The sequence below is a fragment of the Streptomyces sp. NBC_00009 genome, from assembly GCF_045040855.1.
Classification (GTDB): domain Bacteria; phylum Actinomycetota; class Actinomycetes; order Streptomycetales; family Streptomycetaceae; genus Streptomyces; species Streptomyces aureus.
This window is the reverse complement of sequence record NZ_CP108312.1, coordinates 4,057,168-4,171,886: the sequence shown is the minus strand read 5'-3', so window position 1 is coordinate 4,171,886 and position 114,719 is coordinate 4,057,168. Positions and strand designations below refer to the sequence as shown.

94 protein-coding genes, 11 tRNA genes, 3 rRNA genes, 1 other RNA gene, 3 pseudogenes and 1 riboswitch (2 of these 113 only partly in view) are annotated in these 114,719 nt (G+C 70.8%); of the genes and pseudogenes, 56 read left to right on the top strand and 56 right to left on the bottom strand.

Translation table 11 applies throughout. The features are described from left to right. Positions 1–100 carry the final stretch of a TraM recognition domain-containing protein gene (locus OHA58_RS18850; protein WP_405485037.1) on the top strand. It extends 1,460 nt beyond the left edge of the window, so only the last 100 of its 1,560 coding nucleotides appear in the window; the start codon falls outside the window, past its left edge; the stop codon is at positions 98–100. Between the two features lie 6 nt (positions 101–106). On the opposite strand, the gene OHA58_RS18845 is transcribed toward OHA58_RS18850, so the two are convergent. Further along, entirely contained in the window at positions 107–664 is a 558-nt protein-coding gene (locus tag OHA58_RS18845) for a GNAT family N-acetyltransferase (protein ID WP_405480079.1), read from the bottom strand. Between the two features lie 104 nt (positions 665–768). On the opposite strand from OHA58_RS18845, the gene OHA58_RS18840 reads away from it, so the two are divergent. The 4 genes from OHA58_RS18840 to OHA58_RS18825 are packed head-to-tail and all read left to right on the top strand — an operon-like array spanning position 769 to position 4,414. After that, complete coding sequence (locus OHA58_RS18840; RefSeq protein WP_405480078.1) at positions 769–1,698, top strand: ABC transporter ATP-binding protein; 930 nt, start codon at positions 769–771, stop codon at positions 1,696–1,698. After that, positions 1,695–2,468 (top strand): ABC transporter permease, encoded by a 774-nt coding sequence (locus OHA58_RS18835; protein WP_405480076.1) that lies wholly within the window; start codon positions 1,695–1,697, stop codon positions 2,466–2,468. Before OHA58_RS18840 ends, OHA58_RS18835 begins: the two co-directional genes overlap by 4 nt. A 36-nt stretch (positions 2,469–2,504) precedes the next feature. After that, entirely contained in the window at positions 2,505–3,755 is a 1,251-nt protein-coding gene (locus tag OHA58_RS18830; RefSeq protein ID WP_405480074.1) for a sensor histidine kinase, read from the top strand. Continuing rightward, positions 3,752–4,414 (top strand): response regulator, encoded by a 663-nt coding sequence (locus OHA58_RS18825; RefSeq protein ID WP_405480072.1) that lies wholly within the window; start codon positions 3,752–3,754, stop codon positions 4,412–4,414. Before OHA58_RS18830 ends, OHA58_RS18825 begins: the two co-directional genes overlap by 4 nt. An 83-nt stretch (positions 4,415–4,497) precedes the next feature. Here the strand turns inward: OHA58_RS18825 and rrf are convergent. From rrf to OHA58_RS18805, 4 genes are all read right to left on the bottom strand, one after another. After that, positions 4,498–4,614: ribosomal RNA gene (rrf, locus tag OHA58_RS18820) — 5S ribosomal RNA — on the bottom strand. A 90-nt stretch (positions 4,615–4,704) separates the two neighbouring features. Further along, a 23S ribosomal RNA gene (locus OHA58_RS18815) occupies positions 4,705–7,829 on the bottom strand. Positions 7,830–8,140: 311 nt separating this feature from the next. Then, a 16S ribosomal RNA gene (locus OHA58_RS18810) occupies positions 8,141–9,668 on the bottom strand. Together the 16S, 23S and 5S rRNA genes form the textbook arrangement of a ribosomal RNA operon. A 701-nt stretch (positions 9,669–10,369) precedes the next feature. Continuing rightward, entirely contained in the window at positions 10,370–10,918 is a 549-nt protein-coding gene (locus OHA58_RS18805) for a MarR family winged helix-turn-helix transcriptional regulator (RefSeq protein ID WP_100598978.1), read from the bottom strand. Positions 10,919–11,040: 122 nt separating this feature from the next. Here OHA58_RS18805 and OHA58_RS18800 point away from each other — a divergent pair, with 122 nt between their 5' ends. Further along, positions 11,041–12,330: an MFS transporter gene (locus tag OHA58_RS18800; protein ID WP_405480070.1), complete on the top strand. Its 1,290-nt coding sequence runs from the start codon at positions 11,041–11,043 to the stop codon at positions 12,328–12,330. A 13-nt stretch (positions 12,331–12,343) separates the two neighbouring features. Here OHA58_RS18800 and OHA58_RS18795 read toward each other — a convergent pair whose 3' ends face one another. Together OHA58_RS18795 and OHA58_RS18790 are read right to left on the bottom strand one after the other, a co-directional pair. After that, positions 12,344–14,026: a SpoIIE family protein phosphatase gene (locus OHA58_RS18795; RefSeq protein ID WP_405480069.1), complete on the bottom strand. Its 1,683-nt coding sequence runs from the start codon at positions 14,024–14,026 to the stop codon at positions 12,344–12,346. A gap of 187 nt (positions 14,027–14,213) precedes the next feature. Then, entirely contained in the window at positions 14,214–15,638 is a 1,425-nt protein-coding gene (locus OHA58_RS18790; RefSeq protein ID WP_405480067.1) for an NAD(P)/FAD-dependent oxidoreductase, read from the bottom strand. 380 nt (positions 15,639–16,018) lie between these two features. Between OHA58_RS18790 and OHA58_RS18785 the strand changes: the two genes are divergently transcribed. Together OHA58_RS18785 and OHA58_RS18780 are read left to right on the top strand one after the other, a co-directional pair. Continuing rightward, positions 16,019–16,810 carry a TetR/AcrR family transcriptional regulator gene (locus OHA58_RS18785; protein ID WP_405480066.1) on the top strand — a complete coding sequence of 264 codons (792 nt, stop codon included), beginning with the start codon at positions 16,019–16,021 and terminating at the stop codon, positions 16,808–16,810. Between the two features lie 267 nt (positions 16,811–17,077). After that, positions 17,078–19,030, top strand: a complete 1,953-nt coding sequence (locus OHA58_RS18780) for a sigma-70 family RNA polymerase sigma factor (protein ID WP_405480064.1) — start codon at positions 17,078–17,080, stop codon at positions 19,028–19,030. Positions 19,031–19,054: 24 nt separating this feature from the next. Here the strand turns inward: OHA58_RS18780 and OHA58_RS18775 are convergent, their stop codons facing one another. After that, positions 19,055–22,315, bottom strand: coding sequence for a BTAD domain-containing putative transcriptional regulator (locus OHA58_RS18775; RefSeq protein ID WP_405480063.1), 3,261 nt, complete (start codon positions 22,313–22,315; stop codon positions 19,055–19,057). A gap of 108 nt (positions 22,316–22,423) precedes the next feature. Further along, on the bottom strand, positions 22,424–24,529 hold the full coding sequence (locus OHA58_RS18770) for an asparagine synthase-related protein (protein ID WP_405480062.1): 2,106 nt from the start codon (positions 24,527–24,529) through the stop codon (positions 22,424–22,426). 613 nt (positions 24,530–25,142) lie between these two features. On the opposite strand from OHA58_RS18770, the gene OHA58_RS18765 reads away from it, so the two are divergent. The 4 genes from OHA58_RS18765 (at position 25,143) to OHA58_RS18750 (ending at position 30,172) form a co-directional block, all read left to right on the top strand. Then, a complete protein-coding gene (locus OHA58_RS18765) occupies positions 25,143–26,570 on the top strand; it encodes an MFS transporter (protein WP_405480061.1) in 1,428 nt (475 codons plus the stop codon). 105 nt (positions 26,571–26,675) lie between these two features. Next, a complete protein-coding gene (lhgO, locus tag OHA58_RS18760) occupies positions 26,676–27,878 on the top strand; it encodes an L-2-hydroxyglutarate oxidase (RefSeq protein ID WP_405480060.1) in 1,203 nt (400 codons plus the stop codon). A gap of 55 nt (positions 27,879–27,933) precedes the next feature. Continuing rightward, entirely contained in the window at positions 27,934–28,779 is an 846-nt protein-coding gene (trmB, locus tag OHA58_RS18755; protein WP_405480059.1) for a tRNA (guanosine(46)-N7)-methyltransferase TrmB, read from the top strand. A 46-nt stretch (positions 28,780–28,825) separates the two neighbouring features. Next, positions 28,826–30,172, top strand: a complete 1,347-nt coding sequence (locus OHA58_RS18750) for a PrsW family intramembrane metalloprotease (RefSeq protein WP_405480058.1) — start codon at positions 28,826–28,828, stop codon at positions 30,170–30,172. 13 nt (positions 30,173–30,185) lie between these two features. Here the strand turns inward: OHA58_RS18750 and OHA58_RS18745 are convergent, their stop codons facing one another. The 3 genes from OHA58_RS18745 to OHA58_RS18735 all read right to left on the bottom strand — a co-directional run bounded on the left by OHA58_RS18745 (position 30,186) and on the right by OHA58_RS18735 (position 33,813). After that, complete coding sequence (locus OHA58_RS18745; RefSeq protein ID WP_405480056.1) at positions 30,186–31,130, bottom strand: aldo/keto reductase; 945 nt, start codon at positions 31,128–31,130, stop codon at positions 30,186–30,188. Between the two features lie 110 nt (positions 31,131–31,240). Next, positions 31,241–32,290 carry a M23 family metallopeptidase gene (locus OHA58_RS18740; RefSeq protein WP_405480054.1) on the bottom strand — a complete coding sequence of 350 codons (1,050 nt, stop codon included), beginning with the start codon at positions 32,288–32,290 and terminating at the stop codon, positions 31,241–31,243. An 11-nt stretch (positions 32,291–32,301) separates the two neighbouring features. Continuing rightward, positions 32,302–32,447, bottom strand: a riboswitch (cyclic di-AMP (ydaO/yuaA leader). A gap of 259 nt (positions 32,448–32,706) precedes the next feature. Next, a complete protein-coding gene (locus OHA58_RS18735) occupies positions 32,707–33,813 on the bottom strand; it encodes a PP2C family protein-serine/threonine phosphatase (protein ID WP_405480053.1) in 1,107 nt (368 codons plus the stop codon). 200 nt (positions 33,814–34,013) lie between these two features. Here OHA58_RS18735 and OHA58_RS18730 point away from each other — a divergent pair. Next, positions 34,014–34,087: transfer RNA gene (locus tag OHA58_RS18730), tRNA-Met, on the top strand. 51 nt (positions 34,088–34,138) lie between these two features. Here OHA58_RS18730 and OHA58_RS18725 read toward each other — a convergent pair. After that, positions 34,139–34,594 carry a tellurite resistance TerB family protein gene (locus tag OHA58_RS18725; protein WP_116512218.1) on the bottom strand — a complete coding sequence of 152 codons (456 nt, stop codon included), beginning with the start codon at positions 34,592–34,594 and terminating at the stop codon, positions 34,139–34,141. 178 nt (positions 34,595–34,772) lie between these two features. Between OHA58_RS18725 and mgtA the strand changes: the two genes are divergently transcribed. Further along, the gene (gene mgtA, locus OHA58_RS18720; protein ID WP_405480052.1) at positions 34,773–37,373 is read left to right on the top strand and encodes a magnesium-translocating P-type ATPase; all 2,601 of its coding nucleotides are present in this window, start codon (positions 34,773–34,775) and stop codon (positions 37,371–37,373) included. Positions 37,374–37,446: 73 nt separating this feature from the next. Here the strand turns inward: mgtA and OHA58_RS18715 are convergent. The 5 genes from OHA58_RS18715 to OHA58_RS18695 form a co-directional block, all read right to left on the bottom strand. Then, positions 37,447–37,519: transfer RNA gene (locus OHA58_RS18715), tRNA-Lys, on the bottom strand. Between the two features lie 121 nt (positions 37,520–37,640). Then, positions 37,641–39,185, bottom strand: a complete 1,545-nt coding sequence (locus tag OHA58_RS18710) for an amino acid permease (protein ID WP_405480051.1) — start codon at positions 39,183–39,185, stop codon at positions 37,641–37,643. Between the two features lie 168 nt (positions 39,186–39,353). Then, positions 39,354–41,609 (bottom strand): DEAD/DEAH box helicase, encoded by a 2,256-nt coding sequence (locus OHA58_RS18705; RefSeq protein WP_405480049.1) that lies wholly within the window; start codon positions 41,607–41,609, stop codon positions 39,354–39,356. Between the two features lie 232 nt (positions 41,610–41,841). After that, positions 41,842–42,369, bottom strand: a complete 528-nt coding sequence (locus OHA58_RS18700) for a hypothetical protein (protein ID WP_405480047.1) — start codon at positions 42,367–42,369, stop codon at positions 41,842–41,844. Positions 42,370–42,501: 132 nt separating this feature from the next. Next, positions 42,502–42,852, bottom strand: coding sequence for a metallopeptidase family protein (locus OHA58_RS18695; RefSeq protein WP_405480046.1), 351 nt, complete (start codon positions 42,850–42,852; stop codon positions 42,502–42,504). A gap of 81 nt (positions 42,853–42,933) precedes the next feature. Here OHA58_RS18695 and OHA58_RS18690 point away from each other — a divergent pair, with 81 nt between their 5' ends. From OHA58_RS18690 to OHA58_RS18675, 4 genes are all read left to right on the top strand, one after another. Further along, on the top strand, positions 42,934–44,499 hold the full coding sequence (locus OHA58_RS18690) for a metallophosphoesterase (RefSeq protein ID WP_405480045.1): 1,566 nt from the start codon (positions 42,934–42,936) through the stop codon (positions 44,497–44,499). Positions 44,500–44,580: 81 nt separating this feature from the next. After that, positions 44,581–44,653, top strand: a tRNA-Glu gene (locus OHA58_RS18685). A gap of 37 nt (positions 44,654–44,690) precedes the next feature. After that, a tRNA-Asp gene (locus OHA58_RS18680) sits at positions 44,691–44,765 on the top strand. Between the two features lie 24 nt (positions 44,766–44,789). Beyond that, positions 44,790–44,863: transfer RNA gene (locus OHA58_RS18675), tRNA-Phe, on the top strand. A 161-nt stretch (positions 44,864–45,024) separates the two neighbouring features. Here OHA58_RS18675 and OHA58_RS18670 read toward each other — a convergent pair. Continuing rightward, positions 45,025–46,107 (bottom strand): ABC transporter permease, encoded by a 1,083-nt coding sequence (locus OHA58_RS18670; RefSeq protein ID WP_405480043.1) that lies wholly within the window; start codon positions 46,105–46,107, stop codon positions 45,025–45,027. 121 nt (positions 46,108–46,228) lie between these two features. Here OHA58_RS18670 and hrpA point away from each other — a divergent pair, with 121 nt between their 5' ends. The 3 genes from hrpA to OHA58_RS18655 all read left to right on the top strand — a co-directional run bounded on the left by hrpA (position 46,229) and on the right by OHA58_RS18655 (position 50,881). Next, positions 46,229–50,212 carry an ATP-dependent RNA helicase HrpA gene (hrpA, locus tag OHA58_RS18665; RefSeq protein ID WP_405480042.1) on the top strand — a complete coding sequence of 1,328 codons (3,984 nt, stop codon included), beginning with the start codon at positions 46,229–46,231 and terminating at the stop codon, positions 50,210–50,212. Positions 50,213–50,306: 94 nt separating this feature from the next. Then, positions 50,307–50,381: transfer RNA gene (locus OHA58_RS18660), tRNA-Asp, on the top strand. 299 nt (positions 50,382–50,680) lie between these two features. After that, entirely contained in the window at positions 50,681–50,881 is a 201-nt protein-coding gene (locus OHA58_RS18655; RefSeq protein WP_116512211.1) for a DUF6274 family protein, read from the top strand. Positions 50,882–51,439: 558 nt separating this feature from the next. Here the strand turns inward: OHA58_RS18655 and bldC are convergent. Both bldC and OHA58_RS18645 read right to left on the bottom strand, forming a co-directional pair. Continuing rightward, positions 51,440–51,646 carry a developmental transcriptional regulator BldC gene (gene bldC / locus OHA58_RS18650; RefSeq protein WP_003949541.1) on the bottom strand — a complete coding sequence of 69 codons (207 nt, stop codon included), beginning with the start codon at positions 51,644–51,646 and terminating at the stop codon, positions 51,440–51,442. Between the two features lie 468 nt (positions 51,647–52,114). Continuing rightward, positions 52,115–52,969, bottom strand: a complete 855-nt coding sequence (locus OHA58_RS18645; RefSeq protein WP_405480041.1) for a hypothetical protein — start codon at positions 52,967–52,969, stop codon at positions 52,115–52,117. Between the two features lie 220 nt (positions 52,970–53,189). Between OHA58_RS18645 and OHA58_RS18640 the strand changes: the two genes are divergently transcribed. Both OHA58_RS18640 and OHA58_RS18635 read left to right on the top strand, forming a co-directional pair. Next, a complete protein-coding gene (locus OHA58_RS18640; RefSeq protein WP_405480039.1) occupies positions 53,190–54,281 on the top strand; it encodes a Leu/Phe/Val dehydrogenase in 1,092 nt (363 codons plus the stop codon). 289 nt (positions 54,282–54,570) lie between these two features. Further along, on the top strand, positions 54,571–54,828 hold the full coding sequence (locus tag OHA58_RS18635; protein ID WP_116512208.1) for a DUF3073 domain-containing protein: 258 nt from the start codon (positions 54,571–54,573) through the stop codon (positions 54,826–54,828). 126 nt (positions 54,829–54,954) lie between these two features. On the opposite strand, the gene purM is transcribed toward OHA58_RS18635, so the two are convergent. From purM to purS, 8 genes are all read right to left on the bottom strand, one after another. Then, a complete protein-coding gene (gene purM / locus OHA58_RS18630; protein ID WP_405480037.1) occupies positions 54,955–56,028 on the bottom strand; it encodes a phosphoribosylformylglycinamidine cyclo-ligase in 1,074 nt (357 codons plus the stop codon). Positions 56,029–56,063: 35 nt separating this feature from the next. Next, positions 56,064–57,590, bottom strand: coding sequence for an amidophosphoribosyltransferase (gene purF / locus OHA58_RS18625; RefSeq protein WP_405480036.1), 1,527 nt, complete (start codon positions 57,588–57,590; stop codon positions 56,064–56,066). A gap of 373 nt (positions 57,591–57,963) precedes the next feature. Continuing rightward, complete coding sequence (locus OHA58_RS18620; protein WP_405480035.1) at positions 57,964–58,755, bottom strand: META domain-containing protein; 792 nt, start codon at positions 58,753–58,755, stop codon at positions 57,964–57,966. Positions 58,756–58,807: 52 nt separating this feature from the next. Beyond that, on the bottom strand, positions 58,808–59,641 hold the full coding sequence (locus OHA58_RS18615; protein ID WP_405480034.1) for a sterol carrier family protein: 834 nt from the start codon (positions 59,639–59,641) through the stop codon (positions 58,808–58,810). 9 nt (positions 59,642–59,650) lie between these two features. After that, a complete protein-coding gene (locus OHA58_RS18610) occupies positions 59,651–60,886 on the bottom strand; it encodes a hypothetical protein (RefSeq protein WP_405480032.1) in 1,236 nt (411 codons plus the stop codon). Between the two features lie 122 nt (positions 60,887–61,008). Then, positions 61,009–63,258, bottom strand: coding sequence for a phosphoribosylformylglycinamidine synthase subunit PurL (purL, locus tag OHA58_RS18605; protein ID WP_405480031.1), 2,250 nt, complete (start codon positions 63,256–63,258; stop codon positions 61,009–61,011). Next, entirely contained in the window at positions 63,255–63,938 is a 684-nt protein-coding gene (purQ, locus tag OHA58_RS18600) for a phosphoribosylformylglycinamidine synthase subunit PurQ (protein WP_405480029.1), read from the bottom strand. Before purQ ends, purL begins: the two co-directional genes overlap by 4 nt. Further along, positions 63,935–64,201, bottom strand: coding sequence for a phosphoribosylformylglycinamidine synthase subunit PurS (gene purS, locus OHA58_RS18595; RefSeq protein WP_100598945.1), 267 nt, complete (start codon positions 64,199–64,201; stop codon positions 63,935–63,937). Before purS ends, purQ begins: the two co-directional genes overlap by 4 nt. Positions 64,202–64,528: 327 nt before the next feature. On the opposite strand from purS, the gene OHA58_RS18590 reads away from it, so the two are divergent. From OHA58_RS18590 to OHA58_RS18570, 5 genes are all read left to right on the top strand, one after another. Continuing rightward, positions 64,529–64,870 carry an Lsr2 family protein gene (locus OHA58_RS18590; protein WP_116512201.1) on the top strand — a complete coding sequence of 114 codons (342 nt, stop codon included), beginning with the start codon at positions 64,529–64,531 and terminating at the stop codon, positions 64,868–64,870. Between the two features lie 111 nt (positions 64,871–64,981). After that, a tRNA-Gly gene (locus tag OHA58_RS18585) sits at positions 64,982–65,053 on the top strand. A gap of 79 nt (positions 65,054–65,132) precedes the next feature. Continuing rightward, a tRNA-Gly gene (locus OHA58_RS18580) sits at positions 65,133–65,208 on the top strand. A gap of 414 nt (positions 65,209–65,622) precedes the next feature. Beyond that, positions 65,623–66,231 carry a response regulator gene (locus OHA58_RS18575; RefSeq protein WP_405485035.1) on the top strand — a complete coding sequence of 203 codons (609 nt, stop codon included), beginning with the start codon at positions 65,623–65,625 and terminating at the stop codon, positions 66,229–66,231. Between the two features lie 23 nt (positions 66,232–66,254). Beyond that, positions 66,255–66,330, top strand: a tRNA-Gly gene (locus OHA58_RS18570). Positions 66,331–66,387: 57 nt separating this feature from the next. Here OHA58_RS18570 and OHA58_RS18565 read toward each other — a convergent pair. The 6 genes from OHA58_RS18565 to ffs form a co-directional block, all read right to left on the bottom strand. Continuing rightward, entirely contained in the window at positions 66,388–67,284 is an 897-nt protein-coding gene (locus OHA58_RS18565; protein WP_405480027.1) for a phosphoribosylaminoimidazolesuccinocarboxamide synthase, read from the bottom strand. A gap of 105 nt (positions 67,285–67,389) precedes the next feature. After that, complete coding sequence (locus OHA58_RS18560; RefSeq protein ID WP_405480026.1) at positions 67,390–68,931, bottom strand: N,N-dimethylformamidase beta subunit family domain-containing protein; 1,542 nt, start codon at positions 68,929–68,931, stop codon at positions 67,390–67,392. A gap of 203 nt (positions 68,932–69,134) precedes the next feature. Beyond that, positions 69,135–71,006 (bottom strand): hypothetical protein, encoded by a 1,872-nt coding sequence (locus OHA58_RS18555; RefSeq protein ID WP_405485033.1) that lies wholly within the window; start codon positions 71,004–71,006, stop codon positions 69,135–69,137. A 274-nt stretch (positions 71,007–71,280) separates the two neighbouring features. Then, positions 71,281–72,534 carry a phosphoribosylamine--glycine ligase gene (purD, locus tag OHA58_RS18550; protein ID WP_405480025.1) on the bottom strand — a complete coding sequence of 418 codons (1,254 nt, stop codon included), beginning with the start codon at positions 72,532–72,534 and terminating at the stop codon, positions 71,281–71,283. 195 nt (positions 72,535–72,729) lie between these two features. Further along, positions 72,730–75,009 carry a DNA polymerase III subunit gamma and tau gene (locus tag OHA58_RS18545; RefSeq protein WP_405480023.1) on the bottom strand — a complete coding sequence of 760 codons (2,280 nt, stop codon included), beginning with the start codon at positions 75,007–75,009 and terminating at the stop codon, positions 72,730–72,732. Positions 75,010–75,072: 63 nt separating this feature from the next. Then, positions 75,073–75,167: signal recognition particle sRNA small type (ffs, locus tag OHA58_RS18540), an RNA gene on the bottom strand. A 110-nt stretch (positions 75,168–75,277) separates the two neighbouring features. On the opposite strand from ffs, the gene OHA58_RS18535 reads away from it, so the two are divergent. After that, positions 75,278–75,365 (top strand) — tRNA-Ser (locus tag OHA58_RS18535). Between the two features lie 102 nt (positions 75,366–75,467). Then, positions 75,468–75,854 (top strand): VOC family protein, encoded by a 387-nt coding sequence (locus tag OHA58_RS18530; RefSeq protein ID WP_405480022.1) that lies wholly within the window; start codon positions 75,468–75,470, stop codon positions 75,852–75,854. A 26-nt stretch (positions 75,855–75,880) separates the two neighbouring features. Here OHA58_RS18530 and OHA58_RS18525 read toward each other — a convergent pair whose 3' ends face one another. After that, positions 75,881–76,354 (bottom strand): DUF5994 family protein, encoded by a 474-nt coding sequence (locus tag OHA58_RS18525; RefSeq protein WP_405480020.1) that lies wholly within the window; start codon positions 76,352–76,354, stop codon positions 75,881–75,883. A gap of 196 nt (positions 76,355–76,550) precedes the next feature. Between OHA58_RS18525 and OHA58_RS18520 the strand changes: the two genes are divergently transcribed. Further along, on the top strand, positions 76,551–76,751 hold the full coding sequence (locus tag OHA58_RS18520) for a hypothetical protein (RefSeq protein WP_405480018.1): 201 nt from the start codon (positions 76,551–76,553) through the stop codon (positions 76,749–76,751). Positions 76,752–76,772: 21 nt separating this feature from the next. Here OHA58_RS18520 and OHA58_RS18515 read toward each other — a convergent pair whose 3' ends face one another. The 5 genes from OHA58_RS18515 to OHA58_RS18495 form a co-directional block, all read right to left on the bottom strand. After that, a complete protein-coding gene (locus OHA58_RS18515) occupies positions 76,773–77,723 on the bottom strand; it encodes an MASE1 domain-containing protein (RefSeq protein ID WP_405480016.1) in 951 nt (316 codons plus the stop codon). Between the two features lie 62 nt (positions 77,724–77,785). After that, a complete protein-coding gene (locus tag OHA58_RS18510) occupies positions 77,786–78,622 on the bottom strand; it encodes a PP2C family protein-serine/threonine phosphatase (protein ID WP_405480015.1) in 837 nt (278 codons plus the stop codon). A gap of 33 nt (positions 78,623–78,655) precedes the next feature. After that, the gene (locus OHA58_RS18505) at positions 78,656–79,465 is read right to left on the bottom strand and encodes an isocitrate lyase/phosphoenolpyruvate mutase family protein (protein WP_405480013.1); all 810 of its coding nucleotides are present in this window, start codon (positions 79,463–79,465) and stop codon (positions 78,656–78,658) included. 65 nt (positions 79,466–79,530) lie between these two features. Then, a complete protein-coding gene (locus OHA58_RS18500) occupies positions 79,531–79,857 on the bottom strand; it encodes a cupin (RefSeq protein ID WP_405480012.1) in 327 nt (108 codons plus the stop codon). Positions 79,858–79,908: 51 nt separating this feature from the next. Next, a complete protein-coding gene (locus OHA58_RS18495; protein WP_405480010.1) occupies positions 79,909–80,805 on the bottom strand; it encodes a LysR family transcriptional regulator in 897 nt (298 codons plus the stop codon). Between the two features lie 102 nt (positions 80,806–80,907). On the opposite strand from OHA58_RS18495, the gene OHA58_RS18490 reads away from it, so the two are divergent. Beyond that, positions 80,908–81,669, top strand: a complete 762-nt coding sequence (locus tag OHA58_RS18490) for a sulfite exporter TauE/SafE family protein (protein ID WP_405480009.1) — start codon at positions 80,908–80,910, stop codon at positions 81,667–81,669. 12 nt (positions 81,670–81,681) lie between these two features. On the opposite strand, the gene OHA58_RS18485 is transcribed toward OHA58_RS18490, so the two are convergent. Further along, positions 81,682–84,303 carry a GNAT family N-acetyltransferase gene (locus tag OHA58_RS18485; RefSeq protein WP_405480007.1) on the bottom strand — a complete coding sequence of 874 codons (2,622 nt, stop codon included), beginning with the start codon at positions 84,301–84,303 and terminating at the stop codon, positions 81,682–81,684. A gap of 99 nt (positions 84,304–84,402) precedes the next feature. On the opposite strand from OHA58_RS18485, the gene OHA58_RS18480 reads away from it, so the two are divergent. From OHA58_RS18480 to OHA58_RS18470, 3 genes are all read left to right on the top strand, one after another. Then, positions 84,403–84,996 carry an HhH-GPD-type base excision DNA repair protein gene (locus tag OHA58_RS18480; protein WP_405480005.1) on the top strand — a complete coding sequence of 198 codons (594 nt, stop codon included), beginning with the start codon at positions 84,403–84,405 and terminating at the stop codon, positions 84,994–84,996. A 113-nt stretch (positions 84,997–85,109) separates the two neighbouring features. Beyond that, a complete protein-coding gene (locus tag OHA58_RS18475) occupies positions 85,110–85,466 on the top strand; it encodes a hypothetical protein (protein ID WP_405480004.1) in 357 nt (118 codons plus the stop codon). A gap of 69 nt (positions 85,467–85,535) precedes the next feature. Continuing rightward, entirely contained in the window at positions 85,536–85,688 is a 153-nt protein-coding gene (locus tag OHA58_RS18470; protein ID WP_405480003.1) for a hypothetical protein, read from the top strand. Positions 85,689–85,753: 65 nt separating this feature from the next. Here the strand turns inward: OHA58_RS18470 and OHA58_RS18465 are convergent, their stop codons facing one another. Next, positions 85,754–87,469: a helicase HerA-like domain-containing protein gene (locus OHA58_RS18465; protein ID WP_405480002.1), complete on the bottom strand. Its 1,716-nt coding sequence runs from the start codon at positions 87,467–87,469 to the stop codon at positions 85,754–85,756. Between the two features lie 121 nt (positions 87,470–87,590). Here OHA58_RS18465 and OHA58_RS18460 point away from each other — a divergent pair, with 121 nt between their 5' ends. Together OHA58_RS18460 and OHA58_RS18455 are read left to right on the top strand one after the other, a co-directional pair. Next, positions 87,591–87,887, top strand: a complete 297-nt coding sequence (locus OHA58_RS18460) for a type II toxin-antitoxin system VapB family antitoxin (RefSeq protein ID WP_003955420.1) — start codon at positions 87,591–87,593, stop codon at positions 87,885–87,887. Positions 87,888–87,988: 101 nt separating this feature from the next. Next, positions 87,989–88,633 (top strand): LytR C-terminal domain-containing protein, encoded by a 645-nt coding sequence (locus tag OHA58_RS18455; RefSeq protein WP_405480001.1) that lies wholly within the window; start codon positions 87,989–87,991, stop codon positions 88,631–88,633. A 79-nt stretch (positions 88,634–88,712) separates the two neighbouring features. Here the strand turns inward: OHA58_RS18455 and upp are convergent, their stop codons facing one another. Further along, a complete protein-coding gene (upp, locus tag OHA58_RS18450; RefSeq protein WP_266672158.1) occupies positions 88,713–89,348 on the bottom strand; it encodes a uracil phosphoribosyltransferase in 636 nt (211 codons plus the stop codon). 95 nt (positions 89,349–89,443) lie between these two features. Between upp and OHA58_RS18445 the strand changes: the two genes are divergently transcribed. The 9 genes from OHA58_RS18445 to OHA58_RS18405 all read left to right on the top strand — a co-directional run bounded on the left by OHA58_RS18445 (position 89,444) and on the right by OHA58_RS18405 (position 94,780). Then, complete coding sequence (locus tag OHA58_RS18445) at positions 89,444–89,638, top strand: hypothetical protein (RefSeq protein ID WP_405480000.1); 195 nt, start codon at positions 89,444–89,446, stop codon at positions 89,636–89,638. Between the two features lie 153 nt (positions 89,639–89,791). After that, positions 89,792–90,343: a hypothetical protein gene (locus OHA58_RS18440; RefSeq protein ID WP_405479999.1), complete on the top strand. Its 552-nt coding sequence runs from the start codon at positions 89,792–89,794 to the stop codon at positions 90,341–90,343. Positions 90,344–90,381: 38 nt separating this feature from the next. Continuing rightward, on the top strand, positions 90,382–90,939 hold the full coding sequence (tadA, locus tag OHA58_RS18435) for a tRNA adenosine(34) deaminase TadA (RefSeq protein WP_405479998.1): 558 nt from the start codon (positions 90,382–90,384) through the stop codon (positions 90,937–90,939). Between the two features lie 57 nt (positions 90,940–90,996). After that, positions 90,997–91,081 (top strand) — tRNA-Ser (locus tag OHA58_RS18430). A gap of 210 nt (positions 91,082–91,291) precedes the next feature. Next, a complete protein-coding gene (locus OHA58_RS18425; protein WP_116512180.1) occupies positions 91,292–91,468 on the top strand; it encodes a hypothetical protein in 177 nt (58 codons plus the stop codon). A 31-nt stretch (positions 91,469–91,499) separates the two neighbouring features. Further along, the gene (locus OHA58_RS18420; RefSeq protein WP_405479996.1) at positions 91,500–91,793 is read left to right on the top strand and encodes a Dabb family protein; all 294 of its coding nucleotides are present in this window, start codon (positions 91,500–91,502) and stop codon (positions 91,791–91,793) included. Positions 91,794–91,969: 176 nt separating this feature from the next. Beyond that, positions 91,970–92,785 (top strand): RNA polymerase sigma factor SigF, encoded by an 816-nt coding sequence (locus OHA58_RS18415; protein ID WP_405479995.1) that lies wholly within the window; start codon positions 91,970–91,972, stop codon positions 92,783–92,785. Between the two features lie 246 nt (positions 92,786–93,031). Next, positions 93,032–93,892: an RNA polymerase sigma factor SigF gene (locus OHA58_RS18410; RefSeq protein ID WP_405479993.1), complete on the top strand. Its 861-nt coding sequence runs from the start codon at positions 93,032–93,034 to the stop codon at positions 93,890–93,892. 69 nt (positions 93,893–93,961) lie between these two features. Then, a complete protein-coding gene (locus tag OHA58_RS18405; protein WP_405479991.1) occupies positions 93,962–94,780 on the top strand; it encodes a hypothetical protein in 819 nt (272 codons plus the stop codon). A gap of 77 nt (positions 94,781–94,857) precedes the next feature. Here the strand turns inward: OHA58_RS18405 and OHA58_RS18400 are convergent, their stop codons facing one another. Continuing rightward, on the bottom strand, positions 94,858–95,067 hold the full coding sequence (locus OHA58_RS18400; RefSeq protein WP_116512176.1) for a hypothetical protein: 210 nt from the start codon (positions 95,065–95,067) through the stop codon (positions 94,858–94,860). A gap of 174 nt (positions 95,068–95,241) precedes the next feature. Between OHA58_RS18400 and OHA58_RS18395 the strand changes: the two genes are divergently transcribed. The 5 genes and pseudogenes from OHA58_RS18395 to OHA58_RS18375 all read left to right on the top strand — a co-directional run. Then, positions 95,242–95,736 carry a MarR family winged helix-turn-helix transcriptional regulator gene (locus OHA58_RS18395; RefSeq protein ID WP_405479989.1) on the top strand — a complete coding sequence of 165 codons (495 nt, stop codon included), beginning with the start codon at positions 95,242–95,244 and terminating at the stop codon, positions 95,734–95,736. Positions 95,737–95,749: 13 nt separating this feature from the next. Continuing rightward, complete coding sequence (locus OHA58_RS18390; protein ID WP_405479987.1) at positions 95,750–98,281, top strand: MFS transporter; 2,532 nt, start codon at positions 95,750–95,752, stop codon at positions 98,279–98,281. A gap of 230 nt (positions 98,282–98,511) precedes the next feature. After that, entirely contained in the window at positions 98,512–99,330 is an 819-nt protein-coding gene (locus OHA58_RS18385; protein WP_405479985.1) for a YceI family protein, read from the top strand. A 28-nt stretch (positions 99,331–99,358) separates the two neighbouring features. Beyond that, positions 99,359–99,829 (top strand): PPOX class F420-dependent oxidoreductase, encoded by a 471-nt coding sequence (locus OHA58_RS18380; protein ID WP_405479983.1) that lies wholly within the window; start codon positions 99,359–99,361, stop codon positions 99,827–99,829. Positions 99,830–99,903: 74 nt separating this feature from the next. After that, positions 99,904–100,002: pseudogene (locus tag OHA58_RS18375) on the top strand (PPOX class F420-dependent oxidoreductase); the annotation flags it as partial. 8 nt (positions 100,003–100,010) lie between these two features. On the opposite strand, the gene OHA58_RS18370 reads toward OHA58_RS18375, so the two are convergent. Both OHA58_RS18370 and OHA58_RS18365 read right to left on the bottom strand, forming a co-directional pair. Further along, positions 100,011–100,796 carry a TetR/AcrR family transcriptional regulator gene (locus OHA58_RS18370; RefSeq protein ID WP_405479981.1) on the bottom strand — a complete coding sequence of 262 codons (786 nt, stop codon included), beginning with the start codon at positions 100,794–100,796 and terminating at the stop codon, positions 100,011–100,013. A gap of 87 nt (positions 100,797–100,883) precedes the next feature. Continuing rightward, on the bottom strand, positions 100,884–102,392 hold the full coding sequence (locus OHA58_RS18365) for an MFS transporter (protein ID WP_405479979.1): 1,509 nt from the start codon (positions 102,390–102,392) through the stop codon (positions 100,884–100,886). Between the two features lie 138 nt (positions 102,393–102,530). Between OHA58_RS18365 and OHA58_RS18360 the strand changes: the two genes are divergently transcribed. Then, on the top strand, positions 102,531–103,385 hold the full coding sequence (locus tag OHA58_RS18360) for an endonuclease/exonuclease/phosphatase family protein (RefSeq protein WP_405479977.1): 855 nt from the start codon (positions 102,531–102,533) through the stop codon (positions 103,383–103,385). A 31-nt stretch (positions 103,386–103,416) separates the two neighbouring features. Here OHA58_RS18360 and OHA58_RS18355 read toward each other — a convergent pair whose 3' ends face one another. The 7 genes and pseudogenes from OHA58_RS18355 to OHA58_RS18325 all read right to left on the bottom strand — a co-directional run. Next, on the bottom strand, positions 103,417–105,636 hold the full coding sequence (locus tag OHA58_RS18355; RefSeq protein WP_405479975.1) for an ArnT family glycosyltransferase: 2,220 nt from the start codon (positions 105,634–105,636) through the stop codon (positions 103,417–103,419). After that, positions 105,633–106,982 (bottom strand): glycosyltransferase, encoded by a 1,350-nt coding sequence (locus tag OHA58_RS18350; RefSeq protein WP_405479973.1) that lies wholly within the window; start codon positions 106,980–106,982, stop codon positions 105,633–105,635. The genes OHA58_RS18355 and OHA58_RS18350 overlap by 4 nt, the downstream gene beginning before the upstream one ends. A gap of 26 nt (positions 106,983–107,008) precedes the next feature. Continuing rightward, complete coding sequence (locus OHA58_RS18345; protein ID WP_405479971.1) at positions 107,009–108,490, bottom strand: ATP-binding protein; 1,482 nt, start codon at positions 108,488–108,490, stop codon at positions 107,009–107,011. Beyond that, positions 108,487–109,236, bottom strand: a complete 750-nt coding sequence (locus OHA58_RS18340) for a response regulator transcription factor (RefSeq protein WP_227295892.1) — start codon at positions 109,234–109,236, stop codon at positions 108,487–108,489. The genes OHA58_RS18345 and OHA58_RS18340 overlap by 4 nt, the downstream gene beginning before the upstream one ends. 100 nt (positions 109,237–109,336) lie before the next feature. Then, the gene (locus OHA58_RS18335; protein ID WP_266934418.1) at positions 109,337–110,176 is read right to left on the bottom strand and encodes an amidohydrolase family protein; all 840 of its coding nucleotides are present in this window, start codon (positions 110,174–110,176) and stop codon (positions 109,337–109,339) included. Between the two features lie 127 nt (positions 110,177–110,303). Beyond that, complete coding sequence (locus tag OHA58_RS18330; RefSeq protein WP_405479969.1) at positions 110,304–110,627, bottom strand: antibiotic biosynthesis monooxygenase family protein; 324 nt, start codon at positions 110,625–110,627, stop codon at positions 110,304–110,306. Positions 110,628–111,273: 646 nt separating this feature from the next. Further along, positions 111,274–111,939, bottom strand: a pseudogene (locus OHA58_RS18325) (DUF2797 domain-containing protein); the annotation flags it as partial. Positions 111,940–112,025: 86 nt separating this feature from the next. Here OHA58_RS18325 and OHA58_RS18320 point away from each other — a divergent pair. Together OHA58_RS18320 and OHA58_RS18315 are read left to right on the top strand one after the other, a co-directional pair. After that, a complete protein-coding gene (locus tag OHA58_RS18320; protein ID WP_405479967.1) occupies positions 112,026–112,211 on the top strand; it encodes a hypothetical protein in 186 nt (61 codons plus the stop codon). A gap of 44 nt (positions 112,212–112,255) precedes the next feature. Then, entirely contained in the window at positions 112,256–113,119 is an 864-nt protein-coding gene (locus tag OHA58_RS18315) for a GNAT family N-acetyltransferase (protein WP_405479965.1), read from the top strand. 65 nt (positions 113,120–113,184) lie between these two features. Here OHA58_RS18315 and OHA58_RS18310 read toward each other — a convergent pair whose 3' ends face one another. Both OHA58_RS18310 and OHA58_RS18305 read right to left on the bottom strand, forming a co-directional pair. After that, entirely contained in the window at positions 113,185–113,391 is a 207-nt protein-coding gene (locus tag OHA58_RS18310) for a hypothetical protein (RefSeq protein WP_405479963.1), read from the bottom strand. A gap of 69 nt (positions 113,392–113,460) precedes the next feature. Next, positions 113,461–113,964 carry an ArsI/CadI family heavy metal resistance metalloenzyme gene (locus OHA58_RS18305; RefSeq protein ID WP_405479961.1) on the bottom strand — a complete coding sequence of 168 codons (504 nt, stop codon included), beginning with the start codon at positions 113,962–113,964 and terminating at the stop codon, positions 113,461–113,463. A 79-nt stretch (positions 113,965–114,043) separates the two neighbouring features. Here OHA58_RS18305 and OHA58_RS18300 point away from each other — a divergent pair. Continuing rightward, positions 114,044–114,243: pseudogene (locus OHA58_RS18300) on the top strand (transcriptional regulator); the annotation flags it as partial. 297 nt (positions 114,244–114,540) lie between these two features. Continuing rightward, on the top strand, positions 114,541–114,719 hold the 5' portion of the coding sequence (locus tag OHA58_RS18295) for a hypothetical protein (RefSeq protein WP_405485431.1). Its footprint extends 22 nt past the window's final position; the window shows 179 of its 201 coding nt (coding positions 1–179); the start codon lies at positions 114,541–114,543; its stop codon lies beyond the right edge, outside the window.

The window sequence follows — 114,719 nt, the reverse complement described above, 5'->3', positions numbered from 1 at the left end:
GTCCACCGGAGCGGACCGGGGTCTGCCGACCCTGGCCCTCCTCCGGTCCCGGGAGCAGGGCCGGGCCCGCTGGCCGCACGCCGAACTCCCGGTCCCTTAACGCCTGTTACCGGTGCCCCAGGACCATCTCGTACTCGACCTTCGACGGGTCGCCCGGCACCGCCACGCTCGCCCCGCTGCGGCCGAAGCCGAACCGCCGGTAGAACGCCTGCGCCCGCGCGTTGTCCTGGTGCACGTACAGCCGCACCCGCTCCAGTCCCTCCAGCGAGCGCGCCCACTCCACGGCCGCCAGGAACAGCGCCTCGGTCACGCCGCTCCCCCGGTGCTCGGGCCGCACGTACACGCCGACGAGATGCGCCTGCCGCACGTCGCTCGTGTCGCCGAACGCGAGCGACGCCCCGGCCTCCTCCACCCGCACGGTCACGGACCCCCACCACCGGCCGTCCGCTCCCTCGGCGACGAACTGGTTTCCGGAACCGTCGAGTTCGAACCGTCCGGCCCGGTCCCGCCAGAACTCCTCGGGCCGCGCGAGCGCGGTCTCGTACGTCTCCAGGAAGGCGATCGGCGCCGCCGGGTCCCGCAGGGCGGCGAGCCGGATCTCCCGCACCGCCTCCCACTCCTCCGACCGGACGGGACGTACGACGTACTTCTCGGCAGGCTCCATGGGCCGGACCCTACGGGACCGTCGTACCGGGGTACTACACCATTTCGGCAGCTCCGGACCGCGGTCGGACGCCCCGCCCCCAGCCCTCTTCCTACTGTCTGAGCATGACGATCAGGGCACACGGACTCACCAAGCGCTACGGCGACAAGACCGTCGTCCAGGACCTCACCTTCACGGTCAACCCGGGCACCGTCACCGGCTTCCTCGGCCCGAACGGCGCCGGCAAGTCCACGACCATGCGCATGCTCCTCGGCCTCGACGCCCCCACCGCGGGCCACGCCACCGTCGGCGGCCGCGCCTACGCCGCACATGCCGCGCCCCTCCACGAGGTCGGCGCACTCCTGGAGGCCCGCTCGATCCACCCGGGCCGCACCGCGTTCCACCACCTCATGGCGCTCGCCCACACGCACGGAGTGCCGCGCTCCCGCGTCGACCACGTCCTGGCTCTCACCGGCCTCACCGACGTCGCGGGAAAGCGCGTGAAGGGCTTCTCCCTCGGCATGGGCCAGCGCCTCGGCATCGCGGCCGCGCTCATCGCCGACCCGGCCACCGTCATCCTGGACGAGCCGGTCAACGGCCTCGACCCGGAGGGCGTCCTGTGGGTCCGCAACCTCCTCAAGTCCCTTGCCGCGGAGGGCCGTACGGTCCTCGTGTCCTCGCACCTGATGAGCGAGATGGCCCTGACCGCGGACCACCTCGTCATCATCGGCCGCGGCCGCCTCCTCGCCGACACCACCGTCGCCGACCTCGTACGCGAATCAGGCGCGGCCTACGTCAAGGTCGTCACGCCCGAAGCCGTACGCCTGCGCGAGCTCCTCGCCGGCGCCCCCGGCGTCGAGGTCACCGGCGAGTCCCCCGACACCCTGCACATCCGCGGCACCGACGCCCCGCACATCGGCCGCACGGCCGCCACCCACGGCATCCCCCTCTTCGAACTCACCCCGCAGACCGCCTCACTGGAGCAGGCCTTCATGGACCTCACCCACGACTCGGTCGAGTACCAGGCCACCGCCCTGACGGGAGCAGCAGCATGACCACCGCAGTCCCCTACGGCGTCACCACGCCCCGCGTGCTGCGCTCCGAGTGGCACAAGTTCTGGACCCTGCGCTCCACATGGACCACCCTCGCCGTCGCGAGCGCCCTCGTCATCGCCGTCGGCATCACCATGGGCTCGACGTACGACGGCGACGACTCCGAGATCGACACAATCGTCTTCGTCCTCCTCGGCACCCAGCTCTCGCAGCTCTGCATCGCCGTCCTCGGCATCCTGGTCACGGCGAGCGAGTACTCGACGGGCATGATCCGCGCCTCACTGACGGCGGTCCCGCGCCGGGTGCCCGTCCTGTGGTCCAAGGCCGGCGTGTTCGCGGCCGTCGCGTTCACCCTGGGCTTCCTGACGAACGTGATCACGTTCCTCGTCGCGCAGATCTGGCTCTCCGACGGCGACAAGGCGAGCTCGCTCACCGACCCGGGCGTCCTCGGCGCCCTCGCGGGCAACGCCGCCGGCATCACCCTCATGAGCCTGATCGCCCTCGGCCTCGGCGCCCTGCTCCGCTCGGTCCCGGCCGCGATCGGCGCGTTCGTCGGCGCCGTGCTGATCCTCCCCGAGATCCTCGGCATGCTCCCGTACGACGCCGTGGACAGCGCCGTGAACTACTTCCCGACCCAGTCCGCCGAACCCCTCGGCTCCGCCACCCACCTCGCCGGCGCGGTCTCCCCCGCCCTGGGTCTCCTCTCCCTGACCCTGTGGGCCGCCGCGGTCCTCACGGCCGCGGCCCTGCTCCTGCGGCGCCGCGACGTATGACCCCCGCGGAACCCTTTCCCGTACGAGGATGAACCGGTGACGGACGACAGGACTCAGGGGCCCGAGCGAGCACCCTTCCCCCTCACCGCGTACGTCCAGCGGCTCACCGAGCGGGTGCGCGCCCTCGACCGGCGCCGCCCGCTCGGCTGGGACCTGGTCCTGACGGGCTTCTTCGTGATCGCCGCCCTCGTCGACTACACGGGCGGCGGCTGGCGCAACATCGCCCACAACACCGACGTACCGGGCCCGCTGGTCCTGTGCCTGAGCCTCGCGCTGACGGTGCCCCTGCTGTGGCGCCGCACGCGCCCGATGGCGGCACTCGCGGTGATGGTGGCGGCCGGGGTCGTCAACAGCTGGACGGGTGCTCTGCTCCAGGCGGCCCTAGTCCAGCTCATCGTCGTGTTCAACGTCGCGCTGCGCCGCCCGCCGAAGCTCCTTGCGGCTGCCTGCGCGCTGACGCTGGTGCCGGTCGTCGTGGGCGTCTTCCGCTATCCGAAGGGCAGTTGGGACCAGCAGATCGTTCCGCAGGTATGGGCGATCACCCTGGTGGCGCTGCTCGGCATCGCGGTCCGCAGCCGCCAGGAGTACACGTCGTCCCTCGTCGAACGCGCCCGCCGACTCGAAGTCGAGCGCGACCAGCAGGCCCAGCTCGCCGCGGCGGCGGAACGCACCCGCATCGCCCGCGAGATGCACGACATCATCGGCCACAACCTCTCCGTCATCACAGGCCTCGCCGACGGCGGCTCCTACGCGGCGGCCAAGAACCCCGAACGCGCAGGACAGGCGCTGGAGGCCATCGCCACGACGAGCCGCCAGGCCCTTGCGGAACTGCGCCGCCTCCTCGACGTACTACGCGAAGAGGCCGTGCCCACAGCCGAGTTGGCACCCCAGCCGGCGCTCACGGACCTGGACCGGCTCGTCGACGGGGTCCGCGCGGCGGGCCTGCCCGTACGTCTCGCACTGCGTGGCCACCCCGACTCCCTCGCCCCCGGAAAGGAACTGACGGTGTACCGGGTCGTGCAGGAGGCGCTCACCAACACGCTCAAGCACGCCGGTCCGGGCGCCGCCGCGGCCGTCGACGTCACGTACGGGGACGACGGGGTACGCGTCAGCGTCACGGACACGGGCCGCGGAGGCCCGGCGCCGGAGCCGGGCGCGGGCCGCGGCCTGACCGGCATGCGCGAGCGAACTTCCCTCTACGACGGCACACTTGAGGCAGGCCCGCTGCCCACGCCCCCGGGCGGCTGGCGCGTCCATCTCCACCTCCCGAAGGAACCCTCTCCGTGACCAGCGTGCTCATCGTCGACGACCAGCCCATGCAGCGCTTCGGTTTCCGCATGCTGCTGGAGAGCCAGGACGACCTGACGGTCGCCGGCGAGGCGGGCGACGGCGCCGAGGCGGTCCGCCTCGCGGCGCGCCTCCACCCGGACGTAGTCCTGATGGACATCCGCATGCCGGGCCTCGACGGCATCGAGGCCACACGCCGCATCGTCGCGTCCGGCGACCGCACCCGGGTCCTGATCCTCACGACCTTCGACCTCGACGAGTACGCGTACGACGGCCTGCGGGCGGGAGCGTCCGGATTCCTCGTCAAGGACGCGCTGCCGGAGGAGCTCCTCTCCGGGATCCGCGCGGTGGCGACAGGCGACGCGGTGGTCGCCCCGAGCCTGACGCGCCGTCTCCTCGACGCATACGTACAGCACTTGCCGGCCACGCACGCACCCCAGGGCCCCGACCCCCGGATCGCCGCCCTCACGGACCGGGAGCGCGAGATCCTCACGGTCATCGCCCAGGGCTGGACGAATTCGGAGATCGCCGCACGCCTGCATCTCGCCGAATCGACGGTGAAGACGCATGTGAGCCGCATTCTGGCGAAGACGGGGGCCAGGGACCGGGTGCAGGCGGTGATCGTGGCGTACGACGCGAAACTGGTGGAGCCGGCGTAAATCCGAAGGCGCCTTTTCCTGAACGCAAAAAAGCCTCATCCCCCGAGTTTTCACTCGGGGAATGAGGCTTTTTATCAAAAATAGTTCGGCGGCGTCCTACTCTCCCACAGGGTCCCCCCTGCAGTACCATCGGCGCTGTGAGGCTTAGCTTCCGGGTTCGGAATGTAACCGGGCGTTTCCCTCACGCTATGACCACCGAAACACTATGAAACTGTCAACCGCACCAAAGTCGTGGCCCGACAATGGGGTTGTTCGTGGTTTCAGAACCAACACAGTGGACGCGAGCAACTGAGGACAAGCCCTCGGCCTATTAGTACCAGTCACCTCCACCCGTTACCGGGCTTCCAGATCTGGCCTATCAACCCAGTCGTCTACTGGGAGCCTTAACCCCTCAAAGGGGGTGGGAATACTCATCTCGAAGCAGGCTTCCCGCTTAGATGCTTTCAGCGGTTATCCTTTCCGAACGTAGCCAACCAGCCATGCCCTTGGCAGGACAACTGGCACACCAGAGGTTCGTCCGTCCCGGTCCTCTCGTACTAGGGACAGCCCTTCTCAATATTCCTACGCGCACAGCGGATAGGGACCGAACTGTCTCACGACGTTCTAAACCCAGCTCGCGTACCGCTTTAATGGGCGAACAGCCCAACCCTTGGGACCGACTCCAGCCCCAGGATGCGACGAGCCGACATCGAGGTGCCAAACCATCCCGTCGATATGGACTCTTGGGGAAGATCAGCCTGTTATCCCCGGGGTACCTTTTATCCGTTGAGCGACGGCGCTTCCACAAGCCACCGCCGGATCACTAGTCCCGACTTTCGTCCCTGCTCGACCCGTCGGTCTCACAGTCAAGCTCCCTTGTGCACTTACACTCAACACCTGATTACCAACCAGGCTGAGGGAACCTTTGGGCGCCTCCGTTACTCTTTAGGAGGCAACCGCCCCAGTTAAACTACCCATCAGACACTGTCCCTGATCCGGATCACGGACCCAGGTTAGACATCCAGCACGACCAGAGTGGTATTTCAACGACGACTCCCCCTGAACTGGCGTCCAGAGTTCAAAGTCTCCCACCTATCCTACACAAGCCGAACCGAACACCAATATCAAACTGTAGTAAAGGTCCCGGGGTCTTTCCGTCCTGCTGCGCGAAACGAGCATCTTTACTCGTAGTGCAATTTCACCGGGCCTATGGTTGAGACAGTCGAGAAGTCGTTACGCCATTCGTGCAGGTCGGAACTTACCCGACAAGGAATTTCGCTACCTTAGGATGGTTATAGTTACCACCGCCGTTTACTGGCGCTTAAGTTCTCAGCTTCGCACACCCGAAAGTGCACTAACCGGTCCCCTTAACGTTCCAGCACCGGGCAGGCGTCAGTCCGTATACATCGCCTTACGGCTTCGCACGGACCTGTGTTTTTAGTAAACAGTCGCTTCTCGCTGGTCTCTGCGGCCACCCCCAGCTCATGAAGTAAATTCAATCACCGGTGATGGCCCCCCTTCTCCCGAAGTTACGGGGGCATTTTGCCGAGTTCCTTAACCATAGTTCACCCGAACGCCTCGGTATTCTCTACCTGACCACCTGAGTCGGTTTAGGGTACGGGCCGCCATGAAACTCGCTAGAGGCTTTTCTCGACAGCATAGGATCATCCACTTCACCACAATCGGCTCGGCATCAGGTCTCAGCCTTAATGTGCGACGGATTTACCTATCGCACGGCCTACACCCTTACCCCGGGACAACCACCGCCCGGGCTGGACTACCTTCCTGCGTCACCCCATCACTCACCTACTACAAGTCTGGTCCGTCGGCTCCACCACTTTCCTTTCCCCGAAGGGTCCGGAACGGCTTCACGGACTTAGCATCGCCTGATTCAATGTTTGACGCTTCACAGCGGGTACCGGAATATCAACCGGTTATCCATCGACTACGCCTGTCGGCCTCGCCTTAGGTCCCGACTTACCCTGGGCAGATCAGCTTGACCCAGGAACCCTTAGTCAATCGGCGCACACGTTTCTCACGTGTGTATCGCTACTCATGCCTGCATTCTCACTCGTGAACCGTCCACAACTCGCTTCCGCGGCTGCTTCACCCGGCACACGACGCTCCCCTACCCATCCATACTCCCGTTGGGGATATGTGTATGAATGACACGACTTCGGCGGTACGCTTGAGCCCCGCTACATTGTCGGCGCGGAATCACTAGACCAGTGAGCTATTACGCACTCTTTCAAGGGTGGCTGCTTCTAAGCCAACCTCCTGGTTGTCTGTGCGACTCCACATCCTTTCCCACTTAGCGTACGCTTAGGGGCCTTAGTCGATGCTCTGGGCTGTTTCCCTCTCGACCATGGAGCTTATCCCCCACAGTCTCACTGCCGTGCTCTCACTTACCGGCATTCGGAGTTTGGCTAAGGTCAGTAACCCGGTAGGGCCCATCGCCTATCCAGTGCTCTACCTCCGGCAAGAAACACACGACGCTGCACCTAAATGCATTTCGGGGAGAACCAGCTATCACGGAGTTTGATTGGCCTTTCACCCCTAACCACAGGTCATCCCCCAGGTTTTCAACCCTGGTGGGTTCGGTCCTCCACGAAGTCTTACCTCCGCTTCAACCTGCCCATGGCTAGATCACTCCGCTTCGGGTCTTGAGCGCGCTACTGAATCGCCCTATTCGGACTCGCTTTCGCTACGGCTTCCCCACACGGGTTAACCTCGCAACGCACCGCAAACTCGCAGGCTCATTCTTCAAAAGGCACGCAGTCACGACTGTATGTGCAAGCACATACAGCGACGCTCCCACGGCTTGTAGGCACACGGTTTCAGGTACTATTTCACTCCGCTCCCGCGGTACTTTTCACCATTCCCTCACGGTACTATCCGCTATCGGTCACCAGGGAATATTTAGGCTTAGCGGGTGGTCCCGCCAGATTCACACGGGATTTCTCGGGCCCCGTGCTACTTGGGTGTCTCTCAAACGAGCCGCTGATGTTTCGACTACGGGGGTCTTACCCTCTACGCCGGACCTTTCGCATGTCCTTCGCCTACATCAACGGTTTCTGACTCGTCTCACAGCCGGCAGACTGTGAAAGAGAGATCCCACAACCCCACATGCGCAACCCCTGCCGGGTATCACACGCATATGGTTTGGCCTCATCCAGTTTCGCTCGCCACTACTCCCGGAATCACGGTTGTTTTCTCTTCCTGCGGGTACTGAGATGTTTCACTTCCCCGCGTTCCCTCCACATACCCTATGTGTTCAGGTATGGGTGACAGCCCATGACGACTGCCGGGTTTCCCCATTCGGAAACCCCCGGATCAAAGCCTGGTTGACGGCTCCCCGGGGACTATCGTGGCCTCCCACGTCCTTCATCGGTTCCTGGTGCCAAGGCATCCACCGTGCGCCCTTAAAAACTTGGCCACAGATGCTCGCGTCCACTGTGCAGTTCTCAAACAACGACCAACCACCCGTCACAACCCACCGAAGCAGATCTTTACCGGGGTCGGCACTGAAGGCGACCGTTTCGGCCGTACCTTCAGACACCCAACAGCGTGCCCGACCCAGTCAGTTGATGTGATTCGCGTTCCACGCCGAAGCAGTACTGGCAAACCCATCTAACTCACTGTGCCGAATAGTCAACGTTCCACCCTTGAGCAACCACCGTCGAACATTTGCCGACGAAATGGCTCTTGGACCACCAGACAATGTCTGGCAGTCAAAGTGCTCCTTAGAAAGGAGGTGATCCAGCCGCACCTTCCGGTACGGCTACCTTGTTACGACTTCGTCCCAATCGCCAGTCCCACCTTCGACAGCTCCCTCCCCACAAGGGGGTTGGGCCACCGGCTTCGGGTGTTACCGACTTTCGTGACGTGACGGGCGGTGTGTACAAGGCCCGGGAACGTATTCACCGCAGCAATGCTGATCTGCGATTACTAGCAACTCCGACTTCATGGGGTCGAGTTGCAGACCCCAATCCGAACTGAGACAGGCTTTTTGAGATTCGCTCCGCCTCGCGGCATCGCAGCTCATTGTACCTGCCATTGTAGCACGTGTGCAGCCCAAGACATAAGGGGCATGATGACTTGACGTCGTCCCCACCTTCCTCCGAGTTGACCCCGGCAGTCTCCTGTGAGTCCCCATCACCCCGAAGGGCATGCTGGCAACACAGAACAAGGGTTGCGCTCGTTGCGGGACTTAACCCAACATCTCACGACACGAGCTGACGACAGCCATGCACCACCTGTATACCGACCACAAGGGGGGCACCATCTCTGATGCTTTCCGGTATATGTCAAGCCTTGGTAAGGTTCTTCGCGTTGCGTCGAATTAAGCCACATGCTCCGCTGCTTGTGCGGGCCCCCGTCAATTCCTTTGAGTTTTAGCCTTGCGGCCGTACTCCCCAGGCGGGGAACTTAATGCGTTAGCTGCGGCACCGACGACGTGGAATGTCGCCAACACCTAGTTCCCACCGTTTACGGCGTGGACTACCAGGGTATCTAATCCTGTTCGCTCCCCACGCTTTCGCTCCTCAGCGTCAGTAATGGCCCAGAGATCCGCCTTCGCCACCGGTGTTCCTCCTGATATCTGCGCATTTCACCGCTACACCAGGAATTCCGATCTCCCCTACCACACTCTAGCCTGCCCGTATCGACTGCAGACCCGGGGTTAAGCCCCGGGCTTTCACAACCGACGTGACAAGCCGCCTACGAGCTCTTTACGCCCAATAATTCCGGACAACGCTTGCGCCCTACGTATTACCGCGGCTGCTGGCACGTAGTTAGCCGGCGCTTCTTCTGCAGGTACCGTCACTTTCGCTTCTTCCCTGCTGAAAGAGGTTTACAACCCGAAGGCCGTCATCCCTCACGCGGCGTCGCTGCATCAGGCTTTCGCCCATTGTGCAATATTCCCCACTGCTGCCTCCCGTAGGAGTCTGGGCCGTGTCTCAGTCCCAGTGTGGCCGGTCGCCCTCTCAGGCCGGCTACCCGTCGTCGCCTTGGTGAGCTTCTACCTCACCAACAAGCTGATAGGCCGCGGGCTCATCCTGCACCGCCGGAGCTTTCAACCCCCTCCCATGCGAGAGGGGGTGTTATCCGGTATTAGACCCCGTTTCCAGGGCTTGTCCCAGAGTGCAGGGCAGATTGCCCACGTGTTACTCACCCGTTCGCCACTAATCCACCCCGAAGGGCTTCATCGTTCGACTTGCATGTGTTAAGCACGCCGCCAGCGTTCGTCCTGAGCCAGGATCAAACTCTCCGTGAATGTTTCCGGGTAATCCCGGTGAACACCACGAGAGCGGAACCGTCGGGAGGAATAATCCCCACGATTCACTGCGTCCTCGCTAGTGCGCCTCACCCCGGTGTGGGAGTGAGGACTTTTTCAAAGGAACCTCCAACCCACCAAAGGTGGGCCGGGGTTGTCAATCTGGCGTTGACTTTTGGCACGCTGTTGAGTTCTCAAGGAACGGACGCTTCCTTTGTACTCACCCGAGAGACTCTCTCAGGCTTTCCTCCGGGCAGTTTCCCTTCGGTCTTGCGTTTCCGACTCTATCAGACTCTTTCGTGTCCGATTTCCTCGGTGCCTTTCAGGTTTCCGCTCCGGCCTTTCGGCTTTTCGCGTTTCCCTTTCCGGCGGTTCCGACTCTATCAGATCCTTTCGGGCCTGATTACCAGTCAGCGGCCCCCGCGTTAGCGGAGATTGATGCTGTGTCTTCGCGGCTGTTGGGCCGTTCCGACGTCCCAAACTTTAGCGGATTCCCCCGGCGGCGCCTAATCGGGCCGCCGCACCGAAATCGAATTGAATTCGGGCACGCCGAATTCGATCCCGGAGGGAGATCGTGCTGGTGGTTGGGTTGCCGCTTCAGCGGCGGAGGTGCTGTCGCAGAACCGTTACGGCTCCGTGGCAACTCGAAGAACCTTACGTATCGAGGAGGGGCATGTCAACACCCTCCTGGCAACTTCTTTTCAGTCGAGGTCCGTGAGGCGGCCGCCGGCATCCGGCTGGGCGTCCTCCACGCGGCGCAGCAGGCGGGTCAGGACCTCGCCGAGGACTCCCCGCTCGTCGGAGGAGAGGTCCTGGAGAAGGTCCTCCTCGAAGCCGGAGGCGAGGCGCATCGCCTCGAGCCACTTGGCGCGGCCTTCGGTGGTGAGCTCGACGATGACTCGTACCCGGTTGGACTCGTCGCGGTCGCGGGTGACCAGGCCCTCGCCGACCATGCGGTCGATGCGGTGGGTCATGGCGGCCGGCGTGAGGCCGAGGCGCTTCGCCAGGTCGCCGGGGCCCATGCGGTACGGGGCGCCGGAGAGGACGAGGGCCTTGAGGACCTCCCACTCGGCGTTGGTGATGCCGAGGTTCGCGGTCTGGCGGCCGTAGGCGACGTTCATGCGCCTGTTGAGGCGGCCGAGCGCGGAGACGATCTGCTCGACCTGGGGGTCGAGGTCCTGGAACTCGCGCTGGTACGCGGCGATCTGCTCGTCGAGGGTCGGCTCACTGTCGCCGGGGTTGTCGCCCATGGCCCGAAGTATGGCACGGGCCGCTTGGCATTGAAGTCCTTCGGTGTGTATTGTTTAGATCCTAACTTTAGCTTCGAAGTCTTCACTTCTAACTCCTAAGGCAGGTGAAAGTGACCAGGGCGATGGGCGCAGCGATGCGTCGGATCCAGGTGGGCAGCGCGCTGAGTTCGTTCGGCGTCGGGTTCACGGTCCCGTTCCTCTATGTGTACGTCGCTGAGGTGCGAGGTCTGGGGGCAGGAGCGGCGGGCATCGTGCTCGCCGCCTTCGCCATGGCCGCTCTGGTCGTCCTGCCGTTCACGGGGCGGGCCATCGACCGCCGCGGTCCGGTGCCCGTCCTGGTCGTCGCCACGCTGGTGGCGGCGGTCGGTGCCCTCGGGCTCGGGCTCGCCGACGGTCGGACGACCGCGATCCTGTCGGCGGCGGTGCTCGGTGCGGGCACCGCGGTGATCCAGCCGGCGCTCGCCACGATGATCGTGTGGACGTCCACGCCGGACACCCGTACGCGCGCCTTCGCCATGCAGTTCTTCCTGCAGAACCTCGGCCTGGGCATCGGTGGGCTCATCGGCGGCCAGATCGTCGACGAGAGCCGCCCGTCGAGCTTCACGCTGCTCTTCGGTATCGAGGCCGTGATGTTCCTGGTGCTCGCCGGGGTCGTGGGTTTCGTGCGGATGCCGTACGCGCCGACGATCGGCGGGGCGGTGCCGAAGGGTGGCTCCGGGACGGGCGGCGGGCTGCGGGCGCTGTTCCGGCACCGGGCGATGGTGCAGCTGTGCGTCCTCGGGTTCGTGCTGTTCTTCGCCTGCTACGGGCAGTTCGAGTCGGGCCTGAGCGCGTACGGCGTGGAGGCGGCCGGGATCTCCCCGTCGACGCTGGGCATCGCGCTCGCCGCCAACACCGCGATGATCGTGGTCGCGCAGTTCGCGGTCCTGAAGTTCGTCGAGCGGCGCAGGCGGTCCCGGGTGATCGCCGCGGTCGGGCTCGTGTGGGCGATCGCGTGGCTCGCGGCCGGGTACGCGGGTGTGGGGCACGGCAGCCAGGCCATGGCGACGGCCGCGTTCATCTCGACGTACGCGCTGTTCGGTCTCGGCGAGGCGATGCTGTCGCCGACCGTGGCCCCGCTGGTCGCCGATCTGGCGCCGGCCGGGATGGTCGGGCAGTACAACTCGGCGTTCGCGCTGGTCAAGCAGCTCGCTCTGGCCGTCGGTCCGGCGGTCGGCGGGCCCATGGGGGCCGCGCTGCACGGTCCGTACATCGTGACGTTCGTGCTGTTCTCGCTGGGGATCACGTTCCTCGCGGTGCGGCTCGGGCGGCATCTGTCGCCCGTGCAGGACCAGCCGTCGCTGGCGAAGAGCCGGATCGTGGCGGAGGGCGGGGCTCCGGTCGAGCCGGTGCCCGCGACCGCGTCCGTCTGAGGCTCCGTCCGGATTACGGGGTGCGCGGCAGGGCGAATTCGCACCAGACCGCCTTGCCGCCGCCCGGGGTGCGCCGGGAGCCCCAGTTCGAGGCGATCGTGGCGACGATGGCGATGCCCCGGCCCGCCTCGTCGGCGGGTTCGGCGCGGCGGCGGCGTGGGAGGTGGTCGTCGCCGTCGGTGACCTCGATGATCAGTCGGCGGTCGGTGCGGCGGAGCCTGAGGCGCATGGGCGGGGTGCCGTGCTGGAGCGAGTTGGCCACGAGTTCGCTGGCGGCCAGGACGCCCAGGTCGCGCAGCTCGGGCGGGAAGCGCCAGCTGGCGAGTACCCCGGAGGCGAAGGCACGCGCGCGTGGGGCCGCTTCGACGCCGCCGAGGAGTTCCAGGGCGGCGTTGCGGAACAGCTCTCCGTCGGGTCCCGTGCGCGCCGGGTGCTGGAGGACGAGGACGGCCACGTCGTCGTCGTGGTCCGCGGTGACGCCTGCCGCGCGGATGAGGCGGTCGCACACCACCTGGGGTGTGCCGGTGGCGCCGGCGAGCGCGCGCTCCAGGGCCGCGACGCCTTCGTCGATGTCCTCGTCCCTGCGTTCGACCAGGCCGTCGGTGTACATGACGGCGGTCGATCCGGGGCCGAGCGGCACCGATCCCGAGGCGTGCAGCCAGCCGCCGGTGCCGAGCGGGGGTCCGGTGGGCTCTTCCGCGCGGTGGATCGTGCCGCTCTCGTCGCGTACGAGGATGGGGAGGTGGCCGGCCGACGCGTACACGAGGCGGCCTTCGTTCGGGTCGTGGACCGCGTAGACGCAGGTGGCGATCTGGTTGGCGTCGATCTCGATGGCGAGGCCGTCGAGGAGCTGGAGCACCTCGTGCGGCGGCAGGTCGAGGCGGGCGTAGGCGCGGACGGCGGTGCGCAGCTGGCCCATGACGGCGGCGGCGCGCACCCCCCGGCCCATGACGTCGCCGATGACGAGGGCGGTGCGGCCGCCGCCGAGGGTGATCACGTCGTACCAGTCGCCGCCGACCGCGGCCTCGGTGCCGCCCGGCTGATAGGTGGCCGCGATGCGCAGATCGTCGGGCTGTTCCAGCTCCTGGGGCAGGAGGGAGCGCTGGAGGGTGACGGCGGTCTCGCGCTGGCGGCGCTCGCTGGCGCGCAGCCGCTCGGCGGCCTCGGCGTGGTCGGTGACGTCCGCCGCGAAGACCAGCACACCGGAGCCGCCCGCCCCTTCGTGTGAGCCCTCTGCGCCGTCGGCCGGCACCGTCACGGGTGTGCAGGTGAACGTGTACGAGCGGCCGCCGGCCACCTTGCGGGACTTGACCGTGCGCGGCTTGGCGCTGCGCAGGACCTGGTCGAGCAGCGGCAGCAGGCCGAGTTCCTCCAGCTCGGGCAGCGCCTCGCGCGCGGGTGCGCCGGTGGGGCGGTCGCCGAAGGCCGCGACGTACGCGTCGTTCACGTACGCGATGCGGTGGTCGGGGCCGTGGACGAGGGCGACGAGGGCGGGGATGCGGTCGAGGACCTCGCGTGCGGGCAGGTCCTCGATGCCGGCGGCGGGCGCGAGCGCATCGCCGTCGGAAGCGTGTTCGTGGCGGGCGGCGGGCACGGCGCCTTCCCCTCGCTGGCTTTGGGAGACGCCATGGTCGGACCGCGCTGCCGCGCGGCGCTGCGTTCCGGGGAGCCGGGCGCTCCAGCGCGTGAAGTTCACTGTGGGGAAAGCCTCGTGAGGTCGGGTGGGGGCTCCCCTGCCCGGCCGGGGCCGGGAGCAGCGGGGAAGGGCAACGTGGCGGTCGGTCCGCCCACGGTCTGGGGCCGGCCAGGGTCATGGACCAGTCTGACCGACCGGACTGACATCCGTCAGACGCCGGTCCTTGAGGGGGAGTTCCCCGGTCCGGTCAGGTCGACCCCTTCGGGTCCCGCGGCGGGTTCGCCGGGGGGCTGTCGGGCGGGTTCCCCCCGGCCGCGAGTTCGAACTCCGCACGCGGGCGTTCGAGTGAGCCGAGGGAGACGATCTCGCGTTTGAAGAGCCCGGAGAGTATCCATTCGCTCAGGACACGGGCCTTCCGGTTCACGGTCGGCACCCGGCTCAGGTGGTAGACGCGGTGCATGAACCAGGCAGGGTAGCCCTTCAGCCTGCGCCCGTAGACGTGGGCGACACCCTTGTGCAGGCCGAGCGAGGCGACGGAGCCGGCGTATTCGTGCTCGTAGTCCGTCAGGGGTTCGCCGCGCAGGGAGGCCGCGATGTTGTCGCCGAGGACTCTGGCCTGGCGCACCGCGTGCTGGGCGTTGGGCGCACATTCCTTGCCCTCCTCGCCGGCCGTGATGTCGGGGACCGCTGCCGCGTCGCCCGCGCCCCACGCGTGCGGGGCGCCGTCGACGGCGAGCTGGGCGGTGCATGTGAGGCGGCCGCGTTCGTCGCGCGGCAGGTCGGTCGCGGCGAGCACGGGGTGCGGTTTGACGCCCGCGGTCCACACGACGGTGCGGGTCGGGAAGCGGGAGCCGTCGTCGAGGACGGCGACCCGGTCCTCGCAGGATTCGAGCCGGGTCCTCAGGCGTACGTCGATGTTGCGGCGGCGCAGTTCGCTGACGGTGTAGCGGCCCATCTCCTCGCCGACCTCGGGGAGGATGCGGTCGCTGGCCTCCACGAGGATCCATTTCAGGTCTTCCGCGGTGACGTTGTGGTAGTAACCGGCGGCGTAGCGGGCCATGTCCTCGAGTTCGCCGAGTGCCTCCACACCGGCGTAACCGCCCCCTACGAAGACGAAGGTGAGGGCCGCGTCGCGGATGGCGGGGTCGCGGGTCGAGGAGGCGATGTCCAGCTGTTCGATGACGTGGTTGCGCAGCCCGATGGCCTCTTCGACGGTCTTGAAGCCGATGCCGTGGTCGGCGAGTCCCGGCACGGGCAGGGTGCGCGAGACGGAGCCGGGGGCCAGGACGAGTTCGTCGTACGTGATCTCGACGGCGCCCGTGCCCTCCTCCTCGGTGGCGAGGGTGGTGAAGGTGGCGGTGCGCTTGCTGTGGTCGACGGACGTGACCTCGCCGACGATGACGCGGCAGCGGCCGAGGACGCGGCGCAGCGGCACGACGACGTGGCGCGGCGAGATGGATCCGGCGGCGGCCTCGGGCAGGAACGGCTGGTAGGTCATGTACGGGTCGGGGGTGACGACGACGATCTCGGTCCGGCCGCTTCTCAGTTCCGGTTTGAGTTTCTGCTGGAGGCGCAGGGCGGTGTACATCCCGACATAGCCGCCCCCTACGACGAGGACGCGCGTACGCGGGACTTCCGGGGCCGTCCCCCGGGAAGAAGCAGTCTTCGGCATCGGCACCACCCCATGACGCATCGGCCACTTGAGTTTGTCCACAGCCCCGGCAAATTGTGTGACCGGCGCTTACGCCGGCCGCCGGGTGGGCGAATTGCCGGAGTCCGGGACATGTCCGCAGGTCAGCGCGCATGTAGCGAGTGAGGTGCGGGGGTGCAATCGGGGTGGAATCGCCGCGTACTCCGTTCGGGGGGCGCTCCGTGCGGAACCTGCCCCTTCTGAATTGACTCCGGCTCAACTATGTTCGTGTGCTGTCGGGGTGTCGGGGGATGCGCTGACGGATCCGTCGGACGGATCCGTGGAACTGGCCTGTTCCTCACGCTCCGGTTGCCGATGGCGGGGAGTCTCCGGGGGGAGACGTCATTACCGGGGGAACACATATGCACATTCAGGACTCTCAATGGACTTCGACGGCTTCCGCTTCGGCCGTGGCCGGCGGACCGGCCACCGCGGGCGGTAACGGTCGCGGCGCGGGCGACAGTTCGCGTGCGGCGCCGCTGCGGGTGGATGCCCAGCGCAATCTGGAGCACGTCCTGCGCGCGGCGCGCGAGGTCTTCGGCGAGCTGGGGTACGGCGCGCCGATGGAGGACGTGGCGCGGCGGGCCCGGGTCGGTGTCGGCACGGTGTACCGGCGCTTCCCGAGCAAGGACGTACTGGTGCGGCGCATAGCCGAGGAGGAGACCTCCCGGCTGACCGACCAGGCGCGGGCCGCCCTCGGCCAGGAAGACGAGCCGTGGTCGGCGCTGGCGCGCTTCCTGCGCACGTCCGTCGCCTCCGGTGCGGGGCGGCTGCTGCCTCCGCAGGTGCTGCGCGTCGGCGTCGCCGACGAGCAGGCCGACGCGGCGGGCGCGGTCCGGGACGAGACGCGGGTTCCGCAGCAGCGGCACGCCGTCGTCCCGCCCGACCTGCGTCTCGTGGATCAGCGCACGCCCCCGGTCACCGAGGCCGTACCGGCGGACGACGCGGGCGCCGCGGCGCTGCTCGACGTCGTCGGGCAGCTCGTGGACCGGGCGCGCGCGGCGTCGGAGCTCCGCGAGGACGTGACGGTGGCGGACGTGCTGCTGGTCATCGCCACAGCGGCGCCTTCACTGCCGGACGCCGCACAGCAGGCCGCGGCGTCGTCGCGACTTCTGGACATCCTGCTCGAGGGGCTGCGGTCGCGGCCCGCGTAGGGGCGGGCGGCACCGTGTAGGACTGGGCTCGGCGAGGGCGCGACAGGTGTGGGGACGGCCGTGGGTGACGTGTGTGCGTCGCGCGCGGCCAACTCCCGTTTTTGGCACGTTCGTTGACCACTACCCGTACGAGTGAAAGCTAGTACTTCGTTGCACGAAGTTTCCCCGGACGAGTGGTTGACGGGCACTGGCAGGCGGTGCGGGCCACCCGTGTGGCACTCTTTCCCGCGTGTTCGGGTCTGAGTGTGCAGTCGGGGGCTTTCCGCGATGAGCGTTGACGGGCGGGACGAGCCACTCGAGAGCAGTGGTGCGGGCGACACCGAGACCGGTGGGCTGCCCGCGCCGCAGGTGCCGAGCCAGGGAGGTCCACTCCGGGACGGGGCACCGGACTCCGCACCCTCCGGGCCCTCAGCCCCCGCAGCCCCCTCCGCCGCCCCGGGTGAGAACCTCTCCGACCCGAGCGTGCCGCAGCAGCGGGAGCACGGCGTGGACGCGGGAACCTCCGTCCTGCCGTCCCCGCGGGAAACGCCTCCGGCGGACGCCGACCTGATCGCCCGTATGCGGTCCGGCGACGACACCGCGTACGAGGAGCTGTACCGCCGGCACTCGACCGCCGTCCACCGTTACGCACGCACCTGCTGCCGGGACGGGCACACCGCCGACGACCTCACGGCCGAGGTGTTCGCGCGCATGCTTCAGGCCGTGCGCGGCGGCAGCGGGCCCGAGCACGCGGTGCGCGCCTATCTGCTGACCACCGTGCGCCGCGTCGCCGCGGGCTGGACGAAGTCGGCGAAGCGTGAGCACCTGGTCGAGGACTTCGCGGTGTTCGCCCAGCAGGCCGCCCGCTCCAGCGAGGTCTCCGACGACGACACGCTGGATCTCGGCGCCGACGTCCGTGCGATGCACGAGGCCGAGCAGTCCATGGCCATGCAGGCCTTCCGGTCCCTGCCCGAGCGCTGGCAGGCCGTCCTGTGGCACACGGAGGTCGAGGACGAGTCGCCCAGCGAGGTCGCCACGCTCTTCGGGCTCGACGCCAACGGCACGCGCGTGCTGGCCAAGCGCGCCCGCGAGGGCCTCAAGGAGGCGTACCTCCAGGCCCATGTGAGTACCACCCTCACCCAGGACGAGGAGTGCGCGCGCTACGCCGACCGGCTCGGCGCGTACGCCCGCGGCAGCCTGCGCACCCGGGCCGAACGCGGTCTGCGCAAGCACCTGGAGGAGTGCGCCAAGTGCCGGCTCGCCGCCGGTCAGATCAAGGAAGTCGCCGGCGGGATCCCCGGTGTCGTGCCGGTCGCGGTCATCGGCTGGTTCGGTGCCGCCGGGTACGCGAAGGTGGTCGCGCTCATCGGGGGCGGCGCCGCGAGTGCGGCGGGCGCCGGTGCGGCGGCCGCGGCGGGCGGCAGCTCCGGAGGGGCCGCGGGCGGTGGCGCCGCGGCGTCCGAGGGGCTCGGCGCGCCCGTGAAGGCGGGCATCGCGGCCGGTGTGGTCGCGGCGGGCGTGGCCGTGGCGGTGGCGATCGCCCTCGCGGGCGACCCGCAGAAGCCCAAGCCGGAGGCGCACAAGGAGAAGCCGGCGGTCTCGCAGCCCATTACTCCGCCGAAGCCGACGCCTCCCCCGAAGCCGAAGCCCGAGCCGCCGGCCCCACCGCAGCCGACGCCTCCCCCCAAGCCCGCGCCGAAGCCGACCCCCACCCCGAAGCCGACGCCCAAGCCCACGCCTCCCCCGAAGCCTGCTCCCAAGCCGACGCCGAAGCCCACGCCCAAGCCGCCGCCCCCACCGCCGGCCCCGGCCGTCTACCAGCTCAATCAGCTGTCGTACGCCGGACTCGGCGACGGCACCAAGCCGGAGATCCGGCCCGGCGAGAGCAGCTGGATGTGGCAGCGCTATGGCCTGCGGATCGCGGACAAGCAGTACGCGAACGGGGTCACCGTCCACGCGACGTCCTCCGTGACCATCGACCTCAACCGCAGCTGCACCGCGTACGACGCCTTCGCCGGTGTCGACGACATGACGCTCGGCACGGGAGCCATGCGGTTCTCGGTGTATGCGGACGGGGTGCGGCTATGGAAGTCGCAGGTCCTCAGGGGCGGGGACCCGGCCGTTCCGGTTCATGTGAATCTCGCGGGACGCAAGGCGATCCGGCTGGTCACGGAGCCGCAGACGAAGTTCGACTCCCTCGCCGTCGGAGATTGGGCGGAGTCCCGTTTCACCTGCCGGTGAGCGGCCCTGGCCACAGCGTGAGCCCTACTGGTCGAAGCGGCGGACGCGTTCCGTCAGCATGGTGACCGCCTCGGCCGCCGACTGCCCCGCCCCCGCGGCGCGCGCTTCGGCGTACCGGGCGGCGCCCAGCGCGGCGACCGCCTCCGCCTCCAGCGCCTCGACCTCGGTGCGTTCGGGCAGCGGGCGTACGGCACCGCCGCGCCAGCCGTCGGACGCGGCCACCAGCCGTACCGCGCCCTCCGTGTCGCCCAGCTGGGCCAGGAACAGCGCCCCGCGGCCCGCGAGGTCCGCGCTGACGTTCTCCGCGCAGCGGTTCTCGACCGCGTACCGCAGGGCGTCGGTGAGGACCGCGAGGCCGCGCGCGGGCCCCGACTCGGCCGCGGTGATCCGCGCGTCGACACCTCCGACGGCCGCCGTGAACTGCGGCGGCGGCGTTCCGCGCGACGACTCCCTGGCCGCCTCGTCGCACAGCGCGCGGGCCCGTGCCACCTCGCCGTCCTCCACCGCCATCAGCGCGTTCAGGAGGTGCACGTACGCGTGGGGGTCCGGCACCCCGTACCGGTCGGCCTCCCCGCTCGCCTCGGACAGGAGCTTGCGGGCCGCTTCGGGTTCGCCGGAGCGGTAGGCGATCTCTCCGAGCCGGGCGATGAGGAACGGTGCCTCCGCGTACGCGCCCACCTCGTAGGCGAGGCGCAGCGCCTCCTCGAACTCGCCCTTCGCCTCGTCGAACCGGCTGCGCGCGACGGCCGCCTCACCGGCCGCGCTGCACACCTGGGCGCGCATCCACCGGTCCCCGACGCGGCGGCTGATGGTCCGCAGCTCGGCGACGTCGTCGTCGACGCCCGTGAGGTTGCCCGGCCCGTCGACGGCCGTGTGCGTACGGAACATGAGGGTGACGCCGGTCTCCCACTCGCCGCCGTACTCCCGGCAGTTGGCGACGGCCCGGTCGAGGGCGGCCCTGACGTCTTCCTGGTTGTCCAGGAAGTACACGGTGAACGGCCAGATGATGCCGGGGAAGCGTGCCCCCGCGGGCCCGGGCCGCGCGAAGGCGTCGCGCACCCGCACGAGGTACTCCCGGTCGGCCTCCCCGCGCAGGGCGCTCTCGGGTTCGGACTGGGCCACGAAGAAGATGTGCAGGAGGCGCAGCTCCATGAGCGGCCAGTACAGGGGGTCGTCCTCGTCCGCCAGATCGCCCACCACCGGGAACGTCCGGCCGTCGCGCGGGGGAACCCGGCAGCCGGACGGGGACGGGCGCTCCGGGCGGGGCGTCGGGAGCAGCTCCTCCAGGATGTGGCCGATCCACTCCGCGCCCTCCCTGCGGTAGTTGCGCAGCCACCAGAACCAGCCGGTGGCGAGGGCGAGTTCGACTGCGGACTCCGTGTCGCCGGTGACCGTGGAGCGGTGGAGCGCGGCGCGGAGGTTGTCGAGCTCCGTCTCCAGGCGCTCGATCCACGGGAGTTGCTCGGCGGAGCGCAGGAGCGGGTCGGCCTTCTCGACGAGCGCGCGGAAGCAGGCGACGTGGCGCCGCTCGGCCTCGGTACGCAGCTGTGGTGTCTCGGCGGCGCGTTCGGTCGCGTACTCGTGGATCGTCTCCAGCATCCGGTACCGCATGCTGCCGTTGCCCGGGGTGGCCACCAGGAGGGACTTGTCGACGAGCGCGCCGATCAGGTCGGATGCGGGTCCGGTGCAGACGACCTCCGCGGCCTCCAGGTCCCAGCCGCCGGCGAACACGGACGCCTCGCGCAGGACCGTGCGCTCCTGCTCGTCGAGGAGGTCCCAGGACCAGTCGACGACGGCGCGCAGGGTCTGCTGGCGGGGCAGTACGGTGCGGCTGCCGCTGGTCAGCAGGCGGAAGCGGTCGTCGAGCCGGTCCGCGATCTGGCGGGGGGTGAGGAGTCTGAGGCGGGCCGCGGCCAGCTCGATGGCGAGCGGCAGGCCGTCGAGGCGGCGGCAGATCTCGGCCACGGCCTCGGGGTCGCCGGTGACGTCGAAGTCGGGGCGCACGGCGCGGGCGCGCTCCGCGAACAGGCGGTGCGCGGGGTCGGGCGGCAGGGGTTCGACGGGGCGCACGGACTCGCCGGGCACGCCCAGGGGTTCGCGGCTGGTGGCGAGGACCGTGAGGCCGGGGCAGTGGGTGAGGAGGGTCTCGGCGAGCGCGGCCGCTGCGCCGATGACGTGTTCGCAGTTGTCGAGGATCAGGAGCAGGCTGCGCGCGGCGCAGTGCTCGACGAGCAGCGCCACGGGGTCGTCCTGCGGCGCTGTGTGCTCGCTGGTCATCAGGACGGTCTCGCGCAGGCCGAGGGCGCTGACGACGGCGCCGGCCACGGCCTCGGGCTGGTCCAGCGGGGCGAGCTCGGCGAGCCAGGCGCGGGGGTGTTCGGCGGCGGCTTCCTCGGCGAGGCGGGTCTTGCCGGAGCCGCCGGGTCCGGTGAGGGTGACGAGGCGGGCCGCTCGCAAGTCGGAACGGATGGCGTCGAGTTCGGGTTCCCGTCCGACGAACGAGTTGAGGCGTGGCCGCAGATTGCCGTCGCGCTGCGGCTGCCGGGGCGGCGCCGGGCGGCCGGGGACGGGGTCGAGCAAGTCGGCGTACAGCGCGGCCAGTTCGGGTCCGGGGTCCGCGCCGAGGCCGTCGGCGAGGGTGCGGCGGGCCGTCTCGTAGGAGGCGAGCGCGTCGGCGCCGCGGCCCGCGTCGCGCAGGGCGCGGATGAGTAGGGCGTGCAGCGGCTCGTCATACGGGTGGGCGTGCGTGAGTTCGGTCAGCTCCGGTACGACGTCTGCGGCGCGGCCGAGTTGCAGATCGGCCTCCACGCGCGCGCGTGCCGCTTCGAGGCGCTGGGCCTCGGGGCGGGTCGCGGCGGTGCGGTCGGCGAGGTCGGCGAGTGCGGGTCCGCGCCACAGGGCGAGCGCGTCGCCCAGGGCGCGGGAGGCGGTCGCCGGGTCGCGTGCCGTGAGGGCGGCCGTGCCCTCGCGGACGAGGCGCTCGAAGACGTACAGGTCTACGTCCTCGGGGCGGGCGGCGAGGCGGTAGCCGCCGCCCCCCTCCGATGTGACGGCGTCCTTGCCGAGGGCGCGGCGGAGCCGGCCGATGAGGGCCTGGAGGGCGGCGGTCGCGTCGGCCGGTGGCTCGTCGGCCCATACGTCGTCGATGAGCGCGTCCGCGGGGGCGGTTCGGCCGGCGTGCAGCGCGAGCGACGTGAGCAGGGCGCGCAGCCGCTGTCCGCCCACGGGCAGGGGTGTGCCTTGTTCGTCGTACGCCTCGGTGACGCCCAGAATTCGGTACCGCACGGGTCCATTCTCACGGGTGGGGGCGGCCTCAGTCGCGCGGATTCCGGTTCGGGGGTGCTGGGGGTTCGGGGGTGCTGGGGGGTTCGGGGGTGCTGGGGGCTCGGCTCTTCAGCGCCCGGCGCCCAGCGCGCCCCGCTGCGGTGCGACGCTCCCCGTGGGGACGGCGCGCTGGCGGGCCGGGGTGCCGGTCCAGCAGGTGCCGCGGCGGGCGATGAGGCGGCGCAGCCAGAGTTCGAGGGAGACCAGGTCGGCGAGGCCGTCCAGCGGCAGGGGTTCGCCGTCGGCCGCCGCGCGCAGGGCCTTGCGGACGACGCGGGCCTCGATCAGGCCGGTCTGGGCGAGGAGCGGGGTGTCGAAGAGCTGGATGAGGTGGTCGGCAAAGACGCGCAGGCCGGTGCGGGCCGCCGCGGCGGACGACGCGTGCGAGGGTGCGCCCCAGCCGGCGGGGAGTTCGCTGACGCCGGCGCCTTCGAGGACGGCGCGCAGGATGTCGGCGCGGGCGCCGGGCCGCACGCGGAGCGCCTCGGGCAGGGCGCGGGAGGCGCGGACGACCTGGTTGTCCAGGAAGGGGGCGTGCAGGCGCTGGAAGCGGACCTCGGCGGCCTGTTCGAGGACGCGCAGGTCGGCCGCGTGGCGGGCGAGCGCGGCGCGGGCCCGGAACGCGCCGGGCCGCTGCCCCGGTCCTGGCCCCGGACGCGTCACGCCGTCCTGGAGGCGAACCGATACTTCAGCGAGGGCCTCGCCCGTCAGCCAGCGCGCGGCGGGCCCCGGTCTCGCCCACGCGAGAGCCGCGAGCGACGCGCCGACCGCGCCCGCCTCGCCGCCCGGATCCTCGAAGTTCCGCTGCAACAGCCGCTCCGCAAGGCTTTCGACGCCCGCCCTGTACGGCGTGCGGGCCAGCTTGCGCGCCGCGCCGTACACGCGCGCGGGCACCAGCACGGAGCCGCCGTCCGCCTTGGCGAGCGCGGCGACCGGCTTGACCATGTGGCGCCGGCGCCGGTCCATGAGGAGGTCGGCGAGGCGGGCCGGGTGCGCGTCGAGGACCTGGCGGGCGCCGTAGCCGGTGAAGTGGTCGGCGCTGCCCGACAGGAGGCGTGCGCGGTGGCGGGCGGCGGTGATCAGGGAGGGGCCGGGCTCGTCGGTGAGGGGGCCGTCCAACTCGGCGTAGGGGAGCGCCTCTTCGCCCGCGGTGACGACGACGTGGTGCAGCCGGGGGTTCGCGGCGATGGCGCCCGCGCGCTGGAGTTCGGCCTCGCGTCCTTCGGCGCCCGCGGACAGGTCGTTGAAGGTGACGGCGAGGAGGCGTTCGCCCGCGCCCGTGCCGTGGCCGAGGACCGTGCCGGGCAGCCCGGGCAGGCCGGCCGCGAGCAGCGCGAGTGTTCCGGACGCGGGTCCTCCGGAGAGGTCGGCGCCGATGCCGGGCACGGGCATGCCGCGGGCCGCGCGCCGCTCGGCAGGGCCCATGCCGGGGACGGGCCCAGGGTCGATGTCGGCGCCGGGGACGTGCCGGGGCGCGGCGAGCCGGGCGCGTACGGCCTCGACGAGCGCGTCGCGCAGGGCGTCCACCGCGCCGGCCGGGTCGGCGGAGGGCGCGGCGACGGCGAGCGACGCGACCGGTTCGTAGCCGGCGATCTCGCGGGCACCGGCGCGCAGGATCAGCGCGTGGCCCGGCGGGATGCGGCGTACGCCCTGGTACGGCGTCGAGTCGTGCAGGGCCTCCGGCACGTCGGGGGCGGCGAGCAGGGCGGCGAGATGGCCGATGTCGAGGTGGGCCTCGATGAGGTCGGCGAGCGGCAGGGCGGCCGTCGCGTACGCGGTGCCGCCGGCCCAGGGTGTGTAGAACACGGGCCGTGCGCCCGCGAGATCACCGGCGATCATGAGGCGCCTGCCGACCTGGACGACGGCGGTGTAGCTGCCGGACCAGGCGGTGAGGTGGCGCAGGGCGCCCCCGCGCGCGGCGAACAGGCCGACCCGCAGCTGCTCGTCGGTGGCGCCGCAGGTGCCGAGTACGGCGATACGGGTCTGCTCGTCGGCGCTGACGATCCTGACCTCGTCCGGGCGCCAGTCGCCGACCGCCCACAGCGGATCGGGGTCGCCCCACAGGAGCTGGGAGCCCACGGGGTGGACGGTCTCCCCGTCGGGTCCGGTCGAGCCCGCGGACCCGAACCGCACGGGCCCGGCGGCGGTACTGCTCCACCCCACCAACCACCGCATCGCCGCCTCCACAGGCTGTGGACAGAACCTCGTCAGAAGGAATCAGAGGAAATCACAGGAACAGAGTCCCCATGCTGCCACGAAGGAGGCGTACGGGAGAGGCGACCGGGCGGCACGTGCGCCACCGAATGCGCCCCTTTTGAGCGGTAGTTGAACCCCCCGAGGGCCGCCCGGGGGCATCGGTGACGCCGTACGGCACCGTCGATATTCGGCCAAATCGGCTGTGGATGGCCAGACCTGTGCACACCACATCGGCCACGGCGCGCAACGCACGATCCGGGAGGCGCCCTTCACCTCCCGGACCGGTCCGCCGCCCGCGGGGATGAAGGCGGCGGTATCCCCCAGCCCGCTGGATCCAGTACAGCGGGCCGACCCACGCACCATCATGGAAGCGCTCCCCCCACGGCCGCAGAAGAGCGCACGCACAGGCGCACGGCCACACGGGCGGAGCACACCGTGACGGCGCCGCCCCGGGCACGCACTCCCGTACGGACAATATTCCCGCCATCCGGAACTATGCCCCTTAACGCTTGGGATCCGGCGAACTACGCTGGGTGTACGAATGCCGCGCGGTTATGCCACCGCGGCAGCCGGCTGTGTCGAGGGGTGGCGCATGTCCAGGGAGCAACGCGGGCCGAACGAGAAACTCGGCACCGTTCTCGCCCTCGCGGGAATCAGCAACGCAGGCCTGGCGCGGCGGGTCAACGACCTTGGCGCGCAACGCGGTCTGACGCTTCGCTACGACAAGACCTCGGTGGCCCGCTGGGTCTCCAAGGGCATGGTGCCGCAGGGCGCGGCGCCGCACCTCATCGCCGCCGCCATCGGCCAGAAGCTGGGCCGGCCCGTGCCGCTGCACGAGATCGGCCTGGCGGACGCGGACCCCGCGCCCGAAGTGGGCCTCGCCTTCCCGCGCGACGTGGGGGCGGCGGTGAAGTCGGCGACGGAGCTGTACCGCCTCGACCTCGCGGGCCGCCGCACGGGCGGCGGCATCTGGCAGTCGCTGGCCGGATCCTTCGCGGTGAGCGCGTACGCGACGCCCGCGTCGAGATGGCTGATAACGCCGGCCGACTCGTCGGTCGCACGCGACGCCCAGCCGCTGGAGAGCGGCGGGGACAACACGCCCCAGAAGGTCGGCCACAGCGACGTCCAGAAGCTGCGCGAGGCGGCCGAGGACGCGCGGCGCTGGGACTCCAAGTACGGGGGCGGCGACTGGCGTTCGTCGATGGTCCCCGAGTGCCTGCGGGTCGAGGCGGCCCCGCTGCTGCTCGGCGCGTACTCGGACGACGTGGGGCGCGCCCTGTTCGGGGCGAGCGCCGAACTGACGCGCCTGGCCGGGTGGATGGCGTTCGACACGGGCCAGCAGGAGGCGGCGCAGCGCTACTACATCCAGGCGCTGCGGCTCGCGCGCGCAGCGGCGGACGTGCCCCTGGGGGGCTACGTGCTGGCGTCGATGTCGCTCCAGGCGACGTACCGCGGGTTCGGCGACGAGGGGGTGGACCTGGCGCAGGCCGCCCTGGAGCGCAATCGCGGGCTCGCCACCGCCAGGACGATGAGCTTCTTCCGGCTCGTGGAGGCACGCGCACACGCGCGCGCCGGTGACGCGCACGCCGCGGGGGCCGCGCTGCGGGCCGCGGAGGGCTGGCTGGAGCGGGCGCGCGACGGGGACCACGACCCGTCATGGCTCGGCTTCTACTCGTACGACCGCCTCGCCGCCGACGCCGCCGAGTGCTACCGCGACCTGAAGGCCCCCCTCCAGGTGCGGCGCTTCACGGAGCAGGCCCTGTCGAAGCCCACGGAGGAGTTCGTGCGCTCGCACGGGTTACGCCTCGTGGTGTCGGCGGTCGCCGAGCTGGAGTCGGGGAACCTGGACGCGGCGTGCGAGCAGGGCACGCGCGCGCTGGAGGTGGCGGGGCGGATCTCGTCGGCCCGGACCACCGAGTACGTGAAGGACCTGCTGCACCGCCTCGAGCCGTACGGGGACGAGCCGCGCGTGGCGGAGCTGCGGGAGAGGGCGAGGCCGCTTTTGATGGCGCCGGCGTAGGGCAGCGGTGTGAAGGTACCGGTGCAGCCGAACGCCTACCGCCCGGGTTTGAACGCGTTGTCAGTGGCGCAGTGCAGTATCGGGGGCGGGAGGTGAGGCACGGTGATGACGAGCGGGTACGACTGCGATGTGCTGGTGATCGGCGGCGGGATCGTCGGTCTGTCGACGGCGTACGCCCTCACGCGCGCGGTTCCGGGCACCCGTGTGACCGTCCTGGAGAAGGAGCACGGCCCCGCCAGACACCAGACGGGGCGTAACAGCGGGGTCATCCACAGCGGCGTGTACTACCGCCCCGGCTCGCTCAAGGCCCGCTTCGCGGTGCGCGGCGCGGCCGAGATGGTCAAGTTCTGCGACGAGTACGGCATCGCGCACGCGGTCACCGGCAAGCTGATCGTGGCCACCGAGCGCGACGAGCTGCCCCGCCTGCACGCCCTGGTCCAGCGCGGCCGGGAGAACGGGATTCCGGTGCGGGAGCTCGGCCCCGCCCAGATCGGCGAGTACGAGCCGTATGTGCGCGGCCTCGCCGCGATCCACGTGGGCACGACGGGCGTCGCCGACTACGTGTCCGTGGCGCGGTATCTCGCCGAGGCCTCGGGCGCGGACATCCGCTACGGCGCGGAGGTGGTGCAGATCGACCGCCGCGCGGAGCGTGGCGTCGCGGTGCGCACGGCCGCCGGGGACGTCGTCCGCGGGCGCGTCCTGGTGAACTGCGCGGGGCTGCACTGCGATCGGATCGCCCGGCTCGCGGGGGACGACCCCGGCATGCGGATCGTCCCCTTCCGGGGTGAGTACTTCGAGCTGGCCCGCCCCGAGCTCGTGCGCGGCCTGGTCTATCCGGTGCCGGACCCGGCGTTCCCCTTCCTCGGCGTCCATCTCACGCGCGGCATCGACAAGAGCGTGCACGTCGGACCGAACGCGGTGCCGGCGCTGGCCCTCGAGGGTTACGACTGGTCGACGGTCAGACCGCGCGAGCTCGGCGCCACGCTGGCCTGGCCCGGCTCCTGGCGGATAGCGCGCCGGCACTGGCGGTACGGGGCCGGGGAGCTGCGCCGCTCGGTGTCCCGGGACGCTTTCACGTCGGCGGTGCGCAGGCTGCTGCCCGCGGTGACCGCGGACGACCTGGTGCCCGCGCCCGCCGGCGTCCGGGCGCAGGCGGTCCTGCGGGACGGGACCCTGGTCGACGACTTCCTGATCCGCGAGGCCCCGCGCACGGTGCATGTGCTGAACGCCCCGTCCCCCGCGGCGACGGCCTCGCTCCCGATCGGCCGCGAGATCGCCCGGCGGGCCCTGGCCGCGCTCGGGTCCTGAGCTCAGGTCGTGAGCTTGGGCCCCGGCCCGATCCGGCGTCTAAAATCGCCTCACTGTGTCTGAGTCACCCCACACCCCCGAAGCCCACACCCCTGAGGCCCCCGGTCCCGAAGCCTCCGGTCCCGTACGCGCCAAGGGCGAGCCGCGCTTCCCGGACGGGCCCGCGCCCGACCCCGCCGGTTCGCACTTCGAGCGGCGCATCCGCAGCTTCCAGCCCCGCCGCAGCCGCGTCACGACCGGCCAGGCGGACGCCCTCCAGCGGCTGTGGCCCCTGTGGGGCCTCGACATCGACGGTCAGCGCGTCCTCGACCTCGACGAGCTGTTCGACGGCAGGAAGCGCGTCGTCCTGGAGATCGGCTTCGGCATGGGCGAGGCGACGGCGCAGATGGCCGCCGACGACCCCGACACCGGCATCCTCGCGGTCGACGTGCACACCCCGGGCCAGGGCAACCTCCTGGCCCTCGCCGAGCGGAACAGCCTGACGAACGTACGGGTGGCGAACGGCGACGCGATCATCCTGCTCCGCGAAATGCTCCCCGCGGCCTCCCTCGACGGGCTGCGCGTCTACTTCCCCGACCCCTGGCCGAAGAAGCGCCATCACAAGCGGCGCCTGATCCAGCCGGAGTTCCTCAGCCTCGCCAAGGTCCCCCTCAAGCCGGGCGCCCTCGTGCACTGCGCGACCGACTGGGAGCCGTACGCCGAGCAGATGCTCGAAGTCCTGACCGAACACCCGGACTACGAGAACACGCAGGCCGACGGCGGATACGCGCCCCGGCCCGCGTTCCGCCCCCTCACGCGCTTCGAGGGACAGGGCCTGGACAAGGGCCATGTGGTCCACGACCTGCTCTTCGTGCGCGCGGAGCACGCACCGCAGTCCCCACCGGTCACCGCCGCGGACTGACATACCCCATCGCGGCCGGGCCCGTCCCCTCGTTAGGGTCAACGCTGTGGCGACCTATCCCTCGTATCCGAATGCGTTTCCGCACGCTCAGCCCGGAGCAGGCGCTCCCGGGCCCGGCACGCTGCGGCATCCACGCTGGTGGGAGCGGAAGGCCGTGCACGCCTGGGCGCTCGTCTCGCTCCTCGCGCTCTCCGGCCTGGTGATCCTCGCCCTCGTGCGCGAACAGACCGGCACCAAGGGGTTCCTGGTCGGGCTCTGCCTCGCGGTCCTGCCCGTCCCGCTGCTGATAGCCGCTTTCCGCTGGCTGGACCGGGTCGCGCCCGGCCCCTGGCGGAACCTGCTGTTCTCGTTCGCCTGGGGCGCCTGCGCCGCCGCGCTCATCGCGATCGTCGCCAACAGCTTCGCGACCCACTGGATCGCCACGAACTCGGCCGACCCCGCGAACGCCGACACCCTCGGCGCGACGGTCATAGCGCCCATCGTCGAGGAGTCCGCCAAGGCCTGCGCCGTCCTGCTCATCTTCCTGTTCCGCAGACGGGACTTCACCGGGATCGTCGACGGCGTCGTGATCGCCGGGGTCACCGCCACCGGCTTCGCGTTCACCGAGAACATCCTCTATCTGGGCAACGCCTTCGGCACCGACCAGTTGAACAGCGGCACCGGCATGGCCTCGGTGACCGCCGCCACCTTCTTCGTACGCATCGTCATGTCGCCGTTCGCGCACCCCCTGTTCACGGTGCTCACCGGCATCGGCTTCGGCTTCGCGGCGTGGACCGCGCCCGGCCGCGGGCCGGTGCGGCGCGTCCTGCTGCCCATCGCCGGACTGCTGCTCGCGATGGGCATGCACGCCACGTGGAACGGCTCGTCGGCGTTCGGCCAGTTCGGGTTCTTCGGGGTCTACGCGCTGTTCATGATGCCCGCGTTCGGGCTGCTGACCTGGCTCGCGATCGGGACCCGCCAGCGCGAACTGCGCACCGTGCGCTCCGAGCTGCCCGCGTACGCGGCGGCCGGCTGGGTCGGCCCGGACGAGCCGTTCGCCCTCGGCTCGATGCGCGCGCGCCGCCTGGCCCGCGAGTTCGCACAGCACCACGGCGGCAAGGAGACGGCCAAGGTCGTCGCCCAGTACCAGCAGTACGCGACGTCACTCGCGCTGCTGCGCCACCGCGGCCGGCGCGGCCGGGCCGGCACGGACTATGTCGTACGGGAGCGGGAGCTGCTCGACGAGCTGTGGGCGCGGCGCCACGCGGCCCGCCCCGCCCTCGCCTACGCGGCCCGCGCCACCGCACCGCCCGTGTGGGTGCCGCCGATGTACGCGGGCCCGGTGTACGCGGGGCCGGTCGCCCAGTTCCCCGCGCACAACGCGCACAACGCGCACAATCCGTACCGCTACTGAGAGCGCCTCCGGATCAGGCGGACGCCTCCGTGAGCTTCGAGAGCTCCGCGTCCGTCAGCTCCAGGTCGGCCACGGCCACCAGCGCAGGCAGCTGCTCCACGGTGCGGGCGGACGCGATCGGGGCGGCCACCGTCGGGCGGGACGCGAGCCAGGCGAGGGCGACCGTCGCGACCTCGGCGCCGTGCGCCTGCGCCACCTCGTCGAGGGCCTTGAGGACGCGCACACCGCGCTCGGTCTGCAGGTGCTGGCCCGCGCCCGCGGCCCGCGCGCTGTCGACCTCGGTGCCCGGCCGGTACTTGCCCGTCAGGAACCCGGCCGCCAGGGCGTAGTACGGGACGGCCGCGAGACCGCTCCGCGAGGCGACCTCCTGGAGCCGGCCCTCGTAGGTGTCGCGCGAGACGAGGTTGTAGTGCGGCTGGAGCGCCGCGTAGCGGGCGAGGCCCTCGCGGTCGGAGAAGTCCAGGGACTCCTGGAGGCGCTCCGGGGTCAGGTTCGACGCGGCGATGGCGCGCACCTTGCCGGCCGTCACCAGCTCGTCGAGGGCGGTGATGATCTCCTCGACCGGCACGGACGGGTCGTCGAAGTGCGTGTAGTAGAGGTCGATGTAGTCGGTGCCGAGGCGGCGCAGGGACTCCTCGGCGGCGGACTTGATGGTGTTCGGGGACAGGCCCTTGAAGTCGGGGTGGGCGCCGACCTTGGTGGCGATGACGACATCGGAGCGGTTGCCGCGTGCGGCCAGCCACTTGCCGATGACGGTCTCGGACTCGCCGCCCTTGTTGCCCGGGACCCACGCCGAGTACGCGTCGGCCGTGTCGACGAAGTTGCCGCCCGCGGCGACGTACGCGTCGAGCACGGCGAAGGACTGCGCCTCGTCGGCGGTCCAGCCGAACACATTGCCGCCGAGGGAGAGCGGGAACACCTCGAGGTCTGACGAGCCAAGCTTGCGAAGAGAAGTCATGTCCTGCCAGAACACCGATATGGATCAAGATATTCCGGGCACGGCGAACCGGCAGCCCTGACGTCGGGGGGTTGCCGTCAGGACCGCCGGGGTTCGGAGGGTTACGAGTCTCAGATCGTCAGGCCGTTGGAACGCAGCCACGGCGCGGGGTCGACCCCGGTCGCCTGGCCGCCGGGGTGGACCTCCAGGTGGAGGTGCGGCCCGGTCACGTTGCCGGTGGCGCCGACACGGCCGATGACGTCGCCGCTGGTCACCTTCTGGCCCGCGCTGACGTTGAGGGACGACTGGTGGCAGTACCAGAGCTCGGTGCCGTCCGGCAGCTCCAGGACGGTGCGGTAGCCGTACGCGCCCGCCCAGCCGGCCTCCTTGACGGTGCCGGAGTGGATCGCCTTCAGCGGCGTACCCGTCGGAGCGGCGAAGTCGAGACCCGTGTGGTAGCCGGAGGACCACATCGAGCCGGGCTGACCGAAGGTGCCGGTGATCGTGTAGGAGGCGACCGGCAGCGTGAAGCTCTTGGCGAGCTCGGCGAGGCGCTCGGCCTCGGCCTTCTTCTTCGCGGCCTCCTCCGCCGCCTTCTTGTCGGCGGCGGCCTTGGCGGTGGCGGCGTCCCGCTCCTTGGCGGCGTCGTCGGCGGCCTTCTTCGCGGCGGCCTGCTCGGCGGCTGCGGCCTCGGCCTCGGCGGCCTGGTCCTGCTGCTGCTCGGCCTGCTGCATGATGCGGGCGCGCAGGGCCTCACCGGCGGTCGTGCCCTGCTGGGCGTCCGCGGTGCTGACACCGGCTTCGGTCAGCGGGCTCGCGGAGGGGCCGGACGAGTCATCGGAGCCGTCGGATATCAGCGCGCCCACGCCGGGCAGCGACTTGGCGTCCGGCAGCGAGTCCTTGACGGCCGAGAGGTCGGGCATCGAGATGTGTACGGGAGGCTTGCCGCCCTGCGCGGTGGCGATGCCGCCCGCGCCGACGGCCGCGATCACGCCGACACCGAGAACAGTGGAGCTGCGCGCGAGACCGCCGCGCTGCTTGGCTACGCGGTGCCTGCCGCGTACGGGGCGGACGGACTCCTCGGTGGGGTTCCACTCCTCCCAGGTCCGCTCGTCCGTTTCGCCGAACTCTTCGTCGATCGGCGCATAGGAGAACTCTGGGGCAGGCCGGTTGGACGCCACTGGGGCGCGCTCCTTTCCTTCCTTCTCGCCTACCGGGTTAGCTGACGGGTTCGGAGCAGGAAGGTCTCCTACCGACGCCTTCCGCAAGGAAAGACGTCCGATTCACCCCAAGTTGGTGGTTCCCCGGCTCCCTTGCGGGATTAGGCGCGTGCGCACGGAGCCATCTCTTGTGACGGCTGGGACGACCGCGCTGCGTTATCGAACGTTAATAGACACCGGTGCCCGATTCCAAGCCGTTCCGACTGATCGTTAACGCCTTTGGCCTGGACTTAACGGGGCACGAGCGGGCGGAACCGGGCGAGTTGACCTGCCGTCGGAACGGGCCGTTCATCTGACGGTTTGTCAAATGTTATGCGCAGCGACGCCGTTCGACTACATAAGGTGATGACGGCACTCACCGCTGCTTCACGGCTGCTTCACGGCCGCCTCACCGCGAGCAGTGCCATGTCGTCCGTCGTGCCGCCGCCGGTGTGCCGGCGGACCTCGGCGGTGAGCGCGGCCAGCAGCGGATCGGGCCCCGAGAACATCCGCCCCGCGAGCCGGGCCGCCGGGTCGTAGAAGGTGCCCTGCGCGTCGCGCGCCTCCGAGAGACCGTCGGTGTGGAGCAGCAGCGTCGCCCCGCTCGGGAACTCCGTCTCGGACGCACGGTCGGGCCAGGTGCCGAGGTCTCCCATCCCGAGCGGCAGCGCGGGCTCCGGCGCCGACAGGACCTTGAGCGCCCCGTCGCCGCCCAGGAGCAGGGGTTCCGGGTGGCCGCGGTTGATGACGCGTACGAGGCCGTTGCCGTGCGGGATCTCGGCGAGCACAGCCGTGGTGAAGCCCTCGAACTCGTCGAGGCCCTTGCGCCGCAGCCCCTCCCGCGCGAGCGCCCGCTCCAGGCGCTGCGCGACCGCCTCCAGGGTCGCCTCCTGCTCGGCCGCCTCCCGGAAGGCGCCGATGACGACGGCCACGGCGGACACCGCGCCCATGCCCTTTCCGCGCACGTCGCCCACGACGAGCCGCACGCCGTGCGGGGTGTCCTGCACCGCGTACAGGTCGCCCCCGATGAAGGCCCCCGCCTGGGCGGCCTCGTAGCGGGCCGCGATCTCCAGGCCGCCGATGCGCTCGGCGGGCTCGGGCAGGACGGCGCGCTGGGCCGCCTCGGCGATCTGGCGCACGGAAGTGAGCTGCTCACTGCCGCGCCGCACGACGCGGTTCATGACACAGGCGAGTACGGCGACGGTGGCGACCGTGACGAGTTCGGTGATGGCGTCGGTGTCATAACTGCGGGTGTATCTGAGATGCACCCCGAGTACGACGGCGACGGTCGCGAGGCCGGTCAGGAAGGTGCCGCGGGGCGAGAAGAACGGGGCCGCGACGAGCGGGGCGGCGGTGAACAGGGGCACGCCGGTGAACGTCGACGGCGTGACGTAGTCGTAGATCGCCCCGGCAATGATGAGCAGCACGGGCAGCAGACGTACGAAGAACCGGGCCCGGGACAGGCCCTGCTCCGCCTCTCGCCCGTGTCCACCTCGCTGCCCCACCGCTCGTCTCCCGCCACCGTCCGCGTCGGTCCCGCGTCTGCGCACGTCATCGGGCACCCACCCCAGGGTTCACCCCGGACAGGCGGCGGGCGACCTGGCGGGACCGACCGGGTGAAAGGGGTCCCGGGCGGCGGATCACGGAACCCTGGGCAACCGATTCGCATTCTGTCGCCGCAATGGCGTAGAGTCGTGTTTACCGACGCGGGGTGGAGCAGCTCGGTAGCTCGCTGGGCTCATAACCCAGAGGTCGCAGGTTCAAATCCTGTCCCCGCTACTGAAGGCCGAAGGCCCGGAACCATTGGTTCCGGGCCTTCGGTGTATCCCTCTACAGGTCGAACTCGTGCGGCGGCAGGTCGAGCATCAGGCAGGCCTCGCGGACGACGGCCTGCTCGGTCTTGTCGAAGTCGCCGTCGGCGCCGCCGATGACGATGCCGATCTGGATGACCGCGCGCGCCTCGGCGGGCTTCTTCTTCGCCTTGGCGATCTCCTGGAGGACGCTGACCTTGCCGAAGTCGAAGTCGGCGGTCAGCTTGTTCAGGTTCGCGTCGAAGCGGCTCTGGAGCTGGTCCGCCGGGAAGTTCTGCAGCACCTCGTTCGTGGAGATGAGCTGGGCCACGCGGCTGCGCTCGGCCGGGTCGACGTTCCTGTCGGCCGCGGCGACCAGCGCGCACATCGCCATGCTCGCGTCACGGAAGGCGCCGCTCTTCAGGTCGTTCTTCTTCGCCATGAGCTGCGTCTGCATCGTCGACGCGGACTCCTTGAAGCGATCCCACAGGGCCATGTCTCTCCTCGATCGGCACGTACTGATCTTCTACAGCGCTGTAGAAACTAGCGGGGAGCGGCAAAAGTTCCGCCCCTAAACTGAAGGCCTGAACTCTTTGCTGGGGAGCCTTTCGTGGTCCGATGAACGGGAGAAGACGACGGTGCCGACACCCGAGAAGCCCTGACGGCGCCCGGAAGTGACCGACACCGCCCCGGCCCGCGTCGCCGCCCCGTCCTCAGGCCGTACGACCCTCCAGCTCCTGCGCTCCCTCGACAGCGGCCCGCGCGGCCTCACCGAGGCGGAGGCCGAGCGGCGCCTGGCCCGGCACGGCGAGAACGTCCTGCCGGGTACGCGCCCCCTGTCCTGGCCCCTGCTCGCCGCCCGCAGCCTGCGCGACCCGTTCACCCTCGTCCTGCTCTGCCTCGGCCTCGTCTCGGCGACCGTCGCGGCCTGGGGAACCGCCTGCGTGATCCTCGTCCTGGTCGCCGTCAGCTGCTGCCTGCGCTCCGCGGGCGAGCGCCGCGCGGACAGCGCCATGGCGGGCCTGCGCGAGCTGGTCGCGACGACGGCGACCGTGCTGCGCCGCCCCGGCGCCGACGAGACCGCCTCACCGGCCGAACACGAGCTCCCCGTAAGCCAGTTGGTGCCCGGCGACGTGGTGCGGCTCGGCCCCGGCGACCTGATCCCCGCCGACGTACGCCTTCTGCGGGCGCAGGGCCTGACCGTGCAACAGGCGGCGTTCACCGGGGAGTCCGTGCCGGCCGACAAGCGTCCCGTGGACCTGCCCGCGGACGGCGAGTCGGCGCATCTGTGCTTCCAGGGCGGCAGCGTGGCCTCCGGGAGCGCGAGCGCCGTGGTGCTCGCGACGGGCGCCGGCACCCGCTTCGCCGCCGCCCACCGCACGGTCGGCGCAGGGCGCGGGGCGAGCGCGTTCGACCGGTCGGTGCATGGCATCTCCTGGACCCTGATCCGCTTCATGCTGCTGACGCCGCCGCTGGTCCTGATGGCCGGCGCCGCGCTGCGCGGCCGGGGACTCGAGACCCTGCCGTTCGCCGTGGCGGTGGCCGTCGGGCTCACCCCGGAGATGCTGCCGGTCATCGTCACGACGGCGCTCGCCCGCGGCTCAGCGCTGCTCGCCCGCACCCACGGCGTCATCGTCAGACGGCTCCCCGCGCTGCACGACATCGGCGCCGTCGACATCCTCTGCGTCGACAAGACGGGCACCCTGACCCAGGACCGCCCGGCCGTCGACCCGGCCCGCACCGACCCCGACGCCCTGCACTGGGCGGCCGTCTCCGCCTGGTGGACGCTCCAGCTCGCCGACCTGCCGACCGCGGACGCGCTCGACGAGGCGGTCATCACGCAGGCTCTCGCAAAAGACCCGGCCTTCACCGAGGCGTACGACGGCGTCACCGCCCTGCCCTTCGACCCCGTACGCCGCCTCGCCACCGCCGTCGTCCGGCGGCCCGGCACGCTCGGCACCGTCACACTCGCCGCCAAAGGCTCCGTGGAGAACGTCCTGGAGCGGTGTGCCCTCGACGACGCCGAGCGCGCGAGCCTGCTCGCCCGGGCCGCGGAAATGTCCGGCGACGGGCTGCGGCTCCTCGCGGTGGCGACCGCCGAACGCCCCGCCCGGCACCGCCCGGGGGTCCTCCCGCGCCCTTCGGGCAGTGAGGGAAGCACCGCCGACGAACGCGGCCTCACCTTCACCGGCTTCGTCGCCTTCACCGACGCCCTCGTGCCGACCGCCGCGCAGGCCCTGCGCGACCTGGGCGAGCGCGGCGTCACGGTCAAGGTCATCACCGGCGACCACCCCGGCACCGCGGCCCGCGCCCTGCGCGATCTGGGCCTCGCCCCCGGCGACATACACACCGCGGACGCCCTCGACGCGCTCACGGACGAGGAGCTGGCCCGCCTCGCCCGCCGCACCACCGTCTTCGCCCGCTGCACCCCCGCCCACAAGGCGCGCATCGTCACCGCCCTGCGCGCCAGCGGGGAGACGACCGTCGGCTTCCTCGGCGACGGCGTGAACGACCTGCCCGCGCTGCGCGCCGCCGACGTCGGGATCTGCCCGCGCGACGCGGTCGCGGCGGCGCGCGACGCGGCGGACATCGTGCTCGCGCAGCCCGCGGACCGGCCGGGCAAGGACCTCACCGCGATCGGCCACGCGATCACCGCGGGCCGTCACAGCAGCGGCAACATCGCCACGTACCTGCGCGTCACGCTCTCCTCGAACCTCGGCAACGTGATCGCGATGCTCTCGGCGGGCCTCCTGCTGCCGTTCCTGCCGATGCTCCCGGCGCAGGTGCTCGCCCAGAACCTGTGCTTCGACGCGGCCCAGCTGTCGTTCGCCTTCGACCGCCCGGCGGCCGCCGCCCTGCGCCGCCCCGCGACGCTGCGCCCGCGCGACTTCCTGCGCTTCATCACCGGGTTCGGCGTCCTCAACGCCGCCGCCGACCTCGCGACCTTCGGCGTCCTCGCGCTCGCCCTGCACTCCACGGCGGGCCCGGCCGACGAGGCGGCGTTCCACTCGGGCTGGTTCACCGAGAACCTCCTGACGCAGGCTCTGGTGATGCTGCTCCTGCGCACCGGCCGCGCCCCGCGCACCCCGGGCCCGGTCCGCTGGGCGGTCGCGTCCCTGGCCGTCGTCGGCGTCGTGCTGCCACTGACCCCCGCCGCCCACCCGCTCGGCATGACTCCCCTGCCACCCGTGTACTACGCGCTCCTCGCGGCGGTCCTCGCCCTGTACGCGGTCGCGCTGACGGCGGTGAAGAGGCGGTACGTACGGCAGGCGTGAGGGGCAACGGAGTTCGGCGGGAACAGCGCAGCGGCCCGGCCGGCCGAAGCCGTCCGGGCCGCTGTTCACGCGGTAGACCCTGTGGGACTCGAACCCACAACCAATGGATTAAAAGTCCACTGCTCTGCCAATTGAGCTAAGGGTCCACGCGCCGGCTCGCGCCGACGCATCCCCGAGCATAGCCCGCCGGGGCCGGGAGGCCGATCGGGTATCGGCCTCCACGGCCTGTCGGAGGTCACACGGGCGGCCGGGCGGCGCACCTGCCGCTCACGGATCGACCGGTTCCGGCGCTCCCACGCGCCCCGCCTCACGCGCGACGGTCCGCGCGTGCTCCGGGTTGAGGAACCAGTGCCGGGCCGACACCAGCCACCACACGCCGGCGAACCCGAGGACCACAAGGACCGCGATCGGGGCGTAGTTGAACGTCTCCCACGTGACCGGCGAGACCTGCGGCAGCATGAAGAGGACCGTGATGACGGCGACCCACACCACGGCCACGATCCCGATGGGCCGCGACCACCTGCCCAGGTGCCAGGGCCCGCGCTCGAAGGCGTCGCCCTTGCGCAGCCGCAGCAGGGTCGGCACGACGTACGCGATGTAGAGGCCGATGACGGCGATCGAGGTCACGGCCGCGTACGCCGTGACGTTGATGAGGTACGGCAGTCCGAGCACGAGGGCGCCGAACGCGGCCAGCCACACCGCGGCCACGGGGGTGCGGGTGCGCGGGCTGACGGTGTGCCAGACGTGCGAGTACGGGAGCGCGCCGTCACGCGAAAAGGCGTAGATCATACGGCTGTTGGCCGTGACGGAGGCCATGCCGCAGAAGAGCTGCGCGCCGATGACGACGAGGAGCAGCAGCTTCCCGGCCGTCGCCCCGAGCGCGTCGAGCAGGATCTGCGCGGGCGGCGCACCCGTGGCCGAGCCGAGGGCACCCTGGTACGACTGGATGGCGAAGGTGAAGCCGAGCAGCAGCACGAACCCGGCGATCCAGGACGTCCAGATGGAGCGCACGATGCCCTTCGGCCCCGCGGTGGACGCGTCGTGGGTCTCCTCGGTCATGTGCGCGGAGGCGTCGTAGCCGGTGAACGTGTACTGGGCCATCAGCAGTCCGATCAGGACGACGTAGAACCCGCTGCCCCAGCCGGTGTTGTTGACGAACTTCGTGAAGACGAAGGACGCGGACTGGTGGCTGTCCGGCGCGAAGGCGAGCGCGCCGACGATGACGGCGACGCCGACGACGTGCCACCAGACGCTGACGCTGTTGAGCAGCCCGACGATGCGCACGCCGAAGGTGTTGAGGAGCCCGTGCAGCACGAGGATCGCCGCGAACAGCAGGATCGTCCGCCCCGGCGTCACCTCGAAGCCGAACTGGAGGTTCAGATACGCGCCGAGGAAGGACGCGGCGCCGAAGTCGATGCCGGCGGTCACCGCGACCTGTCCGAGGACGTTGAACCAGCCCGTGAACCACGCCCACGCGGCGGCCGTCCGCGCGGGTGCGAGCCGGTGCGCCCAGAAGTAGAGGCCGGCGGAGGTCGGGTACGCCGAGCAGATCTCCGCCATCGCGAGCCCGACGAACAGCGTCATCAGCCCGACCCCGACCCACCCCCAGGTGATCAGGGCGGGGCCACCGGTGTTCATCCCGAACAGATACATCGTCAGGCACCCGGAGAGCACCGAGATGATCGTGAAGGAGACGGCGTAGTTGGAGAACGCCGACATCCTGCGGGCGAGGACCTGCGTGTAGCCGAGCTGGGCGAGGCGTTCCTCGTCGGTCGAAGGCGGCGTTTGCTGCGCCGCTGGGTCACTTGTCATGCCCCCAGCGATTCCCGTGCCGGGGGCAGGGCATGCGCGGGCCTTGGCCAAATAATGCCCGCGGGTGAACACCGGTGCGGGGCGGAAATGAAGGAAGGGCCCGGGAGACGTGATCGTCTCCCGGGCCCTTCTCAGCTCAAGCCGTCAAGCTGTTCAGCCTTACGACCGTCAGCCGTTGCGCTTCCAGCGCGGCTTCTCGTCCCGGCGGAACGAGGAACCGCCGGTCGAGCCGGAGCCCGCACCGCGGTGGTCGTCACGGCGGCCCTGCGGACGGTCGTGGCCACCGGCGCGGAAGCCGCCGCCGGCGGGACGGTCGTCACGACGGTCACGGTTGAACGGACGGTCGCTGCCGCGGTGGCCGCCGGAGGGGCGGTCGTCACGGCGGAAGCCGCCGCCCGAGGGGCGCTCGTCACGACGGTCGCGGTTGAAGCCGCCACCGGAGGGACGGTCGTCACGACGGTCACGGTTGAAGCCACCGGAGGGACGGTCGTTGTCGCGGCGGAAGCCACCGGACGGACGGTCGTTGTCACGACGCTCGAAGGAACGGCCACCGCGGTCGTCACGACGGTCACGGTCGAAGCCGCCCCGGTCGTCACGACGGTCACGGTTGAAGCCGCCCGACGGACGGTCGTCGCGACGGAAGCCACCCGACGGACGGTCGTTGTCACGACGGTCACGGTTGAAGCCACCGGACGGACGGTCGTCGCGACGGAAGCCACCCGACGGACGGTCGTTGTCACGACGGTCACGGTTGAAGCCGCCCGACGGACGGTCGTCGCGACGGTCGCGCTTCTCGTAGTTGCCCCGCTCGTCACGGCGCTGCGGGCGCTGCTCGTACGAGGACGAACGCTCCTGGCGCTCGGCCGGCGCGGCAGCCTGCTCCGGGACGGACGCCTCGGCGGCCTTCTCGGCAGCGGCGGCCACGGCGGCGGCGACACCCTCGGCGTCCTCGCCACGCTCACGGGCGGCACGCGCGGTGAGGCGGTCGGCCTCCTCGCGCAGCTCGCCGGCGCGGCGCGTGGCACGCTCCAGCTCCTTGGTGAGGGAGGTGACCTCACGCTCGGCCTGCTGCGCGGCGTTGCCCGCGGACTCGGCCTGGACCTCGGTCATGGACCGGGCGCCGGTGATCTCGGCGACCTCCGGGTCGAAGGCCGCACCGCCCTGGATGATGTGGCGCGAGGCGTCGACGCCCGCGTCCTCCATGAGGCGGAAGATCTGGCGGCGCTGGTGCGGCAGCGACAGCGAGACGACGACACCGGACTTGCCGGCACGCGCGGTACGGCCCGAGCGGTGCAGGTAGTCCTTGTGGTCACCGGCCGGGTCCACGTTCAGGACCAGGTCGATGCCGTCGACGTGGATACCGCGGGCGGCGACGTCGGTGGCGACGAGCGTGTTGACGTAGCCGTCCTTGAAGTCGGCGAGGACGCGGGTACGAGAACCCTGCGTCATGCCACCGTGCAGCGCGTCGGCCTTCACACCGGCGTCCTGGAGCTGCTCGGCGATGCGGTCGGCGCCCAGCTGGGTGCGGACGAAGATGATCGTGCGGCCCTTGCGGGAGGCGATCGCGGCGGTGACCGGCGCCTTGTCCTTGGGCTTCACGATCAGGATGTGGTGGGTCATGGTCGTGACGGCGCCCTGGGCGGCGTCGACCTCGTGCGTGACCGGGTTGGTCAGGTAGCGCTTGACCAGCGTGGAGATCTCGTTCTCCATCGTGGCCGAGAACAGCATGCGCTGGCCGTCGGCCGGGACCTGGTCGAGCAGCTCGGTGACCTCGGGCAGGAAGCCCAGGTCAGACATCTGGTCGGCCTCGTCCAGAACGGCGATCTCGACGTTCGCGAGCGAGCAGGCGCCGCGGTTGATGATGTCGCGCAGACGGCCCGGGGTGGCGACGAGGACGTCGACGCCGCGCTCGAGGGCGTAGATCTGGTTGCCCATGGACGTACCGCCGCAGACGACCTTCATCTTCAGGCCGAGGACGTCGCCGTAGGGCTGGAGGGCGTCGGCGACCTGCATCGCCAGCTCGCGGGTCGGGGTCAGGATGACCGCGCGGGGCTTCTTCTTCTCGGTGTGACCGCCGGCGAGGCGCGCCAGGGTCGGCAGGCCGAAGGAGAGGGTCTTGCCGGAGCCGGTGCGGCCACGGCCGAGGATGTCCTTGCCGGCCAGGGCGTCCGGGATGGTCGCGGCCTGGATCGGGAACGGCGCGGTCACGCCGTTCTGCGCGAGCTTGCGGACGATGCCCTCGGGCAGACCGAGGTCGCCGAAGGTCAGGGTGGGCTCGGCGGGGGTGTCGTTGTCGGCCTCGGCCGAGGCGCTGACAGCGGCCTCTCCGACGGCAACGGCAGTCACGTCCTCGTCGACGGCGAGAACCTGCACGGCCTCGTCGTTCTCGGGCATGACGGAGTGGTCAGAACTGGAAATGGACATGCGAAATGCGAAACCTTCCGGAGTCTCGGCACGCGCCCGTCAACTCCGTGAATTTCGCAATCGACCGCCTCAATGCGGTCCAGCCACGGCTGGGGAGAGAACGCGCCACGCGGCGCTCTCTTAACGGCGCCGGGCAAATGGGATCAAACGATCTACCACCATAGTCACCGACCACCCTCCAGCGCAAACCGATCCCCTGAGACCCCGCTCACACCTGCCCCCGAGGCCGGTCCTACGCGGGCGTCCCCGCCTGCGGCGCCGGCTCCCGGTCAGTCTGCACCCGGGCCGACGCCTGCTCGTGCGCCGACGACGAGGGCTCCGCGGTGGTCGGGTCGGGCGTCGGCGTGGGGGTGTCCTGGGTCGGCGTGGGCGTGTCCGGCAGGGTGCCCGTCGGCGTCGGCCGGGACGGCGGCGTGGTCCGCCCGCTCGCCGACGGCTTCACCGGACCCGTCGGCCCGCCCTTGGTGGCGCTCGCGGAGGGCGAGGCGGCACCCGAGGCCGCGTCGGACGCGGTGCCGCTCGGCCCCGACGACGGCGACCCGTCCGCGCCCTCCCGGCCGCCCGCCTGCGCCCCGCCGCCCCCGGGGACCACCGCGCCGCCGTCCGGGGCCGCCCGCCCGCCGTGCCGCCCCGCCGAGTGCGACGGAGCGGGCCCGCCCCCCTCGTGGGCGACGCTCATGCAGCCGGTGGTCGCCGCCGTGACGGCCACCACCGTCGCGGCCAGTCGAACCAGACGAGGGGGTACGGACAGCTGGCGCACGGGCGAGCACCTCCGGGGCGCTGAAAAGCTGGGGCTGAAGCTGAAACGGGAACGGGAACCGCCGGAAAATCGACGTCACCGTTCCCAACTCCCGCCCCCCGCAAGAGGACACGCCCGCTCACGGCCCGGCCGTCACCCGTATCCGAGGGCGTGCAGCCGCGCGTCGTCGATCCCGAAGTGGTGGGCGATCTCGTGGACCACGGTGATCTCCGTCTCCGCGACGACCTCCTCGCGGGACTCGCACATCCGCAGCGTGGGTCCCCGGTAGATGGTGATGCGGTCGGGCAGCACGCCCGCGTACCACTCGCCCCTGTCGGTCAGCGGCGTCCCTTCGTAGAGGCCGAGCAGCTCAGGGTTCTCGGCGGGGGGCTCGTCCTCGACGAACACCGCCACGTTGTCCATGAGCCGCGTCAGCTCCGGCGGAATCCGGTCCAGGGCTTCGGCGACCAGTTCCTCGAACTCCTCGCGCGTCATCTCCAGCACACGGCCATTGTCGGCCACCCGCCCGCAGATCGGCCTGTCCGTCCGGGCATACGGGACCATCCGCATGGGCATACGGGACCAATGGCCCGCGTCCCCGCTGTCGCCGCCCTGTCCGCCCTGCGGAACATCCCCTCCGCGGTCGGCCGCCGCCATCGCGCCCGCCGCCCCCGCCCCACCGGCGATCTCACCCTCCAGCCCCGCCCGTACCTCCGCGCCCTGGGCCTCGCCGCCGTCGTCCTCATGGGCGCGTGGCTCGGCCTGCTCGTCGTGGGGAACGTCCGCGTCCCGGTCGGCCCGATGGACACCCGGATGACGCTGCGCCCGTCCCTGACCGGTGGCACGAAGATCAACGTCTCGCCGCTCGGCTCCCTGGAGCTGAAGTCGCACACGGCCCCCATCCGCCTCGACGTGGATGTCGACCGCCTCGACCCGGTCCGCTCCGAGGCCCTGGTCAACCACCCCGAGCGCCTCTCGGGCCTCCAGGACGAGGTCACGCGCGACATCGAGCACGGCACCCTCGACCTCGCCCTGCGCTCCTGCGTCGCCGTCGTCTCCGGCGCCACCGCGCTCGGCCTCGCGGTCTACCGCCGCCCCAGCCGCGCCCTGGGCGCCGGCGGCCTCGCGCTCGCCCTCCTGGCGGCCTCGGGCGGGGCGGCGTACGCGACCTGGAATCCCAAGTCGGTCCTGGAGCCGAAGTTCTCCGGCCTGCTCTCCTCGGCCCCCTCGGTCGTCGGCAGCGCACGCTCGATAGTCACCGAATTCGACGTCTACCAAAAGGAGTTGGCACGCCTGGTGACCAATGTGACGAAGCTCTACGACGTGACGTCGACGCTCCCCGCGTACCGGCCGGACCCGTCCACGATCCGCGTCCTGCACGTCTCGGACATCCATCTGAACCCGGCCAGCTGGAAGATCATCTCCTCGCTCGTCGAGCAGTACGACATCTCGGTCATCGTCGACTCCGGCGACACGATGGACCACGGCTCGGCGGCCGAGAACCCGTTCCTCGACCCGATCAAGGACCTCGGCGCCCCGTACATCTGGGTCCGCGGCAACCACGACTCGGCGACCACCCAGCGCTACCTCGAACACATCAAGAACGTCCGCGTACTCGACAACGGCAAGGCGGTCACCGTCGCCGGGCTGCGCTTCGCCGGCACCGGGGACCCCCAGTACACGCCGGACCGGGCGGTCAAGGCGCAGGGCGACCCGGCCGAGCGCATGGCGGGCATCCGGCTCGCCTCCGCGCTGCGCGACCAGCGGGCGGCGGGCACGCCGGTGGACATCGCGATCGCCCACAACCCGGTGGCCGCCCGCGAGACCGACGGCACGGTCCCGCTGGTCCTCGCGGGCCATATCCATCACGAGCAGACCGAGGTGATGAAGCTGGGCACGCGGCTGCGCATCGAGGGCTCGACCGGCGGCAGCGGCCTGCGCGCGGTCGACGACAGCTCGCCCGACCCGGTGCAGGCGTCGGTCCTCTATCTGGACCGCGACACGCGCCGCCTGCAGGCCTGGGACGAGATCGAACTGGGCGGCCTAGGCCTGACGACGGCACAGGTCAGCCGCCATCTGCCCAAGGAGAACCAGCCGGGCGCGACCCCCTCGCCGACGCCGCCCACGGGCTCGTCCGCGCCCTCTCCCTAAACCGTTTTGGCGATCCCTCCCCGCATCCCATATGCTTCTCACGTCCCCGACGCGCTGCGAAGCGCCCAGGCGGGCCAATTAGCCCTCATCGTCTAGTGGCCCAGGACGCCGCCCTTTCAAGGCGGTAGCACGGGTTCGAATCCCGTTGGGGGCACGCAACACCCTGTGCGACACTTGTCGCACAACAGCTTGGTCCTGTGGAGCAGTTTGGAGTGCTCGCCACCCTGTCAAGGTGGAGGCCGCGGGTTCAAATCCCGTCAGGACCGCTGCGATTCGTTCGCGAACCGCGTGGCTGGGTAGCTCAGTTGGTACGAGCGATCGCCTGAAAAGCGATAGGTCGCCGGTTCGATCCCGGCCCCAGCCACAAGATTCAGGCCCCGTCCCCGGACGGGGCCTGTTGCGTTTCCCCAGCGGACCACGGCCCGAGCCGTCTCCCGCCGCCCGAAGGCCGCGCCCCGGCCACTTCCCGAAAGCCCTGTCTCCGACGGGGCTTTCCTCGTATCCGGGTGCAGTCACCCGACAGGGTCACGCCCCCGGCGCCACCGCGTGGGCCGGTTCCGTGGTGCGGCCACCCGGATGGCGGTGGCGCCAGACCCAGAAGATCGTGGTCGACAGCAGGGCCCATGCCGTGAGGACCAGGAACGGGAACACGTGCTGATACCCACCGAAGTACACGGCCGTGTGCTGTGCGTTCACGGAGCCGCCCGGCGGCAGCCACCGCCCGATGCGGCCGAGCACCGACGGCAGCAGCGGCCACGACACCGCGCCGCCCGACGACGGGTTGCCCAGGAGCACCATCAGCCCCCACGTCGGGATCATCGCCCAACGCCCGACCAGCGTGTTGAACATCGTGAAGACCATCCCCGACGTGAACATCGTCAGCGCGAGGATGGCCCAGGACTCGGCGAACGGCAGATCGAGCGCGCCCAGCCACCAGTCCACGACCGCCGCGATCACGAAGCCCCCGAGCATCGCGTACACCACGGTGTACGCGATGCGCTCCAGCGGATTGAGGTCGCGCGCTTGCACGCTCAGCTGGATCGCGCCGACGAAGCCGATGATGACCGCGGCCAGCGAGATGTAGAAGATCGCGAGGCCGCGCGGGTCGCCCTTCTGGAGCGGCTTGATGTCGGTCACGGTGACCGGGACCCCGAGCCCGGCCCCGACCTGCGGGGCGGTCTCGGCGAGGACCTGCGCGACCGAGGCACCGGAGGCGCCCGAGACCTCGAGCGCGACGCGGTCACCCTGCCGCACGTCGAGGATCGCGAAGACCTTCTGCTGGTTCACGCCCTCGACGGCCGCCGCGACGCTGTCGTAGGGATGCACTTCGAGGGACGCGTTCAGCGCCTTCTCCATCCCGGCCAGGAACGCCCCGCCGTGCGTCGCGTTCGCCGCACCCACCACCGCCGTGGGAATCCGGTGCGGCGTCGGGTTCGCCATCGTGTACGTGTACGAGCCCGCGAAGAGGCCCGCGGCGGCCGCGATGATGAACACGAGGACGGTCGCGGGCAGGAACGGCGACTTCTTGAAGTCCTCCCAGCGCTCCCCGCGCGTGGGCACCCGCCCGTGGGCGCCGTGCTCATGATCGTCGTCGCTCGGCTCCGGCATACGGACACGTTAAAACACGCATAACGGACCTTCAGCCCCAATCGCCCAGATCTCCGCCGAAACCGGCCCACCTCAAAACCATTCGCCACCCGTTTCTCCGAGGTGAGATCCTGGAGGACGTATGTCTACGCAGCCTGCCCCCGTCCTCGGCACCCTCGCCCAGCGCCTGTCCGAGCTGTCCCTGCGCGATGCGCACCGGCTCGGCCGCAGGCTCGAAGGCGCGCGCCGCATCCGCAAGCCCGAAGCCCGGGCCGCCGTACTCGCCGAGATCGAGGCGGAGGCCGAGAAGGCCGAGGCCCGGACGGCGCAGCGCCGCGGCCGGTACGAGGCGCTCGAGATCACGTATCCCGAGCAGCTTCCCGTCAGCCAGAAGAAGGGCGAGATCGCCGACGCGATCCGCGACCACCAGGTCGTGATCGTCGCGGGCGAGACCGGCTCCGGAAAGACGACCCAGATCCCCAAGATCTGTCTCGAGCTCGGCCGCGGCGTGCGCGGCATGATCGGCCACACCCAGCCCCGCCGGCTCGCGGCCCGCACGGTCGCCGAGCGGATCGCGGACGAGATGGACACCCCGCTCGGCGAGGCCGTCGGCTGGAAGGTCCGCTTCACGGACCAGGTCAACCCGGACGCGACGTTCGTGAAGCTGATGACGGACGGCATCCTGCTGGCCGAGATCCAGACGGACCGCGAGCTGCGCGCGTACGACACGATCATCATCGACGAGGCCCACGAGCGGTCCCTGAACATCGACTTCCTGCTCGGTTATCTGGCGCAGCTGCTGCCCAAGCGCCCGGACCTGAAGGTCGTCATCACCTCCGCGACGATCGACCCCGAGCGCTTCTCGCGCCACTTCGGGGACGCCCCGATCGTCGAGGTCAGCGGCCGTACGTATCCCGTCGAGGTGCGCTACAGACCCCTGCTCGAAGAGGAATCCGACGAGGCCGACCGGGACCAGATCACCGCGATCACGGACGCCGTCGGGGAGCTCCAGGGCGAGGGCAAGGGCGACATCCTCGTCTTCCTTTCCGGGGAGCGCGAGATCCGCGACACGGCGGACGCGCTGGAGAAGAAGAAGTTCCGGTTCACCGAGGTCCTGCCGCTCTACGCGCGCCTGTCGCACGCGGAGCAGCACCGCGTCTTCCAGCGCCCCTCCGGCTCGGTCCGCCGCGTCGTCCTCGCGACGAACGTCGCGGAGACGTCCCTGACCGTCCCCGGCATCAAGTACGTGATCGACCCGGGCACCGCCCGCATCTCGCGGTACTCGCACCGCACGAAGGTGCAGCGCCTGCCCATCGAGGCGATCAGCCAGGCCAGCGCCAACCAGCGCAAGGGCCGCTGCGGCCGTACGTCGGACGGCATCTGCATCCGTCTCTACTCGGAGGACGACTTCCTCGCCCGCCCCGAGTTCACGGATGCAGAGATCCTGCGGACGAATCTCGCCTCCGTCATCCTCCAGATGACCGCGGCCGGGCTCGGCGACATCGAGAAGTTCCCCTTCATCGACCCGCCGGACCACCGCAACATCCGCGACGGCGTGCAGCTCCTCCAGGAGCTCGGCGCGCTGAACCCGGCGGAGAAGGACGTCCGTAAGCGCCTCACCGAGCAGGGCCGCAAGCTCGCCCAGCTGCCGGTGGACCCGCGCCTGGCCCGGATGGTCCTGGAGGCCGACAAGAACGGGTGTGTGCGCGAGGTCATGGTGATCGCGGCCGCGCTGTCCATCCAGGACCCGCGCGAGCGCCCCAGCGAGAAGCAGGCGCAGGCTGACCAGCAGCACGCCCGCTTCAAGGACGAGACGTCCGACTTCCTGGCGTTCCTCAACCTCTGGCGCTATGTGCGCGAGCAGCAGAAGACGCTCGGCTCGTCCGCGTTCCGCCGCATGTGCAAGTCGGAGTACCTGAACTTCCTGCGCATCCGCGAGTGGCAGGACATCTATACGCAGCTGCGCACGGTCGCCAAGCAGATGGGGATCCATCTGAACGAAGATGACGCCCCGGAGCACCAGGTCCACATCTCGCTGCTCGCCGGCCTGCTGTCCCACATCGGGATGAAGGACGTGAAGGAGTCCACGGACAAGGACCCCAAGCAGCGCGGCGGACGGAACGAGTACCTGGGCGCGCGGGGCGCCAAGTTCGCCGTCTTCCCCGGCTCCGCCCTCTTCAAGAAGCCCCCGCGCTTCATCATGTCCGCCGAGCTCGTCGAGACGTCGCGCCTGTGGGCCCGCGTCAACGCGAGGATCGAGCCGGAGTGGGTCGAGCCCCTCGCCGAGCACCTCCTGAAGCGCACGTACAGCGAGCCGCACTGGGAGAAGGACCAGGCGGCCGTGATGGCGTACGAGAAGGTCACGCTGTACGGCGTCCCGCTCGTCGCCCAGCGCAAGGTGAACTACGGGCGCATCGACCCCGAGGTGAGCCGCGAGCTGTTCATCAGGAACGCGCTCGTCGAGGGCGACTGGCGCACCCACCACAAGTTCTTCTCGGACAACCGCAAGCTGCTCACCGAGGTCGAGGAGCTGGAGCACCGCGCCCGCCGCCGCGACATCGTCGTCGACGACGAGACGCTCTTCGACTTCTACGACCAGCGGGTCCCGGAGCATGTCGTCTCGGGCGCCCACTTCGACAGCTGGTGGAAGCACAAGAAGCGGGACGAGCCCGAACTCCTGGACTTCGAGCGCTCGATGCTCATCCGCGAGTCCGCGGAGGCCATCACCAAGGACGACTACCCGGACTCGTGGCGCCAGGGCCCGCTGAAGTTCCGGGTGACGTACCAGTTCGAGCCGGGTGCGGACGCGGACGGCGTGACCGTCCACGTCCCGCTCCAGGTCCTCAACCAGGTCACCGACGAGGGCTTCGACTGGCAGATCCCCGGCCTGCGCGAGGAGGTCGTGATCGAGCTGATCCGCTCCCTGCCCAAGCCGGTCCGCCGGCACTACGTCCCGGCACCGAACTACGCGAAGGCGTTCCTGGAGCGGGCCGTGCCCCTGCAGGAACCGCTGCCCACCACGCTCGCCCGCGAGCTCCAGCGCATGGTCGGCGTCCCCGTCACCCCCGACGACTTCGACCTGTCCCGCGTACCCGACCACCTGAAGATCACGTTCAGGATCGTCGACGAGCGGCGCAGGACCCTCGCCGAGGACAAGGACCTGGAGGCGCTCAAGCTGCGCCTCAAGCCGAAGGCCCGCAAGGCGATCTCGCAGGCGGCAGCGGCCACGGCCGAGCGCTCGGGCGGCGAGTCCGTGGAGCGCTCGGGCCTCACGGACTGGACGATCGGCACGCTGAGCCGCGTCTTCGAGACCCGGCGCGCCGGCCAGCCCGTCAAGGCGTATCCGGCGCTGGTCGACGACGGGGACACGGTCTCGGTCCGGCTCTTCGACACGGAGGCCGAGCAGCAGCAGGCGATGTGGAAGGGCACGCGCCGGCTGATCCTGCGCAACATCCCGGTCAACCCCGGCAAGTTCGCCTCGGACAAGCTGACCAACCCCCAGAAGCTCGCCCTGTCCGCGAACCCGCACGGCTCGGTCCAGGCGCTCTTCGACGACTGCGCCATGGCCTCCTGCGACAGGCTCATCGCGGACTTCGGCGGCCCCGCCTGGGACGAGGAGTCGTACCGCAAGCTCTACGACAAGGTGCGCGCCGAGATCGTCGACACGACCGTACGGACGGTGGGCCAGGTACAGCAGGTGCTCGCCGCCTGGCAGGCCTGCGAGCGCCGCCTGAAGTCGACGAAGAGCCCGACGCTGCTCGCCAACCTCACGGACGTACGGGCGCAGTTGACCGCCCTGATCCGCCCCGGCTTCGTCACGGACACGGGCCTGCGGCGCCTGCCTGACCTGGTGCGCTACCTGGTCGCCGCCGACCGGCGCCTGACCCAGATGCCGACGAACGTCCAGCGGGACACGTCGCGCATGGAGAAGGTCCACGAGATGCAGGACGAGTACGCGTGGCTGCTCGAACAGATGCCGCAGGGGCGGCCCGTGCCGCAGGAAGTCCTGGACATCCGCTGGATGCTGGAGGAGCTGCGGGTCAGCTACTTCGCCCACGCGCTCGGCACCGCGTACCCGGTCTCGGACAAGCGGATCGTGAAGGCGATCGACGCGGCAGCGCCGTAACGGACCCGGCACGTTAAGTGAGTTCGACCGCCGGGCCTGCGCTGCTGTACAGTCTCATCTCGCAGCACAGAGCAACACCAAGTGCCGCGAGCAAGGTCCTGTGGAGCAGTTTGGAGTGCTCGCCACCCTGTCAAGGTGGAGGCCGCGGGTTCAAATCCCGTCAGGACCGCACGTAAGACTGAGGCCCGTACCCCGCAGGGGGTGCGGGCCTCAGTCGTGTGCGCGCAACCCGCAGGCCGCGCCCGCGGCGCAGCCGCGATCAGACACAGCAAATCCCGTCAGGACTGCACGTAGAACTGAGGCCCGTACCCCCGCAGGGGGTGCGGGCCTCAGTCGCGTGCGCGCACATGCGTATGGCCCCGCCCCGCCCCGCGCCTCCCCGCTCCCGCTCCCGCTCCCCGCCGTCTTGACGGCATCCCGCTCCCCCGGTACTCAGGCAGCAAGGGATTCCCGACCCGGAGGTGGCGCATGGCGGCATCCGCCCGGCACGAGACGCGCGCCCTGCTGCGCGCCCACCTCTCCGCCGCCTCCGGCTACCGCCATCTGACCCGGCACTGTCCCGTCTGCCACCAACTCCTGCGCCTCGCCCTGGAGCCCGGCAGAGAGCCCGCAGGAGGCCCCGAGAAGGACTACGGGGCCCCGGAGGACGAAAGTCCCCCCACCGCCTGACCAAAGGCGCCGGACGGCGGCCCCAACTGGTGGGAGCCTGGGGGGAGCACGGCGGACACCGCGACGCGAATCCCCTCTAACCCAAGGGCCGCGCCAGCAACAAGTGTCCGAGCGTGTGACGGGTGTCACGGGACCAGTTTTGGAAACAGCGTTTCTTACACCCGCCCTACAACACCTCAATTTAATATGTGCAATTGCACTACCCCCAGGGCCCTCCCGGGCACTCCCGAAGATCCACCCCGGGACCCCTCCGGACGGACTCCTCGACGACCCGCCGAGCACCCGCCCGCACCCCCCGGCAGGACGCCGCCGGCACTCGATCAGGGACCCACAGGGCCGCCCACAAAGCCACGCACCGGACGGGGCGGACCGCCCCACCCACACGGATCCGCGCATAAAAAAATCGCGCTGGACCCGGCGGAGTCCAGCGCGATCGACGACGCACCCTTGAAGCATGAGCAGGCGTGGGCCTGTTGGGGCAGGACCCGCGTCGTATGGAGCTATAGGTTGGGCGCGAAAAGGGCTGGGGGGCCCGGAACGCCCGGTTTATTCAGTTGTTCAGGCCTCGCTGCGCTGCTGCGGAATGCCCGCGAGCAGTGCGCGGACCTCTGCCTCGCGGTAGCGGCGGTGCCCGCCGAGCGTGCGAATCGACGTGAGCTTGCCAGCCTTTGCCCAGCGCGTCACCGTCTTCGGGTCGACGCGGAACATCGTGGCGACCTCAGCCGGGGTCAGCAGCGGCTCGGCATCAGGGGTGCGAGCGGTCATGAGCGGCCTCCTCGGGAGAACCGAACCTTCTCGGTTCATTCCTCTAAATTCTGCACCTTGACCCACGTTGCCCGAAATGGCGGACGCGGGTCGAGTCGGTTATAGGACGAACGGCTTGTCCTCGGCACTACAACTACACCATCCGTCCAGCCGCGTCGGCCAAACCGATGGAATTGCCCTCCCAGGTGTTCATCAGCGACGGAAGCCGATGGACCATGCCATAGCGGACAGTCACGCCACTGTGACGATCAGTCACAGTGGCGCCAGGAGTCACGAGACCCCCCATAGCGTGCAATGCTGAGATTCCGGCTGAACGCGGACGAAAGCAGCCGGATGGAGCCCTCCCCGGACTCCTTGTCCTATTTTGGCACGAGGAGGGGTGATGGGCGCAAGGGCGCAGTAAGTGCGGTCCGTCACGCTTGAGGCAAAAGCCCGGATCGGGACCTACGTCCCCGCACACCCGTACGGTCAGTTCGCGAACTGCCGGTCCCGCACGGCACGCCAACGTTCCATTAGCCGCGCGTACGCCGCCTCGGCCCCGTCACCGTCACCGCGCCGCAGCGCCTCGATCCCCTCCGCCACGTCCGCAGCGGAATGATCACTGTCCAGATCCTCCGCGGACAAAGCGTGCACCAGGCCGCCGTAGTCGAGTTCGACGAATGAACGCGGATGGAACTCTTCGAGCCAGCGCCCCACATCCACCAGGCCGTCGATCAGCGGCCCCTCGTCCATCGCGTCCCGCAGCGTGCGCAGGCCCCGCGCGACCCGGCGCCGCGCCTGCACCATCGGCGTCCGGTAGCGCAGCACCGGCGCCTCGCCGTCCGCGCGGTCCTCGGCCCCCTGGCCGTACTCGCGCTCCTCGTCCGAGACGAGCACGAACCAGTTCAGCGGGATCTGCCAGGTGGACGTGCGGATCCAGGGGCGGGCGTCGGGGTTGCGGGCGAGCCAGCGCTCGTAGTCCGCGGCGGACTGCCGGCGCACCACCGGCGGGAGCACCGCGTCCAGCACCGGTGTCGGCAGGCGGCCCGGCAGCTCGTCCAGCGCCTGCCAGCCGCGCAGCCGCGTGCGCCACGGACACACGCACACCACGCCGTCCGTCTCCATGACGAACGCGTCGTCGCTCTCGTGCACCGGCACGGGCACCGGCGGCGTCGGCAGCAAGTCGGCCAGCGAGCGGCGCAGTTCGTCCTGGTAGGAGGGGAGTTCGCGGCGCTGCGCGTAGCGCTCCCAGTGGCTCCGCTCGGGCTCGGGGAACGCCGCGAGGGGTTCGTACACGCGTAGGTACGACGCGTAGGGCACGGTCACCGAAGACACCTTGGGCACGGCTGCTCCCTCCCCCGGACTGCGCCTGGAAAACACTGCAAATCGTCCCATGGCCGAAGGTGAACGCACCTGGCCGGACACGCGCGTACTCCAGGAGAGGGTGATCCTCGGCACTGCGCATCTGGCGGCTCGGCGCAGGCTCTAGTCTCTTGCCCAACGGGACCCGCCACCCGTACGGGCACCGTCTCCAACCGCCGCTACTTACCCGGGAGTCACCACAGTGACCGACGTAACCGGCGCCCCTGCCGATGTTCTGCACACCCTGTTCCACTCGGAACAGGGCGGCCATGAGCAAGTCGTGCTCTGCCAGGACCGCGCCAGTGGCCTCAAGGCCGTCATCGCCATCCACAACACCGCCCTGGGCCCCGCCCTCGGCGGCACCCGCTTCTACCCGTACGCGAACGAGGCGGAGGCCGTCGCCGACGCCCTGAACCTCTCGCGCGGGATGTCGTACAAGAACGCCATGGCCGGCCTCGACCACGGCGGCGGCAAGGCCGTGATCATCGGTGACCCCGAGACGATCAAGAGCGAGGAACTGCTGCTCGCCTACGGCCGCTTCGTCGCCTCGCTCGGCGGGCGCTACGTGACGGCGTGCGACGTCGGCACCTACGTCGCCGACATGGACGTCGTCGCGCGCGAGTGCCGCTGGACGACCGGACGCTCCCCGGAGAACGGCGGCGCCGGCGACTCGTCCGTGCTCACCGCCTTCGGTGTCTTCCAGGGCATGCGGGCCTCCGCCCAGCACCTGTGGGGCGACCCGACGCTGCGCGGCCGCAAGGTCGGCATCGCGGGCGTCGGCAAGGTCGGCCACCACCTCGTGGAGCACCTCCTCACGGACGGCGCCGAGGTCGTGATCACGGATGTGCGCGAGGAGTCCGTACGGCGGATTCAGGACAAGCACCCGTCCGTGCAGGCAGTGGCGGACACCGAGGCGCTCATCAGCACCGAGGGCCTCGACATCTACGCCCCGTGCGCTCTGGGCGGCGCGCTCAACGACGCCTCCGTCCCGGTCCTCACGGCGAAGATCGTCTGCGGCGCGGCCAACAACCAGCTCGCCCACCCGGGCGTGGAGAAGGACCTCGCCGACCGCGGGATCCTCTACGCGCCCGACTACGTCGTGAACGCCGGCGGAGTGATCCAGGTCGCCGACGAGCTGCACGGCTTCGACTTCGACCGGTGCAAGGCCAAGGCGTCGAAGATCTTCGACACGACGCTGGCCATATTCGCGCGTGCGAAGACGGACGGGATTCCGCCGGCCGCGGCGGCCGACCGGATCGCCGAGCAGCGCATGGCGGAGGCCCGCCGCCGCTGACGTTCGGGGTGCCCGGGAGCGGCCCGTGGACGGATGCGGGAGACAAGACTCACGCCCATCGGCGGGTCGCTCGCCAAGAAGAGGTTAAAATCGCAGCTGACCAGCGAGGACAGGGCACCTTGCTGGTCCTGCGCCCAGGCGCGTCCTGCGGGCGACGTACCGTATGGCCGCGGGAGCAGGTACCGTGGAAGCCCTAAGGACGGGTCTCTCTGCGGAGAGCCCGTTCGAGATCATGAACGCGTGTCAAGACTCTGGGGCCGTCGAGCCCCGTCACCGAGGGGGTCGAGCCATGGGGCGCGGCCGGGCAAAGGCCAAGCAGACGAAGGTCGCCCGCCAGCTGAAGTACAGCAGCGGCGGGACTGACCTCTCGCGTCTGGCCAATGAGCTGGGCGCTTCGACCTCGAATCAGCCGCCGAATGGCGAGCCGTTCGAGGACGACGACGAGGAAGACGACCCGTACGCCCAGTACGCGGATCTGTATAACGACGACGAGGATGACGAGGACTCGGACGAGTCCGGTCCCTCGTCGCAGCGCCGCGGCGCTTGACCTCGCAGTCCTGCAGTCTGCAGTCCAGCAGTAGTTCTTCGCAGTTCTCGTTTTCGTAGCAACTGCACTTCACCCGGTCCGGGGTGGTCACACCGCCGGACCGGGTTTTGTGCTGCCCTGCGGGCCTTACTTGCTGTAGTCACCCGTGAGCGCCGCGCCCGTGGTGTGCTCGCCGCGCTCGGTGATCTCACCCGCGACCCACGAGTCCACGCCGCGGTCGGCGAGCGTCGCGAGCGCGGAGTCCACCGCGTCCTGGGGGACGATCGCCATCATGCCGACGCCCATGTTCAGCGTCTTCTCGAGCTCCAGGCGCTCCACGGCGCCGGCCTTGCCGACGAGGTCGAAGATCGCGCCGGGCGCCCACGTGGAGCGGTCCACGGTGGCGTGCAGGCCGTCCGGGATGACCCGGGCCAGGTTGGCCGCGAGACCGCCGCCCGTGATGTGGCTGTACGCGTGGACGTCCGTGGTGCGGGTCAGCGCCAGGCAGTCCAGCGAGTAGATCTTGGTGGGCTCCAGAAGCTCCTCGCCGAGCGTGCGGCCGAGCTCCTCGATGTGCTGGTCGAGCTTCAGGTTCGCGCGGTCGAAGAGGACGTGGCGGACCAGCGAGTACCCGTTCGAGTGAAGGCCGGAGGACGCCATGGCGATCACCGTGTCACCCGTACGGATACGATCCGGGCCGAGCAGCCGGTCGGCCTCCACGACGCCGGTGCCGGCGCCCGCGACGTCGAAGTCGTCCGGGCCGAGCAGGCCCGGGTGCTCCGCGGTCTCGCCGCCGACGAGGGAGCAGCCGGCGAGGACACAGCCCTCGGCGATGCCCTTCACGATGGCGGCGACACGCTCGGGGTGCACCTTGCCGACGCAGATGTAGTCGGTCATGAACAGCGGCTCGGCGCCGCACACCACGATGTCGTCCATGACCATCGCGACGAGGTCGTGACCGATGGTGTCGTACACGCCGAGGCGGCGGGCGATGTCGACCTTCGTGCCGACTCCGTCCGTGGCGGAGGCGAGCAGCGGACGCTCGTAACGCTTGAAGGCGGAGGCGTCGAAGAGGCCGGCGAATCCGCCGAGACCGCCGAGGCCGGCGATCTCGGGGCGCTGCGTCTTCTTCACCCACTCCTTCATCAGTTCGACGGCGCGGTCGCCCGCTTCGATGTCGACGCCCGCAGACGCATAGCTGGCACCAGGTGTCTCAGACATGGCTTGAGAACTTTCGTGTCGTTACGACGGGGGTCTTACGGGCGACGGAGGGCGTCGGCGGCGGCGGTGTTCGCCGGTCCTGCCGCGAGCTCGGTCTCCAGGAGCTGCTTGCCGAGCAGCTCGGGGTCGGGGAGGTCCATCGGGTACACACCGTCGAAGCAGGCGCGGCAGAGGTTCGGCTTGGCGATGGTCGTCGCCTCGATCATGCCTTCGAGGGAGATGTAGGAGAGGGAATCGGCGCCCAGGGACTTGCCGATCTCGTCGACCGACATGCCGTTGGCGATCAGCTCGGCGCGCGTCGCGAAGTCGATGCCGAAGAAGCACGGCCACTTCACGGGGGGAGAGGAGATCCGGATGTGGATCTCGGCCGCGCCCGCTTCGCGGAGCATGCGGACCAGGGCGCGCTGGGTGTTGCCGCGCACGATCGAGTCGTCGACGACGACAAGACGCTTGCCCTTGATGACTTCCTTGAGCGGGTTGAGCTTCAGCCGGATACCGAGCTGCCGGATGGTCTGCGAGGGCTGGATGAAGGTCCGGCCGACGTACGCGTTCTTGACCAGTCCCGCGCCGAACGGAATGCCGGAGGCCTCCGCGTAACCGATCGCGGCGGGGGTGCCCGATTCCGGCGTCGCTATGACCAGGTCGGCCTCGACCGGTGCTTCCTTGGCGAGTTTGCGGCCCATCTCCACGCGGGAGAGGTACACGTTCCGCCCGGCGATGTCGGTGTCGGGGCGGGCCAGGTAGACGTACTCGAAGACACAGCCCTTGGGCTTCGCTTCTGCGAATCGGGAGGTGCGCAGGCCGTTCTCGTCGATGGCGACGAACTCGCCCGGCTCGATCTCGCGCACGTAGCTGGCGCCACAGATGTCGAGGGCGGCGGACTCGGAGGCGACGACCCAGCCGCGCTCGAGCCGGCCGAGGACCAGCGGGCGGATGCCCTGCGGGTCGCGGGCCGCGTAGAGGGTGTGCTCGTCCATGAAGACGAGGGAGAAGGCGCCCTGAACATCCGGAAGGATCTTGGCGGCGGCGTCTTCAATGGTCAGCGGCTTGCCGTCGTCGTCGACCTGGCCCGCGAGGAGCGCGGTGACGAGGTCGGTGTCGTTGGTCGCCGCGAGCTGGGTGTTGCGGCCGTTCTCCTTGGGGAGGGCCGCGACCATCTCGGCGAGCTGCGCCGTGTTGACCAGGTTGCCGTTGTGGCCGAGCGCGATCGAGCCGTGCGCGGTGGCACGGAACGTCGGCTGGGCGTTCTCCCACACGGAGGCGCCAGTGGTCGAGTAGCGGGCGTGACCGACCGCGATATGACCTTGGAGCGAACTGAGAGAGGTCTCGTCGAAGACCTGGGACACGAGGCCCATGTCCTTGAAGACGAGAATCTGGGAGCCGTTGCTCACCGCGATTCCCGCGGATTCCTGACCTCGATGCTGGAGGGCATAGAGCCCGAAGTAAGTGAGCTTGGCGACCTCTTCCCCGGGAGCCCAGACACCGAAGACGCCGCATGCGTCCTGGGGGCCTTTCTCGCCGGGGAGCAGATCATGATTGAGTCGACCGTCACCACGTGGCACGCCTCCGAGTGTAGGCGAGATCGACCACTGGTCCGAATTGGCGAACGTGATCCCGCGCCTGGTCGAGCCGGTGGCGCCCGCCCGTGAAGCCTCTGTCCGGGGGTGCGCCGGCCTCCGCTCACCCCCCTCCGCCCATCCCGGTCCTTCGGCGCGATCATGATGCTGACCTGGTTCTTCGTGTGCTACGGGCATTGCTGGGCGGGCTCGGGGACGGCGCCGGCGGCGGGTGCGGGGCGGTGGGCGCCGGAGGGGGCGGCGCCGGGCGCGACGGAGGGGGCGAGTGTGACGGAATTCGCTGCGGAGGTGCGGGGGCGGGGGGGCCGGGGATGAGGGAGTCAGGGGCCGAGGGCCGGGGGCCGGGGGTGCCGTCCAGTCAGCCGCGGCCGGCTCCCGCCGCGGCGCCGGTTCCGTCGGGGGCCGTCAGCGTGAGGGTGCGGCCCTGGACCTCGTACGACAGCTTCTGGGCGAAGAGCTTCAGGAGGGCGCGTTCGGTGTCCATGCGCGGGCCCTGGCAGAGCATGCGGGTGGTGACGGGCCTGCCGAGCGTGAGGTGGCCGTCGCGGAACTCGGCCTTGGCACGGAAGCGGTTGCAGCCGAGGTTTCCGGTGGCGGTGCCGTCCTTGCCGAACGTCAGCTTGGCCCGTCCCGCCGCGTCGTCCGGCAGCGAGGTCGCCACGTCGCCGGAGAGCAGGCTCGTGACGGTCCACTCGGTGCCGGTCAGCGGAGCCGGACGTTCCTTGACCAGAGCGATCGTGTCGCCGTCGTCGGTGGTGAGGGTGAGGTGGTCACCGTCGGTCCTGGCCTTGTTGCTGCCGCCGATGGCGCGGCTGAAGGTCTTCTCGAAGTCCCGCTGCTTCTTGTCCATGCACATCGACATCGTCACGGTGCTCCTGCCGATACGGATCGTGTCGCCGTCGATCTCGGCCTCCGCGTCGAACCTGTTGCAGCCGTTGTTGCCGCGCGCCCGGTCCGCCGAGGGGAACTCCACGTAGGTGCTCCCGGGGGCCTGTGTCGTGGCGCCGTCGACGGTGACGCTCTCGACGTTCCAGCGGACCCCGGTGACGGGCGTACCCCCGACGGACACGGTCTGTGATCCGCACGCTGCGACGGCCGCGAGGGGCAGGAGCGCGGCCAGGACGGTGAGGTTCCGGGATTGCTTGTGCATGGCGGTTGGACGGGCGGGGCGGTCGGATCGGTTCCCCGATCCGACATCGGGGTCAGCTCATGAGGGGCAGCAGCTTGCTGAGATCGGCCCGTTCGCCGCTCGCGCTGACCTTCGCGTCGTCCAGGGCTGCGCGCCACCCGACGCGTCCGGTGGCGAGGCGGATCCAGGTGAGCGGGTCCGTCTCGACGACGTTCGGCGGGGTGCCGCGGGTGTGGCGGGGGCCCTCGACGCACTGGACGACGGCGAACGGCGGGATCCGCACCTCGGTCGACGCGCCGGGCGCCTTCACGGCGAGGGCGTCGGCGAGCAACCGGGTGCAGGCGGCGAGCGCCTGGCGGTCGTACGGGACGTCGAGGCCGGGCAGCGCATCGTTCAGGTCGTCGGTGTGGACGACGAGTTCGACGGTACGGGTGACGAGGAAGTCGGCGAGGGTCATGGCGCCGGTTGGGGTCTCCCCTGCTCGAGCGCAGTCGAGAGCTTGGGGAAGGGTGGGCACGAGGCGGGTGTCGGGGGCCTTGGCCAGTGCCTCCTCGATACGGGCCGCGGTGCGGGCGAAGAGCTCCGCGGGCCCGGCGCTCGCGGCGAGTTCACGGGTGCCGTCGGCGATGGCGGCGGACTCGGTCGCCGTCCCGAACGGCCAGTCCAGGAGCGGGACTTCTTGCTTCTGCGGCTCCGGCATCTCCAGGCCCCTGGCCACGGCGCCGACCGCCATCGTGAAGTGCGCGGCCAGCTCCCGTACGGTCCAGTCGCCGAGCCGTGTCGGCGCGCTCAGCTGCTCTTCCGTGAGGCCCGCCACCGCTTCCCGTACGAGGGCGAACTGGGCGAGCACCGCCGTCCGGATCCTGGCGGAGTCATAGGAGCGGGCACGCTTCTTGGCCGGTGACATGGGCTGAGCCTATGCCGCGCGGAAGGTCGAGGAGGCGGGGAATCTGACCTTCGAGCAGCCGCGGCGCTCGGTTACGTCGGTGACGTAGGAGCGGAAGACCTTCGCCATCCGGGAAGTCACCACGCGGTCGTACCCCAGGGCGAGGGTCATCGTGTGAATCTGTGGCCTGCCGTCGCAGACGGAGGAGGCCCACCAGATGGGGTCCTCGGCACTGCGGCCGGCCTTCCCGGGCTCGGCGGGCTCCGGACGCTCGTCGAAGGAGGTGCTGGTGAGCAGGACCTTCGTGGCGTCCGGACCGGAGTAGGTGTGCAGGGAGACGAACCACTTGCCGCGGTGGTCCGGTTCGTTGAGGTATTCATGTTCGTCCGCGGTCGCGGGGTAGAGAGCGTTCGCCCGGCCTTCGCTGAGGATCAGCCCGCACTTCTCGTCCCAGAGTCTCGCGTCCGTACGGCTCTCGACGACCTGGTCCGGATAGCGCGACCCGTGCGAGGCGTAGCCCGACTTGCCGTACCAGGCGCAGGTGCCCTCGGCGCGGGCCGCCGGTATCGGTCCCTCAGGCAGGGCCGGGACGTCGTCCGGGGCGTCGGGGAGACGGTCGGCGCAGCCCAGCCTCTCGGCGAGGTTGTTGGCGGTGAGCACGGCGGTGTCCGCGAGGACGGTGCGGTCCGACGCGTTCAGCTGGCCGCTCTCCATGAACGGCCGCTCCGGGTCCAGCAGTTGGGCACGAGCCCACAGGGCCTTGATCCGCCGTGCGCCCACCTTGCCCGCAGGGCACTGCAGCCGCACGACGACGCCGGAGTCGGTGACCACGCCCGCGATACCGCCGCCCAGCGGCTGGGACGGATGGGCGCGCCCGTCGAAATAGTTGACGAGTTCGTCTAGCGGGTCATCGGCGATCACTTCCCGCGAGGCCGGCAGGACGCCCACGGAGCCGACGAAGAACAGGCGCCCGCCGTCGCTGCCGTGCTTCTCCCCTGCCTCCGTGCTGAACAGCTCGCACTCCTGGCCCGAGGCCAGGTCGTCGAGGTCGAGGGGGTCGTAGGAAACCCGGTGCGTGACGGTGCCGCCCGCCGGGGACAGGGCAAGCACGCGGCCCGCCGGTACGAGACCCGCGCACGCCGCGTCGATCTGATGCCGGGCGCTCAGGACCTGCCAGATCTCCTTGCCGCCCCAGCCGATGCCGAAGACAGCGGCCAGGCACAGCAACACATTGACGGTCTTCCGCACACCCTCCGGTACCCGCACCGCTCCCCCGTCCCCCGTGGCTCCCAGCACCACCGAAGCTATCAACCGCCGCTGACAACGCGAAGTCCCCGCCTGCCGCAGCAGACGGGGACTTCGCAACCGGACCGTACGGCCCGCAGGGCTTACGCCAGCAGCGCCGGAATAGTCGCCTCGTGGGCCTCGCGGAGTTCCGTGAGGGAGAGGGCGAACTTGCCCTGGACGTCCACCGCGTCGCCGTCGACCACGCCGATGCGGGTGGCCGGGAGGCCGCGCGCGCCGCACATGTCGGTGAAGCGCAGCTCCTCGCTCCGCGGGACGGCGACGACCGCGCGGCCCGCCGACTCGGAGAACAGGAACGTGAACGCGTCCAGGCCGTCGGGCACGATGAGGCGCGCGCCCTTGTCGCCGAGCATCGCCGACTCGACCACGGCCTGGATCAGACCGCCGTCGGACAGGTCGTGCGCGGCGTCGATCATGCCGTCGCGGGACGCCGAGATCAGGATGTCGGCGAGGAGCCGCTCCCGCTCCAGGTCGACCTTCGGGGGCAGACCGCCGAGGTGGTCGTGGACAACCTGCGACCAGGCCGAGCCGCCGAACTCCTCGTGGGTGTCGCCGAGCAGGTAGAGGAGCTGGCCCTCTTCCCTGAAGGCGACCGGCGTGCGGCGGGCGACATCGTCGATGACGCCGAGCACGGCCACGACCGGGGTCGGGTGGATCGCCGCCTCACCCGTCTGGTTGTACAGCGAGACGTTGCCGCCGGTCACCGGGGTGCCGAGGATCTGGCAGGCGTCGGCGAGACCGCGGATGGCCTCGACGAACTGCCACATGACGTCCGGGTCCTCAGGCGAACCGAAGTTCAGGCAGTCGGAGATCGCGAGCGGCTTGGCGCCGGTCGTCGCGACGTTCCGGTACGCCTCGGCGAGGGCGAGCTGCGCGCCGTGGTACGGGTCGAGCTTCGCGTACCGGCCGTTGCCGTCGGTCGCGATGGCGACGCCGAGCCCCGACTCCTCGTCGATGCGGATCATGCCCGAGTCCTCGGGCTGCGCGAGGACGGTGTTGCCCTGCACGAAGTGGTCGTACTGCGAGGTGATCCACTTCTTCGACGCCTGGTTCGGCGACGCGACCAGCTTCAGGACCTGGTCCTTCAGCTCCTCCTTGGAGGTGGGCCGCGGCAGCTTGTTCGCGTCGTCGGCCTGGAGCGCGTCCTGCCACGCGGGGCGGGCGTACGGGCGCTCGTAGGTCGGGCCCTCGTGGGCGACGGTGCGCGGGTCGACGTCGACGATCTTCTCGCCGTGCCAGAAGATCTCCAGGCGGTCGCCGTCGGTGACCTCACCGATGACGGTCGCGATGACGTCCCACTTCTCGCAGATCTCGAGGAAGCGGGCGACCTTCTCCGGCTCGACGACCGCGCACATGCGCTCCTGCGACTCGCTCATGAGGATTTCCTCGGGCGAGAGCGTGGAGTCGCGCAGCGGTACGTCGTCCAGCTCGACGCGCATGCCGCCCGAGCCGTTGGACGCCAGCTCGCTGGTGGCGCAGGAGATTCCGGCGGCACCGAGGTCCTGGATACCGACGACGAGCTTCTCGGCGAACGCCTCCAGGGTGCACTCGATGAGGAGCTTCTCCTGGAAGGGGTCACCGACCTGGACGGCGGGACGCTTCGAGGGCTTCGCGTCGTCGAAGGTCTCGGAGGCCAGGATCGAGGCGCCGCCGATGCCGTCGCCGCCCGTCCGGGCGCCGTACATGATGACCTTGTTGCCCGGGCCCGACGCCTTCGCGAGGTGGATGTCCTCGTGCCGCATGACACCGATGGCGCCCGCGTTGACCAGCGGGTTGCCCTGGTAGCAGGCGTCGAAGACGACCTCGCCGCCGATGTTCGGCAGGCCCAGGCAGTTGCCGTAGCCGCCGATGCCGGCGACGACACCCGGCAGCACACGCTTGGTGTCGGGGTGGTCGGCGGCACCAAAGCGCAGCGGGTCGACCACGGCCACAGGCCGGGCGCCCATCGCGATGATGTCGCGCACGATGCCGCCGACGCCGGTGGCCGCGCCCTGGTAGGGCTCGACGTACGACGGGTGGTTGTGCGACTCGACCTTGAAGGTGACGGCGTAGCCCTGGCCGACGTCGACGACACCGGCGTTCTCACCGATGCCGACGAGCAGCGCGTCGGACTGCGGCGCCTTCTCGCCGAACTGGCGCAGGTGGATCTTGGACGACTTGTACGAGCAGTGCTCGGACCACATCACGGAGTACATGGCGAGCTCGGCGCCGGTCGGGCGGCGGCCGAGGATCTCCACGACGCGCTCGTACTCGTCCTTCTTCAGGCCGAGTTCGGCCCAGGGGAGCTCGATGTCGGGCGTCTGTGCGGCGTTCTCAACGGTGTCGAGGCTCATGAGGCGGCGACCAGCTTCTTGAGGATCGAGGTGAAGAAGGGGAGGCCGTCGGTGCGACCGGAGCCGACGAGCGGCTCGACGGCGTGCTCCGGGTGCGGCATCAGACCGACGACGTTGCCCGCCTCGTTCGTGATGCCGGCGATGTCGCGGAGCGAACCGTTCGGGTTGAAGCCCACGTAACGGAAGGCGACGCGGCCCTCCGCCTCCAGCATGTCCAGCGTGTGCTCGTCGGCGACGTAGCGGCCGTCCATGTTCTTCAGCGGGATGTGGATCTCCTGGCCGGCCGCGTAGTCGGCGGTCCAGGCGGTGTCCGTGTTCTCCACGCGCAGCTTCTGGTCACGGCAGATGAAGTGCAGGTGGTCGTTGCCGAGCATCGCGCCGGGGAGCAGGTGCGCCTCGGTGAGGACCTGGAAGCCATTGCAGATACCGAGAACGGGAAGACCCGCCTTGGCCTGGTCGACGACGCTCTCCATCACCGGCGAGAACCGGGAGATGGCACCCGCCCGCAGATAGTCGCCGTAGGAGAATCCACCGGGCAGGACGACCGCGTCGACCTGCTTCAGATCCTTGTCCTTGTGCCAGAGGGCTACGGGTTCCGCGCCGGCGAGTCGGATCGCGCGCTGCGTGTCCCGGTCGTCGAGGGATCCAGGAAAGGTGACGACTCCAATACGAGCGGTCACTTTTCTGCCCCCACCGCAGGTTCTTCCACCTTCACGGTGAAGTTCTCGATCACGGTGTTGGCGAGGAACGTGTCGGCCAACTCATGGATACGGGCGAGGACGGCATCGTCGACGGGCCCGTCAACCTCGAGTTCGAATCGCTTTCCCTGACGTACGTCGGAGATGCCCTCGAAACCGAGGCGCGGCAGTGCACGCTGCACCGCCTGGCCCTGGGGGTCGAGGATCTCCGGCTTGAGCATGACGTCGACTACGACGCGTGCCACTGGCACTCCCGGTGTGTGGTGCTGAGCAGGTCCCTTCAGACTACCCGGACAAAATTTCTACTCGCGTAGACCGTAGGAAGCTACAAGAGCCGGATCACGTTACTGCAACAGCACGGTGACCCCGTGGAAAATCGGGGGAAAGATTTCGGAGATCCATTGCCTCCGGACACGCGGGGGGATTTAGTCGGTCTTCACAATGCAATGCCAGGCAAGGTAAAAAGGAAATGGCGAAAGCGGGCAGTTCGCCTCTGCTTTGCCCCATAACAGCCGGACAGTCGACATCGGCGCACGTCAAGGTGCAGATGTCGCACGAAGGGACCGATATTCGTGGCGCAGCGTGTCGTGGTCACTCTCTCCGACGACATCGACGGCGGAGATGCCGCAGAAACGGTCGTGTTCGGTCTCGACGGCAAGTCGTACGAGATCGACCTGAATCCAGCCAATGCCAAGAAACTGCGCACGGCCCTGGCCCCCTTCCTCCAGGCCGGCCGCAAGCAGACCGGCTCGGGCAAGGGCGCCTCGGGGAAGACCGTCAGGAGCTTCAAGCACACCGCGGTGTCCGCCGATCCGGCGGCCGTCCGCGCCTGGGCACGCTCGCACAAGATGGACGTCCCGCCGCGCGGCCGCATCCCCAAGCGGGTCTACGAGGCGTTCGAGGCGGCCAACTGACCCCCTCCGGCAGCCCACAGAGCAGCCGACTTGCGCTCCACCCCTGTTGATCAGCTAAAGTCTGGAGCACGCCGAGGGGCGAGGCCGAAAGGCCGGACCTCACGGAGTCTTGCGGGTGTAGTTCAGTAGTAGAACATCCCCCTTCCAGGGGGAAGGCGCAGTGTGCAATTCCTGTCACCCGCTCTGCATGGCGTACCGACCACTCTTCGGAGTGCGGTAGGCTGGTGCTCGCGCCGATCGATGAGAGTCGATCGGAGGCAGTGCGAACGTAGCTCAGTTGGTAGAGCGCAACCTTGCCAAGGTTGAGGTCGCGAGTTCGAACCTCGTCGTTCGCTCCAGTTGAAGGCCCCGGTCCATCGGACCGGGGCCTTCTGCATGTCCGCACCGCCGTGATCTCCGTCGGGACGCTCGGCGTGATGCTGCGGGTGCCCGCGGACGAGGAGGCCGGCACCCGCACGGCGCTCGTCCTGTTCGTCGGCATCCTCATGGTCGGCGCGGGCTGTGCCACGCCCGGGCTGCGCACCCGCAGGCGGGTGATCGGCGCGGCGCTCGGCGCGTCCCTCGGTGCCGGGGCGGCGTCCGTGCCGTCCGGGCTGCCCGCGCCCGCCGCCCTCATCACGGCGGCAACCGTGCTGTTCACCACCGCGATCTTCGCCCTGACCGCGGGATTCTCCGTCTGGCTGCTGAACGCCGTCCACGAACTCGACGAGGCCCGCGAGACCAGGGCGCGGCTCGCCGTCGCCGAGGAACGGCTGCGGTTCGGGCGCGATCTCCATGACGGTGGGGGTACCTCCCTGTTCGAGCGCAGCCGAGAACTTGGGGGAGGGCCGGAATCTCGCCGTGATCGCGCTCAAGAGCGAGCTCGCGGTGCAGCTCACGCGGCGCGGGCGCACCGGCCCGATGTGGCCGTGCTCGATCTGGAGATGCCGGGCGCCGACGGTGTGAAGGTCGCCACAGCGCTGCGCGGTGAACTGCCCGCGTGCCGGGTCGTGATCGTGACCAGCCATGGGCGTCCCGGGCATCTGAAGCGGGCCCTGTCCGCCGGTGTGCGCGGGTTCGTGCCGAAGACCGTGAGCGCCCAGCAGCTCGCCGAGATCATCAGGACCGTGCGCGCGGGAAACCGTTATGTGGACCCGGAGTTGGCGGCCGACGCGATCGCCGCGGGCGACTCCCCGCTGACCGCGCGCGAGGCCGAGGTGCTCGAATTCGCCGCCGACGGGGCGCCCGTCGCGGAGATCGCCGAGCGCGCCGCGCTCTCGCAGGGGACCGTACGGAACTATCTGTCGTCCGCCGTCTCGAAGCTCGGGGCCGAGAACCGGCACTCGGCAGTGCGGCTCGCACGGGAGCGAGGTTGGGTATAGTTGCTCTCGCGCCACGGCGCAGTGCGAACGTAGCTCAGTTGGTAGAGCGCAACCTTGCCAAGGTTGAGGTCGCGAGTTCGAACCTCGTCGTTCGCTCCACAGAAAGCCCCCGGCACCTCAGGTGCCGGGGGCTTTTGCGTGTCTGTCGCGCCGTCGCTACCAGCTGACGCCGGTCAGGCGCTCGTACGCCTCGATGTACTTGGCGCGCGTCGCGTCCACGACCTGCTGCGGCAGCGCGGGCGGCGGCTGCTCGCTCTTGCGGTCCCAGCCCGACTCGGGGCCCGTCAGCCAGTTCCGCACGTACTGCTTGTCGAACGACGGCTGCGCGTGACCCGGCTCCCACTCGGCCGCGGGCCAGAAGCGGGACGAGTCCGGGGTGAGGACCTCGTCGCCTAGGATCAGCGTCTCGCCGTCGAAGCCGAACTCGAACTTGGTGTCCGCGAGGATCACGCCGCGCTCACGTGCGATGTCCCGGGCCCGGCCGTACACGGCGAGCGTCATCTGGCGCAGCTCGGCGGCGGTCTCCGCACCGACCTGGCGGGCCACCTCCTCGTACGACACGTTCTCGTCGTGCTCGCCGACCTCGGCCTTCGTCGCGGGCGTGAAGATCGGGGCGGGCAGCTCCGAGCCGTCGGTCAGGCCTTCGGGCAGGGCGAGGCCGCAGACCGTGCGCGAGTCGTTGTACTCGACGAGACCGGAGCCCGTGAGATAGCCGCGGGCCACGCACTCGACGGGGACCATGCGCAGCGACTTGCAGACGAGGGTGCGTCCCTGCCAGTCGGCGGGGGCGCCGGGCGGCAGTTCGGTCGACAGGACGTGGTTGGGGACCAGGTCGGAGAGCTGGTCGAACCACCACAGCGACAGCTGCGTGAGCACGCGGCCCTTGTCGGGGATGGGGGTGGGCAGCACCCAGTCATAGGCGGACATGCGGTCGGAGGCGACCATCACGAGGTCGCCCGCCTCGTTCCGGTACAGGTCCCGCACCTTGCCGGTGTGGAGGTGTACCAGGCCCGGCACCTGCTGGGGTTCGGGCTTTTCGACGAATCCGGACACGGTTCCTCCCCGTGGATATGTACGAGTGCACCTGATTCTCGCTCATACGGGGATGAGTTTTGGCCACGGGTCCGGCGGGTGCGGCAGCGGTGGGGGCGAGGCGGGTCAGTCGCGTTTGCAGATCCGGTCGAGGAGGTTGGCCGTCGCGCGCTGGATCCGCGGGTCGACGTGGCCGGGGCGGTCGAGCGCCGGGGACCAGGCGAACGTGCCGGACGCGAAGACCAGCGATCCGGACGGCGCCCGGTACAGGGACGTCTCCTGGTGGCGCGGCGCCCGCTCGCTGTCGCGGTAGGGCGAGTGGGCGAGCAGGATGCGGTCCTCGTGCTCGGGCAGCGCGGTGCGCGGGAAGTAGCGGTCGGCCTCGCCGGCGACCAGGCCGTCGATCTCGTCGCCCTCGTGCGCCCCGGTGGCCTCCCACAGCCAGTGGTCCGCGTTCCGCACGACGAGGGGGTGCGGCTCGGGGACGCGGCCCGCGTACTGGATGCCCATGAGCTGCTGCTCGGGACGGTCGATCTCGCGCCACAGGGCGGACTTCCCGGGTGCCCTGCGCTTGTGGCAGGTGAGCAGCCGGTCCGGCACACCGGACGGGGACGGGCCCAACTCCACCTGCCAGTACATGGTGTTGGCGGAGAGGAACACGAGCGAGGTGCCGTGCTCGCGGGCCACTTCGGTGGTGCGGCGCATCGGCGTCGACCAGTACTCGTCGTGGCCGGGGAAGACGAGGCCCCGGTAGCGGGTCGGGTCGATGCGGCCCGCGTGCAGGTCGCGGGCGTCGGCGTACGCGAGGTCGTAGCCGTACCGCTCGGCCCAGCGGATGAAGTCGTAGGCGTGGCCGACGTGCAGGGGGAGGCCCGCGCCGGCGTACGGGCGGTCGAAGGAGACCGTCGTCGCGGCGTCGCCCTCGCCGAGCAGCCGCCCCTCCTCGTCCCACGCGTGGTAGAGGCTCGCCCCCGTGTGCCCGTCCTCGGGGTAGAGGTTGTACGCCTGCCAGGTCACGTCCGGCAGGAGCAGGAGGAGGTCGGCGGGGCGGCTGTCGCGGACCGTGAAGGGGACGTGCGAGCGGTAGCCGTCGACGGTGGTGAGGACGGCCACGTACGCCCCCACGTTCCAGAACGACGGGATCTGCAGGCGCCAGGACAGCCACCAGTGGTGGCAGGAGACCGTGCGGTCCGCGGTGAGCGGGGGCGGCTGGACGATGCCGGAGAGCCTCGGGCTGGTGATGATCTTGCTGGCGCCGTCGCCGCCGTAGTGGCCGATGCGGTAGATGTCGACGCTGAACTGCTGGGGCGGGTCCACCGTGATGTGGAAGTCGATCGCCTCGCCGGGCGCGGCCGCTCCGGTCGACGTGAAGCCCTTGATCTGGCGGTGCACGTCGTCGGCCATGCGGGGGCCGCCGGTGCGGGGGCTGGGGATACTGGTCGCGATGTTGCTCGCGCCGGGCTGAGGGGCGTGGTCGACGTACCAGGGGACCACCTGGCCCGTGTCGTCGAAGTAGTGCTCGCTGCCGCGCAGCCACGGCAGGGGGCCCTGGCCGAAGGGGTCGCTCACGGCGTGGGCGAGAGCGCCGGACTCCCAGCGGCGGATGGTGCGGGGTGACCGCGCGTGCTCCGGCCGTCCGGCCTTCTGCCCCTCCCGTTCCGGCCCCATGCCCGCTTCCCTCCCTCGCTCCCCCGAGCCCTCGTACGCTCCGTCTGTCAGCGACCGGCTCCAGCACATCACATTACGCACGCACTCCGTCACTGTTCGTCGCGAATTGACGTGAACGGAACGTGGGCCTCCGGAGGTTGGGGGTTGGGCGGTGTGGATACGAGGGGCGCGGGGTGCGGGTGTGCCGCGATTGCTGTCGCGGCCTACACCAGTCGGACCGGCTTCTCGGGGCGGATGCCGAGGCGGGTGAGCCAGGCGCGCAGAGGCTCAGGATCTCCCTCTTCCACGAGGCTCAGGACCCGCGGGGTCAGGTCCTTGGCGCGCTCGCCGTCGACCAGGAGCGAGGGGCCGTCCAGCCAGTCGAGGCCGGGGGCGGCTCCGGCCGTGTCCACGGCGGCGCAGCACACCATCGCCGTGACGTGATCGGCCACCAACTCGCGCCCCGTACGAGGTGGTTGGAGCGGGAAGAGCGGGAGCATGCCCTCGTCCCACAGCGCACCGTCGGGCCCCTGTCCGGCGGCGGGCACGGGCGGGGCCGGGCGCTCACTCTCCTCGCGGGCCGACTCGGCACTCAGGCCGGCGGCGAGCAGAGCGGCGGGGGTGTCCTCGCGGTCCTCGGCGTCTTCGGGGTTCTCGGGGTCCTCGGGGGCGGTGGAGTCGTCGTCGGGGGAGACGGTGGGGCCGGTGTCGGCGGCGACGGTGAGGTCCCTGGCGGGGACGGTGGGATCTTCCGGGTCTACGGGGGCCACGGGGGCTACGGAGTCCGCGGCGCGCGTCGCCGTTGCGAGGTGGTCCATCACCCGGGCGAGTGTCGGGCCCTCCGGCTCGGGGGACGTGGGGTCCGCGGGGCCGCATACGCCCAGTGCGTCGAGGACGCGGTGGAGGCGCGCCGCGTCCATGCGCCACTTACGGTCCACGACCTCGTCCGGATACTCCTGCCAGTCGACCGGCGCCCAGTCGGGGCCCGGCTCGGCAGGGCCTCCGTGGAACAGCCGGGCCGCGAGCAGCGACGCCGCCTCGTCCACCAGGCCCGGCTCCTCCAGCAGATCGCAGGCGGGCCGCTCCCCGAGCCGGGAGGCGAAGCCCTCGGCGAGGCGGTCGCGCCGGGACAGCTCGGTGAGGGCGGCGACGACGCCCACGTCCAGACGGGAGGGCCAGCGCCCCATGCGCCAGGCGGGCAGCGCGACCCGGGTGAGGAGCCGGTCCCAGCCCGCGTAGGCCAGGCCCACCTGCTCCTGGGCGACGATCCGCACGCCGTAGTCCACAGTCTGTGCGCGCTCGGCGGCGGCCGCGGCGACCCCGCGCTCCATCTCGCCGGCGTGGCCCCTGCAGCTGCGAAGGAGCAGGCGCGCGACCCAGCCGACGCAACCGAGGACCGCCCGCCCCAGCGGTCCGCGACCGGGCGCCGCAGCGACGGCGACCGCCGCGTCCAGGCCCCGCACGAAGCGGCGCGCGGCCGCTATGTCCGGGTGCGCCGACGGCCCCGTACCGGCGACGACCGGGGCGAGTACGGCGCGCAGCTCGCCCACACGCATCCACCACAGGAAGGGGGAGCCGATGACCAGGACGGGCGCGGCGGGCACCCGGCCTCTGCCTGCGCCGCCCCGGATCCCCGGGCCGTCGGCGTCACGCGGGATCCGGCCCTCGTCGTCCTTGGGCCTGGGCGGTCCGTGCGCGGGATGCGTACGGTCCTCCAGCCAGCTGTCGCAGTCCGGGGTGAGCGCTATGGCCGAGGGGGCCGGTACGTCGAGCCGGTCGGCCAGATCGCGCACCAGGCGGTAGAGATCGGGGGCCCGCTCCTCGGCGATCGGCACCGTCGGGCTGACCGCCGGGCGGGCGCGGGCCACCACGAGGGCGATGCCCGCCGCCGCGGCCAGGACGACCAGGGCGACGACCGTGACGATCCACCGCGCCGTCCGCCAGCCGTCGCCGACCATGTGCCCGGTGGCGGCGCCCGCGGCCAGCACGACCGCGAAGGCCGCGGGCAGCAGGGCGACGGCCAGCGCCCTGCCGCGGATGCGCAGCACCGCGAGAGCCCGGGAGCGCGCGGCCTGCGCGCCCACCTCCGCACCCATACCGGACACGACCGACGTCACCCCCTGCTGCCTATGTTGCCTGCACCCATGGCGTTGTCCACTCCCCCACTGTGGCACCCGTCACTGACATCGCAATGCCGGTGGGCCAAGTGCCGGAACGCTTGCGCCGCACCCTAGTTGGGGCACAAGGCATCGTCAGCCGGATGGACGAGCGGTCACTCGATGGAATGGCTTTGGGCAGAGGTGGATGACATTCAGGCCCCTGATCCGCTTCGGATCAAGGGCCTGAGGTTCACGCAGGTGAGGCTTCCGGTCAGGCCTCCGCGGCCGCCTTCGCCGCGATGTCGGTGCGGTGCTGCGAGCCGTCGAGACCGATGCGCGACAGCGCCGCGTACGCGCGTTCGCGGGCCTGCGTGAGGTCCGAGCCGGTCGCGGTCACCGAGAGCACGCGGCCGCCGGCGCTGACGACGGCGTCCCCGTCCCGCTTCGTCCCGGCGTGCAGGACGTACGCGTGGGGCGCATCCTGCGCGGCCACGTCGGCGAGCCCGGTGATGGGGTCGCCGGTGCGCGGCGTCTCCGGGTAGTTGTGGGAGGCCACGACCACGGTCACGGCCGCCTCGTCGCTCCAGCGCAGGGACGGCAGGTCCGCGAGCGTGCCGTTGGCCGAGGCGAGGAGGACACCCGCGAGCGGGGTCTTGAGGCGGGCCAGGACGACCTGGGTCTCCGGGTCGCCGAACCGGGCGTTGAACTCGATGACCCGTACGCCGCGCGAGGTGATCGCGAGCCCCGCGTACAGCAGCCCCGAGAAGGCCGTGCCGCGGCGGCGCAGTTCGTCGACGGTCGGCTGGAGGACCGTCTCCATGACCTCGTCGACGAGCTTCGGGTCGGCCCACGGCAGCGGCGAATAGGCGCCCATGCCGCCGGTGTTGGGGCCCGCGTCGCCGTCGAGCGCGCGCTTGAAGTCCTGCGCGGGCTGGAGGGGGACGACGGTCACGCCGTCGGTGATCGCGAAGAGCGAGACCTCGGGGCCGTCGAGGAACTCCTCGATGACGACGCGGTCACAGGCGTTGGCGTGCGCGCGGGCGGCCTCGAGGTCGTCGGTCACGACGACGCCCTTGCCGGCCGCGAGCCCGTCGTCCTTGACGACGTACGGGGCACCGAAGGCGTCGAGCGCCTCGTCGACCTCGTCCGGGGTGGTGCAGACGTACGAGCGGGCGGTCGGCACGCCGGCCCCCGCCATCACGTCCTTGGCGAACGCCTTGGAACCCTCCAGCTGTGCGGCTTCCCCGGAGGGGCCGAAGCAGGGGATACCCGCGGCGCGTACGGCGTCGGCGACCCCTGCGACAAGGGGTGCCTCCGGGCCGACCACGACGAGGTCCGCGGCCAGCTCACCGGCCAGCCGGGCCACGGCGGCGCCGTCGAGGGCGTCGACCGGGTGCAGCTCGGCGACCTCGGCGATTCCTGCGTTGCCGGGCGCGCAGTGCAGCGCGGTGACGTCGGGGTCGAGGGACAGTGAGCGGCACAGGGCGTGTTCGCGGGCGCCGCTGCCGATGACAAGGACCTTCACGCCAGCCAGCATAGGCGGCGGGCCGGTGTGCTCTTGTACGGGCCGCCGAGCGCGGGGGCGGCGGGGGTTCGTGCATTTCTCCATGAGGCGGGGTGCCGGGGCCGATCCGGCGGCTTTCCGAAGGGACGGAGGGGGCCGCTCAGTGGGAGTGGCTGCTCTACGTAGGCATGGCCGCCTGACCCCTGCTGCCGCCGCCTACTCGTTCGTGAACTCCTCGACGACCGTCGCGCCGAGCTCGCGGACGATCAGGTCGTGGCCGGAGAGGACCGACTCGTCGAGGTCGGGGTCGTCGTCCGCCGGGATATCGTCCTCGATGGAGACCGGGGGCGGCTCCGGGGCGGCCGGTCTCGGCGCGGGGGCCGGGGCGGGGGCGGACGCCTGCGGCGCGGACCGGTCCGGGGGTCTCGGCGCGGCCGGGGCCTGGGCCTGCGGGGCCGACGGGCGCGGAGAGGTCGGGGCCGCGGGGGCACCACCGCCGCCGTGGCCCGGATAGCCGCCGCCCGGGGCGGGGGGCGGTGCCTGGCCGCCACCACCGCCGCCGCCCGAGGGGTCGACGACCGCCTCGACCTTCCAGTGGACGCCGAACTGCTCGGCCAGCGCCGTCCGCAGGACGTCTTCGCTGCCGCTGCTCGCGAAGTTGTCCCGCGCTCCGGCGTTCAGGAAGCCGAGCTGGAGGGTCGTGCCGTCGAAGCCGGTCACCTGCGCGTTCTGGCTGAGCAGGATCCAGGTGAAGCGGCGCTTGTTCTTGACCACTTCGAGGATGTTCGGCCACAGGCTGCGCGGGTCGAGCCCACCGGCGGCGGGCGGTGCCGCGGCGGGGGGCTGAGCGGGTGCCTGCGGCTGGGGCTGGGCGGGGGGCGGCGTGGGCGCCGCGGCGGAGGGCTGGCCTCCGCCGGCGCCCCCACCGGTGCCTCCACCAGTGCCTCCGCCGGTGGGCGCGGCCGTGGGCCACCCGCCGGGGCGCCTGCCGCCACCGGCCGGGGCGGCGGTGGGCCATGCGCCGGGTGCGGCCCCGGCGGGCGGCGCCGCGGGCGCGGGTTCGGCGGGCACGGCCGGAGGCGCGGACACCTGAGGAGCGGGCGCGGCCTGAGCAGCGGGAGCCGGGGCAGGAGCAGGTGCAGGAGCCGGGGCAGGAGTGGGCGCCGGAGCAGCAGGCGCGGGCGCGCTCTCGCCGCCCGGTCCGGGCCCCCGCACCGCCGCCCGGGCAGCGGCAGGACCGCCGCCCGCAGGGACCTGCGCGGCCGCACCGGGGTGGGCGTCGGGCGCGGGCACGTACCCCATGGCAGGACCGGAGCCCTGTCCCGCGGGTACGAAGTGGCCGCCGCGCTCCAGGCGGTCGAGCCTCGCCATCACGGCACGGGCGTCGTCGTACGCGGCGGGCAACAGCACGCGCGCGCAGATCAGCTCCAGCTGGAGCCGGGGCGAGGTGGCGCCCCGCATCTCCGTGAGCCCCTCGTTGACCAGGTCGGCGGCGCGGCTGAGCTCGGCGCCGCCGAAGACTCCGGCCTGGGCCTGCATCCGCTCGACGACGTCCACGGGGGCGTCGATGAGGCCCTTCTCGGCCGCGTCCGGGACGGCGGCCAGGATCACCAGGTCCCGCAGCCGCTCCAGGAGGTCGGCGACAAACCGGCGCGGGTCGTTGCCCCCCTCGATGACGCGGTCGACGACCTCGAAGGCCGCGGCGCCGTCACCCGAGGCGAAGGCCTCCACGACGGAGTCGAGCAGCGACGCGTCCGTGTACCCGAGGAGCGAGGTCGCCATGGCATACGTCACACCGTCCTCGGTCGCGGCGGCGAGCAGCTGGTCCATGACGGACATGGAGTCACGCACGGAACCGGCACCGGCCCGCACGACCAGCGGCAGCACACCCTCCGCGACGGGGATGTCCTCCTTGCCGCAGACCTCTCCGAGGTAGTCCCTGAGCGTCCCGGGCGGCACGAGGCGGAAGGGGTAGTGGTGCGTGCGCGACCGGATCGTCCCGATGACCTTCTCGGGCTCGGTGGTGGCGAAGATGAACTTGAGGTGCTCCGGCGGCTCCTCGACGACCTTCAGGAGCGCGTTGAACCCCGCCGGCGTGACCATGTGGGCCTCGTCGATGATGTAGATCTTGTAGCGGCTGCTCGCGGGCCCGAAGAAGGCCTTTTCGCGCAGGTCACGGGCGTCGTCGACACCACCGTGCGAGGCGGCGTCGATCTCGATGACGTCGATCGAACCCGGACCGTTCCTCGCCAGGTCGCGGCAGGACTGGCACTCGCCGCACGGCGTCGGCGTGGGCCCCTGCTCGCAGTTCAGGCACCGCGCGAGGATGCGCGCGCTCGTCGTCTTGCCGCAGCCGCGCGGGCCACTGAACAGGTACGCGTGATTGACCCGGTTGTTCCGCAGCGCCTGCTGCAGCGGGTCGGTCACATGTTCCTGCCCGATGACCTCGGCGAACGACTCCGGGCGATAGCGGCGGTAGAGCGCGAGAGACGACACGTATACGAGGTTATAGGCGCCCACTGACAACCACGGCCGCCGAGGGCGAACCGCCCCGGAACGCAAGACGCCCCCCACGCACCCGCCAGAGCCGACCTACCCTTGCTGCCTTCCGGCCCTGGGGGAGTTCAGTCAGATAGCGCCACGTGAGGGGCTGAGCTCCACAGTAGCGGATGCCCACCCGGAATCACGAGCCCGGTCCCCGGCCCGATCACCGCCCCCGGATCATGTTCGCGAGCACCCCCCAACGTCTTGTATTGTTTGCGGCGGAGGATTCGCCTAGTGGCCTAGGGCGCACGCTTGGAAAGCGTGTTGGGGGCAACCCCTCACGAGTTCGAATCTCGTATCCTCCGCCATTGCTCTCACCGGGCAATACGTCGAAGGGCCCCACCGCTTGCGGTGGGGCCCTTCGACGTTCTGTGGTTGCGTAGCCGGACACTCGACTGGGAGGTCCTGACATGACCAGTAAGTTCACCGAGCTTGCGATCGACTGTGCCGATCCCGACGCTCTCGCCCGGTTCTGGTGCTCGGTCCTCGGCTACGAGGTGCAGGACCAGGAGGACGGAGTTGTCATCATCGGCTCCCCGGCGGTGCCTGAAGGCAAGGACCGCCCCGGCCCGGTGCCACCGGCGTTGACCTTCGCGCGCGTGCCCGAGGGCAAGGTCGTCAAGAACAGGCTCCACATCGACGTCAACCCGGCCGACAGGGAGCAGGACGAAGAGGTCCGCCGCCTGCTCGGCCTGGGTGCCCGGCACGTCGACGTCGGGCAGGGCGATGTGAGCTGGGTCTCACTCGCCGACCCGGAGGGGAACGAGTTCTGCGTCCTTGCGACCCGTCACCCCTGACCGGGGCGCGCACGGCGTTTCCCGGCTCAGGGTTCGTCGGGGTTGGCGACGGGGAGTTGTGCGGCCTCGGTGATGTTGTCGTCGCGGACCGCGCGGGCCATCGCGGCGCGGGCCGCCGCGGGCTCCGACTCGGGAGGCACGACCAGCAGGACGAAGTAGTCCCCGTCGCCGCGGGTGACGAGGGCGGTGCCGTCGCCGACCTCGTGGGCGTCGAGATGCACCACTCGGTCGTCGATGATCAGGCGGGTCGGGAGTTCCTCCCAGGCGGCGGAGTCGAGTCCGACCCGTGTGATGGGGCCGAGACGTGAGGTCAACTCCGTGATCAGAGCGGGCAGCTCGGCCGCGATGTTGTGGGACCGGGGCCACCATGCGCCGTCGAGGAGCCCTTCGCGGGACTGGGTGGTCTCCAGCCTCAGCAGGGGCGTTCCGGGTTTCGCGCCTTGTTGGGCCGCGTCCGGCAGAAGCAGTGGGGGCTGGTGGGGGGTGTCGGATTCAGCCATGGTGGTTCGCCCGCCTCGGTCGTACGGCCGACGCCCACCGTGTGGCCGTACCGATGAAGGGGCGGGCGTCGACCGGCGCGATGCCGTCGTAGCTTCACGGTAACCCCAGGGGCCCCGCCCACGCGCGTCGCAGCGGGCCGCGACCGGCGGCGGCCGGAGTTACCGTTAAAGCAGTGGAAAGCGGGAGGTGACGGCCATGGAGGCGATCATCCTCATCGGCGCCATCGTTCTCGTGACCCTCATGGGCATGCGCCTGATCCACCGGATCAACGCCCGGCACGACGCACGCATCGCCTCGCACACCTTCAGCGATGCCATGCCGGGAGTCGGCAGACGGAGCCGCAAGCACCACCGGCGGGTCCCCGAAGACCCCTCCGGCCCGGTCGACCCGGGCTGACCCCGGCTTACCAGGGCTGCGTCAATCCTCCTGCCGTGGCTCCAGGTGTTCCACCACTTTCGTCAGGTCGCTGACCGCCTGCTCGATCTTCTGGCGGACGCTCTTCTGTTCGGTGAGGATCGCCGCGAGCAGGAGCGCGGTGAGCGCAGCCGAGCCGTTGAGTGCCTGGAGGTTGAACATGACCTCGAAGAGGGTGTGGTCGGCGAACGGACCGACGTGGTCGGTGGCCGCCGAGATCCCCAGTACGGACACGAACAGCACGCACGGCGCCGCCCCCGCGAGCTGGAAGCGCAGCGCCGCCCATGTGAGCAGCGGGAAGACGAGGAAGAGCAGGGCGAGCGGGCTTCTCGTGGCCAGGGGGGCGATGACGACGGCGGTGACCACCAGGGCCGCGACCTCCGGCCACCGGTGGGTGTTCCAGGGGAGCCGGGCCCTGCTCAGCGCGATCAGCAGCGGGGTGCCGACGAGTACGCCCATCGCGTCGCCGGCCCACCACGCCGCCCACACCGGCCAGAACGCGCTCCACGCCAGCTTGCCGGTGAGCGTCAGCACTCCCGTACCGACGGTGGCGCTGAGCAGTATCGGCAGCAGTCCGCCCAGGAAGACCAGGGCGACCCCGTCCCGCAGCCGGTCCAGCTCGATACGGAAGCCGACCTTGCGCAGCAGCAGGTAGGCACACACCGGAGCGAGGGTGTTCGCGGCGACGATCCCGAGGTCGGACAGGCTGAAGGGGCCGATCGACGAGATGAGCAGGAAGGTGCCGAGCGCGATGCCCGGCCAGATCCGCAGGCCCATCCAGAGCAGGCAGGTGACGGCGACGCCCGTCGGGAGCCAGAGCGGGGTGACGACCGCGCCTTCGAGGACGATCCGCTGCCACAGGCCGAGCCGTCCGGTCGCGTAGTAGGCGGCGGCGACGGCGAGGACCCTCAGCAGGGCCTCGGAGAGGCGTCGGAGTTCCTCGGTGCGCACCACTGGATCACATAATCACTCCCGTCCCGCGGTGGAGCGTGACACGCGCCGCCGGGGGCCCGCTGTCACCCGGGCAGGACCGCCGGTGGCGGGTCGTGGCGCAGGACGAGTACCGCGGAGTCGTCCTGGTGGCCGGTGCAGTCGGCGACCTTCATCACCGCGGCGGCCAGTTCCGCGGGTTCGGCGCCCGCCCCGGCCGCGACGACCCGGGCCACCCGCTCCAGGCCCGCCTCGATCGGGAACCGGGGGCCTTCGACGACGCCGTCGGTGACCAGGACGTACGCGCCCGCCGTCGAGAGGCGGTGCCGGGTGACCGGGTAACTGGACCCGGGCAGCATGCCCAGCGGCAGCCCGCCTTCGTCCACCGCGATGCCGTACCGGCCGTCGACCGTGGCCCAGATGGCGGGGACGTGGCCCGCGCGGGCGGACTCCAGTACCCAGGTCGTCGGGTCGAAGCGGAGAAAGCTGCAGGTCGCGAAGAGATCGCGGTGCATCGACAGCAGCAGGTCGTTGGCCTGGGCGAGCGCCTCGCCGGGGTCCGGGGCGAAGGCGGCCACCGCGCGCAGGGCGATGCGGATCTGCCCCATGAAGGCGGCGGCCTCGACGTCGTGCCCCTGTACGTCCCCGATGGAGAACCCGAGGGCGCCGTCGGGGGTGGCGAAGGCGTCGTACCAGTCCCCGCCGATGTCCAGTCCGTGGCGGGCCGGCGAGTATCTGGCGGCGGTCCGCAGTCCCGGCAGGGCGGGCAGGGAGGCGGGGAGCATCTCGCGCTGGAGGGCTTCCGCCAGTTCGACCCGCGCGTGCTGGAGTTCCGCCCCGGCGCGTGCCTGTGCGGCAAGGCGGCCGAGCCTGGTCAGCAGGTCGTCGGCGCTCTCGGGCTGGCTGGGACGACGCTGCGTCATGGACCGCTCCGGATACGGAAAACCCCGGCTTCATCATATTTCCGTGGCGTCCCCACCGCCGCTCAGCTCCTGGACCTCGCCGTACGTCGGCGCCGCGGGGGCTGCGACGTACCGGCCCGCCCGTACGTCAAGCGCCGCCGTGACCGCGGCGCCGAGTGCCGCGCGGAACAGGAGCGAGCCGAGGCTGACCCGGCGGACGCCCAGGGCGGCGAGCTCGGGGACGGTGGGGCCTGCGGGGGAGTAGAGGATGTTGAGGGGGATGCCGGACGGGCGCAGGTACGCCACGAGTTCCTGGATCGCGGCCGGGTCGGTGAGGCCCGGTACGAAGACGCCGTCGGCGCCCGCCTGCCGGTAGGCGTCGAGCCGGTGCCGGGTCTCCGGCTCCGGCGCGGTCCGCGGGTCCGGGAGCCAGTACGTGTCCGTGCGGGCGTTGACGAACAGGTCCGGTACGGCGGCCTTGACCGCGGCGATCTTCGCCGCGTGGACGGGGGCCGGGGTGAGGGTGCCGTCGGCCCTGCCGTCCTCCAGGTTGATCCCCACCGCGCCCGCCTGCGCCAGCTCACGGGCGAGGCCGGCGACCTCGGCCGGGTCGTCGCTGAACCCGCCCTCCGCGTCCACGGACAGCAGGAACGCTCCCCCGCCCAGGCGACGGGCCAGGCGCAGGGTCTCCTCGCGCGTGGCGGCGTGGCCGTCGGGGAGCCCGGCCGCGGCGGCCACGCCGAGGCTCGTCGTGCCGATCGCGGCGAACCCCTGCCCGGCGAGCGCGGCGGCGGAGGCGTGGTCCCAGGCGTTGGGGAGGAGGAGGGGGCCGTCGGGGTCGTGGTGCAGGGCTTTGAAGACCATGCACCGCACGCTAGGCGCGGAATGGTTCGGCGCCCGCCGAAGTGTCCGGGAGCGGCGGGCGCCCCTCAGTCGTTGACCGCCGTCAGCAGCACCGCCGCGTCCGTGACCGCGCGCAGGCCGTGCCGTTCCTGCGGGAGCAAGTGGAGCCGGCCCTCCGTGAGCGTCACGTCGCCCGAGACCGCCGTCAGCACGACCTCGCCCCGCAGGATCTGGAGCGTCGCGGCGGGCGGCGCGTTGTGCTCCTCCAGGACCTGGCCCGCCGTCAGGGCGATCACGCTCTGGCGGAGGGTCTCCTCGCGGAGCAGGAGATGCGCGCTGCGGCCGTGGGGGGAGGTCCGGGCTGCGGCGACGTGCTTGTCGGCGAGAGCGTTCAGGTCGTACGTCGTGGTCATGCTTCCAGCGTCCCCCCGGGACCGGCCCCCCGCCACAGGCGCGTGCAGCCCTTACCTCCCGCAGTGCTCCGCCACCAGGTCGGCGAAGGCCCTCGCCAGCGGGGTGAGCGTGGCCCAGCGCCGGACCGCCCAGCCGACGGCGAGGGGCGGCAGGTCCGGTACGGGGACGAGGACCGGGCCGCCGGCGCGGTCCGGGTCGCGCCAGCCGGGCAGTTCGGGGACGAGGGCGTGGCCGAGGCCCAGTTCGGCGAGGTGCACGGCGGTGGCCCAGTCGGCGACGCCCGCGTCGGACCCGGCCGTCCTGGCGATTCCGAGCCCGGTGAAGTGCCGGTCGAGATGGGAGCGCGACGTGGACTGTTCGGGCGGCCTGATGAGGTGGGCGGCGGCCAGGTCGTCGGGGCCGATCCGGGTCCGGCCGGCCAGCGGATCGTCGGGGCGCATCGCGAGGACCCAGGGGAGTTCGACGACGGGGCGCTGCTCGACGCCGCGTTCCGGCGCGCCGATGGTGACCCACGCGAGGTCGAGGTCGTGCGCGGCGAGCGCCTCGTAGGCGCTGTGGCTGGAGCTGACCGTCTGGAATTCCAGGCTCGCCCGGGGGTGGCGGCGCCGGAAGCCGACGATGGCCTCGGACATGAAGTGGCGCACGGTCGTCGCGCCCGTGGTGACGCGCACCGCGCCGCTCTCGCCGCGGGCCAGGTCGCGCAGGCGGCGCAGCGCGACGTCGATGCCGCCGATGCCCTCGGCGGCCGCGGTCTGCAGGATGCGCCCCGCGGGGGTCGGCAGGACACCGCGGGCGTGCCGTTCGAGGAGGCTGACGCCCACCTCCCGTTCGAGGCGGCGGATGTGCTGGCTCACCGCCGACTGCGTACAGGAGAGGTCGCGGGCGACGGCGCTGAGGCTGCCCGCCGCGCACACGGCGACGTAGACACGGAGATCGTCGAAGGTCACGGCGCCAACGTAGCCATGCGGGCCCTTCCAAGCCAGAGCTTGGTGCTTCTCAAGTAATTCCTAGGATTGACTTGGGTCTTGGGCTCCGAAACGATCTCGGGCGTGGATGCACTTGAAGCAGTGGCCGTCGGAGCGGCCGGTGTCGCCGCCGGCGCGATCAACGCGGTGGTCGGCTCCGGAACGCTCATCACCTTCCCTACGCTCCTCGCGTTCGGCTATCCGCCGGTGCTCGCCAACGTGTCGAACAACATCGGCCTCGTACCGGGCGTGCTCAGCGCCGCGTACGGCTACCGGCGCGAGCTGAAGGGGCAGAAGAAGCGGCTGCTCCGCTTCGGTACGGCCTCGCTGATCGGCGGGATCACGGGCGCGCTCCTGCTGCTGAAGCTGCCGGCCGACGCGTTCACCTCGGTGGTGCCCGTCCTCATCCTGGCCGCCTGTGTCCTCGTCGTGCTCCAGCCCCGGCTCAGCCGCTGGTCGAAGGAGCGCCAGGCCACGGCGACGCGCACCGACGGCGGCGTGCCCATGTGGCTCGGGGTGCTGGGGACCGGCGTCTACGGCGGCTATTTCGGCGCCGCGCAGGGCGTGCTGCTCATGGGCATGTTCGGCAGCTTCCTCCAGGACGACCTCCAGCGCCTCAACGGGGCGAAGAACGTCCTGGCCTCGATCGTGAACGGGGTCGCGGCGGTCATCTTCATCGCCGTCGCCGACGTCGACTGGGTGGCGGCCGCGGTGATCGCCGTCGGCTCCACGCTGGGCGGCCTGACCGGCGCCAAGTTCGGCCGCAGGCTGCCCCCGGCGGTCCTTCGCGCGGTGATCGTCGTGGTCGGCGTCACCGCCTCGATCATCTTGCTCGTACGGGGCTGAGCCTGCGGGCCGTCAGCGCTTGAGGAACGCGATCCGGGCCCGCTTCTCCGGGAGGAACACCTCCGGCAGGTCGATCTCCGGGAGCACGATCTCGGGGCCGAGTTCGAAGCCCGCGCGCTCCAGGAGCGCGACGGCCTTCGTGTTGCGCGCGTCGGGCTCGACCACGATCCGCCGCTTGCCGTGCCCTTCGAGCGCGTATGCGACGAGGACGGTCATGAGCGCTCCGGTGAAGCCGCGGACGGCTCCGCCGGTGGCCGGGGCGATCAGGAAGTGCACGCCGATGTCGCCGTCCTCGACCTCGTAGCACTCGCTGACCCGGTCGGCCTCGGGCTCGTACGTCTGGAAGAGCGCGACGGGTTCGCCGTCGAGGCGGACGAGGTGGGCGTGGTGCGTGGTGAGCGAGTCGAGGTGTTCGTACGTCTCGCGCACCTGCTCGCGGCTCGCGCCCTCCATGCCCCAGAACCGGGCGCGCTCCTCGCGCACCCAGCCGTGGATCACGTCGAGGTCGGCGGCGGGGTCGACCGGGCCGACGCGGACGGTGCCGAACCCTTCGACGGTCTGCTCGTACACGGCGCTCTCGCGCATGGGGGTCTCCTTGGTGAGGCGGTTCCAGTCGGTGATCACGGGGACCAGGCCGCCCCGCAGCCACAGGGGGAGCTGGTCGCGGCGGTGCGGGGAGCCGGGGATTCCGCAGGCGCCGAGCGGAACGACCCACAGGCTGTTCGCACGGTCGGCGACGTCCCACACGTAGCGGGCGGCCGGGCCGCGGGCGCTTCGGTCGGTGACGCCGGGGACGCTCGACGTGGACAGGACGCAGTCGTGGTCGCCGGGCAGGCCCGGACCGGCCTCATCGCCGTCGGGCAGTGCCCGCCAGGCGGCGAGCCGGTGCCGGTCGCCCCAGGTCTCCCCGGTCGCCGTGGCAGCCCCGGCGGCTTCCTCGACCGCCTCGCCGACGATCATCTCCCGATCGATATCCGGGAATTGACTGGTCGTCAGCAATGTCTCCAGCGCGTACGCGATGCGCGGCGCGAGGGCCAGCCACGGCCGGAAGACCTCCGGGTACGCCTCCCCCATCCCCGTGAGCGGCGCGAACGCGGGGTGCGCGGCCAGCTTCCGTACGACCGCCGCCCGCACCCGCGCGTACGCGGCGGCGTCCGTGCTGTCCGCGTCCATGTGCCGGTCCCAGGCGAGCAGCCGCTTCCTCAGCGCCTCGGCTTCGGGGCCGAGGCCGTCGAGGCGGGCGACGAGGTCGAGCAGCGGGCGGGCGGAGGCGAGGCGGGTGTCGGTGTGGACGGCGGCCATGCCGGGCGCCGTCCACACCTCCTGCGCGTCGAGCAGTTCCCGTATGCGGTCCGCCCGGTGCGGCGGCGCGAACTCGATGCCGAGGGGCGCGGCCAGGCCCCGCTGGTTCGCCATGACCGCGACGGTGCCGACCGGCTCGCGGGGCAGCTCGCGCAGGCCGCGCCAGGCGTGCCGGGGCTCGTGGGCGGGGACGACGCGGAGCAGGTTCTCGGGGTCGCGCTCGGGCACGGCGCCCGCGACGCGGTGCAGGAGACCGCCCTCGGTGTCGGCGGCCTGGACGACGTTGACGGGCTCGGCCCAGCGGTCGAAGGCCCGGTCCACGTCGGCGACGGTGCGGGCGCGGAGCAGGGCGGGCAGCGCGGCGAACCCCAAGTCCTCGCGTACGCGCGGTGGCTGGCGCAGCGCGATGCCCTCGCCCTCGTCGGGACCGCCGATGACGACCGTCCCGCGCTCGGTCTCGACGACCTCGACCTCCTGCGGCTGCGCGCCCGCCACCTCGAAGGTCTCCATGCTGCGGAACGCGGGCCGCCACCCGTCGGGCCCGAGCGCCTCCACGCCACCGTCCGGGAGCCGCCGCAGCCGCTCCCGGTACAGGTCCTGGTAGTCCGCCATCGCGTTGGTGATCGCCCAGGCGACGGTGCCGGTGTGGCCGAAGTGGCCGATGCCGGGCACGCCGGGGACGGCGAGGCCCACGACGTCGTACTCCGGGCAGGCGAGCCGTATTTGCTGGTAGACGCCCGGGTCCTCGATGTAGCGGTGCGGGTCGCCCGCGATCAGAGGGCCGCCGGTGGCGGTGCGGTCGCCGGTGACGAGCCAGCCGTTGCTGCCTGCGGTGCCGGGGCCGTCCGTGGCGAAGAGGCCGACGGCTCCGGGCCCGATGCGGCGTACGACCTCGTCACGCCAGAGCTTGCCGGGGAAGCCGGTGAACAGGATGTGTGTGGAGAGCCAGATGCCGAGGGGTGTCCAGGGCTGCCAGCGCCCCGGTCCGAGGCCGGCGCGGGCGAACTCCGGTGCGGCGCCGCCGAGTTCCCGCAGTCCGGCGTCGACCCCTGCCACGTACGCGTCGAGCCAGCCTCGCGTCTCCTCGTCGAGCGCGCGGTAGCAGCGCCGGGCCGTGTCGTTGATACGGGCCTGGCGGGCGAACCGGTCCCAGCCGGCGGCCTCCTGCCCGAGGAAGGCGGCGGACGTGCCCTGTGAGCGGTGCCGCTCGACCTCGATCTGCCAGGCCCGGTCGGCGGCGGCGTTGCGCCCCTGGGCGTGGGCCAGTTCCCGCACGCTGTCAGCACGGAGGTGAGGTATGCCCCACTCGTCCCGGTAGACCTCGACGCTCACGCTTTCCCCGCCCCGCCTTCACCCGCCTTACAGATTAGGGCAGCCTAACCTAAGCCGGAAAGGGGTGCGCCCGGGCCCACGCCGCGCGATCATCGACACATGGACGTCACTCTGCACCTCGCCCAGGAGCCGGACGCCGACGCACTCCTCGGCCGGAGCCCGCTGGCCGCGCTCGTCGGCATGCTGCTCGACCAGCAGGTCCCCATGGAGTGGGCGTTCGCGGGCCCGCACACGATCGCCCAGCGCCTCGGCGCCGACGATCTCGACGCGCACGAGATCGCCTCGTACGACCCCGAGGCCTTCGCCGAGCTGCTGTCCGCGAAGCCGGCCGTACACCGCTACCCCGGCTCCATGGCCAAGCGGATCCAGCAGCTGTGCCAGTACCTCGTCGAGCACTACGACGGGGACGCGAGCGCCGTCTGGGAAGGCGTCAAGGACGGCAGGGAACTGCTCAAGCGACTCAACGACCTGCCCGGCTTCGGCACGCAGAAGGCCCAGATCTTCCTCGCCCTGCTCGGCAAGCAGCTCGGGGTGCGCCCCAAGGGCTGGCGCGAGGCCGCGGGCGCGTACGGCGAGGCGAAGTCCTTCCGGTCGGTCGCGGACATCACGGGACCCGACTCGCTCACGAAGGTGCGGGCGCACAAGCAGGAGATGAAGGCGGCGGCGAAGGCGGCCAAGGCCGCGGGGAGGTAGGACCCGAAGCAGGTCCCGCCGCGCGTCAGCACACGCCGCGTCCCGTAGCCCATGAGGGCGGATCTCAACTGCGTTGATCGTCTTCGGGGCGAAGCCGGGGGACATTTACGTCCATGAGCACGCGCGCCTCCCCCGCGGGCGCGGGCCGCCGCACCGCGCGCCGGCCCGCGTGGGCCCGGGCGCTGCTCGTCCTCGTCGCACTCCTCGGCATGGCGTTCGCGTCCGCTGTCCCATGCACCGAGGCCGCGGCCGCGCACACCCCGTCCTCCTCCACCGAACCCGGCGAGCTCCACCAGGACGCCCCCGACACCGCGCTGCGCCTGCCGACGGGGCACGCCACGCGCCTCCCCGCCGAACGCGCCACCCCCGTGCCCCGTGCGCGCCCCTCCACGCCACTCGCGCGCCCCCGTGCGCCCCGCGCCACCCTCAACTCCCTGAACGTCCTGCGCTGCGTCGTCCTGCGCTGCTGACAGCACGGCTCCGCCCTCCCGGCGGACCGAGCCTGCTCACCCCCCACGCACGACAAGGACGACACCCTCATGCCCATCGACCCTTACGCGGTCCTGCGCGCCCTCCTGCGCGCCGAAGCGGCACGCGACGGACGCGCCGTACTCCCCGCACACGAGACCCCGGACCCCGAGCAACCGACCGACGACAAGACCCAGGACACGGACCCGCAGGACCGCGTCTGATCTCTCACGGCGATGGTCCCGGCCCCGCACCCGCGGGACCGGGACCATCCCCGCGGCGTAAGGCCTTACCTCCGCCGCGTCCCGAAAAGAGACCGCGAGATCTCCCGCCCCAGCTGCGTACCGACCGACCGGGCAAGCGACTTGAAGATCCCGCTGCCCACCACCTGCTCCACGACCGACGCGTCCTCCTTGGACTTCCCGCGCCCCCCGGAACCCCGCGCCGCCGCCTTCTCGGCCTTCTCGGCCTTCGCCGCCCGAGCCGCCTGCGCCTCGGCGTCCTTGCGCGCCTGCGTCTCGGCCTCCTGGGCCGTCAGCTTCTCGTACGCAGACTCACGGTCAACGGCGTTCGCGTAGCGCGGGTACAGGACCGACTCCTTCACGGCCCGGTCGAGCGCGGCCGCGTCGATGGGCCCCATCAGCGACTCGGGCGCCCGCAGCCGGGTCGCGGCGACGGGCGTCGGCGCGCCCTTCTCGCTCAGCACGGTGACCACGGCCTCGCCCGTACCGAGCGAGGTCAGCAACTCCTCGAGGTCGTACGCGGAGTGGGGGAACGTCCTGACCGTCGACTTCAGCGCCTTCTGGTCGTCGGGCGTGAAGGCGCGCAGCGCGTGCTGGACGCGGTTGCCGAGCTGGGCGAGGACGTCGGACGGCACGTCCTTCGGCGTCTGCGTCACGAAGAACACGCCCACGCCCTTGGACCGGATCAGCCGCACGGTCTGCGTGATCGCCTCCAGGAACGCCTTGGACGCGCCGCTGAAGAGCAGATGCGCCTCGTCGAAGAAGAAGACCAGCTTCGGCTTCTCCACATCGCCGACCTCGGGAAGGTCCTGGAAGAGATCCGCGAGCAGCCACATCAGGAACGTCGAGAAAAGGTGCGGCTTGTCCTGCACGGCGGGCAGTTCGAGTACGGAGACCAGGCCGCGGCCGTCCGGGGCCGTGCGCAGCAGTTCGCTGCTGTCGAACTCGGGCTCGCCGAAGAAGTCGCCCATGCCCTGCTGCTCGAACGCGGTCAGCGCGCGCAGGATCACCCCCGCCGTCGTGGTGGAGAGCCCGCCGATGGTCTTCAGCTCCTGCTTGCCCTCGTCGGAGGTGAGGAACGTGACGACCGCGCGCAGGTCCTTGAGGTCGACGAGTTCGAGGCCCTTCTGGTCCGCGTAGTGGAAGATCAGGCCGAGCGACTGCTCCTGCGTCTGGTTGAGCTGGAGGCACTTGGAGAGCAGGACCGGGCCGAAGCCGGTGATGGTGGCCCGCAGGGGGATGCCGGGGCCGATGCCGCCGAGCGCGTAGAACTCACTCGGACAGCCGGTCGCCCGCCACTCCTGACCGACCTCGGCCGACCGCTGCGTCACCCTCTCGCCCGGCTCACCCGGGGCGGAGATGCCGGAGACGTCGCCCTTGATGTCGGCGAGGAAGACGGGGACGCCCTGCGCGGCCAGCTGCTCGGCGATGAGCTGGAGCGTCTTGGTCTTGCCGGTGCCGGTGGCGCCCGCGACGAGGCCGTGCCGGTTGAGCATCCCCAGCGGAATCCGGATCTGCGCGTCCGGCAGGCACTGCCCGTCCCACACGAGCGCGCCGAGATCGAGCGCGGGCCCGGTGAAGGCGTACCCGGAGGCGATCTCCAGGGCCGGGGCGGGGAGGGCGGCGGCGGTCGTGACGGCTTCGGGGGCGATGGTTCCGGTTTCGGGGGCGGTGGTTCCGGGCGTCAACTCGGCGCCCCCGTCTACCCCTGAAGAAGGCTCCGCATTCGCCGGCGCAGCCGGGATCGGCTCACTGTCACTCATTTCTGGCCCCTGTCCCCGGATTGAGTGTTCCCGGTTTGCCCCTGTTTAGGACGTCATTTCCCAGCCTCGCACTCCGTCTCCATGGCTGCGCCCGGAGAGCCGGGCCCGGTAGGCTTTCCGTGTGATCTTCAAGCGCATCGGAAACGGCCGGCCGTACCCCGACCACGGCCGGGAAAGCACCCGGCAGTGGGCGGACGTCGCGCCGCGCCCGGTCCGCCTCGATCAGCTCGTGACGACCAAGGGCCAGCTCGACCTCGAGACGCTCCTCGCCGAGGACTCGACGTTCTACGGCGACCTCTTCGCGCATGTCGTGAAGTGGCAGGGCGATCTCTACCTCGAGGACGGTCTGCACCGCGCCGTGCGCGCCGCGCTCCAGCAGCGCCAGGTGCTGCACGCCCGCGTCCTGGAGCTCGGCTGAGCGGCGGGCCATGGGCCCGCGTTGACCCGTTCGGGTAGTACCTGGCGCGGGCCAATGATCATTTAGTAGGAATCACCGCCGGGGCGCACTACGCTGCGCCCATGAGCATGCTCACTCCCCCCGGCATGGGCGGCAAGTACCGCATCACGGGAGACAAATATCCGCGTATGCGCCGGAGCCGCGGGCGCAGCAGGATCGTGCTCGCCGTCGTCGCCTCCGTCGTGGCGGTCGGCCTGATCGGCTGGGGCACTCTGCAGCTGATCGACGTCTTCACCGGCGGCGGTGACAAGGCCTCGGCCGCGGGAGCCACCGGCGACTGCCGGACGAAGACCTCCGCATCGCCCTCCGCGAGCCCGAAGATCCTGCCGAAGCCCGGCCAGGTCACGGTCAACGTCTTCAACGCCACGCCCCGCAGCGGCCTCGCCAAACAGACGGCGGACGAGCTGAAGAAACGTGGCTTCACCATCGGCGACGTGGGCAACGCGACGAAGGCGTACGACAAGAAGGTCAAGGGCCCCGGGCTGCTGCTCGGCGCCAAGGGCGCCACCGATGCCGCGCTGCCGGTCCTCGGCACGCAGCTCTCCGGCGCCGAGCTGAAGACCGACACCCGCGCGAAGCCGGCCGAGGTCGACCTGATCATCGGCACCGCGTTCAAGCAGCTCACGACGAAGGCGGACGCCGACAAGGCCCTGGCCGCACTGGCCAAGTCCTCACCGACGCCCGCCACGTCGAAGAAGCACTGCTGAACTGCTGAACCGAACTGCTGAACTGAACTGCTGAACCGAACGACCGAGGGGTCCCGTGAGGTGGTCCCGTACGGGGTGGCTACTCGGCCGCCCCGTACATGCGGTCGCCCGCGTCGCCGAGGCCCGGGACGATGTACCCGTTCTCGTTGAGCCGCTCGTCGACCGAGGCCGTCACGACCGTCACCGGCGTGCCGGCGAGCTCGCGCTCCATGATCTCCACGCCCTCGGGGGCGGCGAGCAGCACCACGGCCGTCACGTCGTCCGCGCCGCGCTTGATCAGCTCCTGGATCGCCGCGACGAGCGTGCCGCCGGTGGCCAGCATCGGGTCGAGGACGTAGACCTGACGCCCGGACAGGTCGTCCGGCATGCGCGTCGCGTACGTGGACGCCTGGAGCGTCTCCTCGTCGCGCACCATGCCGAGGAAGCCCACCTCGGCGGTCGGCAGCAGCCGCACCATGCCGTCGAGCATGCCGAGACCGGCCCGCAGGATCGGCACGACCAGGGGCCGCGGGTAGGAGAGCTTCACGCCGGTCGTGCCCGAGACCGGGGTCTCGATGTCGACCTGCTCGGTGCGCACGTCCCTGGTGGCCTCGTACGCGAGCAGGGTGACCAGCTCGTCGGCGAGGCGCCGGAAGGTCGGGGAGTCGGTGCGCTTGTCGCGCAGCGTGGTGAGTTTGTGCGCCACCAGCGGGTGGTCGACGACATGGATCCGCATGTCCTCAACAGTAACCGGGTCCGGGCCGCACCCGTGCTGGCATCAAACCCGCCATCGGAGGGAACGTGGAAATGGCGGACTGGGGTGGTGTGCCTATGCCGGATCAGGGACAGCACGACCGGGGACAGGACCCGGAGCCGGAGGAGACCGAGGACGAGCGCCTGCGGCGCCGCGCCCAGTTCCTGCGGGAACTCCGGGAGGCGCGCGAGCTGCGCGACCGGGTCCGCCCACGCCGTGCCAGGGCGGCACGAATGCGGCAGCAGATGCGCATGCGCACGTTCCGCTGGTGACGCCGCGCGAACACAGCGGGCGGAAGACCTCTCCTGAAGCGATGGTTTCTGCCACGATTCCGATTGGGCGGGGCTCGGAACTGCACACCCCGCCTCCCGAGTCCGCCGGGGGGAACTCCAACCGGCACACCTGAGACCAGTGGGAGAGTCACGGTGTACTTCGCCGCACTGCTCGCGCGCACCGAAGACGGGTGGGAAGCGAGCGATACAGAGCTCGACGACGTGGAGGCCCTGTCGGATCTGACCGACCTGGCCCGTGAAGCCTCGGCCGGTGCCGAGGACGACACAGTGCTCGTCTTCATCGAACAGGAGGACGCCTGGTTCGGCGTCGTCCGTGTGGACGGCGAGGAGGATCCTCGTATCTACGTCTCCGACGCGGCCGCGGCCGCCCGGAGTTCGTACGGCGAGATCCTGCTCACCGACGAACTGCTCGGAAAGGATCCCGACCAGGACGAGCTGGACGCCCTGGACCTCGACGGGACCGAGGACGGCGAGCCCGACCCGGCCGACGAGGACGAGGCCGGGGACGACGACGCGGCGGGCGCCACCGCCGAGGCCGTGCCCCCGGGCCCGATCGGGGACCGGCTGATCCTCGCTGACCTCGGAGTCTCCGAGAAGGAGCTCCTCGCCCTCGACACCAACGACGCCCTCAGCGAGATCGCCGAGGTCCTGGGAGCGGCGGAGGTCCTCGAAACGGTCCGATAGGTCCTGCCCGTCCATCATTTGTCCATTTCTCCACGACAATGCCGGTGCCGGCCGCGGTCGGCTACATTCCGCCCGTGAGCACCGCAGAACAGGCACCGGACCCCGTACGCGATCCCTGGCGGCAGGCCATGCGCCTCGCCGTCCGGGAGGCGCGGCTCGCCGCCGAGGGCGGTGACGTGCCCGTGGGGGCCGTCGTGCTCGCCCCGGACGGCACGACCGTGCTCGCCTCGGGGCACAACGAGCGCGAGGCGACCGGGGACCCGACCGCGCACGCGGAGGTGCTCGCGATCCGGCGGGCGGCCGCGGCGCTCGGGGAGTGGCGGCTCACGGGGTGCACGCTCGTCGTGACCCTGGAGCCGTGCACGATGTGCGCGGGCGCCCTCGTGCAGTCCCGGGTCGACCGGGTCGTCTACGGGGCGCGTGACGAGAAGGCCGGGGCGGCCGGGTCCCTGTGGGACGTCGTCCGCGACCGGCGCCTCAACCACCGCCCCGAAGTGATCGAGGGCGTACTCGCGGACGCGTGCGCGCAGCAGCTCACGTCCTTCTTCCGGGACCGCCAGCCGGGGCGCCGGAACGCCCCGCGGGCGGGCCTGTGACGGGCCCCCCGGATACGGATTTCAGACCACGGCCCGACTTGGGCTAGGATCTCTCTCGGTAGCGTGTCCGAGCGGCCGAAGGAGCTCGCCTCGAAAGCGAGTGTGGGGAAACTCACCGAGGGTTCAAATCCCTCCGCTACCGCTGACAACGCCCCTCTTCCCCGGGTCACCGGAGAAGAGGGGCGTTCTGCATGTCCGGCCATGTCCAGCCGCACGCAGACCGATCGGGCAAAACGCCCCGCCCGCCGGGCCGTTGGCGGGAAAATCGGATAACCGGATGAACAGACGTCCGGGATACACTCACGCCCGGCAACAGGGGTCACACGGGACACGGGCACGGGGAGGCCAGAGCGTGGTGCAGACGAAAAAAATAGGTCTCTTCGTCGTCGTCGTGTTCGTCCTCTACGTGATCATCACGGACCCGGCCAAGGCCGCGGACTACGTCCAGATAGGCTTCGAGGGCGTCTCGACCGCTGCTCAGAGCATCGGCGACTTCATGACCTGGGTCGTCAACGGCGGCGGGAACTGAGCGACCTCGTAAGCGTCTGCAAGGAGTGCCCGTGATCCGCCATCTGGTCCTCTTCAAGCTCAACGAGGGCGTCGGGCGCGACGAGCCTCGCGTCGTCGAGGGCGTCAAGGCCTTCCGCGCACTCGGCGGGCAGATCCCGGAACTGACGTTCTGGGAGTGCGACTGGAACATCACCGACCGCCCCATCGCGTACGACTTCGCCATCAACTCGGCGGTCGAGGACACCGATGCGCTCAAGCGGTACATCGAGCACCCGGCGCACCAGGCCGGCGTCGCGCAGTGGCGCGAGTTCGCCACGTGGGTGATCGCGGACTACGAGTTCTGAGCGAATCGCACGGCAAAGCGGCCCTTCACCGGAACGGTGAAGGGCCTTTCTGTATCTAATGCCCCAACTTGCCCTTCAACACGTAGTTATGCGGTGCTTGCACACAGTGCACCTGTCTTGTGATGCTATGACCGCTTTTGACGGATGAGTTGACCGACGAGCTGACGGAGACAGAGGTGACGTTGACCGTGCCGGCCAGTACAGCGCCTCAAGCACCGCCCGCGAAGAGCCGGGGCGCCGACACCCGTGCGCTCACCCAGGTCCTCTTCGCCCAGCTCAAGGACCTGCTGCCGGGGACCCCCGAGCACACCAGGGTGCGCGCCGCCCTCATCGAGGCCAACCTGCCGCTCGTGCGGTACGCGGCGGCCCGCTTCCGCAGCCGCAACGAGCCGATGGAGGACGTCGTCCAGGTCGGCACGATCGGACTCATCAACGCGATCGACCGCTTCGACCCCGAGCGGGGCGTGCAGTTCCCGACGTTCGCGATGCCGACCGTCGTCGGCGAGATCAAGCGCTACTTCCGCGACAACGTGCGCACGGTCCACGTGCCGCGCCGGCTCCATGAGTTGTGGGTGCAGGTGACCGGCGCGACCGAGGACCTCACCACGGCGTTCGGGCGCACCCCCACCACCGCCGAGATCGCCGAGCGCCTGCGCATCGCCGAGGACGAGGTCCTGGCGTGCATCGAGGCCGGTCGCTCGTACCACGCGACCTCACTGGAGGCGGCCCAGGAGGGCGACGGGATGCCCGGCCTGCTCGACCGGCTCGGCTACGAGGACCCGGAGCTCGACGGCGTCGAACACCGCGATCTCGTACGGCATCTGCTCGTTCAGCTGCCCGAGCGTGAGCAGCGGATCCTGCTGCTGCGCTATTACAGCAATCTGACGCAGTCACAGATCAGCGCGGAATTGGGCGTTTCCCAGATGCATGTGTCAAGACTGCTGGCCAGAAGCTTCGCGCGGCTCAGGTCCGCAAACAGGATCGAAGCGTAACCGGAACGGGTGGAGTGCCTTTCCCGGCACTTCCCCGCCGAAATACGTCAGTTCCCCGCCACACCCCCCTTTTCCTGCACCGATTCACCCCATCCATGTCGACATGTCACTACAGCGTGTTGCCGACATGTGACATTCTGCTGGAACCGCGTTTGCCGCAGCCCCGGCTCCGGTATTCAGGTGGAGGCTGCGTTCCTTCCAGACGGGAGCGCCCGCCGCGACCGTCCGCGACCTCAAGGGGGTGGCATGTCCGCAGACCAGGGCAGCTCGAAGGTGCTCACGCTCACCAAGAGCGCATCCGCGCCCGACGTGCTTCACAGCTCGCCTGTATCCGGGGCTTCCGAAGCCATCGACACCCGCACCCTGTCCCGCTCCCTCTTCCTGCGGCTCGCCGCACTCGACGAGAACAGCCCCGAGCGTGCCTACGTGCGGGACACCCTCATCGAGCTGAACCTCCCGCTGGTCCGGTACGCGGCGGCGCGCTTCCGCAGCCGTAACGAACCGATGGAGGACATCGTCCAGGTCGGCACGATCGGCCTGATCAAGGCGATCGACCGCTTCGACTGCGAACGCGGCGTGGAATTCCCGACGTTCGCGATGCCGACCGTCGTCGGCGAGATCAAGCGCTTCTTCCGCGACACGTCCTGGTCGGTGCGGGTGCCGCGCCGGCTCCAGGAGCTGCGGCTCGCGCTGACCAAGGCGAGCGACGAGCTGGCCCAGAAGCTGGACCGCTCGCCGACCGTGCCCGAGCTGGCCGCGGTGCTCGGCGTCTCCGAGGACGACGTGGTCGACGGGCTCGCGGTGGGCAACGCCTACACCGCCTCCTCCCTCGACTCCCCGGCGCCCGAGGACGACGGCGGCGAGGGCTCGCTCGCGGACCGCCTCGGCTACGAGGACACGGCCCTGGAGGGCGTGGAGTACCGCGAGTCGCTCAAGCCGCTGCTCGCCAAGCTTCCGCCGCGCGAGCGCCGCATCATCATGCTGCGCTTCTTCGCGAACATGACGCAGTCGCAGATCGGCGAGGAGGTCGGCATCTCGCAGATGCACGTGTCGCGCCTGCTCACGCGGACCCTGTCGCAGCTCAGGGAAGGCCTGATCGCCGACTGAGGCACCGCGCGCGGCGCCGGTGCCGTTGACGGGGTTCCGAATTGACGGACCGTCAGACACACTGGCGCGATGCGACGAGGATCGATACGCGGCCGCCGAGGCGCCCTGACGGGCGCGACGGCGGCCGTGGTCTGCCTGGGCGGTCTCCTTGCGGCGTGCGGGAGTTCCGGCGGCGGGGACGGTTATGTGGCGGTCGGCGCGGCCGGTGCCACACCCGACAGGGCGCCGGGACGCACGGTGGCGCCGACCGGTGACGTGGAGCTGGTGCCGCTGGACGGGGCCGCCTCGGATCCGCCGGGCCCGTCGGGTCCGTCGGAGGGCGGGACGGGCAGCGGCGAAGGCGGTGGCGGCGGCGACAAGTCCCCGGATGGCGGCGGCAGTTCAGGTGATGCGGGCGCCGGGGCGGGAGCAGAAGCGCGTACAGGCAGTAGCTCCGGGACAGCCGACGCATCAGGACCCGACGGGTCCGGGCAGCCGTCCACCGGCGCGGGCGGGTCCGGCGGCGGTGGGTCCGGCGGCGGCAGTTCCGGCGGTGGGGCGACGACCACGCCGTCCGCCCCCGGCACCGGCGCCCCGAGCGGGCCCGCCGCCCTGAAGGTCGGGGACCCGGAGCGCAAGGCCGCGGACAAGCGGTGGTGCGAGGACGTGACCCTGAACATGGTCAACACCGGTGGTGCCGCGGTGCGTTCGGGCACGGTGACGTTCGGGACGCACATCATCGGCGCCCTCGGCATCGACTGGGCCACCGTCGAGTCCACCCGGGACCTCCCCGTGCCGATCGACGCGGGGAAGCGGAAGAAGAAGACCTGGACGGTGTGTGTCGACGCCTGGCGGGTGCCGCTCGGCATGCACGTGGAGACGCGGGACGTCTCCGTCGAATGGAAGTGAACCGCTCTCCGGTAAAGGAAGTGAGCGGCTCCCCGGTTAAGGGGAGCGGGCGGCTCTCCGGTGAGAGCCGCAGCGACCTACTTGAGGGCCAGCCAGGCCACGCCGGCCACGATGACGACGGCGAGCACGATGCCGATGATCAGACCGGCGCCGGGTCCCGACTTCGCCGGGGCGGCCTGCTGGCGCGACTGCGAGGCCGGTTCGTCGACGAAGGCGCGGAACATCTGGGTGCTCCCCGCGGGGTCGTAGTTGCCTTCGGGGGCCGGGCCCTGGGGGTTGTGTGCCATGGGGAAGGACCCTAGCGAATACGTGCGGGCGACGCCACACCCATGCTGAGCTGCGACTTTACATGTGCAACCCCTCCCCTTTACCGGGTTTTTAGGCTTGTACACCCCTTTTCGTTTGCCTGCGGCAACCAACTGTCTCTATGGTTGCCCTAAGCAACGAACGTAGGAGGTGCCGTGGCCGAGCAGAGTCAGTACGAAGAGCTCGCCCGACAGTTCAGTGCCTTCGGTGCCGTCAAACGAGACCTCCAGCGGTCCCTGCCGCACGACTGTCCGGCCGGTTCGGCCGCGGTTCTCATGCTTCTCGGCCGGTACGGCGAGATGCGGATGAGCCGCCTGGCGGAACTGCTCGCCGTAGACATGTCCGTGACCAGCCGCCACGTGGCGCACGTCGCCGAACGCGGCTGGATCGACCGGTCGCCCGACCCCGCAGACAAGCGCTCCCGCATCCTCAGCCTCACCGAACAGGGCGTGAAGCAGATCGAGCTGCTCTCCGAGCGGTCGACCGAACTGCTCGCCTACCGGTTGAGCGACTGGTCCGACGACGAGGTCGGGCAGCTGATCGCGATGATGAGCCGGCTCCGCGACAGCTTCGGCGACTGCCGATACACGCCGCGACTCGCGCAGGCACTTCCGGATGCCACCGAAGAGACCACCCGTACACCCGCGTAAGTAAAGGAACCCCATGGCAACAACCACACCAGCAGGTGTGCGGGGCAGCCACGCCAAGCATGGAGGCGCAGCCCCCGGCGGCGCTCCGATGACGCACAAGCAGATCATGGAGGCGCTGTCCGGGCTGCTGCTCGGCATGTTCGTCGCGATCCTGTCGTCGACGATCGTCACCAACGCTCTGCCCGAGATCGTCGGCGACCTGGGCGGCGGCCAGTCCGCCTACACCTGGGTCGTCACCGCCTCGCTGCTCGCGATGACCGCGACGACCCCCCTGTGGGGCAAGCTCGCCGACATCTTCAGCAAGAAGGCGCTCGTCCAGATAGCTCTGGTCGTCTACGTGGGCGGCTCGGTCGTGGCGGGGCTCTCGCAGAGCCCGACCATGCTGATCGCCTGCCGCGTGGTGCAGGGCATCGGCGTCGGCGGTCTGTCCGCCCTCGCGCAGATCGTCATGGCCGCGATGATCTCCCCGCGTGAGCGGGGCCGTTACTCCGGCTACCTCGGTGCGACCTTCGCCGTCGCCACCGTCGGCGGCCCGCTGCTCGGCGGTGTCATCACCGACACCTCGTGGCTGGGCTGGCGCTGGTGCTTCTACGTCGGTGTGCCGTTCGCGATCATCGCGCTCATCGTTCTGCAGAAGACGCTGAAGCTCCCCGTGGTCAAGCGGGACAACGTGAAGGTCGACTGGGCCGGTGCCTTCTTCATCACCGCCGCGGTCTGCACCCTGCTCCTGTGGGTGACCTTCGCCGACGACAAGTACGACTGGATCTCCTGGCAGACCGGCGCGATGGTGGGCGGCGCCCTCGTCCTCGCGCTGATCTTCATCTTCGTGGAGACCAAGGCCGCGGAGCCGATCATCCCGCTGCGGCTCTTCCGCAACCGCACCATCACGCTCGCCTCGATCGCCTCGCTCTTCGTGGGTGTCGCGATGTTCACGGGCACCGTGTTCTTCTCGCAGTACTTCCAGCTGGCGCGCGGCAAGTCGCCGACGATGTCCGGTGTCATGACGATCCCGATGATCGGCGGCCTGTTCATCTCGTCGACCGTCGCGGGCCAGATCATCACCAAGACCGGCAAGTGGAAGGCGTGGCTGGTCTCCGGCGGCGTGCTCATCACGGCGGGCCTCGGCCTGCTCGGCACGATCCGCTACGACACCGCCTACTGGCACGTCGCGATCTACATGGCCCTCATGGGTCTCGGCATCGGCATGATGATGCAGAACCTCGTGCTCTGCACCCAGAACCAGGTCGCTCCGGAGGACATCGGTTCGGCCAGCTCCACGGTCACCTTCTTCCGCTCCCTCGGTGGTGCGATGGGTGTCTCGGCGCTCGGTTCGATCATGGCCACGCGCATCACGCACTACGTCAAGGACGGCCTCGCCGACCTCGGCCCCAAGGGCGCTGCCCTGGGCCACGGCGGCACCGGCGGCGGCGCCATCCCGGACCTCGACAAGCTCCCCGCGCCGCTGCGCACGATCATGGAGAGCTCGTACGGGCACGGCATCGCGGACGTGTTCCTGATCGCCGCTCCGATCGCGCTGCTCGCGCTCATCGCCACGCTGTTCATCAAGGAGATTCCGCTGCGTACGTCGAACTCCCAGGCTGTTCCGGCCGCCGAGTCCGAGGCTGACGTGCCTGCGGCCGCGGGTGCCGGCGCTCCCCAGGCGGAGGAGCTGGTTCCGGCCATGGCCGCTGCGGTCTCCGAGCCCACCTCGGACGGCGCGACCCAGCGTCTCCAGGCGGTCGCCACGACGGCGGGCAGCGTCCCGGCGACGGCGTCCACCGGTGGCGGCACCCCGGTCCGCGGCTTCGTCCGCGGCTCCGAGAGCGCCCCGGTCCCGCGGGCCGCGGTCACGCTGATCTCGCTCGGCGGACGCCAGCTGGGCCGCGCGGTCTCCCAGGGCGACGGCGCCTACGGCCTCGACGCCCCCGGCGCGGGTTCGTACGTCCTGATCGCCTCGGCCGACGGCTACCAGCCGCAGGCCTCCACGGTCGTCGTCGGCGAGGAGCCGGTCGCGTACGACATCCTGCTCAGCGGCACCAGCGGCCTGAGCGGCGTCGTGAAGTCCGTGGACAGCAAGCTGCCGGTTCCCGGCGCCATGGTCATCGTGACCGACGTCCGCGGTGACGTCCTCGCCACCGGACTCTCCGGCGAGCAGGGCGAGTTCACCTTCGCCGAGCTGGTCCCGGGTGCGGTGACCGTGGCGGTCACCGCGGCAGGTCACCGTCCGCTCGCGCTGCCCGTCGAGGTCGGCGGCACCGGGGTCACCCGGGTCGAGATCGGGCTGCACTCCGGTGCGCAGGTCGCCGGTGTGGTCCGGGCCGCGGGCGGTCCGCTGAACGACGCGCGGGTGACGCTCGTCGACGCGGCGGGCAACGTGGTCGCCACGGCGACGACCGGTCACGACGGCGCGTACGCCTTCACCGACCTGGACAGCGGCGAGTACACGGTCATCGCGACCGGCTACCCGCCGGTGGCCACCGGTCTGACGGTCAACGGCGGCGGCGCCGAGGGCCACGACATCACGCTCGCCCACCCCGGCGAGTGACGACCCCGGGCCGGGGCGCGCTTCGAGCGGAGACGCGCCCCGCCCGGTAGTGGGAAAAGGACCCCGGAACCGGTGGCGGCACTACGGCAGGGGACGGCCGGCCGCCACCGGACCGGGGTCCGGCCCGTTTACGGGCCATCGACCAAGGGGCCTCAGCCATCAATTGAGGGCCCAGCGGCGGGCGACCACGTCCGCGAGAGCGGCGCCGGTATTCGGCGCAAGGGAGAAGCATGGGACTGAGCGCGCGGATCCGTACCAGGGACGGATGGGCTCTGCCGCACGCCGTCGTGACGGTGACCGACATGACGGGTGCGCAGGTGCTGCGGGCCGAGGCCGACGACGAGGGGGCCGTGCACGACGCGGTGACCCTGACCCCGGGCCCGTACGTGGTGATCGTGACGGCGGTCGGTTACGCGCCGACGGCGTCCACGGCGATGGTGACGGCGAGCGGCCGAGCCGACGTCGGCTCGGTGGTCCTCGCCCGGCAGGGCGGCGCGGAACTGCCGCCGCCCGGACCATGGACGATCGACCCGGTGCACTCCTCGGTGGGCGCGGTCGCACAGCACCTCGGCATCTCGAGCGTGCACGGCCGGTTCACGGAGTTCGGCGGCCGGATCGAGATCGCCCAGGACGTGGAGAAGTCGCGGGTGGAGGCGGTCATCAAGGCGTCCTCCATCGACACGGGCAACGGCATGCGGGACGGGCACCTGAAGACGCCCGACTTCCTGGACGTCGAGACGTTTCCGGAGATCACGTTCCGCTCGACCGGCCTGGAGCCGGCCGGGTCCGACCGCTGGACGGTGCACGGCGAGCTGACGCTGCACGGCGTCGTACGGCCCGTGGACCTGAACCTCAGCTACCTCGGCACGGGCGCGGACCCGTGGGGCGGCACCCGGGCGGCGTTCCGGGCGACGACCGAGCTGAAGCGCGAGGACTTCGCGATGAACTACAACCAGGTCGTCCAGGCGGGCATCTCCGCGATCGGCACGACGCTGAAGGTGGAGCTCGACATCCAGGCCGTGCAGGGGGACGCGCTGCCGCAGGTTTGAGCACAGTCGAAGCCGTAGGGTGCTGGACATGGCACCCAGCATCGCGACCAACACCCGTGTCTCCCTGGACGAGTTGCTCGACTTCGTCCGCCCGCGCCACCGCGCGCTCCTGCTGACGGCCCGCGCCGACGGAACCCCGCAGGCCTCCCCCCTGACCTGCGGGGTCGACGACTCCGGGCGGATCGTCGTCTCCACCTATCCGGAACGCGCCAAGACCCGTAACGCCAAGCGGAATCCGCGGGTGAGCGTGGTCGTCCTGAGCGACGACTGGAACGGCCCGTGGGTACAGATCGACGGCACCGCGGAGGTCATCGACTCACCCGAGTCGGTCGAGCCGCTGGTCGAGTACTTCCGCAACATCTCGGGCGAACACCCGGACTGGGACGAGTACCGGGCGGCGATGCTCAAGCAGGGCAAGTCCATCATCCGGATCACGCCCGAGCGGTGGGGGCCCGTGGCGACCGGCGGATTCCCGGCATCTCTCGCCCCGAGCGAGTAACGGCCGACGGACGGAGTCCGACGCAGCGCCCCGAAGCCTGCGAAGCAGTGCGAGGGACGCAGAAAAAAGGGGCCCGGGCGGCGATGCTCAAGCAGGGCAAGTCCATCATCCGGATCACGCCCGAGCGGTGGGGGCCCGTGGCGACCGGCGGATTCCCGGCGCACTCGGCCTGACACACGCTCTAGCGCGGGGGCTGGCGCTGGGCCGTGACCATCGTGTCGATGCCGGCCACCAGCAGGTCGAGCGCCACCTGGAAGTCGGCCTCGCGGATGTCCTCCACCTTGTGGCCCTCGGTGCCCGCCATCAGCGCCCGCGCGTTCTCGTAGTCCTCGGCCATCTCCGGGGCCAGCTCGCCGAAGGCGCCCATCGCGTGGTGGTAGTACTCGTCCTGGCTCATCCCGGCGTCCGCGCAGCGCTGTACGAAGTGGCCCTCGATGGTCCCGTACCCGTACACGAACTGGAAGACGGCGGCGATCGCGCCCCGCTGGCCCTGCAGGTTGAGGCCGGTGTCCTCGATGATGCGCTGCACCTGGCGCGAGAACGCCAGCGAGTGCGGGCCGATGTTGAGGAAGTGGCCCGTGAGCGGGGAGGTCCAGGGGTGGCGCACCAGGCTCGCGCGGTACACCCCGGCGAGCTGCCTCAGCGGGGTGCGCCAGTCGCCGCCCGGCGCCGCGGGCTCGGGCAGTTCCATCTCGCCGAAGACGCGGTCGAGGGCCAGCTCCAGGAGGTCGTCCTTGGTGTCGACGTACCAGTAGACGGACATCGCGGTCACGCCGAGCTCGGCCGCGAGGCGCCGCATCGAGAACTTGGCGAGGCCCTCGGCGTCGAGGAGTTTCACGGTGGCCGCGGTGATCCGCTCCCGGTCGAGCGTGCTGGGTGCCTCGCTCCTGCGGGTACGGGGCGTCTTGCCCTCCAGCCAGACGCTCGTCCGCGCCGGACGCTCCGCACGGTCGGCAGCCTTCGCCATGGCGCACCTTCCCAAAGTCCTCGTACCGGCCCGGTTCCGGCAGCGGACCGGAATGGCCCGGTCCGCCACCACCGATGCTAAGTGCAGCTACGCCGCGGCCTTCACCGCTGAGTCTGCCCGCTCCGCCCTCCTGAGCAACGCCGCGGCGAGGAGGCCGCCCACGAGCACGGCGACCGCGCCGACCAGCTGGCTGGTCTCCAGGCCCGAGGCGAACGCGTCGGCGATCCGCTCCCGCTCCGCCCCCGACTTCGCCGCGGCGAGCGCCGCCGGGAGCGAGGCCGCGGAGACGGATACGAGCGCGGCGAACCGGGAGTTCAGCACGGCGCCGAGGACGGCCACACCGAGACCGTTGCCGAACTCGGCGAGCGTGCCGTTGACTCCGGCACCGACGCCCGCCTTCTCCGGCGGGATCGCGCTCATGATGGCGTTCGCCATGGCGGGCATGGCGACGGAGATGCCCGCGCCCATCACGACGAGGCCGAGCAGCATGCCCCCGTACGAGTCCCCGCCGAGCAGGGCGATCGCGGCGAGGCCGGCCGCGAGGCACGACATGCCGGTGGCGATGGTCGCGGGGGTGCCGAGCTTCGGCAGGATGCGCGCGCCGACGCCGGTGAGGTTGAGGACGACGACCGTCAGGGCCATGGGCGCCGTGCGCAGACCGGCCTCCAGGGCCCCGTAGCCGAGCACGAACTGGAGGTGCTGGGTGAGCAGGAAGAGCGAGCCGCCCATGCCGAAGGCGACCAGGATCGCGCCGGCGACGGCCCCGGTGAACTGCTGGTTGCGGAAGAAGTGCATGTCCAGCATCGGGTACGGGATCCGCAGCTCCCACACGACGAACGCGGCCAGGACCACGAGGCCGACCAGCGCGGAGAAGCCGACGTGCGCGGACGTCCAGCCGTGCTGCGGACCGGAGATGATCGCGTAGACCACGCCCGTCATACCGACCGTGGACAGGAGCGCGCCGACCAGGTCGGGGCGGTCGCCGAGCGGGTTCTTGGACTCGGGAACGAGCGCGAGGACCGCGATCAGGCCGATCACCGCGACCGGGATGTTGATCAGGAAGATCGCGCCCCACCAGAAGTGGTCGAGCATGACGCCGCCGATGAGCGGGCCCGCGGCGAAGCCGAGGGAGTTCACGGTGGCCCACAGGCCGATCGCCCTGACGCGCTCCGTGTCGTCGAAGATCTGCACGACGACGGCGAGCGTGGTGGTCATCAGAAGCGCGCCGCCGACACCCATGCCGGCGCGCGCGGCGATCAACTGCCCGGTGGACTGGGCGAGTCCGGCGACCAGCGATCCGGCGCCGAACAGGACGAGCCCGGCCGCGAGCATCTTCTTGCGTCCGTAGCGGTCGGCCGAGCTGCCCGCGGTGAGCAGGAGACCCGACTGGACCAGCGAGTAGGCGTTGATCATCCACTGGATGTCGGAGGTCGAGGCGTCCAGCTCCCGGGTGAGGGAGGGGATCGCCACGTTCAGGACGGTGTTGTCGAGCAGCACGGTGAGCTGGGCGAGACAGATGACGCCGAGGATCAGCCAGCGCTGCGGATGGCCGCCGCCGGTGGCGGCCGTTGAGTTCTCGGCGGTCGTCGCCGTCATGTTCAGACTCCCCTATACGGTGTACGTCGAGTGACGTTGTACACCGTATAGCCGTCCCCGTGCGGCGGCCAAGTCACTTTTCGGCACCGGACACCCGCTAGCGTTCTCCCGCCTGAAACCTGACGAGTGAGGGGCCGGATGTCCAAGCACCGCCGCACACCGCAAGTTCTGCTCGCCGCCGGACTGCTGGGGGGACTCGCCGCCGCGCCGCAAGCGCAGGCCGCCGGGGGGCCACCGCCCGTCCCGCTGCGCATCGCCACGTACAACATCCACGCCGGTTCCGGCATGGACAACGTCTTCGATCTCGACCGCCAGGAGGCGGCGCTGCGCGCCCTGCACGCCGACGTCATCGGGCTCCAGGAGGTCGACGTCCACTGGGACGCGCGCAGCCAGAACCGGGATCTCGCCGAAGAGCTGGCGGACCGGCTCGGGATGCAGGTGTCGTTCGCGCCGATCTACAGCCTCGACCCGGTCGAGGAGGGAGGGCCGCGCCGCGAGTACGGGGTCGCGATCCTGTCCCGGTATCCGGTCCGGGGCGCCGTCAACCATGAGATCACCCGCCTGTCGACGCAGAACCCGAACCCGGTCCCGGCGCCCGCCCCCGGCTTCGGGGAGGTCGAGCTGAAGGTGCGCGGGGTGCCGGTCCAGGTCTTCGTGACGCACCTCGACTACCGGCCCGACCCGTCGGTACGGGCCGCGCAGGTCGCCGACACCCGAAGGATCATGGCCGGGGAACGTACGTCGCCCAAGGACCGCCAGATCCTGCTCGGCGACTTCAACGCGGAGCCGGGCGCCCCCGAACTCGCCCCGCTGTGGAAGGAGCTGACACCGGCCGACCCGGGGGCGTACACCTTCCCGGCGGCGGATCCGGTCAAGCGGATCGACTACGTCGCGGTGGGCGAGGGCGTCCGGGTACGCGACGCGGCGGTGGCCGAGACTCTCGCCTCGGACCACCGCCCGGTTGTCGCCGATCTGTCGCTGAACAGGAGTTAGGGCCTGTCGCTGAACAGGAGTTAGGGCAGGCCTAGGACTTCGGCTGCGTCAGGTCGTAGAAGGTCGCGCTGCCCACGGTGACCTTCGTGTAGTTCTTCTCGACCCAGGACTGGATCTTGGAGGCGGAGCCGCTGCCGCCGCCCATCCCGCCCATGCCGCCACCGATGAAGTAGTGGATCTTCCCGTCCTCGACGTAGCTCTTGAACTGGGCGAGCGTCGGGGACGGGTCACTTCCGTTGAAGCCGCCGATCGCCATGACGGGCTTGCCGGTGGAGAGCTGGTAGCTCGCCGCGTTCTGCGAGCCGATGGCCGCGGCGGCCCAGGTGTAGTCGTCCGCGTTCTTCTCGACGAGGGCCTTGGCCTTCGCGCTGACCTGGGCGCCGTTGAGGAGCCCGCCCATTCCACCGCCGCCCGTGCCACCGCGTTCGCCCATGCCGGCGCCGCCGGGCATGGTGCCGGTGCCGCCCTGCTGCTTGCCGTTGCCTGTGCCCTGGTTCTGACCCTGGCCCTGGTTCTGACCCTGGCCGGGCATGCCGCCGGTCGGGGGCTGGCCCATGCCGCCACCCTGCTGACCCTGCCCGCCCTGGCCGGGCTGCTGACCCTGGGCGTTCTGCTGGCCCTGGCCCGGCGGCTGCATCCCGCCGCCGCGCATGCCGCCTTCGCCGCCACCGGGGCCGCCGCCCCGGCCGCCCATCATGCTCGCCCCCGCAGGACCGGCCGTCACAATCGACCCGCTGTGCCCGGTGTCGAGCGTGCTGATGGTGTACGCGGTCGGCCCGGCCAGCGCGGCCACAAGGCCCACCCCGGCGGCGCCGAGCGCCAGTTGACGGTTCAGCCGGCCCGCGACGGCGATGCCGAGGCCCGCCGCGACGCCGCCGACGAGGATCACCCAGCGCAGCCACGGCACATAGTCGGGCGTCCGGTTCAGCAGGACGTACGACCACACGGCCGTCACCGCCACCGTGACGCCGAGCGCGGCGGACGCCGTGAACCTGGCCCGCTCCTCCCACAGCACGCTCGCGCCCATGCCGACGAGCGCGGCGGCGTAGGGGGCGAGGGCCACCGTGTAGTACTGGTGGAAGATCCCGGCCATGAAGCTGAAGACGACCATGGTCATCACCAGCGAGCCGCCCCACGCGAGGAACGCGGCGCGTGCCGTGTCGGTGCGCCGCGCCTTCCAGGTGACGACGACACCGGCGACGAGCAGCAGCAGCGCGGCCGGCAGGAGCCAGGAGATCTGGCTGCCGATCTCGGAGTTGAACATCCGGTCGATGCCGGTCTCGCCCCACTGGCTGCCGCCGCCGCCCATGCCGCCACCGCCGCCGCCGACGCTGCCGGTCTCCTCGCCGTTGATCCGGCCGAGCCCGTTGTAGCCGAAGGTCAGCTCGAGGAACGAGTTGTTCTGGGAGCCGCCGATGTACGGGCGCGAGGACGCGGGCCACAGCTCCACGACCGCGACCCACCAGCCGCCCGCGACGACCATCGCGAGCCCGGAGAGCAGCAGCTGCCCGATCCGCTTGAGCGGCCTGCCCGGCGCGAACACCGCGTACAGGACGGCCAGCGGCGGCAGGATCAGGAACGCCTGGAGGGTCTTCGCGAGGAACGCGAGGCCGACGGCGACACCCGCCCACACCAGCCACTTCGTCCGGCCGTTCTCCATGCCGCGCAGGACGCAGTAGACCGTGACGGTCATCAGGAGCGCCAGCAGGGCGTCCGGGTTGTTGAAGCGGAACATCAGGGCGGCGACGGGCGTGAGCGCGAACGCCGCCACGGTGAGCAGCCCGGCCGCCGCGCTGAACCGGCGCCGCACGGCCGCGTACAGGACGCCCGCCGTCGCCACGCCCATCAGGACCTGCGGGACGAGGATCGCCCAGGAGCTGAGGCCGAAGATCCGCACCGAGAGCGCCATCGGCCACAGCGACGCCGGGGGCTTGTCGACGGTGATGGCGTTGGCCGAGTCGAGCGACCCGAAGAACATCGCCTTCCAGCTCTGGCTCCCGGCCTGCACGGCCGCCGAGTAGAAGGAGTTGGCGTAACCGGAGGCGCTCAGGTTCCACAGGTAGGCGAGCGCCACGACGAGCAGCAGGCCGAGGAACGCGGGGCGCGCCCAGCGCGGGTCGTCGGACCGGCCGCGCCAGATCCGGGTGAGCGGGGGCTGCTTGGGGTGGCCGTGGCCCTGGCCCTGAACGGCCGGTGCGGCCGGGGGCGGTGGCAGCGCGGGTGCGTCGGCGGGGAGGTGGGGCAGGGTCATCGTCCGGTCCTCAGTTCGTGGTCGTACGTAGGTCGGGAGGCGTCCGGCGCACCGGGTACGGCACCGGGTACGGGCAGCGGCGCAGCGGCGGGCGGCTCGGGGAACACCCAGGCGCGGAAGAGCAGGAAGCGCAGCACCGTCGCCGCGAGGTTGGCGGCGACGAGCACCGCGAGTTCCGTGGAGTGCGCCGGGTCCGCGGAGGCGGCGCCGAGCGCGGCGAGCGAGCCGCTGGTCAGGGCGAGCCCGATCGCGAACACGACGAGGCCCTGCGCCTGGTGGCGGACGGCCCGGTCCCGGCCGCGGACGCCGAAGGTGAGACGCCGGTTGGCGGCCGTGTTGGCGACGGCCGAGACGAGCAGGGCCAGCGCGTTGGCGACCTGCGACCCCGTGAACGTACGGAATCCGGAGTAGAGCAGCAGATAGACGAGGGTCGACAGGGCGCCGACGACGCAGAAGCCGACCAGCTGCCGGGCCAGTCCCCGGGGCACGCCCGGGACCTGGCGGTCGCGCGGGTCGTCGCCGAAGGGGCGGGCGAGCCGATCGAGGGGGAGCGCGCCGACCGCGAGCGCCCGGCCCACGCGCCACACGCCCTTGAGGTCGTCGGTGGCCGTCTTCACGATGTGCACCGTCGAGTCCGGGTCGTCGACCCAGTCGACCGGCACCTCGTGGATACGCAGCCCGGCCCGCTCGGCGAGGACGAGCATCTCGGTGTCGAAGAACCAGCCGCTGTCCTCGACGAGCGGCAGCAGGACCCGCGCCACATCGCGCCGGATCGCCTTGAAGCCGCACTGGGCGTCGGAGAAGCGGGCCTGGAGGGAGCCGCGCAGGATCAGGTTGTAGGCGCGGGAGATGAACTCGCGCTTCGGCCCGCGCACGACGCGTGAACTGCGCGCGAGGCGCGAGCCGATCGCCAGGTCCGAGTGGCCCGAGATGAGCGGGGCGACCAGCGGGAGCAGGGCGTTGAGGTCGGTGGACAGGTCGACGTCCATGTAGGCGAGGACGGGTGCGTCGGACGCGGACCAGACGGTGCGCAGGGCGCGCCCGCGGCCCTTCTGCTCCAGGCGGGCGTTGCGCACCTCGGGGAGCGCGGCCGCCAGGGAGGCGGCGACGTCCGGGGTCGCGTCGGTGGACGCGTTGTCCGCGATCGTGATGCGGAAGCGGTAGGGGAAGGTCCCGACGAGGTGCCGGTGCAGCCTGCGCACGCAGGGGCCGAGGTCTCGCTCCTCGTTGTAGACCGGGATCACTACGTCCAGAACCGGTGCATCGCCCACGCCGGCCGGGAGGTGCTCCCGTGCCGGCAGCACCCCCAGGGAGGGGTCGGTGCCCGGAGAAGAGTCGGTTCGCATGACACCGACATTCGCCAACTGCCCTGTCAGACCGGTGTGGTGAGACTGTGGCCCGCCTGTGAGTGCGTGACGGGTTCGGCACACGCCGGCAGATGGACGGTGAACACGGTCCGGCCGGGCACGCTGTCGACGGTCACGGCGCCGCCGTGCGCGGCCGCGACGGCCTGCACGATGGCTAGGCCGAGACCGGTCGAGCCGTGGGCCCGGGAGCGGGAGGTGTCGCCGCGCGCGAACCGTTCGAAGACGTGCGGGAGCAGCTCGGGCGGTATGCCGGGGCCGTTGTCCTGGACGTCCAGGCAGACCCACGGCCCGTTCCGGTGCACGCGGGCGGTCACGGTGGTGCCCGGCGGCGTGTGGGTACGGGCGTTGGCCAGGAGGTTCACGAGCACCTGATGGATGCGCTGCCCGTCGGCGAGCACGAGAGCGGGGTCGTCCGGCAGTTCGAGCCGCCACGCGTGGTCCTGGCCGGCCGCGCGGGCATCGCTCAGCGCGTCCACGACCAGCGGCGACAGGTCGGTCGCCTCGTACGACAGGGGGCGGCCGGAGTCGAGCCGCGCGAGCAGCAGCAGGTCCTCGACGAGCCCGGTCATGCGGTGCGCCTCGGACTCGATACGGCCGAGCGCGTGCCGGGTGTCGGGCCCGGTCTCCTCACGGCCGCGCCGGGTGAGCTCGGCGTAGCCGCGGATCGAGGCGAGGGGCGTACGCAGCTCATGGCTGGCGTCCGCGACGAACTGGCGCACGCGCGTCTCGCTCTGCTGGCGGGCCTCCAGCGCTCCGTTCACATGGTCGAGCATGCGGTTGAGGGCGGCGCCGACCTGGCCTACCTCGGTGCGCGGGTCGGCCTCGGTGTCGGGGACCCGTTCGTGGAGGGCCACTTCGCCGCTGTGCAGGGGGAGTTCGGAGACACGGGTCGCGGTGGACGCGACGCGCCGCAGGGGCCGCAGGGCTACGCCGACCATGGCGGCGCCGGCGAGCGACGCGGCGACGAGACCGGCCGCGGTGACGCTGACCTCGACGACGACGAGGGTGCTGAGGGTGTCCTGCACCTCGGTCTCGGGCAGGCCGACCATGGTGTTTCCGCCCGGCTTCGAGGAGATCCGGTAGTCGCCGAGCCCGGGCACGCTGACGCTGTACGTCTCCCCGTCCTGCGGCACGTTCTCCAGCGCGGTGATCTGCGCGTCCGTCAGCGGGACGATCGGCTTGTCCCGGTCGGCGACACTCTTCGCGGCCTCGGTGACGCTTCCGTCCGACCCGACGAGGGCGCCAATGGTGCCGGGCCTGCTGGGACCGCCGAGAAAGCTCAGGTTCTGCGCCTGTCGCTCCGGACCGGGACCGCCCGTGGACTGGACGACGGCGCCGCGCACCTGCTTGTCGAGCTGGTCGTACAGATAGGTGTGCAGCGCGATCGTGGTCACCGTTCCGATGACCGCGCACACCAGGGCGATCAGCGCGACAGCCGTGATGACGAGCCGCTTGCGCAGGCTGCGCGGCTGCCGCCGCCCGCTCATGACGCGACGGGCACAGCGGGCTTGATGAGATATCCGGCGCCGCGCCGCGTGTGGATCATCGGCTCGCGCCCGGCGTCGATCTTCCGGCGCAGGTACGAGATGTACAGCTCCACGACGTTGGCCTGGCCGCCGAAGTCGTAACTCCAGACGCGGTCCAGTATCTGCGCCTTGCTCAGGACCCGGCGCGGGTTGCGCATCAGGTAGCGAAGCAGCTCGAACTCGGTGGCGGTCAGATGGATGCCGTCCCCGCCTCGCGACACCTCGTGACTGTCCTCGTCGAGCGTCAGGTCACCCACGACGAGCACGGACTCGCTGCGCCGGTCGGTCGCTCCCGAGCGGCGGATGAGCCCGCGCAGCCGGGCGACGACCTCCTCCAGGCTGAAGGGCTTGGTCACATAGTCGTCGCCGCCGGCCGTGAGCCCGGCGATCCGGTCCTCGACGGCGTCCTTCGCGGTCAGGAACAGCACCGGCACGTCCTGGTGCTCGCGCCGCAGCCGGCCGAGCACGGACAGGCCGTCCATGTCGGGCAGCATCATGTCGAGCACGATGGCGTCGGGCCGGAACTCGCGCGCGGTCTGCACCGCGCCCATCCCGTCCGCGGCGCTGCGGATCTGCCAGCCCTCGTAGCGCAGGGCCATGGAGAGCAGCTCGGTGATCGACTGTTCGTCGTCCACGACGAGAACCCGGACGGGGCTCCCGTCCGGCCTCAGCAGTTCGGTACGCCCCTGGGGCGAGGTCGCGGTCATGTTCCACACCTTGCGCGCCCGCTCTGAGAACCGGCTTTCGACAACCTGTGAATTCCCTGAGAAACGCACAGCGGTCTCATAGGAGCGTCAGTCCAAGGGGTTACGCCAAGGGGTCAAGGCCGAACAGCCGTGCCCCGTTCCCGTGACACACGGCCCGCAGCCACTCCTCCCCGAGACCGAGCCGCTCCAGGGCCTCCAGCTGGTGGACATAGGGGTACGGAATGTTCGGGAAGTCGGTGCCGAGCAGGATCCGGTCACCGAGATCGGCTAGCCGGGCCAGCTCGCCGCGGGGGAACGCGGCAAACCGTTCACTGAAATCGGTGAACGCCATCGTCGTGTCGAGGCGCACCTCCCCGTACCGCTCGGCCAGGTCGAGGAAGTCCGTGTACTCGGGCATCCCCATGTGGGCCACGATCACCGGGAGCCGCGGATGCCGGGCGAGCAGCCGGGCGACCGGCTCGGGCCCGGTGTGCTTGCCGGGGGCGGGCCCCGAGCCGCAGTGCATGACCACGGGGATACGGGCCTCGGCGAGCATCCCCCACACGGGGTCGAGCAGTTCGTCGTTCGGGTCGTACGCCCCGACCTGCACATGCGCCTTGAAGACGCGCGTGCCCGCCTCGACGGCCTCGCGCACGTACCGGTCGACGCCCGGCTCGGGGAAGAACGTCGACGTGTGCAGACAGCCGGGGGTCCGGCGCGCGAAGTCGACGGCCCACCCGTTGAGCCACTCGGCCATGCCCGCCTTGTGCGGATAGAGCATGGACGTGAAGGCCCGCACCTCGAACTCCCGCAGCCGCGCGAGCCGTTGCTCCTCTTCCTCCCGGTATGCGATGGGCCAGGCCATCCCGGTCAGCGGCCCCGCCGCGTCGAAGTACTCCCACACCTTCTTCAGGACCCGCTCGGGCATGAAGTGCGTGTGCACGTCGACGATCCCGGCCAGGCCGTGCCGCTCCCGGAACCGGGCGACCCGCTCCGCCTCGCCGCCGCCCGCCGTGTTGGTGTCCGCACCGCCCTCCGCGCCGCTCTCCGCGTTACTCTCCACGCTGTTCGCCGCGCCACTCTCCGCGTTACTCTCCGCGCTCAAATCCGTGACTCCGTTCCACCTTGGCGACATGGAGCGAGTAGCTCTCGTACCACTCGGCGCGGCCGCGCCGCTGGGCCTCCCGGTGCTCCCCGTTCCCGGCCCACTCCTTGAGCCCTTCCTCGTGCCGGAAGTAGGCGACGGTGATCCTCAGCCCGCTCTCCGAGGCCGCGAAATCCTCCCCCAGGAACCCGGGTATCTCCCTGACCAGCTCCGACATCCGCTCGGCGGTCGCCCCGTATCCGTTGTCCCCGGGCGTGCGCACCGAGGTGAACACGGCCGCGTAGTAAGGCGGTTCGAAGACGGGCACGGGCCGGACGGTACTGGCAGGACCGGCACCGCCCTCCTGTCCGACAGGCGCTACTCCGTGATCACTCATGTCCCTCACGATGCGGCCCGGCGACGGACGGTGTCCACCCCCATTGCCCTACGGGAAGCGAGACTTGACCATTCGGTCGACGAAGCCTGCCGCCCCTCCCCGCCTGGCTGGAGAACGGAACGGCCGATGCCGCTCAGAACAGCCCACCCTGCAGCGCGGACGCCTCTTTCACCGGTTTCACCGGCACGGAGGACACCACGTCCGCCGCCGCTCTCTCCGCCTTCCCCAGCGCCTCGAGCTGCCACCCGCCGAGCAGCCGGGTGTCGACCACGAGCCGCCGCCCTTCCCCAAGCTCTCGGCTTCGCTCGACCAGGGGAGACCCCATTCGCTCCACGAGATGCAGATCCGGCCCCGCGGCGGCGACCAGCGTCCCCACGACCACCCCGCCCTCGACCAGCTCGCTCACGACGACCCCCACGCCCCCGAGCCGCCCAACCTCTGCCGCGCCCTCTGTCCCGCTCCCTGTTCCGGTCCCTGTCCCGCTCCCTGTTCCGGTCCCTGTCCCGCTCCCTGTTCCGGTCCCTGTCCCGCTCCCTGTTCCGGTCCCTGTCCCGCTCCCTGTTCCGGTCCCGGTTCCGGCCCCTGTTCCGCCCTCGATCCCGAAGACCTCCGCGTGATCGACCACCTCGCACGGAAGCCGCTCCAGCGACTCGGGCCACCCGGCGAGCGCGACGGCAGTGGCATGCGCCGTCGCCAGCTCCGCGGCCCGCTCACCGGCCGGGGGCAGCGCCGCCCGTACGGCCCGCTTCTGCGCGTACGGAATCCGGTCCGGAACGCCGAGCGCGCTGCGCAGCAGCTCCTCCGCCCGCCGCGCCGCCATGAGCGGCCCGCGCCCCAACCACGTGAACGCGACGGCCCCTTGTTCGAGGAGCCGGGCGGAACCGCGCCCGACCCCGGTGATCCCCACCTTCACCATCCCGCTCCCGAACCAGGCGAGATACACGTGGTACGGCCTCGGGTCGTCCGCCATCGTGTCCGCGGCGACGGAGTGCGCCCGGTCGATCCCGGCACACTCGGCACACTGTGCGCGCGTCCCCCGCCCGGACAGCACCGCCCCCGCCGGACACGGCGTACGCCGCCCGCCCCGCCACACCCCGAGACATCTGCGCGCGCCCACGGCCCGGAAAGCCAGCACGTCCCCGAAGGCGAGGGGACTCTCGCGCTCCCCCTTCCCCTCCCCGTACCACCCCAGCGCGGGCCCGCCCCCGACCCGCCACCGCACCCCGGTGCACCACCACGTCATGCTCAGGACGCTACTCCCGGGCACTGACATCGCCAGGGGCCGCGGTACGTTCCTGCTGTTCGGGGACGTGATCAGGGGTGGGGACCGTGGCAGCGCCGGGCTTCTTCCTCATCGCGTTGCCGTGCCTCGCGATCGCCGCCTTCACGGGCTTCGCCGCCTGCCGGGCCCAGCGCCGGAGGGCGTTCAAGGCCCTGGCCGCCGTACTCCTGACCGCCGGCCTGACCTGCGCACTCATACCGATCGGGATCATCGTCCGGTTCCTGACGCTCTAGCTCCAGCTCTAGCCGGAGCGGAAGCGCATCGGAAACCATGAAGCATGCGACCGGATGACTGGCACCTCACCGAAGACGTCCACGACTTTCTCGCCCGAGCCGGAGACTTCCTGCGCTCACGCCCCGCCCTGCACACCACACCGCTGACAACGACCGAGAAACTGCGAACGCTCGGCACGGAGGCATACAGGGCCGATGCCCCCGTCTTCGGCTCCCTGGAGCGAGCGGGCGAGGTCCGTGCCATCTTCTACCGCCGCACCCAGCACGGCCCCCTGAGCCTCACCCCCGTCACGCCCGCGGACGCCGACGCCCTCGCCGCCCGTCTGGCCGGCCTCGGCCTCGTCCTGCCCCTCGTGAGCGCGGCCCACGACACCGCCACCGCCTTCGCCGAGGCCTGGCAGCGGCACACGGGCGCGACGCCCACACTCAGCACACGGATCCGTCTGTACCGCCTCGGCACGCTCACCCCACCGGAGCCGGTCCCGGCGGGCCGGGGCCGACGCGTGGGCGAACAGGACCGCGAGCAACTCTTCCGCTGGCACCGCGAGTTCGCCGCCGACGTCAGGGAAGACGTCACCATCGACGCCGACACCTGGGCCGACACCCGCTTCGGAGACAAGCACTACACGTTCTGGGAGACCCCGGACGGCACCCCTGTCTCCATGGCGGGCATGACCTCGCTGGTCGGCGGCATGATCCGGGTGGACCCCGTCTACACCCCGGCCCACGTCCGCGGTCGCGGCTACGCGGGCGCGGTGACGGTCGAGGTGAGCCGAGCCGCCCTGGCCGAAGGCGCCAAGGAGGTCGCGCTCTACGCAGACCCGGCCAACTCCACCAGCAACGCCCTTTACCGAAGAATCGGCTACGTCCCACTCACCGATTTTGCCGTGTACGACTTCGCACGCTGACGGCGGCACGGCCGACGTCCCGGCACACCGTCACGACGTGAACTGATCCGTCGCTGTCCTCGTCGCTACCGCTTTCGTGCCCGCCGCTTCTCGCCCCAGCGCCCCGCGACCCTTATGGCCGTGTTGGCAACGGCGGCGGTAAGCGCGGAGCCGATCCAGCCCATCGGCCTGTCGTGCATGACCATGGTCCCGAACCGGAGGACGAACGTGAGCAGCACCCAGGATGCCGCCCAGTCCTCGACAGCCTGCCGATCAGGGCGCCGGATCCTCATGCGCCGCAGGCTAGGGGTTCGTGATGCCGGGTTGCCAGAGCCCGTCATGACGTAAGGCGAAGACGACGCCTATGGGCGTCGAGCGATCGGAGTGTGCCCGCCGCAACTGCAGCCCGAATTCGCCGTCTGAAGCTGGTCTTCGTCCGTCTGGCTGGTGCAGCAGCCGTCGCCGCTCCCGTCGGCCTGGGCGCTCTTGCCGAGGGTGCCGGCGTCGGCCTTGACGACGTACACCTCCCAGGGCTCCTGCCCAGGGCCGCGGACCCAGACCTTGTCCTGGAGGGCGTAGCAGCAGGAGGTGTCGTTCTCCTCGAACGTTGCCAGGCCGGCGTCCTTCAGCCGCCCAGTTGCGGCGGTGACCTGGTCGGTGGTCTCGACCTCGACACCGAGGTGGTCGAGCCGGGTTTCCTGGCCGGGCTCGCCCTCGATGAGGACGAGCTTCAACGGGGGTTCGGTGATGGCGAAGTTGGCGTACCCCTCGCGCCGCTTGGCCGGTTCGGTGCCGAACAGCTTCGAGTAGAAGGTGATCGACGCCTCCAGATCACTGACACGCAGGGCGAGCTGAGCGCGGGACATGGCGAGACTCCCATCCGCTTGCATTGATATCTGTCGATGCAACACTGCGCGCTGAATCGAAGATTGTCAACATAGAAGTATGTCGAAGCAAGAGCTTCTTGTGGTGTTGGGGCAGACCGACGAAGCCGACGCATGCTGCCCGGGGGCTGCTGACCGCCCCCTGGATGAGGATCAAGCCGTTGAGCTGGCCAAAGTCTCCAAGGCCCTCGGCGACCCGGCGCCCCGGTGCGCCTGCGCCTGCGCCTGCTGTCCATGATCGCTTCACAGGCGGGCGGGGAGGCCTTCCGGCAAACCCCTGCCGGACCACTCGACGACGACCGGTGCCGCCTCGCGAGTGCACCCGTGACGGCCGGACTCGGTGGCGTCGGCAGACCGACTGGCGTTCTGGGCTGTGATGCCCCGTTGAGGTACGACGCCGACCGCCGCTGTTCGCACCTGTTGGTGTCAGGTGTTGGTGTCAACCGATCAAGCTTCCCTTGACAGTTCGGCTCATCGCCGCCTGCCAACTCATGGTCGTCACCGTGGGGAGCCATGGGCCGAATCTGCTCGGCTCTGCCTGGGTCGATGGTGGACGGGATGGGAGCTCCCACGCTCGCCACGATGCGCCCGCGGCCGGGAACGGCGCCCCTCCGTCCCTCCCGCCGCGTCATCCAGGCTTCCCGTGATGCCCGGCGCGCCAGCCTGCGTGTGATCCCGCTGCGGAACACCCGGCACACGTGCAGCTCGCTCCTGGTCGCCCTGAAGGTGCACCCGAA

What these genes read in the sequence shown, in the direction of transcription:
- OHA58_RS18845 (WP_405480079.1), bottom strand. Translation starts at nt 664, where the DNA reads ATGGAGCCTGCCGAGAAGTACGTCGTACGTCCCGTCCGGTCGGAGGAG.
- OHA58_RS18840 (WP_405480078.1), top strand. Translation starts at nt 769, where the DNA reads ATGACGATCAGGGCACACGGACTCACCAAGCGCTACGGCGACAAGACC.
- OHA58_RS18835 (WP_405480076.1), top strand. Translation starts at nt 1,695, where the DNA reads ATGACCACCGCAGTCCCCTACGGCGTCACCACGCCCCGCGTGCTGCGC.
- OHA58_RS18805 (WP_100598978.1), bottom strand. Translation starts at nt 10,918, where the DNA reads ATGGGCGACAACCCCGGCGACAGTGAGCCGACCCTCGACGAGCAGATC.
- OHA58_RS18800 (WP_405480070.1), top strand. Translation starts at nt 11,041, where the DNA reads ATGGGCGCAGCGATGCGTCGGATCCAGGTGGGCAGCGCGCTGAGTTCG.
- OHA58_RS18790 (WP_405480067.1), bottom strand. Translation starts at nt 15,638, where the DNA reads ATGCCGAAGACTGCTTCTTCCCGGGGGACGGCCCCGGAAGTCCCGCGT.
- OHA58_RS18785 (WP_405480066.1), top strand. Translation starts at nt 16,019, where the DNA reads ATGCACATTCAGGACTCTCAATGGACTTCGACGGCTTCCGCTTCGGCC.
- OHA58_RS18780 (WP_405480064.1), top strand. Translation starts at nt 17,078, where the DNA reads ATGAGCGTTGACGGGCGGGACGAGCCACTCGAGAGCAGTGGTGCGGGC.
- OHA58_RS18770 (WP_405480062.1), bottom strand. Translation starts at nt 24,529, where the DNA reads ATGCGGTGGTTGGTGGGGTGGAGCAGTACCGCCGCCGGGCCCGTGCGG.
- OHA58_RS18765 (WP_405480061.1), top strand. Translation starts at nt 25,143, where the DNA reads ATGTCCAGGGAGCAACGCGGGCCGAACGAGAAACTCGGCACCGTTCTC.
- lhgO (WP_405480060.1), top strand. Translation starts at nt 26,676, where the DNA reads ATGACGAGCGGGTACGACTGCGATGTGCTGGTGATCGGCGGCGGGATC.
- OHA58_RS18745 (WP_405480056.1), bottom strand. Translation starts at nt 31,130, where the DNA reads ATGACTTCTCTTCGCAAGCTTGGCTCGTCAGACCTCGAGGTGTTCCCG.
- OHA58_RS18725 (WP_116512218.1), bottom strand. Translation starts at nt 34,594, where the DNA reads ATGGCCCTGTGGGATCGCTTCAAGGAGTCCGCGTCGACGATGCAGACG.
- OHA58_RS18710 (WP_405480051.1), bottom strand. Translation starts at nt 39,185, where the DNA reads ATGACAAGTGACCCAGCGGCGCAGCAAACGCCGCCTTCGACCGACGAG.
- OHA58_RS18705 (WP_405480049.1), bottom strand. Translation starts at nt 41,609, where the DNA reads ATGTCCATTTCCAGTTCTGACCACTCCGTCATGCCCGAGAACGACGAG.
- OHA58_RS18690 (WP_405480045.1), top strand. Translation starts at nt 42,934, where the DNA reads ATGGCCCGCGTCCCCGCTGTCGCCGCCCTGTCCGCCCTGCGGAACATC.
- OHA58_RS18670 (WP_405480043.1), bottom strand. Translation starts at nt 46,107, where the DNA reads ATGCCGGAGCCGAGCGACGACGATCATGAGCACGGCGCCCACGGGCGG.
- hrpA (WP_405480042.1), top strand. Translation starts at nt 46,229, where the DNA reads ATGTCTACGCAGCCTGCCCCCGTCCTCGGCACCCTCGCCCAGCGCCTG.
- OHA58_RS18655 (WP_116512211.1), top strand. Translation starts at nt 50,681, where the DNA reads ATGGCGGCATCCGCCCGGCACGAGACGCGCGCCCTGCTGCGCGCCCAC.
- bldC (WP_003949541.1), bottom strand. Translation starts at nt 51,646, where the DNA reads ATGACCGCTCGCACCCCTGATGCCGAGCCGCTGCTGACCCCGGCTGAG.
- OHA58_RS18635 (WP_116512208.1), top strand. Translation starts at nt 54,571, where the DNA reads ATGGGGCGCGGCCGGGCAAAGGCCAAGCAGACGAAGGTCGCCCGCCAG.
- purM (WP_405480037.1), bottom strand. Translation starts at nt 56,028, where the DNA reads ATGTCTGAGACACCTGGTGCCAGCTATGCGTCTGCGGGCGTCGACATC.
- OHA58_RS18620 (WP_405480035.1), bottom strand. Translation starts at nt 58,755, where the DNA reads ATGCACAAGCAATCCCGGAACCTCACCGTCCTGGCCGCGCTCCTGCCC.
- OHA58_RS18615 (WP_405480034.1), bottom strand. Translation starts at nt 59,641, where the DNA reads ATGTCACCGGCCAAGAAGCGTGCCCGCTCCTATGACTCCGCCAGGATC.
- purL (WP_405480031.1), bottom strand. Translation starts at nt 63,258, where the DNA reads ATGAGCCTCGACACCGTTGAGAACGCCGCACAGACGCCCGACATCGAG.
- OHA58_RS18560 (WP_405480026.1), bottom strand. Translation starts at nt 68,931, where the DNA reads ATGGGGCCGGAACGGGAGGGGCAGAAGGCCGGACGGCCGGAGCACGCG.
- OHA58_RS18555 (WP_405485033.1), bottom strand. Translation starts at nt 71,006, where the DNA reads ATGGGTGCGGAGGTGGGCGCGCAGGCCGCGCGCTCCCGGGCTCTCGCG.
- OHA58_RS18530 (WP_405480022.1), top strand. Translation starts at nt 75,468, where the DNA reads ATGACCAGTAAGTTCACCGAGCTTGCGATCGACTGTGCCGATCCCGAC.
- OHA58_RS18525 (WP_405480020.1), bottom strand. Translation starts at nt 76,354, where the DNA reads ATGGCTGAATCCGACACCCCCCACCAGCCCCCACTGCTTCTGCCGGAC.
- OHA58_RS18520 (WP_405480018.1), top strand. Translation starts at nt 76,551, where the DNA reads ATGGAGGCGATCATCCTCATCGGCGCCATCGTTCTCGTGACCCTCATG.
- OHA58_RS18510 (WP_405480015.1), bottom strand. Translation starts at nt 78,622, where the DNA reads ATGACGCAGCGTCGTCCCAGCCAGCCCGAGAGCGCCGACGACCTGCTG.
- OHA58_RS18505 (WP_405480013.1), bottom strand. Translation starts at nt 79,465, where the DNA reads ATGGTCTTCAAAGCCCTGCACCACGACCCCGACGGCCCCCTCCTCCTC.
- OHA58_RS18500 (WP_405480012.1), bottom strand. Translation starts at nt 79,857, where the DNA reads ATGACCACGACGTACGACCTGAACGCTCTCGCCGACAAGCACGTCGCC.
- OHA58_RS18480 (WP_405480005.1), top strand. Translation starts at nt 84,403, where the DNA reads ATGGACGTCACTCTGCACCTCGCCCAGGAGCCGGACGCCGACGCACTC.
- OHA58_RS18475 (WP_405480004.1), top strand. Translation starts at nt 85,110, where the DNA reads ATGAGCACGCGCGCCTCCCCCGCGGGCGCGGGCCGCCGCACCGCGCGC.
- OHA58_RS18470 (WP_405480003.1), top strand. Translation starts at nt 85,536, where the DNA reads ATGCCCATCGACCCTTACGCGGTCCTGCGCGCCCTCCTGCGCGCCGAA.
- OHA58_RS18465 (WP_405480002.1), bottom strand. Translation starts at nt 87,469, where the DNA reads ATGAGTGACAGTGAGCCGATCCCGGCTGCGCCGGCGAATGCGGAGCCT.
- OHA58_RS18455 (WP_405480001.1), top strand. Translation starts at nt 87,989, where the DNA reads ATGAGCATGCTCACTCCCCCCGGCATGGGCGGCAAGTACCGCATCACG.
- upp (WP_266672158.1), bottom strand. Translation starts at nt 89,348, where the DNA reads ATGCGGATCCATGTCGTCGACCACCCGCTGGTGGCGCACAAACTCACC.
- OHA58_RS18445 (WP_405480000.1), top strand. Translation starts at nt 89,444, where the DNA reads ATGCCGGATCAGGGACAGCACGACCGGGGACAGGACCCGGAGCCGGAG.
- tadA (WP_405479998.1), top strand. Translation starts at nt 90,382, where the DNA reads ATGCCGGTGCCGGCCGCGGTCGGCTACATTCCGCCCGTGAGCACCGCA.
- OHA58_RS18410 (WP_405479993.1), top strand. Translation starts at nt 93,032, where the DNA reads ATGTCCGCAGACCAGGGCAGCTCGAAGGTGCTCACGCTCACCAAGAGC.
- OHA58_RS18405 (WP_405479991.1), top strand. Translation starts at nt 93,962, where the DNA reads ATGCGACGAGGATCGATACGCGGCCGCCGAGGCGCCCTGACGGGCGCG.
- OHA58_RS18400 (WP_116512176.1), bottom strand. Translation starts at nt 95,067, where the DNA reads ATGGCACACAACCCCCAGGGCCCGGCCCCCGAAGGCAACTACGACCCC.
- OHA58_RS18390 (WP_405479987.1), top strand. Translation starts at nt 95,750, where the DNA reads ATGGCAACAACCACACCAGCAGGTGTGCGGGGCAGCCACGCCAAGCAT.
- OHA58_RS18385 (WP_405479985.1), top strand. Translation starts at nt 98,512, where the DNA reads ATGGGACTGAGCGCGCGGATCCGTACCAGGGACGGATGGGCTCTGCCG.
- OHA58_RS18380 (WP_405479983.1), top strand. Translation starts at nt 99,359, where the DNA reads ATGGCACCCAGCATCGCGACCAACACCCGTGTCTCCCTGGACGAGTTG.
- OHA58_RS18370 (WP_405479981.1), bottom strand. Translation starts at nt 100,796, where the DNA reads ATGGCGAAGGCTGCCGACCGTGCGGAGCGTCCGGCGCGGACGAGCGTC.
- OHA58_RS18365 (WP_405479979.1), bottom strand. Translation starts at nt 102,392, where the DNA reads ATGACGGCGACGACCGCCGAGAACTCAACGGCCGCCACCGGCGGCGGC.
- OHA58_RS18360 (WP_405479977.1), top strand. Translation starts at nt 102,531, where the DNA reads ATGTCCAAGCACCGCCGCACACCGCAAGTTCTGCTCGCCGCCGGACTG.
- OHA58_RS18355 (WP_405479975.1), bottom strand. Translation starts at nt 105,636, where the DNA reads ATGACCCTGCCCCACCTCCCCGCCGACGCACCCGCGCTGCCACCGCCC.
- OHA58_RS18350 (WP_405479973.1), bottom strand. Translation starts at nt 106,982, where the DNA reads ATGCGAACCGACTCTTCTCCGGGCACCGACCCCTCCCTGGGGGTGCTG.
- OHA58_RS18345 (WP_405479971.1), bottom strand. Translation starts at nt 108,490, where the DNA reads ATGAGCGGGCGGCGGCAGCCGCGCAGCCTGCGCAAGCGGCTCGTCATC.
- OHA58_RS18340 (WP_227295892.1), bottom strand. Translation starts at nt 109,236, where the DNA reads ATGACCGCGACCTCGCCCCAGGGGCGTACCGAACTGCTGAGGCCGGAC.
- OHA58_RS18315 (WP_405479965.1), top strand. Translation starts at nt 112,256, where the DNA reads ATGCGACCGGATGACTGGCACCTCACCGAAGACGTCCACGACTTTCTC.
- OHA58_RS18310 (WP_405479963.1), bottom strand. Translation starts at nt 113,391, where the DNA reads ATGAGGATCCGGCGCCCTGATCGGCAGGCTGTCGAGGACTGGGCGGCA.
- OHA58_RS18305 (WP_405479961.1), bottom strand. Translation starts at nt 113,964, where the DNA reads ATGTCCCGCGCTCAGCTCGCCCTGCGTGTCAGTGATCTGGAGGCGTCG.